Source organism: Flavobacterium sp. LS1P28 (assembly GCF_003970335.1).
Taxonomy (GTDB): Bacteria; Bacteroidota; Bacteroidia; order Flavobacteriales; family Flavobacteriaceae; genus Flavobacterium.
The window spans coordinates 1-115,343 of sequence record NZ_RYDI01000004.1 but is presented as its reverse complement, the minus strand read 5'-3'; the positions used below and the strand labels follow the sequence as shown (position 1 = coordinate 115,343).

Below are 115,343 nucleotides of genomic sequence, written 5' to 3'. Positions count from 1 at the left end.
CATTGGTGAATACCACAACTGCTTTTAGAACAAAAGATAAAGATCAAATGAATTTATTACTTTCGAAAGCGCAAAAATCATTAGATTTAGAAATGGATAAAAATCCAAATAATGCCGAATTATTGGTTATGCAAGCAATGATTCATACGGCTTGGATTGCTTTTGACCCAATGACAAACGGACAAAAATTATCCGGAACGGTTATGGAATTGTACGGAAAAGCACAAGCAATTGCTCCGGAAAACCCAAGAGTTGTTTTTGGTAAAGCCGAATTTGAAATTGATAGCGCTCAATTTTGGGGAACAGACACCAAACCAATGTGTGCGCAAATTGAAAAAGCTATCGGACTTTTTGCTACTTTTAAACCTGAAACACCTTTTTCTCCAAAATGGGGATTGGACAGAGCATTAGCAGCACAGAAAAATTGTAAATAATTCAGTTGATTGTTTCGAATTAGTCATTTTAATGAAAAAAATAGAGAATAAAAACTATTGAAAAAAAGAGAATAATGTATATAAAACCACAATTACTAAAAGCTTTATTTATTGGGGTTATAATTTTTTTAGTGTCGTTTCTTATTGAATTTATTACTGTTGGGAGTGAGGTGTTTAGTCCTAGATTGTACGTTTACTTTTTATATTGTATGCTTTACAGTGTTACTTTGTATCTTGTAAATGCTGCGTTGTTCGTATTTTTGGACAAAGTTTTTAAAGATAATATTTACGCTCCAAAACGGATACTAATTGGATTTGTCAGTTCTTTTTTTCTCACCTTATTTGTGATTTTTTTGTTGCGAATTTTTATAAAAGTAATTATAGAAAGAAACTCATTTTCAGAATTTTTGTCCAATGAAACTCCTCAGGCTTATATAGAATCATCAATTATTACTTTTATTGTACTGTTAGGCGTTCACGCTTTGCATTTTTATAAAGCTTACAATGAAAATAAAGTCAAAGAACAGAAAATCATCGCAGGAACCGCAAATGCTAAGTTTGAAAGTTTAAAAAATCAAATAGATCCCCATTTTCTTTTCAATAGTTTGAATGTTTTAAGTGCTCTTATTGAAGAAAATCCAGAAAATGCGCAACGATTTACGACTTCATTATCTAAAATTTACCGGTATGTTTTAGAACAAAAAGACAAGGAATTGGTTCCAGTGGAAGAAGAACTGGCTTTTGCCAAAACCTATATGAATTTATTAAAAATGCGTTTTGAGAACAGCTTGTTTTATGAAGTACCAACAACAGCTATAAATCCAGAAGCCAAAGTGGTGCCACTTTCTTTACAGCTTTTGCTCGAAAATACGGTAAAGCACAATGTGGTTAGCGAACAAAGACCGTTATATATCAGGATTTATGTGGAGGGTGATTATCTGGCTGTTCAAAACGATTATCAAAAGAAAGAAGTGTTGCAAGATCGGCAAGGTGTTGGCTTACAAAATATTGTCAACAGATATAGAATTATTACTACTAGAAAAGTCCTGATTGCTCAAAACGAACAAACCTTTACGGTCAAAATCCCCATTTTAACTAAACAAATTACAGGTATGGAAACACAATATAGTAACGATGAAACTGGAGCATATTTGAGAGCATCAGAACACGTAAAAAAACTAAAAGGATTCTACGGAAATTTAATTTCATATTGTTTAGTAATCTCGTTTTTGATTTTTATTAATTTAAGTTATAGTGCAAATTTTCAATGGTTTTGGTTTCCGTTATTGGGTTGGGGAATGGGACTTACTTTTCATGGTTTTGAAGTTTTTGGGTACGGAAAATCATGGGAAGAGCGAAAGATTAATGAGATTTTGAAAAAAGACAATCAGAATAATAAATGGAATTGAGATTCCCTAAATTTTAAAAAAAATACAAACTAATATGGACAACTCAGAAAAATATTTTCAAGCAAAAAAGCAGGTAGGAAAAATAAAAGATTTTTACAGACATTTAACGGTTTATAGTATTGTGATTATTTCTTTGGCAATCATTAATTTGACTACATCCCCTCAATACTTATGGTTTTTTTGGCCGTTATTTTGGTGGGGAATTGGATTGTTTTTTCATGGCATGAAAGTCTTTAATTATATGCCGTTTTTGGGAACTAATTGGGAAGAAAAAAAGATTAATGAGTTGATGGATAAAGATAAAAATCAAAACCGCTAATATCATGAAAACAGATGCAATTACAGAGTTACAGTATAATGAAGCGCTCGCACGTGTAAAAAAAATAAAAGGATTTTACATACATTTGATTGTTTATCTAGTAGTGAATTTAATGATTGTGTTTGTCAATATTCAAGATTTAGATGTTGGTGAAAGCTATTTTAAAATGGAGAATTTCTTTACGGCTTTCTTCTGGGGAATTGGATTAACAACTCACGCTTTTTCTACTTTTTTGCCCAATTGGATTTTTGGAAAAAACTGGGAAGAGAAAAAAATTAAGGAATTGATGGAAAAAGAGAAAAGCGAAAAATGGCAATAAGGATAAATGTTCAGTGTTCAGTTTTTTTAGTATTCAGTAAAACCTCTAACTTCTATTCTCTATTTTCTAACCTCTAACTTAAAAAATGACAACAATAATTATCGAAGACGAAAAACCAGCGGCGAGGTTGCTCCAACGAAAACTGGAAAAACTAAATATTAAAGTTGGAGTGCTATTGCATTCCGTGGAAGAAGCTATTGCTTGGTTTTCTAATAATGAACATCCGGATTTGATCTTTCTGGACATTCAATTGTCAGATGGATTATCGTTTGAAATATTCGAAAAAGTATCTATTAAAAGTGCAGTAATTTTCACCACGGCTTATGATAAATATGCTTTACGGGCTTTCAAATTGAACAGTGTTGATTATCTTTTGAAGCCTATTGACGAAGATGATTTAGAGGTTTCCGTTACAAAATTTAAGGCGCGTTTACCTAAACTGGAAACAGTACAATTGGATTTTGAACAAATCAAAAAAATGTTGTCTAATCCATTTGAAAAAAATTACAAAAAAAGATTTTCTGTAAAAATAGGCCAACATTTAAAGGTGATTTCTGCCGATGAAATTGAGTGTTTTTTTAGTGAAAATAAAGGAACCTATTTGCATACTTTTGACAATAGGAATTATTTAATAGAAACAACTTTAGAACTTTTGGAACAGGAATTAGATCCAAAGGATTTTTATCGGGTAAGCCGAAAATTCATAGTTCCTCTTAAAGCAATTAAAGAAATTGTAGTCTACAGCAACTCCCGTTTGAAAGTTATTTTACCTTCTTACAAAGACGAAGAAGTAATTGTGAGTAGAGAAAAGGTTTCTGATTTCAAGAGTTGGATAGGCTGATAATGGTATTAAATAGATAAAGTATATAATGGGTATTAAATAACTCTTTTTTAGTGAATTAGGTATTTAGTATAGAATATGTCTATAGTGCTTTTATACCTTTAAAAATGTTTTTCGGATTCCAATTAGAACAAAAATGAGTGCCGTGTAAAGTATAAAAAACGGAATGATATATTCAATTAAATTCATAGGTAACATTACCGCAATTATCAATAGTTGGAAGCCCAAACCGTAGATAGAAAGTATCGTCATAAACCAATTAGGAAACGTTTTTACTTTGTAAGCTTCTTTATCAAGTGTGTGAATGATCTTGTCGAATGTGCCATAAACGAGGGTGTAAACACGGAACAGAATATCGACAGATTTTTGGGTTTCGCCGGGTAAAGCTCTGGGTGATTTGTACTCGAAAATTTTACTGGTAGTGTCTCCGCCAACGGATTTATTTCTTAAAATCACATAGTAGTAATTGTATAAAGTGCCCTGCAATTGGATGCCGATAAAAGCCAAAATAGTAACCCAAAATGATGTTTTTGAAACATAACAAATAGTCATTAAAAGCAGAAAATTTAAGATGATATCAAATACACTGTCCAAGTATCTTCCAGTATAAGAAGGCGTGTTTTTTAAGCGTGCCAGTTCACCATCTGCTGCATCAATCATTGATTTCAAAATGATAAAAAAACTTGCGAAATAGTAACTTCCTTGCAGAATACAGTAAATAGCAATCAAGCCCGAAACACCAAAAAGTAAGGTGACATGAATAGGAGTAAACCGAGTATTTTTTAATTGATTGGCAAGAAATTTTCCAAATGGTCTTCCATAATCTGATAAATCTAAAAATTTATCTTGAGCGGCAAGTTTAGACATTTATGTTGGTAAACAAAGAAATGCGACAATATAGTCAGGTATTATTTTGAATTGAACACGGTTTAAACCGTGGGTTATGTTTATTTCTTATTTTGATAATCGGTGTAAAGTGAATGTCATTGCCGTTAATAAAAAGAAAGCCATCACTTGATGTAGTAATCCCAACCAAAGTGGGACACTGTAAAGCAGAGTAAGGATACCTAATGCAAATTGCAAGAAGACAATCAACACCAATATATTGATTCCTTTTTTCTGAAGTGAGGAAAGAGTGTATTTTCTGCTTGTAAAATAAAGAGCAAGAATTAATCCTACCACGACATACGCCATAGTTCGATGTACGAACTGAACGCCGCTTTTTCCTTCGATAAGATTTAAAAACAAGGTGCTTTTTTCTATAAAGACACTCTCGTGAATGAATTGACCATCACTCATCAGCGGCCAATGATTGTGAATCAAACCCGCATTTAAACCCGCAACAAACCCGCCATAAATGATTTGGATAACTAGAAAAATTAATGCGACACGCGCAAGATTTCGTAATGGAGGTATAGCTGTCGCTTTGTTTGGGTAGATTAAATCCAAAGCTACCCAGAGTGTGTAAGCAAACGTTATAAAGGCAAATGTAAGGTGTAATGCCAATCTAAAATGACTTACATCCGGATTGTCGATTAATCCGCTACGTACCATAAACCAACCCAGAAATCCTTGAAAACCACCCATGAATAGTAGAACAACACATTTTTTTATAGTCTCTGTCGAAAGACGTTTCTTGAACAAGAAGTATATAAAAGGAAGGATAAACGCTAAACCTATTATTCTCCCTATAAAACGGTGAAACCATTCCCAGAAATAAATGAATTTGTAATCACTTAATGTAAAATCATTGTGGATGTTTATTTTTTGGTACTCCGGAAATTTTTTATATTCTTCAAAAGCGTGTGACCATTTTTCTGCTGTTAAAGGAGGAAAAGTATCAGTTACTAAATGCCAGTCGGTCATTGATAAACCGGAATTGGTCAATCGGGTAATTCCTCCCACTACAACCATCATAAACAATAATAAGCATCCTGATAACAACCAAATGATAACGTAATTATTCTCTTTTTTCATTGTTTGAAATTAATTTTTGCAAAGATATTTGAAATGTAATTAATTGTTAATTCAACAAGCGTTAATCTTTAATCCGATTTTTGCGGCTCTTTTTAGCATAAATTGAAAAGCAGCTTCATATTCATTTGGAATTTCTCCTTCTAAAATGGCTTCTTTTATGGCTTCTTTCAGCATTCCGATTTCTTTTGAAGGCTTTAAGTTAAATTTTTCCATAATTTCTTCACCTGATATTGGTGGCTGGAAATTACGTACCTGATCCCGTTCTTCGACTTCTACAATTTTCTGGCGGACGATTTCAAAATTATTGTGGTATTTCTTGAATTTATTTGGATTCTTCGTTGTGATATCCGCTTCGCATAGTGTCATTAAATTCTCAACGTCTTCGCCAGCGTCAAAAACCAAACGGCGCACTGCAGAATCCGTTACCGTATCTTGGGATAAAACAATCGGTCGTGAACTCATCATGACCATTTTTTGCACAAATTTCATTTTTTGATTCAGCGGCATGTGCAAACGTTCAAATATCTTTTTTGCCATTTTGCCACCAAGAAATTCATGTCCGTGAAAGGTCCAGCCTTGTTTTTTAGTAAAACGTTTCGTTGGTGCTTTACCTATGTCGTGCAATAATGCTGACCAGCGCAACCAAACATCATCAGTATGCGGACAAATATTATCGACAACTTCCAGCGTGTGATAAAAGTTATTTTTATGGGTATGGCCTTCAATTTCTTCCACTTGATTCAGAGCAGTCAATTCTGGAAGAATAATATCTAAAAGTCCAGTTTTGAACAATAGCAAGAATCCTACGGAGGGTTTGTCTGTCGAAAGTATTTTATTCAATTCATCGACAATTCGTTCTCCGGAAATAATTTTGATTCGTTCCGCATTTTTGGTTATCGAATTCAGCGAATCTTCTTCGATTTCAAATCCCAATTGGTTTGCAAAACGAATCCCTCTCAACATGCGCAAAGGATCGTCAGAAAAAGTAATATCCGGATCCAAAGGGGTTCTGATTATTTTGTTTTTTAAATCTTCCAATCCGTTAAAAGGATCGGAGAGTTCTCCAAAATTAGCGGTGTTCAAAGATAAAGCCAGTGCATTTATGGTGAAATCACGACGGTTTTGGTCGTCTTCTAAGGTGCCGTTTTCTACAACTGGATTCCTGCTTTCAAAATTATAGGATTCTTTTCTGGCTCCAACAAATTCAATTTCGGTGTCTTCAAAACGCAGCATCGCTGTTCCGTAAGTTTTGAAAACCTGAACTTTTGGTTTGTTAGGAAGCAGTTGTGACACTTTTAAAGCCAATTCAATTCCGCTGCCCACGGCAACAATATCAATGTCTTTTTTAAAGTCTCTCTTCAAAAGTAAATCTCTTACGAAACCACCAATCACATAACTGTCAACGCTAAGTTCTTGAGAAGCTTGAGAAATTACTTCGAATATTTTGTTATGTAAGGCTGTTTTGTAGTTCATTTTTTATTACCGCAAATTCGCTAATTATTTTTTGGTATCAACGATACGTTTGTATTCTAAAGAGGTCAAGTTAAAATTAACCAATATTGCAAGTTTGTTTCCAGAAATTTTTAAATAATTTAAACACTGATTGTAATGACTATTGTTAAAACATTCGACAGTTTTTATTTCAAGAATTATTTTGTCATGGATAATAAAATCTGCATAAAATTTATGTTTTAAAATGGAATTTTTATAACTAACAGAATATTCTTTTTCCCTCTCATAGTGAATATTATTTTCGTTAAATTCAAATTCTAAGGCATCTTTATAAACTATTTCAGAGAAACCTTTACCAAGATTTTTGTGTACTTCATACAGGAGTCCAACAATTTTATAACATTCATCTTTATAAATTAAATCATCCATTTTTAAAATTGAATTAGCGAATTAGCGGTAAAAAAACAATTATTTCCGAATCACTTTTACCTGAGAATCACTTGTCAATTTTATAATTGTAGATGGTTTTCCGGCAATTTTTTCGCGATGCAAATTTACAACATAGTCCACGCCTTTTATAATTTCAGGACTGATTTCTTTGAAACTTTTTGGAGTAGGTTGTCCGGAGATATTTGCTGATGTGGAAACCAACGGTTTTTTCATTTTTTCCATCAATTTAAAACAAAAAGGTTCCTTTACAAGTCTAATTCCTAGTGAGTTGTCAGCTGCGATTAAATTGGGTGCTACGTTTCGTGGTTTGTCCAGAATTAAAGTGGTTGGGTTTTGATTTGCCAGTTCACTATCGGTCAGGTCAGAGAAATCCATAATTTGCCAGGCTACTTCCGGAATGTCTTTGAATACATTGTAAATCATTTTATCGCCATTCATCAAAACAATCATGCTTTGGGTTTCGGCTCTTTTCTTGAGTTTGTAAATTTTAGCGACAGCCTCTGGATTTGTGGCGTCACAACCAATTCCCCATACGGTATCAGTGGGGTAGAGGATGATTCCTCCATTTTTTATGACTTCGTAAGCATTGTGTATTTCTTGGTTGATATCCATGATTATAGATCGATTATTTTATAAGTGGGAATTGCTTTGATTTTTAATTTATTATGATAAACATAAAGATTAATTAATCTTTCAGATATAAACCCGAAAATTCGTGCTTGATAGTCATCCTTGGGAATACTGACTTTAGATTCCAATTCAAATAGAATAGAAAAAAGCCAGGTGTAATAATCATCCCAAATTTTCTTGGAACAAATCATCATATTTGCTACATGAAACAGTCGACCTTCGTCTAAATGGGTTACAATACTTTCTTTGTATTGCGGGTACTTCTCACTAATTATTTTTTTTGTTAAATCCCAATCTTCTTTTCGGTGATCTTCACAGTAGTTTTGAGTCAGTGTAGTATTTTTAAATTTATATGGTTTACAAAGAATTACATCGTACTCCGAGAGTATTTTAATGATTTTTTTTTCTAAAATTTCTCCATCAGTTTTAACTAATTTTGTTTTTTTAAAATCATCAATCTTAATTTTTTTTTGAGCGGAAGGTTGGGAATTATAAAAGGGATTGAAAAAATTAAAATACCTCCTGTAATGACAGATTCCAACGTATTCAACATCCGTAATATTTTTCCAAATCCAATAAGAAGCAGTTAATTCACAGTAGTTTTTGTTTTTATTAGCAATGTTATCGAGCGTGTTGTCTCGCAAAATATTTGTTGCAATGTCTACATTTTCGCCGACTTGTATCGGGATATGCAATTCGTTAAATAAAATAGGGGTCTCTTTATGTGTAACTGTAAAAATTTTAACCATTTTCTAGTTCTTTTTTAGATTTAATTAATGCGGATGCAATTATTTGGTGCATGTCGTAATATTTGTATTCTGCCAATCTGCCTCCGAAAATTACATTATTAAGGGTTTCGGAAAGCTTTTTATAATTGAGATATATCGCTTGATTTTTTTCGTCATTAATAGGATAATAAGCCTCTTTTTCGGACGTCCAATTTTCAGGATATTCTTTTGTCACTACAGTTTTCTTTTGGTTGCCAAATTCAAAATGTTTATGCTCTACGATCCTCGTATGTTGATATTCAATGTCATTATAGTTAATGCCTGCATTTCCTTGAAAATTCTCGGTATCCAGAATTTGTGTTTCAAATCGCAACGAGCGATATTCTAGTTTTCCAAACCGGTAATCAAAATATTCGTCAATTTTTCCCGTGAAAACAATTTTTGTTGCGATATTTTCAAAGTACTCTTTGTTTTCGAAATAATCTGTATCAAGTTTCACTTCAATGTTTTCCAATAAATTTTCTATAATTTTATTGTAACCTCCAATGGGGATTCCTTGGTAGCGATCGTTAAAATAATTATTGTCAAAAGTAAATCTAACGGGAAGTCTTTTAATGATGAAAGCAGGCAGTTCGGTGGCCTTTCTACCCCATTGCTTTTCAGTATACCCTTTGATCAAGGTTTCGTATATGTCTTTTCCCACCAATGAAAGTGCTTGTTCTTCGAGGTTTTTAGGGTTGTCGCTTCCAAATTCCTTAATTTGATGCTCAATTTTATTTTTTGCTTCAGCCGGCGTTTTGGTTCCCCATAGCTGATAAAAGGTATTCATGTTAAAAGGTAGATTATAAAGTTTACCCTTTGAAAGCGATAGAGGCGAATATACGAAATGATTAAAATTCACGAATTGATTTACATAATCCCATATTTTCTTGTCATTGGTATGAAAAATATGCGGGCCATATTTGTGGACATTTATCCCTTCAATATTTTCACAATAAATATTTCCTCCGGTGTGTTTTCTTTTATCTAAAATCAAACACTTTTTACCCGCTTTTGTTGCCTCATGCGCAAAAACACTACCGAAAAGACCTGATCCTACTATTAAATAATCATATTCTTTTTTCATTCAACAAAAATAGATATTTAATACTAAATTGCAACAAATTTCAAATTGATGTTTATGTTAGGAAAAATACAAGTGGGTTATTTAGTCTCGTACGATTATGAACTATTAAAAAATTCGATACCAACAATATACAAAGAATCTAATACTATTTTTTTAGCTATTGATAAGGAACGAAAAACATGGAACGGTGAATTTTTTACTATTGATGATACTTTTTTTGAATGGATTGATGCATTTGATGTTGAAAATAAAATTGTTATATATGAAGATGATTTTTACGTGTCAAGTTTAACTACAATGGAATGCGAGGTTAGAGAAAGAAAAATGCTTTCTGATAAAATGGGAATAGGAAATTGGTTAATTCAAATTGATGCAGATGAATACTTTTTAGATTTTTCAGGTTTTATAAATGATCTTAGGAAGTATGATTCTTTTTTGAAAAACCCAAAAGAAAATCCTGTTCAAATAGGTTGTTTTTTAACTCACTTGTACAAATACACTAATGAAGGAATATTGTATGTTGAAAATCTTACAAGAGTTTTACTTGCTACAAACTATCCAAATTACAAAGTAGGCAGAAAGACAAAAGCAAGAGTGATTTATACTAATAAAATCCTTTTGCATGAATGTTTATCGAGAACCCAAGACCAATTAGCTTTCAAATTAAAAAATTGGGGCCATAATGTACAAATTAATAACTCTTTCTTTGAAAAATGGAAATTAGTAAATCAAGAAAATTATAAAACATTTAAAGATTTTTATTATATAGAAGCTGATACATGGAAGACTTTAGGTTATTTTCCTACAAAAAACATAGATGAAATTAAAAACTATGTTAGTAATAATAAAGTACTTAGAATTTCATCACTTTATCTTTTTTTTAAAAATTTCGGACAATGGTTTAAGTATTTAGCTAAATAATATTTTTGCTTTTATTAAAACAATCGACTAATCTTATAATAAAACAATTGAAAAGAACTATAATTTTTAATACGTCATTGATAACCAATCAAAAGGTGTTAATTGATATCATTGAAAGCTTCAATTCAAAAGGAATTCTTTTTGGTGACGGAGTGCGAAACAAAATAAAACTTTTTGAATTAGAAGGGAAAACGATAAATATCAAATCTTTCAAAACCCCAAATCTGATCAATAAAATTGCCTACAAATATTTCAGAAAATCTAAAGCCAGACGTTCTTTCGAATATGCAGCTATTTTATTAGAAAAGGGAATTGGTACGCCACAACCTATAGCTTGTGCTGAAAATTTCACTTTGTTGGGATTACAAGAAAGTTTTTATATCAGTGAGCATCTTCAGGCAGAGTTAACTTTCAGAGAATTAGTGCTGCAACCTGATTATCCGGATCATGAGAATATCTTGCGGCAGTTTACCCGATTTACATTTGATTTACATCAAAAAGGAATTGAGTTTTTAGATCATTCTCCAGGAAATACTTTGATTAAAAAAGCAGATGATGGAAGCTATAGTTTCTACCTAGTTGATTTAAATAGAATGAATTTCCATCAGTTTATGGACTTCGAGCTACGCATGAAAAATTTCAACAGGCTTACGCCAAAAAAAGAAATGCTGGCAATAATGAGTGATGAATATGCCAAACTTTACAATAAGAAATACGATGAAGTTTTTGTAAAAATGTGCTTTTATACCAACGATTTTCAAATGAAATTTCATAGAAAAATTGCTCGTAAAAAGAAATTATTGTTTTGGAGATAACTGTTGTTGTCTTTTCCAAAGTTGTTCTAATTCTTGATATCGGATGTGAATTGAATTGGCGTTTAAATAGCAAATAATCAAACCTTTTTTTCCGTCAAGAAATCCTAATCGGATAATGTAATTGAACAAAAAATTATAAGCAGGATGTAAAAAATGTAATAAAACCGAAGGCTTTTGCTTTTTTAAAAACTTCTCCTGTGCTTTGAATTCTCCGTACCGAATCGTTTTCGATTTATACGCTTGAAAATTAGCATAGGAATAATGAATCAGTTTGTTTTTTAGAACACCTATTTTTCCATTTACTTTTAATTTTTCATGAACAAGCCGGTCTGTGTTATATTCAGCTTGATTTTTATTAAAAAGCCTAAATATTTTATCATTCTGATTCCCGCTGAAATGCAATACTTTGCCTTCAAACATAAAAGTTCTATAGAAAAGAAAAGCCGAAAAGGTTTCATTGGTTTTTATTGTGGCTATAATTTCATTCTTTAATGCAGGAGTCAGTCTTTCATCTGCATCCAAAAATAAAATCCAGTCATTTTTTGCATGTAAAATAGCAAAGTTCCTTTGAGAAGAATAGTTTTCGAATTTATTTTGAATGAAAGTGACTTTTTCAAATGATTTACAAATAGCTTCTGTTTTATCGGTACTGAATGAATCGACAACAATAATTTCATCAGCAAAATCTAAATCAACCAAAAGTGGCTTAATTTGATTTTCCTCGTTTAATGTAATTATTAAAACTGAAATGTTCGTGTTGTGATTGTATTTCATTAATTTTTGAATGTTTTACAAAAATAGAATATTATTCTAAATGTGTTTCCAAGAAAGTATGTAAAGCAGGAATAATCAACTCGGGAGTAAACTCTTTGTAAAACGCAATGGTTTCTTTTTTTATGATTTTAGCCGTTTTGCCTTCAAACAAATCAGGTTTAAACTCTTGTAAATGCAGAGAAACATGATTAATTCCATCTTCAAATGTGGCCCATCCTTTTTTGTCAATCCAAGGCGAAAAAATAATAAAAGAGGGTTTTTCTAATGCTTTTGCCATATTTATTGCCCCGCCATCGTTGCCAATTATCATATCACAATGATTCATGATGGCGATAAACTCTCGAATGTTTTTTCCTAAGAGGGAGAAATAAATTTTTTGTCTAGTACTTTCTTTACACCCATTGTAAATTGTTTTTGCATCTTCAATTTGCTTTGGAAAATAATTAAAAAGAATATTCACATCTTCCTTATCTGCAATAAAATCGACTAATTGAGACATATATTCCAACGAATAGGTTTTGTCTGGACTGCTTCCAATTATGCTGACCATAACTGTTTTTTTAGATTGGTCTATACCGTGAGATTCAAAAAGTGAACTAGCAAAATCATTCTCTACTTTTGTGACATAAATTCTGGGAAATGTTTCTAATTCAATATCCAGATGCAAAGGATTTAGCAATGCTAATCGCTGTTCAATTATTAAACCTAAATTGGTATTGGTCGTTTTTTTTCTAATCACCGTATCCGTATAAAGAAAGTCTCTTCCTTTTTTCCAATACGATATTTTTTGTTTTGCACCCGATAACAATACGACAAGCCAGCTTTCTAATTTGGAATACGCATCTATAATAATATCATATTTTTCAGTTCGAATGGATTTCAATAATTTAAAATATTCCCATTTGCTTTTTTGATGTTTTTCCTGGAAAAGGATGAGATTATCGAAACTTGTATTTCCTTGTAAAACAGCAATGGTAGATTCGTAAACCATATAATCAATTTGCGCTTTTGGGTAGGCTTTGCGCAAATTATTGCATAATATGGAGCTTACTAAAACATCTCCAATCATTTTTTGTTGAATTACAAGTATTTTCATTTGAAGTAAATTTGAAAAGTTATGCTTTTGTTTTCAAGTAATTCATTGCACGAGGACTAATCCAGGTTTGTTTTCGTAGGACATTTAAATAATAAATGGATAAATTTTTAAGCATCAATCGATTCACTTTCAATTTTGGAATAAAAAATAAAAACACGCTTAAAAGCGACAAAAATAGTTTCTCACTAAGAACTCCTAAAATTAATAATGTATGTAAATAGAGTTGTATTCCTGTTGAAAATTGATTGCTGATGTACACGTGTTTTGAGATGATCACTTCTGTTTTCGTGAGTGCTTTTGTCTTTACGTTTAATCGGGATGCACCACCATGTTGATGGAAAATAGTAGCTTTTCGGGTAACGGCAACTTTTCCATCCGTATCAGAAATTTTTTTACAAAGTGCAACATCTTCAAAATAAAGCCAAAAATCTTCATTCCAGCCTTGAATTTTGTTAAACCATTCTCGGCTTATGAAAATGACCGCTCCGGTAACCCAATCTGGATAAAACAACTCATTGTTGTTATTAAAACGTTTTTCTAATTTTGCCTTATTCAGTTTTCTAAAAATAGATCTTGACACTCCGAAAAATCGTCCTAAAGCCGGAAATAAATTGTTTTGTTTGTAAAAAACTTCGTTTTCGTTTATTTGTAAACAGGATAAAATTCCAATTTCTGGATGGGAAACAGCCGTTTCTAAAAGAGTTTCAAGGGCTTCAAGAGTAAGTTTTGTATCTGGATTTAAAAAAAGGAAATGGTTTCCCGTAGCAATGCTTGCACCAAAGTTGCAACCATTTGAGAAACCATTATTACCAGTGTTTTCTATAAATGTAAACTTGGAATATTTTTGTTTAAAAATGTTGAATTGTCCGTCATTCGAAAAATTATCAACAATGATGACTTCGAATGAGAATGTTTTCGAAATAATTGTATCAATGGATTCTAAACATTCGTCTAAGGCTTTCCAACCACGGTAATTGACAATAATTATTGAAATATCCAATAGGTCTTTTTATAAAGATTTTTAAACGAATACGGATTAAACCGCTACGTCATATTCACGTAAAGCATTATTCAATGATGTTTTTAAATCAGTTGAAGGTTTACGAGTTCCAATGATTAAAGCACAAGGAACCTGGAAGTCTCCTGCTGGAAATTTCTTAGTGTAACTTCCTGGAATCACAACGGAACGGGCAGGAACATATCCCTTCATTTCAACGGGAGTTTCTCCGGTTACATCAATAATTTTTGTGGAGGCAGTCAGGCAAACATTGGCACCAAGTACAGCTTCTTTCCCAACATGTACCCCTTCAACTACGATACATCGGGAACCAATGAAAGCGCCGTCTTCAATAATTACAGGAGCCGCTTGCAAAGGTTCAAGTACGCCACCAATACCAACGCCACCGCTTAAGTGTACGTTTTTACCTATTTGAGCACAACTACCTACGGTTGCCCATGTGTCTACCATAGTTCCTTCGTCTACATAAGCACCAATGTTTACATAACTTGGCATCAAGATAACACCACTGGAAATATAAGCACCGTAACGCGCTACTGCGTTAGGAACAACACGAATTCCTTTCTCGGCATAGCCTCTTTTCAATAACATTTTGTCATGGTATTCGAAAATTCCAGACTCTAATGTTTCCATTTTTTGAATAGGGAAATACATTACTACTGCTTTTTTTACCCATTCGTTTACTTGCCATCCCTCTCCAACTGGTTCAGCAACACGTAATTTTCCGGTATCTAATAATTCAATAACTGCTCTGATAGCATCAGTTGTTGTAGTTTCTTGTAACAAAGCACGGTTTTCCCAAGCTTGTTCTATAATCGGCTGTAATGGATTCATTTTTGATAGATTTTTGACAAAGATAGGGTTTTTAACTAAAAGCAAAAAGTCAAATTAATTTGAAAATGTTATATATTTGTACTTTAAATTGTAGGTACTATGGAAACCATTAGATTAGAATTTCAACCCGAAATCAAAGCCAAAATTCTGGAGTTATTGAGTTCCTTTTCATCAGATGAACTTACAATAGTTCAGGAAAGGTCAATTTTTGAAGAAGAAAAAAGAATGCTTCAGTCCAGGATTGATAAGATTGATAATGGTACTGCTGTATATTCTACTTTTGAGGAATTGGATATTTTGCTGGAAAAAACGATATCAAAATATGAGGATTAAATTAACTATCGAATTTAATCATGATTTAGATGATATAATTGATTCCATTTCAAAAGACAAACTGCTTACTGCAAGAAAATTTAAAATTGCATTGATAAAAAAAATAAAAAAAGAGATGCAGCAGCCTTTTCTTTTCAAAAAATCAATTTATTTTGATAATGAAAACACAAGAGATTATGTTTTTAAAGGTTATACAATCGTTTTTAAAGTTGATGTTGCACACGAAACTGTTTTAGTTGTCGCAATTTTGAAACATAGGAATTCGTTTTAAGTAAAAATAGTATGGAAACCATTAGATTAGAATTTCAACCCGAAATCAAAGCCAAAATTCTGGAGTTATTGAGTTTCTTTTCATCAGATGAACTTACAATAGTAAATAGTACAGGAAGATGAGGCGTTTACTAGAAATAAAAAAAATTAGACGCTTCACTAGAAAAAAATCATAATGGTACTGCAAAACTTTATACAATATACTAAGTTGATGCCTATCTTGATAAAGTGATTTCAAAGTATGAAAATTAATTATTCTGATTTTTTTTATGGATTTAGCCGATTAAGCTCAATATGTTTGTAAAACTTCTTATAAATGCCTAGAATTCTCTCCATAGACTACGGTCAAAAACGAACCGGAATAGCGGTTACTGATGAAATGCAAATTATAGCTTCGGGTTTAACCACAATCCCATCGGCAACTGCAATTGCTTTTTTGAAGGATTATTTTGCTAAAGAAAAAGTAGAAGTCGTTCTTATTGGTGAACCCAAACAAATGAATGGCGAACCCTCAGAAAGTGCATCGATCATTAAAGGATTTGTCACGCACTTTACCAATCATTTTCCGGAGATGAAAGTCATTCGGGTTGATGAACGGTTTACTTCAAAAATGGCTTTTCAATCCATGATAGATAGCGGCATGAGTAAGAAACAGCGTCAAAACAAAGCACTTATTGACGAAATATCGGCCACGATTATGCTTCAGGACTATTTGACCAGGAAAAAATTTTAAAATCAGTGTAAAAAAGCTATTTTTTTGCTAAAACGGTTTGATAAATGTAACTTTTGAGGTAAAATTTATGCTTTTTTTTGTGAATATATCATTTACCTTTGCACTTTAAAATCTAGTTATGCCTGACACAACCATACGTACAAATAGTGAAGTAGTTCTTATTGGAGCTGGAATTATGAGCGCCACGCTGGGCTTAATCCTAAAAGAACTGCAACCGGATATAAAAATTGAAATTTACGAACGATTAGATAGAGCGGCGGCTGAAAGCTCTGATGCATGGAATAATGCAGGAACTGGACATGCTGCTTTTTGTGAACTCAATTACACTCCCGTAGGACCTGATGGAAGCATCAGCCCAAAAAAAGCGATCAGTATCGCGGAGTCTTTCGAAGTTTCCAGACAGTTCTGGGCATATCTCGTTCAAGAAAACAGAGTTCCTTCTCCTGAAAATTTTATTAAAAGCATTCCCCACATAAGTTTTGTATGGGGAGAAAAAAATGTTGCTTATCTTAAAAAAAGATTTGACGCGTTGCATTTGAATCCTCTTTTTAAGCAAATGGTTTTTAGTACTGATTTTGCACAATTAAAAGAATGGATGCCGCTGGTTATGGAAGGGAGATCAGAAACCGAAAAAGTGGCCGCCAGTTCAATGGCAATTGGGACAGATGTAAATTTTGGAGAATTGACCCGAAGTATTTTTGGTTATTTAGCAAAACTAGATGGGGTTACCATTCATTATAACCACGAAGTTCAAAAATTAAAACAACGAGAAGATAAGTTATGGCGCATAAAAATCACTGATTTAGCTTCCGGTCAAAAGAGAAAAACATACTCTAACTTTGTTTTCATTGGTGCTGGGGGTGGTTCCTTGCCATTATTAGAAAAAGCAAATGTGCCCGAAGGCAAAGGCTATGGCGGCTTCCCAGTGAGCGGACAATGGCTAAAATGCACAAATCCGGAAGTGATTGCAAAACATCAGGCTAAAGTATATGGTAAGGCAAGCGTGGGAGCACCACCAATGTCTGTACCACATATTGATTCCCGAATGATAAATGGAGAAAAGCAATTGCTTTTTGGTCCTTTTGCGGGTTTTTCGACTCGGTTTTTAAAAAATGGCTCCTATTCAGATTTACCTTTATCGATAAAATCAGATAATATTATTCCAATGTTAGCCGCAGGTATTAAGAATATACCCCTTACCAAATATTTAATTGAGCAAGTGCGCCAATCCCCTAAAGACCGAATTAATGCGTTAAGAGAATATGTTCCCAAGGCACGATCCAAAGACTGGAAAATTGAACGTGCCGGACAACGGGTACAAGTGATAAAAAAAGACGAAAAAGAAGGAGGCATACTGGAGTTTGGTACCGAAGTAATTACCACTGCAGATGGATCTTTATCCGTTTTGCTGGGGGCTTCTCCAGGTGCTTCAACAGCAGTTTCTATTATGATAGATTTGATAGGAAGATGTTTCAAAGAGGAAATTAAAACGGCGGAGTGGCAGGAGAAGTTAAAAATCATGATTCCTTCTTATGGTCGAAATCTCAATGAAGATCCAATTTTATTACAGAAAATCAGAAAAGAAACGGCTGCCGTCCTAAAACTGAATAATTAGAAAGTCAGCACAAAAATAAAAAGAGTTTGAATTAGATAGGAATCTGGTTCAAGCGCTTTTCTTGTTAAGATTCCTTTAATGCTGTTGTGGTTTTTAAAATAGTTTCGGATAAACTGGTCAGCCAGATTAATTGTTCTATTACCAATTGTGCTTCTTGCATTTTCAATTGAAAAGCCTTTTCATCAATAGGAATTCCTGCTTTCAATTCTCGGGCACGTATATTTTTCAATTCGGTAAAACGTAGCGCTAAATCCTCTTTGGGAAGGTTTTCTTTTAGCTTGAAATCATTTTCCTTCAAAAGTGCAATAGCCTCATCCAGATTTCTAATCACAGTATCCACCACCACATTGAATGCTTCAGATGCGGAGGTTGTTTTATGGGATTGAATGTAAGTTCCTAAAGACGCTAATGAGGAGAGAAGAGAGTGATTTAATACCGTTAGTTTATAGACTTTAGGCAGCTGTTTTTGTTTTGATTTAGGCTCTTGTGCCATTCTCTGAAAAGAAGCCATTAAATTCCCAATCTCGATGAAAGCATTTTTACGAGCCAAGCGGTACGATGTAGAAACGGTTCCTTTTTTATTATAAAAAATTGAAATTTCCTTCAGGTAATTTTGATTGGCATTGATGGATTTTTCTAAATGCATGGGCATGTTTAAAAATTCCCAAGAAGGCCATAAAAAATGATTGGCCAAAAAAGCAAGACCGGCACCTACAATGGTGTCCAGTATTCTAAATTGAACAAGATCCCCTATGTTAGGAGTCACAATTCCATAAATAAAAACAACATACATGGTTACAAATGTGGCACTGACTTTGTAATTTGTTTGGGTAAAAGAGAATCCTAAAAGCAAGCAAAGAATAGAAAGAATACTGATTATAATGTTGTCTTTGACAAAGAAAAGAATTCCAAAGGCAATTAATCCACCTAAAACAGTACCTAGAATTCTATGAAAAGAACGTTGTTTAGTCAAGCCGTAACCGGGTCGCATGATAACGATAATAGTCAATAAAATCCAGTATACATTATGAAAAGGCAGTATTTTTCCAATAATAAAACCAACTAATAGCGCTATTGTTAATCGTAAGGAATGCCTGAAAATAGTGGAGGAAAAACTCAGATTCTCTGTCAAAGTACGCCACGGATAATACTGCGGCGTTAAGAATTTTTCTAAATCGGTATCGATTCCTGTAAAATCCTGTAAATTAACAATTGAGGTAAAAGCACGTTCTACAATTTTTATTTTCTCGACTTGCTTTTCCGCATATTCCAGCATAGTGGTAAGCATAAAAACGCCTTCTGAGGCAGAATTTTTCCCTAAATCTTTTTCATAATCAGTGATCGCCAGCTGTAAGGCGTTCAAATCGTTTAGCAATGTGTGTTTTGGAATATAATTCGTTCGTTTTTTTACACTTTCAGATAATTGTTTTAAACTTGCGGCCAGATTGTAGGCTAAGTTTTGATACGTCAGCAAGACCCTTGGATGATTGTCGAATTTTCGGTGCAATTTATCATGGTCAAATGACGTAGACAATGCCACTTCAAGGATTTCTACCATTGCTATAAATACAAGCAACATTTTTCGATTTTGATTAGAAGAACCTGCGCTGATATGGCTGTTAATCAATACTTCTCTTATGTTTTGATGAATTGTGTTCAACTCGACCTGAAGGTTTAACTGCTTTTCAATAATTGCTTTTTTATCTGCATCTATGGTCCATAAATCTCCTCTTAGCTTCAAATATTTAGACGTAAGTTTGATGCATTCAGCAATTTGTAATTCGATGTAGCGATGTGGCCTGATATAGTGAAAAGTAAGTGAAACAACGAGATAGAATAATCCTCCTGCTAGAATCAAACCGGAATGTTGTACCATAGCCCAACCGGTATTTATATCAGAAAATGTCAAGGAGAGTGAAATCAGGGAGGAGAAAGAAACCATTGTAGCTCGTTGTCCGTAAACGGATAACATGGATGTCAGGAAAACTAACAGGGCTAAAAAAGGATAAAAAATCCAAGAATACGGATAAATTATATTTACTAGCAAATTCACACCAGCAACAAGAATGGTGGCAACAAGAATCCCGTTGACTTTATGTTTCAGACTACTTGGAATGTCACTGGGATAAGTAAAAAAGGCTCCAAGAGCTATTGTAAAACCTACTTCGAATTTGCCAAAAAAAGAAAACAGCACCACCGGAATCACAGTGGCGATAGTTACTTTTAGGGCATTAGTGAAATACGTCGTATCGGTAAATTTTTGGATTTTATGAATCATACAATTGTATTGCTTGCAAAGGTAAGGATTGTAGGAATTTTTCAAAGGAATACTATCGGTCTTTTAACCTAAATTTTAAATAGTGATGAATTATCATTAGAGCATTATTCATTGGCTATTTTTTTACTATTTTTGCAGACCGAATTAAAAGAGAACTTATTTCGATTTTAATAGCTAATATTTAATACAACACGAATGATTTTACCAATTATAGGATATGGTGATCCAGTTTTAAGAAAAATAGGGGAAGTTCTCTCACCAGAACATCCAAACTTGAAAGAAACGATTGCCAATATGTATGAAACAATGTATAATGCCTATGGTGTGGGTCTTGCTGCACCACAAGTAGGATTAGCGCTTCGTTTATTTGTAATCGACACGACTCCTTTTAGCGACGATGAGGAATTAGAAGATGCAGAACAAAAAGAATTAAAAGGATTCAAAAAAACCTTTATCAATGCAAAAATGATACAAGAAGAAGGTGAAGAATGGAGTTTTAATGAAGGCTGTCTGAGTATTCCGGATGTCAGAGAGGATGTTTATAGAAATCCAACCATAACAATTGAGTATTGCGAAGAGGATTTTGTAATGAAAACCGAAGTTTTTGACGGATTAATCGCCAGAGTAATCCAACATGAATACGATCATATTGAAGGAATTTTATTCACCGATAAAATTTCATCATTAAAAAAACGATTGATTCAAAAGAAACTGAAAAACATTTTAGAGGGAAAAACATTCCAAGACTACCGAATGAAATTCTTTGCCAAAAAAGGAAGATAAAACAGCTTTTTAACTTCGCTTGGTATGATTTTTGGTTTCAAATAAAAATAAATAAGTCAAATTCTTAATAATAATTCCACAATAACATGAATTTAGAAAAAATATTAGCCATTTCTGGGAAACCAGGTTTATATGTATTGAAAGTGCAAACAAGAACCGGATTTGTAGCAGAATCATTAGCGGATGGAAAAAAAATCACCGTAAACTTGAAAAGCAATGTAAGCTTACTATCGGAAATTTCAATTTATACCTATGAAGGCGAAAAACCTTTAGCTGAAATCATGCAAAAAATTGCTGATAAAGAAAGCAAAGGTGCGGCAATATCCCATAAAGAAGACAACACTACATTGATGGCTTATTTCAAAGAAGTTTTACCTGATTATGATGAAGAAAGAGTATATCCTTCTGATATCAAAAAAGTGCTGAACTGGTATAATATGCTTCAAGCAAAAGGACTTGTTACTGATGAAGCTCCTGCTGCTGCAGTGACAGAAGAGGTTACAGCCGAAGAAACTCCAGTAGCGGAAGTTAACGCTCCTGCTAAAAAAGCAAAAGCTAAAAAAGAATAATCATATTTTAAAATACTATTTAATCCTGTTCAGTTGTTTTTCTGAACAGGATTTTTTTATTTTTACCAAAAACTATCCCTAATGAATTCAAGACAAAACCAACTGCAAGCTTTCGAACGAGTATTAGATATTATGGATGATTTGCGTGAAAAATGTCCTTGGGACAAAAAGCAAACTATGCAAACCTTGCGCCATCTTACCATTGAAGAAACCTATGAATTAGGCGATGCTATTTTAGACAATGATTTGAACGAAGTCAAAAAAGAATTGGGTGATTTGTTGTTGCATATTGTTTTTTATGCCAAAATAGGAAGCGAGACGAACGATTTTGACATTGCTGATGTGTGTAATGAAATTTGTGAAAAGCTAATTCACCGTCATCCCCATATTTACAGTGATGTGGTGGTAAAAGACGAGGAAGAAGTGAAACAAAACTGGGAAAAACTAAAACTCAAAGAAGGCAGAAAGTCCGTTCTGGAAGGTGTTCCAAGAAGTTTACCCGCATTAGTAAAAGCAAGCCGAATCCAGGAGAAAGTAAAAGGAGTGGGTTTTGATTGGGAAGAATCGCATCAGGTTTGGGATAAGGTTCAAGAAGAATTAGACGAATTACACGTTGAGGTTGAAGCAGGAGATCAGGATAAAATTGAAGCCGAATTTGGGGATGTTTTATTTTCAATGATCAATTATGCCCGATTTTTAAATGTAAATCCAGAAGATGCTTTGGAACGAACCAATAAAAAATTTATCAAGCGCTTTCAATATTTGGAAAGTAAAGCAGGAGAATTGGGAAAACCTTTAATGGATATGACACTTGCTGAAATGGATGTTTTTTGGGAAGAAGCGAAGCGTCTTCCTAACAAATAGGAATTGGAAATCTATGATTTCCAAACACCTCAATTTTGGGAAGAAGCGAAGAAATTATAGTGTTCAAATTTTTAATATCCAATAAACAATTAAAATACCAATGTCAGAAAATAAAACCGAGTTAAAACGTTCTTTAGGATTAATTGATGCCACGAGTTTAGTTGCCGGTTCTATGATAGGATCCGGAATTTTCATTGTAACATCAGCCATGGCAAGAGATATTGGTTCTGCTGCCTGGTTATTAGTTATTTGGTTGGTAACGGGATTAATCACGGTTGCCGCGGCATTGAGTTATGGAGAATTGGCAGGAATGATGCCTAATGCGGGCGGACAATTTGTGTATATTCAACGCGCTTATGGGCGATTGGTTTCTTTCCTGTATGGTTGGACTGTTTTTACAGTAATTCAAACGGGAGTTATTGCGGCTATAGCGGTTACTTTTGCGAATTATGCCGCTATCTTCTTTCCTGTTTTAGATCAAACTCTTTTTAGGGTTGGTACTGGTTTTATTTTTTCGTATCAAAAAGTATTGGCTATTTTTAGTATAATCCTGTTAACCTACATCAATACCAAAGGAGTAGAAAGCGGAAAAACAGTTCAGTTGCTCTTTACTTCGGCAAAATTAATAGCGCTTTTTGCCTTGATAATTTTAGGATTATACGTGGGTCTGCAAACGGATGTTTTGTCCAATAATTTCGCAACTATGTGGGAAGCCAGCAAAACGGTAGTCAATCCTGATGGAACAATTACAGTAACAAAATTAGCAGGTATGGCTATTTTGGGAGCAGCAGGAGCTACCATTATTAATTCCTTATTTTCTAGTGATGCTTGGAATAATGTCACTTTCATTGCAGGGGAAATTAAAGAACCTAAAAAGAATATCCCCCGTAGTTTGTTTCTTGGAACCTTAATTGTTACTGTTATTTATGTTTTAGCAAATCTGGCGTACTTGGCTTTATTGCCAATGCAGGGAGCTCCAAACGCTGCTGATATTGCCAGTAACGGAATCATGTTTGCCAGTAATGATAGAGTAGGAGCGGCCGCAGCAAGTATGATTATGGGAAATGTAGGTGTTTTTGTAATGGCTGCATTGATTATGGTTTCTACTTTTGGATGCAACAGCGGATTGATTCTTTCGGGAGGACGATTATTTTTTGCTATGGCAAAAGACGGACTTTTTTTTAAACAGGCTACAGAACTGAATAAAAACCAGGTTCCGGCCAAAGCATTGTGGGTGCAATGCATTTGGGCTTGTATGCTTTGTGTTTCAGGAAAATTTGGGGACTTATTAACCTATGCTACTTTTGCGTCATTGTTGTTTTATATCCTGACTATTCTGGGAGTTTTCATTCTTAGAAAAAAAGAACCCAATGCCGATAGGCCTTATAAAGCGTTTGGATATCCGGTTGTACCCGCACTTTATATTGTGGTGACATCAGCCATTTGTCTGACTTTACTGATTTATGATACCTTCAATACGGGATTGGGATTGTGCATTGTGGCGTTAGGAATTCCGGTGTATTATTTTGTAATGAACAAGAAAGAGTAAAGCAAATGGAATTAATTAGCTAATTTTTTGAGTGAATTGATGTCTTTTTAAAACGATTTTTTTACCGGTTAATTCAATCAATCCTAGTTTTTTTAAATCCGAAAGTAAACGGATACAGCTTTCAGTGGCTGTTCCAATCATACTGGCTAGTTCATTTCTCTAAAGTTGTACTTTTAAGGAGTTATCTTCGTTTTTTCTAAAGGTGTGATGCAAATAGAGAAGCGTTCCGGCGAGTCTTCCCTTGACTGTTTTTTGGGCTAAATGCACCATGTGATCGTCGGCTTCTTTTAGATCACCGCAAATGCTTTTCATCACATTCATCGAAAACTGATTGTTCTTGCCAAAGCATCCCATCACTTCTGATTTTGGAATACAAATACCATCTTTTAGACAGTAAATACCATTTACATTCTCTCCCTCTTCAAATGTAACCGCTCCTTTTTTACTACTATGGGAGGTTTTACAATAAGAAAGTTTTAGTAATTCGTCTTTTGTTAAGGTTTTTAAAGAGCTAAATTATCTGACGAAACGTTGTTCGCATTTGCTCATATTCTTTGGTGTTAAAAGGCAAATGGATATACAAACTGATACCTTCAGAACGATTGCTCTCTGTGAAAGATTTCTTCAAAATTTCTTTAAAATTTCTTCAAAATTTCTTTTAAAAAATCAGTTTCATCCCAATACGGAACTGTAGGATAACTGGTGTATTTTGGTTCCGAAACATTGTATTTTTGTATTAAGGAATTTTTCATGGCAAAATCATTTATCGTTAGTCAAAAGTAAAGCGACTGCTCACATATTAAAATGACAATTATCATATTGAAAAAAACTTTTACAAAAAAAAGAGGCTTCAAAAGCCTCTTCACAAAGAAATTTGTTCTTTAAATAGTAATAGAACGATCATGTAAAGCAAATACAGGATGTACCTGTGGTTGAATAAAAGCTGAAGAATGAATGCTGTCAGCAGAAAAGAATGAATGTGACTTTTCTGTTTGAATTGAATCCAATGAAATAGCATTTGCATTAAAAGCAAATAACAGAGCTATTGAAAAGCCAATAAAAACAACAGTTTTCTGAATCCATTTCATTTTGTAAACATAAAAAATGAGACTGACTTTATGAAATTTTTTTTAATAAATGAACGTTAAATGTTAAAATCAGCTAAGTCGTGTCTCCCCCATAAAAAAACCTCGAGTAGTTTATTCTCGAGGTTTTGATCACCAGTATGTGCTGAAATTTATTCGGTTTTTAAGTTTCGTAATTGTTTGAGTTTTTCTTTCCAAACATCAAGACTCTCTTTATGAATAGCAATGTTTTTACGAACTTCTAATACGATGGAATTTTCTTTTTTTGCATTTCTGGTATTGGTAAAAAACTGAATGTTATTTTCCAATTGAAAAATTTCATTTTGAACTTCATCAATTTTACGCATTACAAAAATCTTTTCATTATCTAATTTGCGCGTATCATGGCTTTCTGACAAATGATCCATTCTGTTTGAGAAACGCAACATATCAGTGTCTTTTTTACTCAAACTTAATTTTTCAAAAAGGGCATCCAGTATTTTGTTGAATTTTCCCTCAATATGTCTTCTTGTGAACGGTACTTTACCAAAGTTTTTCCAGGTTTCAATATGCAATTTTATGGAGTCTAAATCTGTTTTATGGTCTCCGATCAATTGGAACTCTCTTAAGGTTTCCAAGTAGGTTTTTTTAGCATCAAAAGCGGCTACTTCTTCCCCATTTTCCTCATTTTTTTGCTCTTTTAATTTGTCAAAATAATGATTGCAGGCATCCTTAAACTCTTTCCATATTTTATCCGAATATTTTCTTGGTACATGCCCTATTTGTTTCCATTCATCCTGAATTTGTTTCATGATAGGAGTTGTAGCATCAAAATCAGTGCTTTCCTGCAATTCTTTGGCTTTAGCTACAAGAGCTGTTTTCTTGCTTAAATTGTCGTTTTGGTCTTTCTTAATGTCTTTATAAAATGAATTTTTGAAAGAATTGAAATTTCTTACAGCAGTTTTAAAACTGGCCCAAGTATCCTCATTTACCTCCGATGGCACTTTTCCGGCAGAGAAGAAAGCAGTTCTCAAGGCTTCTACCTTTTCTATTTGAGCCAGCCATTGAGAATGTGCATTCACTTTCTCGGTCGCCAAAACTTCAATTTGAGCAATAATTTCTTTTTTCTTTTCTAAATTCTCTTGTTCAGTTCCTCTTTGATTTTCGAATAAAACTTCTCGTTTATCATGCATTTGCTTGGTCAAATCACTGAATTTATTCCAAATATCATCTCGATGTTCTCTAGATACCGGTCCAATATCCTCCTTCCAGATTCGATGTAAATCCTGTAGTTCTCTGAAGGCTTTGTTAATATCAGCTTCAGTAACCAATTCTTCAACACGCGCTACAATTTTTTGTTTTTGTTCTAAGTTGTGTTTAAAATCCAAATCTCTCGCTTCCCGGTCTAAATGCAGATAATCATAGAAATTTTCCACATGAAAATGGAAGTTATTCCACACGTGGTTGTATTTGTCCTTCGGAATTGGCCCGGCAGTTTTCCATCGTTCTCTTAAATCATTAAAATGTTTTAAGGTGTCTTTGATGTTTTCCTGAGGGTTAATCAAATCTTTTAATTCCTCAACAATGGCCAAACGATTTTCTAAATTTGTTTTTAGATTCGTTTGCAAGCTCTTGAAATGGGTATTTTTAGTATCTCTAAAAAGAGAGTAATAAGTATCAAATTGAGATTTCAACGAAGAATGATATTGAAATTCTTCGTTAGGGTCTTGATTTTCTGCTAGAAATTCTTCTTTTTTTTCTTCGAGGAGGTGGTTGTATTTAGCTAAAAATGCTTTTTTAATTTCTTCAATATGCTGCTTAAAAGTCAAAATTTTGTCGCTGGAAACTAAATTTTTCAGTTCGTTGACTAATACTTCAAGTGATAAGGTATCATAATCCTGCATCGGAATATCGTGACTTTCTTTGAGTGTTTCGTCTTCACTTTCAGCTGCATTTGTTTGTGTAATGGCATGAAGCGCAGTTGTATTTGCTGTTTCTGGCGCTATTACATTCTCTTCGGCGGGAACAGCAGCTTCGGGTTCATTTGTTGGATCAGTGGCGTGAGTTGCTAAAACGTTTGATTCTAATGAATTAGATTCAATAGTGTTTTTGTCTAATTTTCCGTCTGCTTCAGGCAGGTTATCATTCTTTTCTTCTAACATTTTTTCAATGTGTAAGGTTTCTAAATAGATTCAACTCGAAAGATACTAAAGCAGTATGAAAATACAAAACAAAAACTTAATTTATAGTCATTTTAGGTTAAATGGCTTTTTTTTTGGAGCTATTTCCTGCTGTCCGCTGTATTCCCAATTAATAAAAACTACGGCTGAAAAGCCTTGTTTTTCTAAATTGGGAGATGCCGCTTCCATCAGGGCTAGGGATTTGGGTTAAAATTATGAATTGTTTTCAAAAAAAAAGTCCCACCGAAGCAGGACTAAAGATTTTCATCTACGGCATATAGCCTTATTGTGATAAGATTAAAGATTAGAAATTTTAATCAGTTGTAAATATACCTATAAAATAATTAGGTTTCAATGAGGGAAACCGTAAAGCAGGTAATTATTTTCTCCGTAGCTTTAAAAATTCTTACAAAATACAGATTGTTATGGCAAAAATATTAGGATTGGATTTAGGGACAAATAGCATTGGGTGGGCAATTGTGGATAAAGATGGAACAGATTTTTCACTTGTAGATAAGGGAGTCAGAATATTTTCCGAAGGGGTTAAATCTGAAAAAGGAATTGAAAGTTCTCGTGCAGCAGAACGTACAGGTTTTAGAAGTGCTAGAAAAATAAAGTTTCGCAGAAAATTGAGAAAGTATGAAACTCTAAAAGTTCTATCTGAAAATAATATGTGTCCATTATCTGTAGAAGAAGTTATAGAATGGAGAAAATCTGGTTTTAAAAAATATCCACTTAATCCGGAATTCATTGCTTGGTTACGTACCGATGATGACAAAAACTTAAATCCTTATTATTTTAGAGATAAATCAAGTAAACAAAAGACTTCATTGTTATCGTTAGGAAGGGCTTTCTATCATATTGCACAACGAAGAGGTTTTTTGAGCAATAGATTAGATCCTTCTGCGGAGGGTGTTATCGAGCAACATAAACCCGATCTAGAAGATATTCTTGAAAACGTAGCAACTATTTCGGAACTTCAAATGGAATTAACGGACTATTTTCAAGATCGTGATTTAATTGAACGCAAAGCAACGGATTTAGACGATGGAGAAAAGAAACTGAAAACCTTATATAATTCATTCCTTAAAACGATTAAAGATAATCCAAAAGACTTTGAGAGAACTAAAACCATACTCCTTGAACGGTTGAATAAAAAAGAAGACTTAGGGGCTGTCAAACAAAAGATTGGAGAGATTTCTCAAGCAATGAAATTGGGCAATTATGCAACTTTAGGACAATATTTTTTCAGTTTATACAATAAAGGTAAAATTAGAAATCAATATACGGCACGGGAAGAACACTATCTTTCTGAATTTGAAGTCATTTGTTTGGTTCAAGGAATAGACGGAATAATAGCAACTGAAAAATTGCCTGAAAAAAGATATTTTGGACTAGCTAAAGAATTGTATAAAGCTATCTTTTTTCAAAGACCTTTAAAATCTCAAAAAGGCTTAATAGGCAAATGTACTTTTGAAAAAAGTAAGTCAAGATGTGCCATTTCACATCCCAATTTTGAGGAATACAGAATGTTGTGTTTTATTAATACCATAAAGATAAAAACTCCCGATGATGAAACTCTAAGATTTCTTACTAACGAAGAAAGATTGAAAATCACTCCCAAGTTTTTGCGAAAAAAGGACAATTTTAATTTTGAGGATTTAGCCAAAGAATTGGTTCCAAGTGGCGGTAAATATGCTTTTTATAAATCATCTGCTGCTCCAAATGTTAATTACCTGTTTAATTATAATATGAATTCTTCTGTGAGTGGATGTGTAGCATCTACTTCATTAAAAAATGCTTTGGGTGAAGATTGGAAGACTAAAATCTATAGCTATGAAACTCTTAATAAAAGCGGTGAAATAGTAACACGAAATGTAGATTATAATGATTTATGGCATTTGATTTCCGTATCTACTTCTGATTTGTACTTACAGGAATTTGCAAAAGATAAATTGAAATTGGATGATAAAAAAGCTATTTTATTCAGTAAAATAAAGCTAAAGAAAGACTTTGCCAGTTTGAGTGTAACAGCAATTAATAAAATAAATCCTTTTTTGAGAGAAGGATTGTTGTATTCGCACGCTGTTTTTATGGCCAATATTAAAAATATTGTAGATGTCGACATTTGGAAAAATCTTGAGGATAGAAAACACATCCAAACTAAAATTGCCGAATTAATAGCTACAAACACTTTTGATAATAATTTATTGGAAATTGTAAACGGGCTCATTAAAGAATGTAAAGTTGGTGGTTTTTATTATTCAAAAGAAGCCGAAGGAACCTATAAATCAGATTTAGAAAAAAAGGTAAGTTATTTTGTGAAATCAAATAAAATTGATGACCAGAAAGAGGCTATTGTAAAAAAGTTATTTCCTATTTACATTGAGCAATTAAAAAAATACGAATTTTTAACAATAAAACGATTAGACGAAAAAGTATTTGATTTTTTAGATGGTCAAAATGATGACGGACAGGTTTTTTGTAACGCCAAGAATAAACTTAATAAACTATATCATCCATCGGATATTGATGTTTTTAGAAAGCAAATTTTAAAAGATGGAAATGGAAACGAAAAATTAGTTTTAGGAAGTCCGTTAATTTCTTCAATAAAAAATCCGATGGCGATGCGAGCCTTGCACCAATTACGGAAAGTGTTGAATGCTTTAATTATTGAAGGTCTAATTGATGAAAAAACTAGAATTCATATTGAAATGGCCAGAGAATTAAACGATGCCAATAAACGAAAAGGAATTCAGGATTATCAAAGAGATATAGAAAACAGCAGAAAAGCATACATTGAGGAGATTAAAAAAGACTATAAAGCGGAAACTGGAATAGACATTGAGCCAACGGAAGACGATATTTTACGTTATCAGTTATGGATTGAGCAAGACAGAAAAACAATTTATGAAGAGCAATATACTAATATTAGTATATGCCAAATTATAGGTAGTGACCCTGATTATGATATAGAACATACTATTCCAAGAAGCAGGTCACAGGACAATTCACAAATGAATAAAACGCTGTGCAGCAAGCGATATAATCGGGAGATTAAAAAGAATAAAATGCCTATTGAGTTGAGTAATCATAGCGATATTTTAGATCGAGTTGCACCTTGGCAAAAAAAATATTTGGCATTGGAATATGATATTATAGGGATTTCAAGAGCAGTTAAAGCGGCAACGACAAAGGAACAAAAAGACCGAAAAATCAGATTGCGCCATAAATTGAATTTACAGAAGGAATATTTCAAAGGAAAATACGAACGGTTTACTTATAATGAACCGAAAGTAGGTTTCAAAAACAGCCAAATTCCAGATACGGGAATTATAACCAAATATGCCAGTGCGTATTTAAAATCATATTTTGGCAGAGTAGAAGCCGTAAAAGGCGGAATGGTTGCTGAATTTAGAAAAGCCTGGGGAATTCAGGAAAGTTATATTAAAGACGGCAAGAAATATTATAAAATTAAAGACCGCAGCAAGCACACACACCATTGTATTGATGCGATTACAATTGCCTGTATGACCAAAGACAAATATGATGTAATGGCGCATGCTTGGGATTTAGAAGATGACTTGGAAAAAAATCAATACAAATTGATGAAATCCGTTTTAGAACAATCAAAACCTTGGAAAACCTTTACTGAAGATTTAAAAAAGATTGAGGACGGAATTTTGGTTTCCCATCATACACCAGATAATGTAAAGAAACAATCTAAAAAAATTATCAGAATACGAGGGAAAAAACAATTTGTTGCCGAAATGGAAATTGATACAAACGGAAAAAATGTTCCGAGAACGGACATCAATAACAAAATAATTTTTAAGAAAGATAGCAACGGAGAGAAAATGGCGAGGTTTCACCAAGGTGACACTATTCGAGGTTCTTTGCATCAAGACAGTATTTATGGGGCAATTAAAAACCCATTGCATCAGGAAGAAATACGCTATGTAATCCGGAAAGATTTAGAAAGTATTAAAGCTTCTGATGTGGAAAATATTGTGGATGAGGTTGTAAAAGAAAAGGTAAAACAAGCAATTGCCGCTAAGGTTTTACTGCTATCTTCAAATCCACAACAAAAAAACAAACTTGCTGAAAATCAAAAGGTTTGGATGAATGAAGAAAAAGGGATTCTAATAAACAAAGTTAGATTGTATGCTAATTCCGTAAAAAATCCCTTGGAAATAAAGGATCATGCCTTGCTGTCGAAATCACGCCATGAGCACAAACAGAAGGTTTATGCTCAAAATGACGAGAATTTTGCAATGGCAATTTATGAAGGACTTGATACAAAAGGAAAATTAAAACGAAGCAGTTTATTAATAAATATGTTTGATGCAGGAAATTATTTTAAATTGAGTAATGACAATAAAAAAAATTATCCAATTGCTCCAGAAAAAGACGAAAATGAATTGCCTTTGAAATATGTTTTAACAAAAGGTAAAATGGTTTTGATGTATGACAAATCTCCAAATGAGTTTCTGGAAATGAGTGAAAATAAAATTTTAGAAAGATTATTTCAAATTACACAATTAGATGTTGAAGGTTCTTGTATTAAATTATTGTATCATCAGGAGGCAAGAGAAAAGAAAATTATTACCGAATCAATGGGATTAAAAATTGGAATGAAAGGGGGGAAAAATTTGGGAGAGCACCAAAAATTCCCTTGGATTAAAATAAGTGAAAATTCATTTGATTGTTTAGTTCAAGATTATGATTTTACAATTTCCGCATCGGGTAAAATAATTTTAAAATAATTCTTTTTGGATACTGAAAGGTCGGTGTATATTTACACCACTAAATAATTTTATCATGTCTAGACAAAGTATCACTTTAGCCAATCAAAATGATGAATGGTTAAAACAACAAGTTGCCAACGAAGAATTTACCAGCAAAAGTGAAGCGGTAAATTATTTAATCAAGCAAGCTCGTGATCGAGATGAGTATGTTGAATTTGTTCGAATGAAGTTAGATAGAGCTGAAAAAAGCGGATTTAGCACCAAAACAAAAGAGGAATTATTAGCAGAAATTAAGAAAAAACTAAATATTTAGTTATAAACTTAATATACAAGCAGGGAAGATTTGACTCGAATTTTTGAATATGGAATTGGTCGTTTAGGATTTCTTCAAGTTAATAAATATTATGAAATGTTTTTTGATTGCTTTTCAAAAATCGCATCAAATTCATATCTATTTCCTGAAGCTATTCGTTTTCGTCAAGGTTATAGATATTGTATTTGTGGAGTGGATACTATTTTTATAAATTAATGCCAATGAAATAGAAATAATGGCAATTATAGGAAGACAAGATTTTTAAAGGTTCTTTGACATACAGTTTTTCATTGTCTTAAACAGCCAAACCACAACTGAAAGGTATGGCATCCGCCCAGCAGGGATGCAGTAGCTTTCAGTTGTGGTTTGATTAAAGATTAGAAAACACGATATTTTCGATTAAAAAGTAAACCAGAATATCGTTGTTGTGGTTTGATTAAAGATTAGAAAACACGATATTACACATATACTATGGGTAGCACGGCTGCAGGTTGTGGTTTGATTAAAGATTAGAAAACACGATATTTTTCATCTACATTCAAATCACTATTGTTTGGTTGTGGTTTGATTAAAGATTAGAAAACACGATATTAGCCACTAGAAACAAGAAGCCAGATAATTGGTTGTGGTTTGATTAAAGATTAGAAAACACGATATTAAGATTGTTATTTCTATAAAAGAATTGATAGTTGTGGTTTGATTAAAGATTAGAAAACACGATATTATATATGTAATAATTAAGCGTATCTTTGAAGTTGTGGTTTGATTAAAGATTAGAAAACACGATATTCGATGTTGATTATTTAGTTTTCATAGATGGGTTGTGGTTTGATTAAAGATTAGAAAACACGATATTCAAATTATAAAAAGGAACGGTTTTAAAGGGTTGTGGTTTGATTAAAGATTAGAAAACACGATATTTTATCATAAACAGCTTGCTTATGCTGGGCTGTTGTGGTTTGATTAAAGATTAGAAAACACGATATTCTGTCAAAGTGTTTAAATCTAATCCATTTGGTTGTGGTTTGATTAAAGATTAGAAAACACGATATTATTGGCTATTCAACTCAATCACGTCAATTAGTTGTGGTTTGATTAAAGATTAGAAAACACGATATTTACCGTTAGGATCAGTATTGGTTTTTACGGGTTGTGGTTTGATTAAAGATTAGAAAACACGATATTAATCTGTTTTGGAAAACCATTTTTCAAGAGTTGTGGTTTGATTAAAGATTAGAAAACACGATATTGTTTCCCAAATAAAAGGAACTACAAACCTAGTTGTGGTTTGATTAAAGATTAGAAAACACGATATTAGTTGGCTTGTTACCTTCTAATTATCAAAGGAATATGGGTGAATGTCGTATAAAAAAACGCCTCTTTTTTGGATTGATATCCCAATATTGAGGCATTTTTTTATTTCTATCAATAAAAATTCGATAAATGGTAGTAGAATCATAGTAAGAGGCAAGATTCAATGATTAATTTTTAGTGCAATCTGCAGGGACAGGTCGCGACCTGTCCGTACGTTAGAGATTAGTCGCAAAATAATTTATATTTTTTTACGATTTGTGTGCAAGATAGGAAATGTTGTTTTGGGAATGTGAATAGGGCAGGGACAGGTCGCGACCTGTCCGTACGTTAGAGATTAGTCGCGAAATAATTTATATTTTTTTACGATTTGTGTGTAGGATAGGAAATGTTGTTTTGGGAATGTGAATAGGGCTGGAATAGGGCAGGGACAGGTAGCGACCTGTCCGTACTAATTATGAAAAAGAAAAAATAATGAAAAATAGAAAGCGAAATAGAATGCTGGGATATGATTATTCGCAAAATAATTTATATTTCGTTACGATTTGTGTGCAAGATAGAAAATGTTGTTTTGGGAATGTTAATACGGCAGGAACAGGTCGCGACCTGTCCGTACACGAGCCAATGAATCCGTATATGGAATGGAATGAATATGGTTCTATTGCACAAAAACAATGGAATTGGTTGGATAATCAGTATGCGTATGTTATTTTACATTCTTTTATAGTAATGCCGAATCATGTCCACGCAATTTTGGAAATTGATAGTAATTTGATATCTGATTGTGAAATAAAAATAAAATCAGTATCGGAACTAATTGGTGCTTATAAAACGACCTCATCAAAACAAATTCATTTAGCCGGTTTGTCTGATTTTGCCTGGCAGCGTTCTTTTCATGATCATATAATTAGAAACGATGGGTCTTATGAAAGAATTTATAATTATATCGAAACAAATCCTGAGAGGTGGAATACAGATGAGCTTTTTGAAAAATAAAATTATTGTTTAAAACAATTCCAACTGTGTTGGGGCATTACTATTTTCCTGTTTGGCTTTTCCTAAATAGTTGATAATCATTCCAAATTGTTTGTCGGTAATACGTAAAACACTAACTTTTCCTAACGAAGGAACGAGTCGGTTAATGCGTTTTTCATGAACATCAGCACTTTCTCCACTCGCACAATGCCTAATATAAACTGAAAATTGCATCATGCTAAAGCCATCTTTTAAGAGATTTCCTCGAAACTGAGAGGCATTCCTTTTGTCTTTTTTAGTTTCTGTAGGCAAATCGAAAAACACGAACAGCCACATTATTCGGTATCCGTTAAGTTCCATAATTTAGGATATTTAATTTTTTTTCGGTGACCTGTAAAACAGTGCTGGAGCGAACTAGCCGTTTTTTGCAATCCTACCATTAAAGGGCTTTTTTCTTCTTTGAAATAAACAGTTTGTGTCAGCATTTGTAATAGTTCTGCTTTTATTGCGGTGTTTAGTTCTTGTTCTTGATACCGGTTCATAATATCAAAAACTTTTTCGTCAACAATGGGACGAAAAGGTTCCATAATATCATCAGCAAGTGCAAAAGCATTGTATTTACTTTTATGATGAATACCAAGTGTATTCAATAATCCGCTTCCGGAAAGTGCTCTAGCTGTAGCGGCTCTTAAAATAGCATACCCGTAGTTTAAAAAATTGTTGGGATAATCACCATAACGTTCTCTTTTTATGCCATTTTTTTCATGATTAGGTAACGGAAAATTTTTCCAATATTGTTGTGCAGCAACTCCTTCCATATTTGTGGTGTCACCGCTTAATACTTTGCTAGCCAGAAACTCAAACGTATTTTTATTTTCAGTTATTTTTGCTAACAATTCCCCTTGATTTTTAATTTTTTCAATAATAGTTTGTTGCCATAGTTGTTTTTTCAGAGGAATTGAAGCTTCGATTTGATTTTTGAATATTTCCTGCTGAATGTGATGGCTGTTGAGGTTGAGTAACATTCCATTGGGTAAGTGGTTGCTACCACAAATAATAATAGCAGTATTATTTTCTACAATTAAGTTCATAGCAGGAATACTCAGATAAATTTCAGCATGATCGAGTACCAGAAAACCAATGTCTTCTATTGGAATGGTACTTTCTCTTATTTCTGATTTTAGTATTAGCTGTTGGTTTTTTGTCGTGATTGAGGATTTATTTTCGATAAGAATTGTTCTTTTGATCATAATTTAAGCCGTTAAATTAATTGCAAATATTTGATTATCAATCAAATTAACATATTTAATAATCAGTTATTTTACGGGAAACCTCAATCTGCCTTTTAAATTGCTGATATAAAAAAATCGTCTCGTTTTAAAACAGTAAAATGGCTGTTTTAAAACGAGACGACCGATAGAAATTTTAATTAATTAATTAATTTAAGCGAGAGCTAATACAATAATCTTGATTACGCTCGATTTGACAAGAAATAAACTTCTTAGTTATTTATTCCAGATTTTCCACGCTTTCTCTGCTTGAAAAATAAGCATATCCAAACCATTTTTGATTTGTGCTCCTTGCTGTTTGGCTTTTTTTAGGAATTGTGTTTCTGCAGGATTGTAAATCAAGTCAAATGCAATGTGCTTTCCTGTGAAAAACTCATACGGGATCAATGGAAACGCATCCACATTTGGACTTGTTCCTACTGGAGTCGAGTTGATGATGATTTGGTAATTGTCGAATGTTGTTGCGTTGATTCGGTTATACTCAATCGCATTTTCTTTAGCTTCTCTCGACACAAAAGTATAAGGAATGTCCAGTTCATCCAAAGCAAAAGCAACTCCTTTAGAAGCTCCTCCTGTGCCTAAAATCAAGGCTTTTTTGTGGTGCGGTTGCAACAGGGGTTCTAATGATTTTTTGAAACCATAATAATCGGTATTATACCCTTTCAACGTTCCTTTTTTGGTGATTTTGATGGTATTTACAGCGCCAATTAATTCCGCTTTTTTAGATAATTTATCCAGAAACGGAATGACGGTCTCCTTGTATGGAATAGTTATACTTAACCCTTTTAAATTTAAAGTGTTTTTTAGTATCTCTGGAAGTGCTGTTATTTCTGGAATATCAAAATTTTCATAGGTGCAACCAGTAAAATTTTCATTGTTAAATTTATCGGTAAAATATCCTTTAGAAAAAGAATAACTAATATTGCGACCCAGTAACCCAAAACGTTTTCTAACTGTTTCTGTCATTATTTTTTTTTATGTTTTGCAATGTAGTTTTGCACCATTTTTTTGGCCCAAACTACTGGAAATAAATCTTCTAAAAGGATGTAATTATCAAAATTTAATCGTAAGGCATTGCTTAAATGGAATTTTGCTTTTGTATTATCTGTTAGCATAAAATACAATCCTGCTAAGCGGTATTCAACTTCATTTTCTTCCGGAAAATATTCTGAAGCTTGTAATAAGGTTTGAATGGCACTTTCGAATTCTCCTAAAAATTGTAGAATATCCACCCAGAATAACCAGGTGTCAAGTTCAGTATCGCCAAATTCAACTGCTTTCCTGTATCCAAATTCAGCTTCTTCAAAGAAGTTCATTTGCTTATTGATAGTCGCAAAGCGTTTCCAATACAAGCGATTTTGGTTGTCAATCGCTAATGCTTTATTGACATAAAATAATGCTTTTTGGTAATTTTTTTGACGTACATAAAAATCCGTGATGGCAATCCAACCTTTATCTAAGAGTGGATCTTCATGCACTGTTTGATTGAAATATTTTAAGGCTAAAGCTTTGTTCCCTAATCTTTCATAACATTTTCCCATTCGAAGTAACGCATACGAAGTTGCATCATCTAATTCAATAGTTCTGCTATAACTTTCTATGGCTTTCTCGTATTTTTTTAATCGTTCAAAAGCTTTTGCTTTTTCCATGAAAGCACCAAGGAATTCATCATCAATTAAAGTAGCGTAATCAAAGGCACGAATCGCATTTTCATATTCTTTTACACCATAATGCAAACGGCCCAGTTGGTGCCAGGCAATTTCGCTGTATGGATTTTTGTCAATGTATTTATTTAAATAAGTAATCGCTTCTTGGTTTTGATCTAAAAATTCAAAACAATACACTACGTTATACAAAGCGGATTGGTCTTCCAGATCTTCTTCTAAACACTTGATGAAGCTTTCTTTTGCCAGTTCAAGATTGTCCATAAAAAGATATTCCATGCCTATTAAATTATAGACATCAGCATAATCATCTGTGTATTTTAACGCGGTTTGTAATAATTCAACCGCCTTTTCGTGTTGGTCTCTTTTGGAGCAGATATTGGCTTTTTGAATGTAAATTTCTTCATTGGTTGGTTCAATGGCATACAACTCGTTCAATAGCTTTTCGGCTAGTTCGAGTTTGTCGTCATAAACTAGCATTTCCACCTGAACTAATTTTAGTCCGGTAGATTTTGGGTGCTGTTCTAATGCCAGTTTGAGTGCTTTTTTTGCTAAAGCGGCCTTACCCATATCGAGGTAATGAAGAATAATTTCTTCAAATTCTTCGGAGTCAAAAAAGAGTACTTTGTTGGTTTTCAACATGGACTCAAATTTAGACAATGATAAGTTATAGTCTTCTTCTTCGTTGCTTAATTGCATACTGTGTGTTTTTAATTTGGCCTAAATAAATTTAGGGAATCGTGCGTGTACTGCGAGGGAAAGTTGGAATTGTTGTGAACAATTTAATTAACAAAAAAAGAGGTAGTTTAAACGTATGCCCTAGCCCTGATAAGAGTGGAAATCCTTTTGCTTTTTGCTGACAAAAAGTAAAAGATTAAAACGGATAGCAGGAATAGCTCCCAATTTTTTTAATTGTTTTGAATAGGTATTTCAATATGTATCCAATAGTACAACTTCTGCTATCAAAAATCGTTAATCATTTTTCTTCAATCATTATTCCATCCATTACTTCTAATATGATGCTGCAACCTTCTCGTATCTCTTGTTCAGAAATGGTAAGCGGTGGCGTAATTCTTATGGCGCAATCTTCAAATAATAACCAGAATAAAATGAGTCCTTTGTCTTGACATTTAAGAATCACTTCGTTTGTTATATCGGCACTTTGGGTCATTGCAGCCAGCATCAATCCTTTTCCTCTTATATCCTGTATCAAAGGATGTACCAAAAGTGATCTGAATAGCTTTTCTTTCTCCATCGCCTCATCCATGAGATTGGTCTCGGTAATTTCCTGCAAAGTAGCCAAGCAGGCTGACGCAATGACAGGGTGGCCTCCAAAAGTCGTGATATGACCCAGTTTTGGATTATCGCTCAACAAATCCATCATTGCTGATGAAGCCGTAAAAGCACCTACAGGCATGCCACCTCCCATTCCTTTTCCCATAACTACGATATCAGGAACAACATCATAATTTTGGAATCCAAAGAGTTTTCCGGTTCTCCCAAAGCCTGGTTGGATTTCATCGAGAATCATCATTGCACCCACTTCTGTGCAGCGCTCGCGTACTTTTTTGAGATAATCATCGTTTGGCTGAATAAATCCAGCACCACCTTGAATGGTTTCCAGAATAATTCCAGCCGTTTTAGTGGTTATTTTTTGTAAATCGGCTTCGTTGTTGAAGGTAATAAAATCAACATCAGGTATCAATGGACGAAAAATTTGTTTGCGTTCTTCAAATCCCATGACGCTCATAGCACCCATTGTATTGCCATGGTATGCGTTATGACACGAAATCAATTGGCTTCTTCCGGTAGTTCTTCTAGCTAGTTTTAAAGCACCTTCAATGGCTTCGGTTCCTGAATTGACCAAATAAGTTTTATCTAAAGGTGCGGGCAGGAGCGAGGCTAACAATTTGCAATACTGAACCGCCGGACTTTGTGAATATTCGCCATAGACCATAACATGAGAATATTTGTCTAACTGATCCTTTATGGCTTGATTGACTCTAGGATGTTGGTGTCCCAATGTGCATGCGGAAACTCCCGCCACAAAATCCAAGTATTTCTTAGCGTTCGTATCGTAAATATAAGAACCTATAGCATGTGAGACTTCCATGCCCAATGGATATGGTGAGGTTTGTGCTTGGTATTTTAAGAAATCTGGATTCACGGTTATTTGTTTAATCTTTTATTTGTTAAATTGACAGAACGGTGATTGAATACTGCTCCCGAAGTGTCGGGACTGCTCACTGCTGACTTACTTCTTCTTCTTCTTCTTCTTATCGTAATTCAGGGTTTCTTTTCGGATTTTCATAGGAATATCCTCTTTGGCCTCTGCCGCTTTAGTTGCTTTATCTATTTTATCGTTGTCTTCATTTTCTTCGGCAGGAAAAATATCGTCCTTGGATTTTATTCGTTCCTCTCCTCGCCAAAGCAGTCCTCTTAGGATACGGGCATTTTCTGGCAACTCTTTCTCTGGATAAATATCGCCATCCACTTGCTGGAAAAACGTGATAGTTTCTATCGCATTTTCTTCTAAAATAAGATTGATTTTGCTGCTTACATTCTTATTGATACCAATGAGTTCCTGAGCTTCGTTGCGCATGTAATAAATGACTTCGGCATTCTTTATAATATCAACATCATGGAGTTTTCCTTCTTTAAATTTCCCATAGAGATTTTGACCCTTTACTTGATTGTATCCAGTTCCTATCGTGTCTTTGGAGACTATAAACGTGTTGTTGAGTACTTTGAGCGAATCTAGTTTTTGGGTATTGTTGTCTCCTATGAGATGCATGACATCTCCTGTGATTTGGTTTTCTGCGTTCCAAAGTATTGGATTTCCAATCATTTTGGTCAACGCTGTTTTAGAACTTGAATGAATCGAATCACATTTTCCGCTCATATCAGTTTTGAAAAACCGGACATTGTTAAACGCTCTGATAATTCGGTTTCCTTCTTTTCCAGTAACCATTAATTTTTTTCCATGGATGTAAACCGAGTCATTTTCGACAAAATTCACTGCAACAGCTCTTTTGGTTACGTACATAGAATCCAGTTTTTTATACACCTCAGCATAATGCCCTTTTATAATTCCGCGATTGATGGAATCCGTTATTTTTACGTTTCGCGTTGCCGATGCAAATTCCCGGTTTCGATCATAGTACAAACTGTCGCCTTTAATCACCCGATCATCGTATTTGATGTACGATTTATTCAGGAAATGAGCCAGATTTTTTTTGGTATCATAAAATCCTTTTTCGGTATATATATAATTGGCTTTACTGGTAATTGTGGATGGTCCAAAAAGATACGAATGCCCGGAATTACTGAAATAATCCAAGTGATTTGATTTAATTACATAGGTTGGATTAGTAATAGTAACAGCTGTAAGGAATTGGAATTTCTTTTGTTTCACATAATATCTTCCTGAATTGCTTTTTAGCGTATTGTCTTTATTGGTAATTGTTCCTGGCGTATCGTAAAATACTTCTTGAGTGTTTCGGTCAAAATTAATAATCTCTGTTACCAAAGTCGCATCAGGGGAACTCATTACGGCATCTCCGGAAGCATAGGCTTTTTTTACATTTCCATTGTATTCCGCATATTTACTGTTTAGGAATAAAGTGTCACCTTGCACCATTTGAACATTGCCAAAAGCCTTGATGTAGTTTTCTTTTTGAAAATAATACGCTTTATTACAAGTCATTATCACGCCATCATGATTGACACGTACGTTCCCAATCAGCAATAATGCATCCGGTATTTCTACCTGATTTACATCGGCAAAATCTGAGTTTTCTACAATAATTTTTTTTGGGGCTTGCGCCAAAACTAAATTAGCAGTGAACAGTATGAAACAATAACGAAGGAAAAAAAACGATTTTTTCAATGGATTTAATTTTTGTCAAATTTATGAAAAAGGATACAATCCTAATCCATATTAGGATTTATTTATAATTAGTCAAAAGTGCATGATAAACGATGACTTTTCCTTTTTAAAGTTATCAACAAATGCGGCAACTCCTTCGTTGTAGTTTGTTCTAATGGAGAGATGATTATATAATTTCAAACAATATAGAGTTCTTTATATTTAAAAAATATTAAATTTAAAAATTGATATTCATTTTAGTATCAAAAGAATTAAAATCAGCATAAATAATTTTATATGATGAAAAAAACAACTATTGTTGCCGGTATAAGCGTAGTGCTTTTGGCGACAGCCTGTAAAACGAAAGAGTTAAAAATGAATACGGAACAAAAGGAGTCAGTTTCCCATAAAAAAGAAGTGGTGTATCAGGTTTTTACCCGATTATTTGGGAATAAAAATACGAACAACAAGCCTTGGGGAACCATTGAAGAAAATGGAGTAGGAAAGTTCAACGATTTTACAAATACGGCCTTAAAGGAAATAAAGGATTTGGGAGTTACTTATATTTGGTACACCGGAGTTCCGCATCATGCTGTGATTCGAGATTATTCCGCTATTGGAATTTCTAATGATGATCCGGAAGTGGTCAAAGGACGAGCCGGTTCTCCTTATGCCGTAAAAGATTACTACAATGTGAATCCAGATTTGGCTGTAAATCCTGAAAATCGTTTGCAGGAATTTGAAGCTTTAGTTGTGCGAACTCACCAAGCTGGATTAAAGGTGATTATCGATATTGTTCCCAATCACATTGCGCGAAAGTATGAAGGAAAAAGTAATCCGGTTGGTGTCAAAGATTTTGGTGCGGATGATGACACGACCGTTGAATACAAAAGAGACAATAATTTTTATTATATTCCAAATACACACTTTGAAATCCCTGACACAGACAAGCCATTAAATGGAGAAAAGAATCTGTTAATTGATGGAAAATTTGTAGAAAGTCCAGCAAAATGGACTGGGAATGGTTCTCGTATGGCAAAACCAGATCGAAATGACTGGTATGAAACCATCAAAGTAAATTACGGTATTCGTCCGGATGGTTCCAAAGATTTTCCGGAACTTCCTACTGGTTTTGATTCCAAATCCTATCAGGAACATTTCGATTTTTGGAAAGGAAAAGATGTTCCAAACTCTTGGGATAAATTCAAAGACATTGCCTTGTATTGGACGGCAAAAGGAGTCGATGGTTTTCGATTTGACATGGCCGAAATGGTGCCGTATGAATTTTGGAGTTATATGAATTCAGCCATTAAAGTAAATAATCCGAATGCTTTTTTATTAGCCGAAGTCTACAATCCTAAAGAATATAGAAATTATATTCATCTGGGTAAAATGGATTATTTGTATGATAAAGTAGAAACGTATGATAAATTGAAAGATATCATTCAAGGAAAAGCTTTGCCTGATGGCTTATCTGACATCCAAAACGGAATTTCAGATATTGAGCATCACCTGTTGCATTTTCTGGACAATCATGATGAACAACGTTTAGCAAGTCCGGAATTTGCGGGAACGCCACAAAAAGGGAAGCCTTTGATGGTGGTTTCTACAACCATAAGTACGTCGCCTACGATGGTTTATTTTGGACAGGAAGTAGGAGAGGCTGGAAATGAAAATGCTGGATTTGGTACCCATTCCAGAACGTCAATCTTTGATTATATAGGTGTTCCCAATCACCAACGCTGGATGAGCGGAGGAAAATTTGATGGTGGTCAGTTAACGCAGGATGAAAAGGACTTGCGAGATTTTTATAAAAAATTATTGAATTTCTCTTTGAATAGTACTGCTTTAATGGGGAAATACCAAGAAATACAAACGGTGAATCGCCATATGACTCAAGGATACGATTCTGGAATTTATGCATTCACACGCTGGTCTGATACGCAAAAATTAATCGTTATCACTAATTTTTCATGGCTTACTACTAGCAATTTCGAGTTAAAAATCCCTTCAGATGTAATCCAAAAATGGAATTTGAAAGACGGAAATTATACACTTACGGATCAATTATACCATAAAAGTTCTGTTGAGCTGAAAGTATTCAATGGTGAAGGAAACGCGAAAATTACAATAGCACCTTCAGAATCGTTTATTTATCAATTGTAAAGGATTTTTAGTTAGCAAAAGGATAAAAAAAAGCTAATATAAATTTATATCAGCTTTTTTTAGCTCAAACGAATACTATTTTTTTGTTACAGCATCATAATTTTCTTCTATTTTTTTCCAATTAATTACATTAAAAAAAGCATCAATATAATTTTTTCTTCGGTATTGGTAGTCTAAATAATAAGCGTGTTCCCATACATCTAAAGCTAATATTGGAGTTCCGGGAACAACTGCATTACGCATCAAGGGATTATCCTGATTAGGTGTGCTGGTTACTTGTAATTTTCCGGATTTATCTAGAATCAACCATGCCCAACCGGAGCCAAATTGTTTTGTCGCTTCAACTTTAAACGCTGTGGTAAAGTTTTCAAATGAACCAAAATCTCTGGTAATTGCTTCAGCCAATGCATTTGATGGTTGACCTCCCCCTTTTGGCGTCATGCATTTCCAATACAAAGAATGATTGTAAAAACCTCCTGCATTGTTGCGAAGTGTGGGGTCATTTGGATCTAATTTACTTAATACTTCCTCAATTGTCAGATTTTCAAGTGGAGTTCCTAAAATAGCCTTGTTCAAATTGTTAGTGTAAGTCAAATAATGTTTGGAATAATGGATTTCTAAAGTAGTAGCTGATATGTTTGGGGCTAATGCATTGTACCCGTAAGGAAGTTTTTCCAGTTGAAAAGAACCTTCATTAGCCTTTACGTCCTCCGGAATTCCGGTTAATACTTTCTCTTCGGTCGTAGGTAAGGGAACTTCAACGACTTCGGTAAATTTTTTTTTATTACAAGAAATTATGCCAATCAGTAGCAGTATAACTGGAATTAAAAAATATAATTTTTTCATAATAATACTATTTTTTTAACAAAGAATAAATAGTTTCTATGTATTGTTTTTTGGCCTCATCTGAGGTAAGGTGGCTGATTTGCATCCATGCATTGGTTTTAAAAGCATCTCTCAAATGGTAAGTAGAAGTTTGTTTTAGATCTAAAGTTCCAAAAGTAGCTTGTTTGTAAAAGGCATAAAGTCGCAATTGAACATCTTGCGGTAAAGATGCCTGTGTCATCGATGAAGCTATTTTTACAGCTTCCAGAAATTGTAGCTCTAATTCTTTTTCATTCATTATCTTTTGGTAGCAATAATAGTTTTACCTCCAATTGCCTTTTGATTCAATTCAACATTAACTTCTGTTCCTAATGGTAAAAAGAGATCTACTCGTGAGCCAAATTTGATAAAACCGGCATCAGTTCCCTGAATAACCTGCATTCCTTCTTCAGCGTAATTTACGATTCTTCGGGCTAAGGCTCCGGCAATTTGACGGTATAGTACTTCACCAAAGGTTTTATTTTCGATGACAATTGTAGTTCTTTCGTTTTCCTCGCTTGCTTTTGGGTGCCATGCTACTAAAAATTTCCCAGGATGGTATTTGCTGAATTTTACAATTCCGCTCAATCCATAACGGGTGACATGCACATTAATGGGCGACATGAAGATGGATATTTGTAAACGTTTGTCTTTAAAATATTCGCTTTCATACACTTCTTCAATAACCACAACTTTACCGTCTACTGGCGCAAGAATTTGGTTTTCAGTGATGATTACGGTTCTTTTTGGATTTCTGAAAAATTGCAGTATGATGATCAAAAGCAACAGCGCTGCTATTTGTATGGCCATTTTGAGCCAGATGGTGTCTATGAAATTATCAGACAATAAGAGCACAACGGCAGTAAAAATAGTGCCTAATAAAATAGATTGGGTTCCTTCTTTATGAAACATAGTTTAAAATTTGATAAAATAAAAATATAATTGGTGCTACAAATATAACACTATCTAGTCGATCTAGGATGCCTCCGTGACCAGGCATTATTTTTCCGCTGTCTTTGACATCGGCAATTCGTTTGAATTTAGATTCAATTAAGTCTCCTATAGTACCTGCAATTCCAACAATAACAGCTATTGAAGTCCAGATTAGTATGGATCGTTCACTAAATTCAGGGTTGGCTTTTATGTAGTACTTTGAGATCAAATAACCGGCTAAAATAGCAAAAATGATTCCGCCTAAGAACCCTTCAATTGTTTTTTTGGGCGATATTTTTTCAAATAATTTGGTTCGGCCTATTGATTTCCCAATAATATAAGCAAAGGTATCATTAGTCCATATTAAGATGAATAATCCAATTATAATTTTGGGATTATAGTCATTTATTCCAAATGAAATTTTAGTAATAAATACAAAAGGTAATATGATGTAACCTAGTAAATACAAGTATTTTGATGAAGTGCTTATTTTTTGAATGTTATCATAAAATAAGAAAAGGATACATTTTATAGATACAACTAACGCTATAACCAATAAAACAACATCTAGTTGCTGTATGTTTATTGAAATTTCTAAATTAGAATTAAATAGCTGATTGAGGGTATCCGTAGTGATTTTATTATAATGGCTTACTAAAGTAACAGCTGTATACAAGGTTGCACCAAAAAGAACCGGTAAAATTTTATGTATTTGAATTAAATTACAAAATTCATAAATGGCAATAAGTAGAAAAATACCAAAAAGAATAAAAAAGCTTTCAGTAGAGTATAAAATAGAAGCAAGTAATAATAGGATATAAACAGCTCCCGATATACCTCGTTTTAGAGTTTCATTCATCTTACAGATCTTCTAAAAGCAATAAATAAAGATTTTTTGCAGAACTTCCGTATTGCGTGAAGTCTTCTTCTTTGGCTTTTTCGAAATATTTTATAGTAGTAATATTAGTAGGGTAGTCCCTTTCATATTTCTTTTTTATAGCGCTAAGTCCATCGCTTTTGGCTTCAAGAATTTGACTTGTATTTGCTAAAATTATAATGTTTGTGGGTAATTCGTTTGGTTTGTCTTGCTTAATTTGTTTTGAAGAAAACAATATAGATCCTTCTTCAGAAATTAAATTTTCACAACTGGCCAGTAAAAATGAAGGATTTTTTGGTTTAGAGAAACTTAATTTATTATCCTCAAGCATACTGAAAAGTTCTGGTTCATAGCATAAAACTTCACTTTCGAACCAGTCATTCTCTTCAAGAATATTTTCAAAGTGTTCTTTTACTTCCTCTGGATTTTCACAGTATAAAAACTTACCTCCATTTTTTTTAAAATTACTGATAAATTTTTCATCTATAGAGATCGTGCTATCAGCATTGGTTTTACTAAATTCACTTTCTTTATCTTCCTCAGAAGCCGGATTAATTGAACCAAAAATTTTTCTAAAAAGACTCATATCGCTGTCAACTGCTTTAATTTATTACTTGAAAACGTTCAAAGATAAAAAAATCTTAATTCAAAAGTAGTTTTTGAATTAAGATTTTAAAAATAATTAAATATTTAGATGTTTCTAAGACACTACTTCTTCAAGATTTTTATCAAATGTTCTTTTTCCGAATATAGCTTCTAAATCATCTTTAAAAATAACTTCTTTTTCGATCAAAATATTTGCGAGCTGATTCAGTTTGTCTTTGTTATCCTCTAAAATCTGAATGGCTCTTTGGTATTGGCCTTCAATTAGTAATGATATTTCTTCATCAATAACTTTAGCCGTTTCTTCAGAATACGGTTTAGATAAATTATATTCGCTTTGTCCAGTTGAATCATAATAGGTAACATTTCCTATTTTTTCATTCAAACCATAAACCGTTACCATTGCACGAGCTTGTTTGGTTACTTTTTCTAAATCACTTAGCGCTCCTGTCGAAATTCTATTGAAAGTTACTTTTTCAGCAGCTCTTCCACCCATAGTAGCGCACATTTCGTCAAGCATTTGGTCAGGACGTACAATTAAGCGTTCTTCCGGCAAATACCAAGCGGCACCTAAGCTTTGTCCTCTAGGAACAATTGTTACTTTTATTAGTGGTGCTGCGTGCTCAAGCATCCAACTAACTGTAGCGTGACCTGCTTCATGAATAGCGATTGCTCTTTTTTCATCAGGTGTTACAATTTTATTTTTCTTTTCCAGACCTCCTACAATTCGATCAACTGCATCAAGGAAATCTTGTTTGTCAACTGCTGTTTTGTTATGTCTCGCTGCAATCAAAGCGGCTTCATTGCACACATTAGCAATGTCTGCGCCTGAAAATCCTGGAGTTTGTTTGGCTAAGAAGTCAGTGTCTAGTCCTTCCACTTTTTTCAATGGCTGTAGGTGTACTTTGAATATTTCTGCACGTTCACGAATATCGGGTAAGTCAACAAAAATTTGTCTGTCAAAACGTCCGGCACGCATTAAAGCTTTATCCAGTACATCTGCTCTGTTTGTAGCGGCTAGAACTATTACATTTGAATTTGTTCCAAAACCATCCATCTCTGTCAGTAATTGGTTTAATGTATTTTCACGTTCGTCATTTCCTCCGGACATGTTGCTTTTTCCTCTGGCTCTACCTACGGCATCAATTTCATCAATGAAAATGATTGCAGGAGATTTTTCTTTGGCTTGTTTGAACAAATCACGCACACGTGATGCGCCCACACCTACAAACATTTCTACAAAATCAGAACCGGATAAAGAGAAGAACGGTACTTGAGCTTCACCAGCTACGGCTTTAGCCAATAATGTTTTACCGGTGCCTGGAGGTCCTACGAGTAAAGCTCCTTTTGGTATTTTTCCTCCCAGGTTGGTGTATTTTTCAGGATTTTTCAAAAATTCAACAATTTCTTGAATCTCTTCTTTCGCTCCTTCTAAACCAGCAACATCTTTGAAAGTAGTTTTAATATCTGTTTTTTCGTCAAATAGTTTTGCTTTGGATTTTCCAATATTAAAAATTTGGCCACCACCACCACCGGCTCCACCAGACATTTTTCTCATGATAAAGATCCAAACGGCTATAATAATTATAATTGGCAATAAACTGATTAGGATATCTGACCAATTACTTTTCGCCAAGAAATTAAAATCGTTTAATTTACCTTTGGCAACTGCTTCTTCCAGCTTTTTTTGAAATATTTGATCATTACCAATGTTAAAAACGTAATGTGGTCCTTTATTAGGTCTGTCAAAAACATCTTTCGAAACTTTTTTGTGTGCTGCATCTTTCATTGCTGCCGCATTCAGAAAAACTTCAGCTTCGGTTTTGTTGTTTACAACAACTTTATCGATCTGACCTTTCTCTAAGTAGTCGTTAAACTTAGACGAGGTTAATTGTCCGGGTTCATTAAGACTGGAGCCATTAGTTATAAAACTTATAAATAAGAAAATTAATAATATTGCAGCGTAAATTAGCCAAGGGCTTACTTTAAACTTATTCGGATTTGGATTATTTTCTTTAGCCATTACTACGGATTATGTGTCTTTAGTATTTGTTTTCTATAGTTGTTATTTTAGCATCGCCCCATAAACTTTCGATGTTGTAGTACTCTCTAATATGTTTTTGAAATACATGAACCACTATATTCACATAATCCATTAATACCCATTCTGCATTATCAGTTCCCTCAACATGCCAAGGCTTGTCTTTTAATTCTTTTGAAACTGTTTTTTGGATAGAGTTGACTATTGCATTTACCTGCGTGTTTGAATTTCCATTACAGATTACAAAATAGTCGCAAACTGCAGTGTCTATTTCTCTTAAATCAAGGATAGTGATATCATTCCCTTTTACTTCTTCTATCCCTTTAATGATGTTCGCTAATAGAACGTCATTATTTATAGTCTTTTTCGCCATGAATTATTTTTAATATAAGTTTGTAAAGTTACCATTTTTTGTGATTATTTTTGAACCTTAACACAATATTAAATTATGTTTCACAAAAAAACGTATAGTAAGGTAATCAAACTCGATGCCATAGATTCTACAAACGAATTCCTTAAAGGGTTATCGAACAAACAAGAGCTCGAAAACTTTACTGTTGTTACCGCTGAGAGTCAAACAAAAGGAAAAGGACAAATGGGAGCTGTTTGGGTTTCTGAACCAAGTAAAAACTTAATAATGAGTATTTTGGTTAAGGATTTTTTAGCAGATATTTGTCAGATTTTCAGCTTAAATATTTTGGTTTCACTTGCTGTAATTGAGGTTTTAGAATCGCTTAGGATTCCTGATCTTAGTATCAAATGGCCTAACGACATTATGTCATACAATAAAAAAATAGGTGGCATTTTGATAGAGAATAGCATCAAAAGCGACGGAACAATTGTTTCTATTGTAGGTTTGGGACTCAATGTAAATCAAACTAATTTCGAAAATTTAGCAAAAGCTTCTTCTTTGGCCGTGATTTGTGCAACTGAATTTGATAAAGAAGCACTTCTTTCTACTATTGTTACATCCTTAGAAAAAAATAGAGCATTATGGAATCAGCAATCCAGTACTTCTTGGAACAAATACACAAACACATTATACAAAAAAGGTATTCCTATGGCCTTTTCAGCTCATAATAACGGTAACTTTATGGGAATTATTCAGGGCGTTTCGGTATCTGGGAAACTTCTGGTTCTTCTGGAAGATGATCGTGTCGTTGAATTTGACATCAAAGAAATTCAAATGTTGTATTAAATGTGAAAATTCATAAAATAAAATTTACTCCTAAATAGGGTTTGCTGAAAAACTCAGAGACCCGTTTATTCTAGATTTTCATAAAAGATATAGTTATGATTTTCGTTTAAATCACACCTGTTTTGGTTTTGGTCAATTTCTAGTATTACCCTTTTTGATAAACTCTCGAATATCATAACTATCAGACTGGGGTATCACTCCTGCTAATTTGACTAGGTTGAGCACTAAAAATATGCTGTTAATCCATTAAATGACTTCCTCTATTGGGATTTTCATCATTGCTTGCTGAATCCGAATCGTCTTTGGGTTCATTCTTTTTCTGTTCCTGTTTAGTTTTTATAGCAATAATTTTCTCCGTGATTGGATTGATAACATCCAAATTTAAATGCTTTCGGAATGTTACAAATAAAGAAGCATCAAATGGAGGCACTTAGTTTCTCAAATATTGCTATATCTAATTGAAGTGTAAATTAATGTGTGTTTCTCAGCAGACCCTAAAGATTCATACTTTTTCACTTATGATACAACTGCGGAGTGATAACTTCTAATTCTTTGATCTGGATGTTGTCTCTCACAACTCAACTAAAAGATTTCTCATAAAAAAAGCTCGGTTATAAATTTTACGTACTTGTTACATAAGTTAAGATAAAGGTTCTAATGTTATCCAATTGTATGAATAAAGTTAGCAAATCCACAATTAAACTTTAATTAAAATATTTTTTTGTTTTTATCTGTTGAGATAGAAACAAAATTACAATCAAAAAATAAAACACAAGACACTTTAAAGCTATATAGATGAATATTTTAAGACCTTAATAAATTTTAACACACACTACCGAAAGACTCATAAATCAATTATTTAACAGTATATTTTTTTGTTAATAAATGAATATATTTTGTTAAAAGTATCATAACATACGCCATACATCTTACGAGTAAGTTTGCCCTCAAAAATCAAACTTCACAAAAAATGAAAATCTTAGGAAAAAAATTATTGTTTTTTTTATTTGTTTTTTCTGTTCACTTAATTAATGGACAAACAAAAACAATTACTGGAAAAATAACCGATCAGTCGGGGCTTCCATTACCAGGAGCTATTATTATGGTTAAAGAGACCAAATTGAGCTCAATATCAGATTTAGATGGAAACTATTCCATTAAAACTGAAAATGGAAAAACTTTAGTATTCTCTTTTATGGGTTTTAAAACTAAAGAAATTTTAACTTCTGAAACGTCTAAAATAGATGTGGTATTGGATGATAATTCATTGGCTTTGGGAGAAGTCGTAGTAACTGCTTTAGGTATCAGAAGAGAAAAACGAGCTCTTGGATATGCTTCTCAAGAATTAAAATCAGATGATATCAATAAAGTCAACTCCACTAATTTTGTTTCCAATTTATCAGGAAAAGTTGCCGGTGTTCAAATAACAGGTTCCGGAAATGGGATTACAAGCTCTTCCCGAGTGGTGATTCGCGGCGATAAATCGTTAAATATCAATAATAACAGTCCATTATTTGTTGTTGACGGAATACCGATAAATAACAATACGTATGGAGTTGGTGGCAGTTCAACCAATCAACGTGATTTACCAACGGATTATGGTAATGGGGCATCAGAAATAAACCAAGAAGATGTAGAAAGCGTGAATGTATTAAAAGGTGCAGCGGCATCTGCCTTGTATGGATCAAGAGCAGCAAATGGAGTTATTGTCATTACTACTAAATCAGGTAAAAAAAATAAAGGTCTTGGTGTTTCCATCTCTTCCTCTTTCATGACAAGTGAAGCGCTAAGATTACCTGAAATACAGGAGATTTACGGTGCAGGATCAAAATTAACCTATGATCCAGGAGCAGATACTAATTTAGGTCCTAGATTAGATTCCGGATTGTCTATTTTACAAAACGGAAGTCCAGGTTATTCTGTTGGTCAAGGAGTAGCACTTCCTTTCCAATTCAGATATGATTTAAATGACTTTTTCAGAAAAGGAAATTCAATTTCTAACTCAGTATCCATAACTGGTTCAGATGAGAAAACTAATTTTCGTTTGAGTTACGGAAAAACTACAAGTGAGGATATTGTCCCAAATTCAAATTTAAAAAGAGACAATATTAGTTTGAACTTAAACCATAAAATTTCAGATAAATGGAAAGTAATAACGATAGCTACTTATACAAAAAGCCGTAGTGACAATACTCCTGTAACTGGATATGGAAGTCAAGGGCTTATGTATAATTTATTATGGAATCATACCAATGTTGATTTAGACTGGCTTAAGGATTATTGGATTGTTAAAGACGTCAAACAAAACAGGATGTTCAGCTGGGGAGACAATCCTTTTAAAATTGCTTATGAAAACATTAATGCCTTTAAAAAAGACCGTCTATTTGGTAATATCGCTTCAACGTATGATTTCAATGAAACCCTTTCTTTAATGGTTCGAATGGGAATGGACAATTCCAATGATTTCCGCTGGTCACGAAGACCTATTGGATCTTCCAGATATTCACAAGGAATGTACCGTGAACAAAGTATCACTTTTACGGAGTACAATTCAGACGCTTTACTTACTTACGATCGTACTTTTGGAGATTTTTCAACAAAGTTTTCTGTAGGTGCAAACCGAATGAATCAATACACATCTGAAGGTAAAATTGAAGGACAAGGAATCAGTATTCCCGGAATTTACAATTTACAAAATATTAATGTAATGCCTATACAATCCAGAAATATCTATAAGAAACGTATAAATAGTACGTATGGAATGGCAAATATTGGCTATAAAAACTATCTTTATTTAGATCTAACCGCCAGAAACGACTGGTCTTCTACACTTCCGGCAAATAACAATTCTTATTTCTATCCTTCAGCATCTTTAAGTTTTATACCTACATCATTGTTTGAAATGAATAAAAACATTGATTTTTTAAAATTTAGAGCAAATGCCGCATCTGTAGGAAATGATACTGATCCGTATCGTCTAGTAAAAACGTATGAAAATGGAGCTTTAGCAGGTACATTAACAAATCCAAGAACTATTTTAAATAGTAATTTGAAACCTGAAATTGCAACATCCTATGAAGTAGGGGTCGAAGCTCAGTTTTTCAACAGAAGAATAACACTAGATGCTAGTTATTACATTACAAACTCCAAAAATCAAATTGTAGGTTTAGATGTTTCACAAGCAACCGGATCTACATCAAACGTAATCAATGCAGGAAAAATTCAGAATAAAGGAATTGAAATAGGCTTAGGGTTTACACCTGTTAGAAGTGAAAATCTAGAATGGTCAATTAATGCTAACTTTAGCCAAAACAGAGGAGTTGTAAAAGAATTAACAGAAGGAATTAGCAGTTATATAATTGCACAAGGTCCTAACGGTGGAACTGTAGAAGCTCGTGTAGGGGAAAGAATGGGAGACATGTATGGTAGAGGTTATCTTAGAAGTCCTGATGGTCAAGTTGTTTTTGATAATACTGGCTCTCCAATTTTAGACACTCAAATTAAAAAAATCGGAAACTACAATCCAGACTGGATGCTGGGTCTTTCTACTAATTTAAGGTTTAAAAATGTCACTCTTAATGCTTTATTTGATGTAAGACACGGCGGTAAAATTTATTCAATGACAAATGCGATAGGAATGGAAAGTGGCATATTAGACGTTTCATTACCAGGCAGAGAAACTGGAATTGTTGGTGATGGTGTGGTACAAAATTCAGATGGTTCGTACAGTCCAAATACAACAGTCATTAGTGCCGAAAACTGGTATTATTCAAATGCTTTTCGTCGTGATAATATTGAAGCAAATTCATTTGATGCTTCTTATGTAAAATTGAGAGAAATAAGCTTGAACTATAGATTTCCACAAAAGTTAATTAAAGCTGCAAATATGCAAAATATAAGCATTGGCTTAGTAGGAAACAACCTGGCTCTTTGGACAAAAGTGCCTAATATCGATCCGGAAACTCAATCTATAAGCGGAGGAACATTATTACCAGGATTTGAAGTTATGCAACTTCCATCTTCAAGAAGTTATGGTGTAAAACTAAATGTTTCATTCTAAAAAAAAACAATCATGAAAAAATTTCTAATATTCGTTCTATTATTAAGTGTTTCAATTTCTTGTACTGATCAATTCGAAGAAATTAACACCAACAAAAACCAGCCAACAGCAGCCCAACCTAAAACATTATTACCAAATGTCATTTTTAATTTAGCAAATGAAAATGTATCGAATGCTTTTGACTTTGGAGATATTGTGGCTCAATATGGCGGGAACTATGAATACAATGAGCTAGACATATATAATTGGGGAGCTAGCAGCCGTTTCTGGAATATGTATAAATGGCTTAACGACATCAATGATATTAAAAAACAAGCCATTGTATTGAACAATAAAAATTATGAGGCCGTATCTTTAATATTAGAATCCTATGTAATAAGTGTAATTACGGATACGTATGGCAATGTCCCTTATTCGGAATCATCAAAAGGAGAAGACGGAATTTTGAAACCAGTGTATGATTCTCAAGAACAGATTTATACAAAAATATTTGAAAATTTAACTACTGCTAATTCCATAATCGAAACGAGCAAATCAATAGAAGGTGATTTATTGTTTAACGGATCCATGTTGAAATGGAAAAAATTCTGCAATTCACTTCATGTACGATTGTTAATGCGTGTTTCTAATAAGACAGTTGTAAATACGAAACTAAGTGAAATCATTTCGAACCCGGCAACCTATCCCTTATTTGCGTCAAACTTAGACAATGCAAATTACAAGTACACTGGTGTTTTTCCAAATATATCTCCTATGACTGATGGAATAAACCGATTGTATGGTTATAATATCGTTATGCCTTCAACCCATATCGTAAATACATTAATCACGAACAATGATCCGCGTCTGAATGAATGGATCGATCCAATTGCTGGAACCAATAATTATAAAGGGGTTCAGCCAGGTCTTGCTTTAGATCAAATTGGGGAACCAACAAAATACTCCCGTAGAGCCGAAGATTATTTTTATACAAAAACTAAAATAACTTCAATATTCATGACTTATAGTGAGTTAAATTTCTTGTTAGCCGAAGCCCGTCAACGAAATATAATTACTACCGGAACTGCCCAGGTGTATTACAACACTGCTGTAGAAGCATCATTTAATCAATGGAGTGTGACTATGCCTGCTAATTATTTAGTCACAACGGCACCTTATAGCGCCACCAATGATGTGTTGTATACACAGAAATGGCTGGCTTTATACCACACTGGTGTAGAAGCTTGGATAGATTGGAAAAGAACTGGAAAACCAAGCTTTATTCAAGCTGGTCCTGGAGCTAAAAATGGGGGTAAAATACCTAGAAGAATAATGTATCCAAGTATAGAGCAATCCGTAAATGCCGAAAATAATAGTGCTGCAGTGAAAGCAATCGGAGGAGACAACATTAACAATAAAATTTGGTGGGATAACTTTTAAGGTTTTATGACAGAACCGATTTTAAAAAAAAAACAATGACAAATTTCAATAGATTATTAATAATACTGCAATTATTTATATTAACAAACAGTATTTTTTGCAACGCTCAAAAAAATGAGAATCAAGGGACTTCACTCGATGAAAGTTTCAAAATCGCATTTGGCTCTTGTGCCCATCAGGACAAAGATCAGCCTATGCTTTTGAACGCCGTGAAGCTAAATCCTGATTTATTTATTTATCTTGGGGATAATATTTATGGAGACACTCGAGACATGAATTTATTAAAAAATAAATATGAAAAATTAGCATCCAAAGTTGAATTTCAAGAATTAAAAAAAAGAACTAAAATTTTATCGGTTTGGGACGATCATGATTTTGGAGAAAACGATAAAGGAAGGCACTACCCTTTTAAAAAAGAGTCGAAAGAAATTTTTATGAACTTTTGGGAAGTTCCTCAAAACTCTGAAAGAAGAGACCATGAAGGTATTTATGGTTCCGAATATGTAAAACTAGGTGATAAAACACTTCAGATAATAATGCTGGACACAAGAACTTTTAGAGATAATTTATTAAAAAATGAGCCTAAAAATTCAGTTTATAAAAATGACTATATTCCATATAGTAAAAAAGACAGTACGATTCTTGGAGACAAGCAATGGAAATGGCTAGAAAATGAATTGTCGAAAAAAGCAAATATCCGAATCATTGCCTCAAGTTTGCAATTTGGACATGAGTACAACGGGTATGAATCTTGGACAAATATGCCTCATGAACAAACAAAATTCGTTGATTTAATAGACAAAACCAAAGCCAACGGAGTTGTATTCATTTCGGGAGATGTTCACTGGGGTGAGATTTCAAAAATGAATACAAAAAACACGTATCCATTGTATGATGTTACCTCAAGCGGGATAACCCAAACATGGACTAGTACTGAATCAAATAAAAACAGAATTGGCGGTGTTATTATCCAAAATAACATTGGCTTAATAGAAATTTTCTACAAAAATAAAGTGCCATTGATAAAGCTAAACCTATTTGACAAAAATGGTATTGTGAGTAATCATAATTTTCTTCTATCAGAAATTTCATTCAATTAACGGTAATTATCTCTTTATGAGTAATTGATCAAAACATATTTAGATTATTATAATAAAAGTAATTTATCTCAAAATTACAATAGCTAATGACAAAGCGTTTAAAAAACCTAATCATTAGCTATTTTTTTTGGTAACTATTCAGCCTATTCTAAAAAAAAAATAGTTATTAACAATTTTAACTTTCTGTTTTTAGAAAAACAACTTTATTTTAAACAATTGTTTTTTAGTACATAACAAAAACATTTATTATAGAACAATCTGATTAGCTTTTTGTCATGTACTTAAAATATTATTATATTGTTACTACTTAAACAGTTTTTACAATTTATTCATATTGGCTGCTAAAGTTTCTATAAATTTTCCAATTGGTCCTTTTATCATCATGGCCATCATAGGGTTAAATTCTCCTTCAAAATCAAGTTTTACAGCACTGGATTGCTCTGTTATAGCCTCAATATTTGCTATAAGAGTAAATGGAAGTTTGTCACTTGCAGCTCCCAAAACAATTTTTACAGGCGCTACTTTTTCTTTCATTTTAAGTTTGATTTCGGGCATGCCTTTTAATCCAAAAATAAATGCATCATCACCAATAACCTCAAATTTAGCAATGTTTTCAGGCATTAGTTTTTCAAAATTTTTTACATCGCTTAATAAACCAAATAATTCTTGAGCGGATTTGGGTACAGTAACTTTTGGACTTTCTAAGTTCATGTTTTGTAGGATTTTGTTTTTATTTTTTTAAACTTAAATGTTCCAGGTAGACGGATTTACATTCCATTCTCTTAAAGTTTGTTCTTCTTCTTCAGTAATGTATCTTTTGGCTACAGCCAAATTTAATAAATTTTGATAATTGCTTAAAGTGTATAAATCCACATGTGCGCTCTTGAAATTAGTTTCAGCTACATCAAAACCATACGTAAATATCGCGGCCATGCCCTTGACATTGGCTCCTGCTTCGCGCAACGCTTCCACAGCAAGTAAACTACTGTTTCCGGTACTGATCAAATCTTCCACCACTATTACATTTTGCCCTTTTTGTAAAAAACCTTCGACTTGATTTAGTCTCCCGTGTTTTTTAGGTTCCGGACGCACATATACAAACGGGACTCCTAAACTTTCAGCAACCAGCATACCAATTCCTATTGCTCCAGTGGCTACACCGGCAATAACATCTGGTTTACCAAATTGTTTCTGAATATTCTTAGAAAATTCATCCCGGACATAATTTCGTACCGCTGGAAATGAGAGGATTAATCGGTTGTCACAATAAATAGGCGATTTCCATCCAGAAGCCCATGTAAAAGGATTTCTTGGATTCAATTTAATTGCATTTATTTGCAAAAGAAATTCGGCTGTTTTTTCGGCTGTATCTTTATTAAAAATCATAGTACAAATGTATAAAGTTTTTGTTAACGACAAACCACTTTTTTTAACAAATCATATCTCCAAGGAGACCGATTTTCAATTATTTTTGCTAGAAAGCATTGATATAGAGCAACTTATAGTAAAAATCTTTCAAAATAAAATTAATAAAGCCTATTTATACCATCCGGATGAAAGCTTGATTATGAAGACTTTGAAAGCAAAAATCCCGGTTACTAAAGCAGGAGGTGGCTTGGTGTACAATAAAAAAGGAGAAGTCTTATTCATTTTTAGAAACGGAAAATGGGATTTACCCAAAGGAGGAATCGAAAAAGGAGAGGAAATTGGGGATACTGCTATGCGAGAAGTAGAGGAGGAAACCGGAGTAAATGGCTTGACAATTTCCCATAAACTTCAAAAAACGTATCATGTTTTTAGACGTAACGGCAAGTACAAACTAAAAATTACACATTGGTTCGAAATGCAATCTGATTTTGAAGGAACACCTCATGGACAATTAGAAGAAGGAATTGATAAAGTAGCATGGATGAATCCGGAGCAAATTAAGGAAGCTTTGAAAAATTCCTATGAAAATATAAAATTATTATTTGAAGAAGAAAAGCACTTGAGATAGCACTTCATTTTGTCAAAAGATAAGCTGATTGAACAGTTTTGAACTGATTTTTAAATTGGCATAGTAAGTTAAACACTAATTTCACGAATTTCCACGAATTAATCTGTGGGAATTCGTGAAATTTGTGTGTAATAAACATTTTAACGAGCGTTTTTTTATTTTAAAACACGATACACAGGATAGCGTAAATGTGCCTTTTCATAATAAACGGAATGTTTGTAGATCCAGTCCAGTTGCGCTTCCGGATTATTGATAAAGGTAACGTCACTTTGTTTTTTTAAATCAAATTCGGCTTTTAATTTTGGATTATCTTTCAAAATTTGTGTTGCAGAATCTTCAAAAACATAATCGGAATACCCTTCTTTTTGTTGTAGCATCGTGTCGAAAAAATTCCAATTGAAAAAAGAATCGACGGCCTCTGGTTCCAATGTTTCCAATAGGTATTTGATTCCCTTTTGTTGTGTAGGAATAACGTAATCCCCTTTGGCGAAAGCCACTTTCTCCATTTTAGCGGTTACCGAAGTGTTTCGGTGTAAATAATGACCTTCGTATGCGGAACTTGCCGTTTTGAAATCCGCAATCCTGTAGCTTTCAACTTCAATTATTGTGTCCTTTTTTAATTGGCGATAGGAGATCGTATTGCTCTTTAATAATTCAATTACAGGCCAAAATCCTCTCGGAATTATATACGCTTCTGGTATTATTATCTCTTTTACCGATTTAAATTCCTTATTGTACGGAATATCTTTTTTGTACGGTTTTGTTTGGTCATAAAACAAACGGTTTCCGGAGGTGACGTCGCTTTTTTTGTAACTGGCTTCATAGCCTAAAAACGAAAAAGGAATCGTTTTTGTACTGTCAATTTCCCATTTTATCGTGTACGATTGTTGTGGTTTATACTGCTCTTCATTTTTTAATCGCAGTTGTTTGATTTTTTTGTAATTAGCATCTGTAAAATCAATTGCGGAACGCATGTATTCGTAAGTTACTTTCACCCGATCCACATAATTTTTTAGCATGTGCGTTTCTACCACAAACCCAATGGTGTTGAACAATGAAGTATAACCGGTTGCAAATCGTGGACTCTCAAAAAACTGACCAAAACCTTTGTCTGGTGTGTCCTGAAAAGCATTGACATAAGGCGTAGTTTCGATATTCTTTTTTTGTAAATCTTCGACCAAAGCAGGCATCATTTCAGTATTTAAAAAATTCCCTAAAATAGTTCCTAGTTTATTATGTTGGGTCATAATATACGTCAGTTTGTATTGGTAATCCGCGCCATTGCTGACGTGATTGTCAATAAAAACATCTGCATTTACTTTATGGAATATTTCTACAAAGCTTTTCGTGTTACGGGTGTCTGATTTGATAAAATCTCGATTCAAATCGTAGTTTCTGGCATTGCCACGAAAACCATAGATTTCAGGTCCGTCCTGATTGGCTCTTGAAGTGGAGTTTCTGTTTAAAGCGCCGCCAATATTGTACACCGGAATACAAACGATAATGGTGTTTTTTGGCACTTTTATTTTGCCTAACGCTAAATCTCTAAACAGTTGCATGGAAGCGTCAATTCCGTCAGGTTCCCCTGCGTGAATGCCGTTATTGAGCAGAATTACCGCTTTGTTTTTTTGGATGACTCCAAAGTCAAATTGCTGTTCCGGATTAAAAATAACCATGTGCAAAGGCTCACCGCTGTCTGTCTGTCCCATTTTTCGCATTTCGATAGTAGGGAAATCATCCGCCAGAAGTTTGAAGTACGCAATTGTTTCTTGGTAAGATGCCGATTGATTTCCATTACCTTTTTCGAAAAAAGTATCGTATTTATTGTTTTTTTGTGCAAAAGCACTGATGGAGAATAGTAAAAAAAGGAATGTGAAAAGTCTCATTTTTCGGTTTTTTAAATGGAATATCAAATGTAGCTTTTTTTAGACAGCTGTAGATATGAATGTAAGAAAAGGAAATACCCGATTGAAAAAGAATGAAAATACAAAATTCATAACTGAGAATTAAAAATTACCTTTGTCCAAATAAAAAAAATGAATAAGAAACACCATTCCAATAATATACTTTCGAATTTAGGCATCGAAAGCCTGAACAAAATGCAGGAAGTAGCACAAGATGCAATCTTGAATGACAATAATATTTTATTACTTTCGCCAACAGGTTCCGGAAAAACTTTGGCTTTTTTGTTGCCGATTTTAGAAATGTTACAACCCGAAATTCAATCGGTTCAATGTTTAATTTTGGTTCCTTCACGCGAATTAGGATTGCAGATTGAGCAGGTTTGGAAAAAAATGGGAACCGATTATAAAGTAAATGTGTGCTATGGCGGACACTCCATCGATACCGAAATTAAAAACTTAAGTAATCCTCCAGCAGTTTTAATAGGAACTCCGGGAAGAATCGCGGATCATATCGACAGAGGCACTTTCCGAGTAGATAAAATTCAAACCTTGATTTTGGATGAGTTTGATAAATCGTTGCAATTGGGTTTCCATGAACAAATGTCTTTTATAATTGGAAAATTAACGAAACTCAATAAACGCGTTTTGGTTTCGGCCACTTCCGATATTGAAATTCCACGATATACAAGAGTCGTAAACCCGACTATTTTGGACTTTATTCCAGAAAACGTGGCCGAAACGAATCTTTCGATGAAAATGGTCGTTTCGAAAGAAAAAGATAAAATAGGAAGTTTATTCAACTTGATTTGTTCGTTGAAATCACAATCGGCAATTGTTTTTTGTAATCATCGTGATGCTGCAGAGCGCATCAGCGATACGTTGAACGAAAAAGGAATTTATGCCACGTATTATCATGGCGGAATGGATCAGGACGAAAGAGAACGCGCCTTAATCCAGTTTAGAAACGGAAGTGTAAGTTATCTAATCACAACTGACTTGGCTGCTCGTGGACTCGATATCCCTGAAATGAATCATGTTATTCATTATCATTTGCCATCTAAAGAAGACGAATTTACCCATAGAAACGGACGTACAGCACGTATGCTAGCTTCTGGCACGGCGTATATTATTGCTCATGAAAGTGAGAAAAAAATGGATTACATCGATTACGGAATGGAAGCTTTGAAAGTGGAGAATTCCACTTCATTGCCAAAACCACCTGAATTTCAAACGATTTACATCAGTGGTGGAAAGAAAAATAAATTGAATAAAATTGATATCGTAGGTTTCTTTTCCCAAAAAGGGAAATTAGAAAAAGACGATTTAGGATTAATTGAAGTGAAAGATTTTATCTCATTTGCTGCCGTAAAATTCAATAAAGTGAAAGACTTATTGCAAGCCATTAAAGACGAAAAAATGAAAGGCAAGAAATTCAAAATAGAAGTCGCTCGAAAAGTGATTAAGAAAGAAGAGGAGTAGTTTTTAGTGTTCAGTTTTGAAAAGTGTTCAGTGTTCAGTCCTGAAGCTTCTGGGTTAGCTATCCGTAAAATAATTGACAATAAAAAAATCGTTAAAGGTAAATTAAATTTACTGTTAACGATTTTTTGCTTTAATGAAGTCTCTGATTACACTTATTTCTGACCACTGAATTTTTTTATCAACTCAGGTACTGATCATTAAAAACTGTCAACTGACCATTATATTTTCTTAACGTATTGTGTAATAATGACAATAGTCTGGCCGTCTACTTTACCCTCAATATATTCGGCATTTTCATGATCCAGTCTGATGTTACGCACTGCAGTTCCTTGTTTAGCTACCATGCTTGAACCTTTTACTTTCAAATCTTTAATTAAAACTACTGAATCTCCAATTTCAAGAATCACGCCGTTGCTGTCACGGTGAATGACTTTGTTCTCCTCTTCTTCGCCTTCACCTGTTGCTTGTGCCCAAGCCAAAGTATCTTCGTCTAAATACATTTGGTCTAATAATTCTTGAGGCCATCCAGAACCACGCAAACGGCTTAACATTCTCCACGCGACAACTTGTACGGCAGTATGTTCACTCCACATGCTATCATTTAGACATCTCCAATGATTTAAATCTACGGTATCCGGATTTTCAATTTGGTCAATACAGGTGCTACAAGCCATGATGTTTTCCTCAATCCCTCCTTTTTTGGTAGGCAATACCTGGTACACTTTCAGGTTCTCAGTTGCGCCACAAAGTTCACATTTTGACCCGCTGCGTTTGCTTAATTCTCTTTCTATACTCATGTTTAACGGCTTTTATTTTTGGCAAAATTACGGATTATTGCCTCGTTTTACAAGTTATATTGGGACTGTTTATTTGTCAAGTCGAGCGCAGTCGAGACCTATCCATTAGTATCGACTGCGCTCGACTTGACAAAATCGCTTTAAAATTATTTTACTCGGACTGCATCGGGAACAAGCATTTCATATTGCCCGTTGTTGCGAATTACATCTCGTACAATACTGGAGCTGATGTACGACGTTTTTGCAGCGGTCAATAAAAACACAGTTTCAATTTTTGATAACCGACGATTCGTGTGCGCAATTGCTTTTTCAAATTCGAAATCAGCAGGATTGCGCAAACCGCGAAGGATAAAATTAGCGTTTATTTTGTGGCACAGATCAATCGTCAAACCTTCATAGGTAATCACGGAAACTTTTGGTTCGTTTTTGAAGGTTTCCTCAATGAATTGTTTTCTTTCTTCGAGGGAAAACATATATTTTTTTTCGGCATTGATACCAATGGCAATAACGATTTCATCAAATAAGGAAATGCTTCTTTTGATGATGTCTTCATGTCCTAAAGTGATGGGGTCAAATGAACCTGGAAATATTGCTTTTCTCATTTATTTTTTCTGTTTTGTCATTCTGACAGCGGAGGAATGACATTATTTGAATGTATTCCTTTGTTTAAATGACACGTTTGTTTAGTATTTAAGAATTAAGTGATTTATTACAAAGCCAGTTCTATCGCATTTGTAAACAAATCTTCCAATGAAATTCCGGCGGCTTTGGCTTGTTGCGGAATCAAACTTTCCGTTGTTAATCCCGGAATGGTGTTCATTTCCAACATGTGTGGCTCTCCGTTTACCAATATAAATTCGCTTCGGGAAAAACCTTTCATTTTCAGGACTTCATATGCACGTTTAGCAATTTCACTCACTTTTTGAGTCATTTCATCCGAGATTCTCGCTGGAGTGATTTCCTGTGATTTACCCAAATATTTGGCTTCATAATCGAAGAAATCATTGTCTGAAACAATTTCAGTTATTGGTAATACGGTTACTTTTCCTTTATAATTGATTACTCCTACAGAAACTTCGGTGCCATCCAAGAAGCTTTCTATGATAATTTCGTTGTCTTCTTTGTAAGCAACTTCTATTGCAATGGGCAATTCGGCAGCAGTTTTTACTTTGGAAATGCCAAAACTAGAACCGGCTTTGTTGGGTTTTACAAAACAGGGCAAACCTACTTTAGCTACAATTTCGTCCGTATTGATACGGTCACCTTTGTTTAAGTAATAGGAAGTGGCTGTTTTTATGCCGTATGGTTTTAAAACTGATAATAAATCGCGTTTGTTGAACGTTAATGCTGCTTGGTAATAATCGCAGGAAGTTTGCGGAATATGCAATAATTCAAAATAGGCCTGCATTAATCCGTCTTCGCCTGGTGTTCCATGGATGGCGTTGAACACACAGTCAAAAGTGATTTTATTACCATCAACAGTTACTGAAAAATCATTTTTATCGATAGTGAATTCGGCATCATCAGCATCAACATAAACCCATTTTTCTTTGAAAATATGGATTCGGAATCCGTTGTATTTTGTTTTGTCCAGAAATTGATATACGACGTTTCCGCTGATAAGAGAGATTTTATACTCGCTGGAATATCCGCCCATGATGATGGCAATGTTTTTCATTATATACGTTTAATCGGTTAAACGTTTAATCGATTGACCGACTAAACGAATTCTAAACAAAATTATCATTTTTTTTGAAACGAAATAGCTTTATCTTTGCCAGATATAAAAATAAATTTATGAGTTTACGTAAGTATCTTACCAGCCGTGTTTTCTTTGTTCAAATACTAATTGCACTTGCCATTATTGTCGCTTTGGGTTATTTATTTATGCATTGGTTGACTTTTACAACAGATCATGGACATGAAATTACCGTGCCGGATTTGCGTAAGTTGACAGAAGAACAAGTCGAGGAAAAACTGAATGAGCTGGATTTAGATTATGTACTTTTAGACAGCGTAGATTATAGAAGTGATTTTCCGCAATTTAGTGTAGTTAAGCAAGATCCAACGCCCGGTACGAAAGTAAAAGTAGGACGAAAAATATATATTAAAATAAATACTTCGGGATTTTCATCGGTTCGTATTCCGGATTTAGTCAATAAAACGTATCGCGAAGCAGTACCTACATTGAAAGCTTTAGGACTTGAGGAAGGAGAAATTACCTACGTTCCCAATCTTGGAAAAGACATGGTGCTGGAAATGCGTTTCAAAGGCAGAAACCTGAAAGCAGGGGACAGAGTCCTAAAATCCTCCAAAATCGACTTGGTTTTAGGAGACGGAAAAATGAGTTATGAAGAGACCAGTGCTGCAGATACACTGGCAACACCAATAGAAGAAATACCAGTTGATGAACAATAATAGTGATACAATAGATTTAGAAGACGAGTTATTTGAACATTTTAGATTTGAAGTTCCTAAAGGACAAACGTCTTTGCGGATTGATAAATATTTGATGAGTTTGATTCAAAATGCAACTCGCAATAAAATACAAATTGCGGCGACCGATGGCAATATTTTTGTAAACGATGCCACCGTAAAGTCGAATTACAAGGTAAAAGCCCATGATGTAGTTCGGGTGATGCTTACGCATCCTCCTTATGAAAACCATATTATTCCGGAGAATATTCCGCTTGATATTGTGTATGAAGACGATACTTTGTTATTGATCAACAAATTGCCAGGAATGGTAGTGCATCCCGGTCATGGAAATTACACCGGAACTTTAGTACATGCTTTGGCGTATCATTTTGATAATTTGCCAATGAACAGCAGCGAACGTCCCGGATTAGTGCATCGAATTGACAAAGACACTTCTGGTTTATTAGTGATTGCTAAAACCGAAGCGGCTATGACACATCTTGCCAAGCAATTTGAAGCTAAAACTTCCGAAAGAGAGTATGTGGCTTTGGTTTGGGGAAATGTAGTCGAAGAAAAAGGAACGATTGAAGGAAACTTGGCACGTCACCTTAAAGACCGCATGCAGATGGCGGTTTTTGCTGATCCGGAAATAGGGAAGCCAGCCGTGACGCATTACAAAGTGTTGGAGCGTTTTGGTTATGTTACTTTAATTTCATGCCAACTGGAAACCGGGAGAACGCACCAAATTCGGGCACACTTGAAGCACATAGGACATCCTTTATTTAATGATGAGCGGTATGGCGGTCATTTGATTTTAAAAGGTACTACGTTTACAAAATACAAACAGTTTATTGACAACTGTTTCAAAGCATTGCCAAGACAGGCTTTGCACGCTAAAACATTGGGTTTTGTTCATCCTACAACCGGTGAGATGCTGCGTTTTGATACGGAACTTCCGCAGGATTTACAGGACTGCATCGAGAAATGGAGAGGCTATTCAAAGTCGCATAGTACGGAGGAAGAGGAATAAAACAGGAAAAGCCCCAGAGATTGGGGCTTTTTTTGTTTCTAGTCTGAAAGTCTGGACTTAGAGTAATTGTATAAGTTAATTACAATTTTTTTTTAAATTGTCATATTAAAATTGATATTCGCTTTTAAGGCGCTAAACACTTTAAATATTGTTTCAATCGTTGGGCTATTGGTATTGCTTTCAAGTATAGAAATCTTTGCTTTTGAGACACTAGTAAGTTTCCCCAATTGTTCTTGAATTAAGTTTTGTTTTTGTCTGGTATTTTAATCATCCGTCCTAAATATCCGTACGAAGTTGATATTTATGTTTTTCTCTTTCTTCCGTTTAATGTTTTCTGATATATTTATCTTTTATTTTGTAGTTGTCAGGGCATTATCTTTTTTGGTCTATCTTCAAAATATTTTGCTGGCTCTTGCTATTTCGTTTCTGGGAACTTTTTCTGTTTTTTACAAATTCGTAGGTTGCAAAAACTTACGTATTTTTATTGTCTGCTTTATCCCAAAAGCCAACTAAGTAAGTCGGAAGTTTAAACGTCATAAAGTCAAAAGGAGCATTATGCTAAACATTATTTTAAGATCAATCTGTTTAGACAATAGTTTTGCAACAAAGACACGCCCATAAAAATGAAAAGCCTAAAAAAAAACCGACTTGTTTTCACAAATCGGTTTGTATTTTAATGAAGATTTTTGTTTATACAAATAAGCCTTCGATGCTTAAATAATGTTCGCCAGTGTCGTAACAAAAGGTTAATATTTTAGCATTTTCTGGGATTTCTGGTAGTTTTTTTGCTACCGCTGCCAGAGATGCTCCAGAGGATATTCCTATGAACATGCCTTCTTCTTTTGCGGCTCTTTGGGTATAGGCAAACGCATCGTCTTTGCTTACTTGGATGGTTCCGTCCAGTAAATCAGTACGCAAGTTGGTAGGTATGAATCCTGCTCCAATTCCCTGAATAGGGTGGGGAGCCGGTGCGCCACCGCTGATAACGGGAGAAGCTTCAGGTTCAACTGCATATACTTTCAGGTTTGGGAAATGTTTTTTCAATATTTCGGCACAACCCGTGATGTGCCCTCCGGTTCCTACGCCGGTGATCAAATAATCCAGACCGTCAGGGAATGCTTTTATAATTTCCTGTGCCGTGGCTGTTTTATGAATTTCGATGTTGGCGGGATTTTCAAACTGAAGTGGTGACCAGGCATTAGGTATTTCGGTAACTAATTCCTGTGCTTTTTCCAGCGCGCCTTTCATCCCTTTTTCACGGGGCGTCAAGACAAATTCGGCACCATAAAGGCTCATGAGTCGGCGTCTTTCTATGGACATTGATTCAGGCATTACCAGTATTAATTTATAGCCTTTTACGGCCGCAACCATCGCGAGTCCAATTCCTGTATTTCCGGAAGTGGCTTCAATGATAGTACCTCCGGCTTTTAATAATCCTTTGGTTTCGGCATCTTCAATCATGGCAAGAGCGATCCTGTCCTTGATACTGGCACCGGGATTGGCACGTTCTAATTTGATCCATACATTGTGATTGGCACCATATAAACGATTGATTCTTACATGTGGGGTGTTGCCTATTGTTTCGAGTATGTTATTGTATTTCATAATATTTATATAGAGAAAAAATTAATATCTTTTATTTCCTGCTGATTCAGAACCGTATTTTTATTGGATTGCATAACAAAGGAATACGGATTCATACTCTTGGTGATAAACGTGTTTCCGCCTACAATACTGTGGTTTCCTATGATGGTGCTGCCGCCCAAAATAGTGGCATTTGCATAAATAATTACATGATCTTCTACGGTAGGATGGCGTTTTTTTTCCTGCATATTTTTCTCTACTTGCAATGCTCCCAAAGTGACTCCTTGATAAATGCTTACGTGTTTCCCTATGATTGTAGTCTCGCCAATGACAATTCCGGTACCGTGATCAATCATGAATGGAACATCAATTGTGGCACTGGGGTGAATGTCGATTCCGGTTTTGCTATGAGCATATTCGGTTAGAATTCGCGGCAGCAGACACGAGGTACGAGAAGCAATAGCGTTAGCAATACGGTAAACTTCTATAGCAAAAAAACCGGGATAGGAATTGATAATTTCCTGAATACAATCAGCAGCGGGATCCGTATCCAGAATAGCTTGTGCATCTTTTTGCATCGAATCATAAAGTTTTGGAAGCGCACGATAAAAAGATTCGGCATCATCTAGAATTTCATTGGCCGTTTTGTCTTTTACAATTTCCGACAGGATAGCAATAAAACAGGCTTTGTTTTGGTCCAAAAGCAATTCAATTTGGATCGTTTCTAAAGCTTTCTCCGGAAATAATATTTTGAACAAATCATCAATCCAATTGATGATTTTAGAGGAATCTATGGCTCTTACCCAATTTTTATTTTGGTTTTCATGCAGAGTATTCGAAAAACGGTTGGTTTCAGTATTCATTTATAATGGAATAAAATCAGAATTAAACGAGTAAAAATCCTCGAAATACAAATATAAAGCAGAATTGAATAGATTCATAACCCTGCTTTGTAAATAAATGTTAATATGTTAAATTCCCACAAAATAAGCGTTTGGTGTTGGAAATGATTTCATAAAAAAAATCCGATTTGTATGAACAAATCGGATTAATAAATCTGAAATCAAAAATTGTTAATTTACAATCTATAAATGTATTACCTCACCATACGCATCAGCAACCGCTTCCATAACCGCTTCACTCATGGTTGGGTGTGGGTGAATTGATTTTAAAATTTCGTGTCCTGTAGTTTCCAGTTTACGCGCTACAACTGCCTCAGCAATCATATCGGTAACTCCGGCTCCAATCATGTGACATCCTAACCATTCTCCGTATTTAGCATCAAAAATTACTTTTACAAAACCATCTGGTGTACCGGAAGCTTTTGCTTTTCCGGAAGCTGAAAATGGGAATTTACCAATTTTTAATTCGTATCCTTTTTCTTTAGCTTGTTTTTCAGTCAAACCTACAGAAGCAATTTCAGGAGTGGCATAGGTACAGCCCGGTACGTTTCCGTAATCGATAGGTTCCACGTGTAATCCTGCAATTTTCTCCACACAATTGATTCCTTCGGCAGAAGCTACATGTGCTAGTGCTTGTCCTGGCGTAACATCACCAATAGCGTAATAACCCGGAATGTTAGTTTGGTTGTAAGCATTTACCAAAATTTTATCTTTGTCAGTAGCGATTCCTACTTCTTCTAATCCTATGTTTTCAATATTTGTTTTGATTCCAACAGCCGAAAGTAAAATCTCAGCTTCTAACACTTCTTCTCCTTTTGCTGTTTTTACATACGCTTTAACACCTGCTCCAGTGGTATCAATTTTCTCAACAGAGGAACTGGTCATAATTTTGACACCTGCTTTTTTCATAGAACGCTCCATTTGTTTCGAAATGTCTTCGTCTTCAACAGGAACTACATTAGGCATAAATTCTACAATAGTTACCTCGGTTCCCATAGAGTTGTAGAAATGTGCAAACTCTACTCCAATCGCTCCAGAACCAACGATAATCATTGATTTTGGTTGTGTTGGTAATGTCATTGCTTGACGATATCCTATTACTTTTATACCATCTTGAGGCAAGTTTGGCAATTCACGAGAACGTGCTCCAGTAGCGATAATGATATGATCTGCACTGTATTCAGTAATTTTATTGTCTTTGTCCGTAACATCAATTTTTTTTCCTGGTTTTAGTTTTCCAAAGCCATCAATCACATCGATTTTATTTTTTTTCATCAAGAATTGAACCCCTTTGCTCATTCCGTCAGCTACGCTGCGACTGCGTTGTACAACAGCAGGGAAGTCTTTATCAAATGATGAAATAGTCAATCCGTAATCAGAAGCGTGTTTTAGATAATCAAAAACCTGAGCTGATTTCAGCAACGCTTTCGTCGGGATACAGCCCCAATTCAAGCACACACCACCTAAATTTTCTTTTTCGATTACGGCTACTTTAAAGCCTAATTGTGATGCTCTAATAGCTGTAACATAACCACCTGGACCACTTCCTAAAACTATAATATCGTATTTCATTTTTATGTGTTTTTCTTATTTAATTGATTGGGCGAATTTAAGGATTTATTCTGTTTTGAGAAAGTTTCAAACTAATAAAGTAGCAAACTAACTAATTTTCAAGAAAACATCTTTGTTTTAAACAAATTGCAGAAGTGTAAATCGATCTTTGTTTTTGTAACTGCTATTCCTTTGCAGCAAAAACTAATTTGCTACCGAAAACTGAGAATCATACAAATTCTTGTAATACCCACTTTCGCGGTTGATTAATTCCTGATGCGTTCCTTGTTCTACAATCAGTCCTTTGTCCATTACCACAATTTTATCAGCATTGACAATCGTGGCCAAACGGTGCGCAATCACAATCGAAGTTCTGCCTTTAGTAATGGTTTCTGTAGCACGCTGAATCAATTCTTCAGAGTAGGTGTCAATCGATGAAGTAGCTTCATCTAGAATCAAAATACTTGGATTACTCACATACGCTCTCAAGAAAGCAATTAATTGACGCTGACCGGAAGAAAGCATAACGCCGCGTTCCTTCACGTCAAAATCATAATTATCCGGTAAGCTCATAATGAATTCATGGACGCCAATATTTTTGGCTGCAGCCAAAACCTGTTCCCGATTAATTTCAGGATTATTCAAGGTGATGTTGTTGAAAATAGTATCGGCAAAAAGGAAAACATCCTGCAATACTACTGCAATTTGTTTACGTAAGGAACCTAAAGTGTAATTCTCAATATTGTGATTATCGATGTAAATAGAGCCACTGTTGATTTCGTAAAAACGATTCAGTAAGTTAATGATCGTAGATTTTCCGGCACCTGTAGACCCTACGATGGCAATCGTTTGACCGGCACTTACCTCCAGATCGATTCCTTTTATTACTTCTTCATCCGGAATATATCCAAAACGGACATTCTTGAATTCGATATCTCCTTTAAAAATTGGAGCTTCAATAATTCCGGTATCCTGAATTTGATCTTCGGTGTCTAAAATGTCAAAAACACGGTTTGCCGCAATCATTCCCAGTTGCATCTCGTTGAACTTATCAGCAATTTGGCGCAACGGGTTAAACAACATTCCAATGAACATTGTATAGGAAAATAAATCCCCAAAAGTGGTAAAATTATCTCCGTTCAAGATCTTGATGCCGCCATATAGTACAATAAAACCAAGGGTTAAGGACGAAATGATATCTGCAATAGGAAAAAATATGGAGTTATACAGAATGGTTTTTATCCACGCTTTTTTGTGCTTGTCATTGATATTTTTGAATTTGTTGTATTCAATTTTTTCACGATTAAAGAGTTGTACAATCTTCATTCCTGTCACACGTTCCTGAACAAACGAGTTCATGTTAGCGATTTGATTTCGCACTTCTTCAAAAGCGACTTGCATTTTACGCTGAAAAATTCGGGTAAAATAAACCAGAATGGGCATTGCAATAATTACGATCCAAGTCAGTTTCCAGTTCATGTAAAACATGAAAATCAGTACTACAAACATTTTCATCAAGTCACTGATAATCATAAACAAACCCTGACTGAAAATACGAGCAATGGATTCTATATCCGAAACCGAGCGTGTCACGAGCTGACCTACGGGAACGTGATCAAAATATTTCATTCGGAAACTCAAAATGTGTTGAAACAGTTTTGTCCGAATGTCTTTTACAATATCCTGACCGAGCCAGTTTGCCCAATACACAAAGTAAAACTGCGAGAATACCTCCAGCAATAGTACAATACCCATCAGGATCACATACAATAATAATCCCTGTTGGTCTTGGGTCGAAATGTAACCATCTACAGTTTGTTTCAATAAATACGGGCGCAATGCCGCAAATACTGATAGCGAAACGGCAAAAATAATCACTCCGTTAAAACGCCATTGATAGGGTTTGGTAAATTTTAATATTCGTTTGAATAATCTAGTATCAAATGCTTTTGCTTTCATGTTTTTTGGAGCTGTTTCCTGCTATTCGTTGCAATCTTTTATGTTTTTAAAGAAAAACATAAAAGGATTTTCACTACTATCAGGGCTATTGCGTAATGTAATCGTAATCTATTTTGGTTAAATACAAACCATGTGCCGGAACCGAAAAACCAGCTTTATCTCGGTTTTTACTTTCTATGATGGCAGTAAAATCAGCCAGTGTACTCTTGTGTAATCCTATATTTACTAATGTTCCCACAATGGAACGAACCATATTACGTAAAAAACGGTTGGCAGAAATGGTAAAAATCAAATTGCCGTTTTCTTGTTTGTCTGCGCCCTGTTCAGCTGTGCCTCGAGTCCAATATGCTTCAAAAATAGTGCAGTCAAAGGTATTTACATCTGTGTTGACTTTTGAAAAACATTGAAAATCAGTGTGATTGAATAATAGTTGCGCCGCTTCATTCATCAAATCAATATCTAATTTTTGATGGAAATACCAACTTTGTTCTTGCAAAAAAACATCTTTGAATGTATTGATGTGATATTCATAGGTTCTTTTAGTGGCATCAAAACGAGTGTGCGCTTCATCGTGTACTGGTATAATGTCATAAATAACAATGTCTTTGGGCAAGTAGGAGTTGAGTTTGTGCAGTAAACTTGGAATATCAATTGGTGTTTCAAAATCAAAATGGGAATACATTTCTTTGGCGTGAACCCCGGTATCCGTTCTACCGGCGCCCATAAGATTGATGGTTGTGTTCAATAGCACCGAAAACGCTTTGTTCATCGTTTCCTGAACAGAGGCAGCATTGGGTTGGTATTGCCAGCCGTGATAATGGGTTCCGCTGTATGCTAATTTGATAAAATATCTCAAGTGAATTTTTTTGAAGCCACAAAGATACTTATTAATTTTTTTGCCACGAAGTTGCCAAGGTGCAAAGTTTGTTAAGTTTCGATTTGATTTTTTATTTGGAATTCGAATGTATATTTTTACCACAAAATCGTAGCCCAGATTACTTCACTAAACTTTTATTTTCATAGGAGTTCAGTGAATGTAAATATTTGTAGTGGAAATCCTTTATTGTTTTTTCTTTAAAAACAATAAAGATTGAAACGGATAGCTGGAAATTGCTTCAGATTACTTCGTACCTCGTAATGACACTATAAATATGAAAAAAATACTTTTGCTTTCTGACACGCACAGTCATATTGATGATACCATTTTGAAATATGTTGCATTGGCTGACGAAGTTTGGCATGCGGGTGATATAGGCGATTTGGCCGTGACTGATGCGATACAAAAGCTGAAACCGTTGCGCTGCGTGTATGGAAATATTGATGATGCAACGGCGCGACTGGAATTTCCGTTACACAACCGTTTTATGTGTGAAGGCGTTGATGTTTGGATTACGCATATTGGTGGTTATCCGGGGAAATACAATCCCAATATTAAAGCGGAGTTGGAAGCCAATCCGCCAAAATTATTTATTTGTGGACATTCTCACATTCTAAAAGTCATATTCGATAAAAAACATAATTTATTACACATGAATCCTGGTGCGGCGGGAAAAAGTGGTTTTCATCAGGTGCGAACGATGTTGCGTTTTGTGATTGAAGGAGATAAAATCAAAGATTTGGAAATTATTGAGATTGAAAAACGGGTCTGATTATTTTTTTTTGATAGGTGATGGGTACTATTATTTTTATGGTTGTACCGAAACCTATTTTGGAGTTTATGACAATAGTTCCTTTCAGATTATTGATTCGTGCTTTGATTTGGTTGATGCCAAAACCTTCAAGGATATGAAATTTACTAGAATCAAAACCTTGTCCATTATCCATAACATTGACATTCAGAAAATCATTATCTTCGTGAATGCTTAATTCTGAACGTGTTGCCTGACTATGTTTTATGGTATTGTTGAGGATTTCCATAATTATGAAATAAATTTTAATTTCGAAATCTTCATCATAACGGGTTTTTCGATCTACGGAACTTGCGTATTCAAAGTACAGAATGGAATTGGAGTTTTTTTCACACAAATCGTCTAATGCATCAAATAATCCAAAACGGGCTAAAAGCGAAGGCATCAGTTCGTGGGATAAATCCCGTACTTGATCGTGTGCTTCTTCAAGAATAGCCTTAGTTTTTATGATTTCTTGTGCTGAATATTGATTTTTAGAGGTATACGCATGAAGATGTAGTCCTGCTGATGAAAGTAAAGCACTAATGTTATCATGCAAAAATGCCGCAATTTTTTTTCGTTCTAATTCTTGTCCGTTAATGGATGCGTTGATCATGTTTTCCTGAACTTTGCTTTGTAAGTCCTTTAGTTTGTTTTTTTGTTTTAGTTGTGTGTTTTGAGAATAGAAGTAAAAAAGGATGAAAAATAGCAGTAGAACAGCAATTAGTACAATCACAATTTTTTTATTTCTGGATTGTTCTTGCAGTAAAAAAAGTTGTTTTGTTTTATATTCTGTTTCGATCTTGTCGATTTCTCTTTTGTACTCATCAATTTCAAGGTTTATGCCAGCAACATTCGCTTTATTGTGTTTTTCTTGGTCGTTTAGTTCCTCAGTAATTGTATTATATCGGACTAAATTTTTATAGGCATTTTTATAATCATTGTTTTTCAATAAAAATTTAGAAAACTCTAGGTGGGAATATGATAAATCAGATTTTTCAGTTCCTTTAATTCCTTTTTCAATTGCTTTTTGGAAAAAATAATGGGCTTTTTTAGTGTTGTTTGTATGGCTATGATACATGCCGTTGAGCATATTTAAAGCTACAATTGTAGACTCGTCTCCATGTTTTTTGTGGTGTTTGTTGATGTAGTTTAAATAGGGAAGCCCTTCTTGATAGCGATCATTGTCGAAATAGGCCCACGTCAAATTGAGTTTTGTAAATATAATTTGTGCTGAATCTTTTGTTTTAGTGCTGTAATGCAGTGATTTTTTATAATAATAAATTCCTTTTTCATATTGTTTTTTATCAAAGCAATAGATATTTCCTAAATTATTGTTTAACCAATTTTTTAAAACATCATTATTAGTTTTATTAGCGTATTCCAGTCCTTTGTTGTAGTAGAAAAAAGCTTTGTCAGATTCCGATAATTGATCAAAATTAGCAGCAATGGTATTATAAGCTCTTGCTATCAGGTTGTTGTCCTTGATTTTGATTGCTTGGCTCAAAGCAAGTCTCGATTGTATTAAGGACTTCTCGTAATTACCAGCTTTCATATGCTGATTAGCTTCTTTTGCTAATGTTAGAGCTTCCTTTTTTGGAGTTTCTTTCTTTTGAGCACAAACAAAACTACCAGTGAGGTTCAATAGTAAAACTAAGACTATAGCAATTTGTTTCTGAGACATAAATAATTGAATAGATTGGTTATTTCTGGTTTTTTAAATCCGCCTTATTTTTCAAAATAAACTGACTTTAAATCAAGATTAAATTGGTTGGTTTTCTTTTTTTTAATTAAAAAAACAGCATTTAAGTTTCATCTAAATCCATTCAGGATTTGATTAATTTATTTTTAAGGGCATATTTCACTAGGCTTATAGAGTTTTTTGCGCTGAGTTTTTTCATTATGTTTTTGCGATGGGTCTCTACGGTATTAACACTAATAAATAATTGATCACTGATTTCTTTGCCGCTATATTCTAATGAAATCAGGATTATGATTTCCAGTTCTCTTTCGGTTAAAAGTGAATTTGGACTTGGGACTTGTTTGTTTAGTTTTGGATTGTCTTTAGTTACGGTACTGAATATTTTTTCTCTAACAGATTTACTAAAATATTCTTCATCATTAGTAACCGCTAGAATGGCTTCAACTATATTTTCTCCGGCACATTTCTTTGTTAAATAACTGCTGCAGCCTAACTTCATGACTTCTTTTATTATTCGTAAGTCATCATAACTGGACAAAATGATAACCTTACACGGAAACCCTTTTTTAGCAAATTCTTTGAGGACCTCAATGCCGTCTTTTTCCGGCATGTTAATGTCTAAAACAAGGATATCTGCTTTATTATTTGTGACTTCCTCATAAATATTAGTGCCGTTTAGGGAATATCCCACTACTTCAAATGTAGGGATTGTGTGTAATAAAGTTCTAATTCCATCAATAAGAATTTGATGGTCATCAGCAAGATGAATCCGTATTTTTTTTACCATGTTGTATTTATCATTTCCAAATTTATAAAAAATATTCAGCTAAATTTTAAATTATAAGGTTTTTATTGCATTGCAGATATAAAAAAAAACCCGAATTGTTACATTCGGGTTTCCTTCGCACTAATAAACTAAAATTTATAGGTTTACCTCAATCTGTCCACAGATTTTACAAGATCCTCATCCTTTTTGATTGCTTTATTGGCCAAAACCAATAATACGATAGCAGCTACAGGAAGAAACATCCCAATACCTTTCTCCGAAACAGCAGGTGTTTCTCCAGATAGATTTAGTGAACGATATACAAACAATCCTAATAAAATCAAATTTAATATGATATTCAATCTGCCAATAACAAACTGATTTTGTCTTTTTTTATAGGAAACAATACTAAATAAAGTCAACGTAGTACTCAATCCCAATAGTATAGTATACACTTGACTTTGCATAAAATAAAATGCCTTACCGGTATCCATTGTCCATAATGGAATAAAAAACAGTAAAATACCTGTTACTACAAATACGAGTAGTAAATAAATGGTTTGAATTCTTTGTATCATTTGTTAAATATCTACCACAAAAATATATTTTCTTTTTTATAAATACTATTGTATCATTAAATTTTATTCGTAATATTGCATCATAATACCGTAAGCACTTCATACTGCGGTTGATTCATTTTAATGTTTACTACCTATCTTTTACATTATTTTCAAAATTAATTAAACTCCTAGAACATTCATGTTTAATATTTCTGCATTAAAAGAAATGAAGCTTTCTGAGCTTCAAGAAATAGCTAAATCAGCTAAAACCATAAAATTTAACGGTGTAAAAAAAGAGACTTTAATCAGTCAGATTTTAGCGCATCAAGAGGCTAACGTTGATTTAACATTAGAGACAAAAACCAATAGTAATCTGGAAGAGGATAAACCAAAAAGAACCAGAATACTGCCTGTAAAAAAAGTTGCTATTCAAAAAACGATGAAAAATTCATTTTTTGAAACCGAAGAAAATTTGACAGCATCTTCTGTTTCCGTTGAAGACCATTCTGTTGAAATATTGCCAGTTGACAAAGACGACGATTCCTCTTCTGTTCAGGAACTTGAATCCGGAGCTAAAAAAATAGGAAAGGTGATTAAGTTTAATAAGTCAGCGTACGAGAAAAAAATTGCTTTAAAAAAGGATAAGGAAGAAGGCAAAGAAACAGCAAAAGAGACTGATGCAGAAATCACAGCACAGGAGAAAGAAGAAGTTTCAGCTCCGGTTAAAAAAATAAATCCAAACCAATTACACAAACAAAATCCTAATCTAAGTCAAAATGGAAATGGGAATCAAAATCCAAACTTCAAAAACAAAAAAAATAATTTTGCTGCTTCTGATTTTGAATTTGATGGAATTATAGAAAGCGAAGGTGTGCTGGAAATGATGCCGGACGGCTATGGTTTCTTGCGTTCTTCGGATTACAACTATTTAGCGTCGCCGGATGATATTTATTTGTCGACTTCTCAAATCAGATTGTTCGGTCTTAAAACCGGAGATACTGTAAAAGGTGTAGTTCGCCCACCAAAAGAAGGAGAGAAATTTTTTCCATTAGTTCGGGTTTTAAAAATAAATGGACACGATCCTCAAGTGGTTCGCGACAGAGTTTCATTCGAACATTTAACGCCTGTTTTTCCATCAGAAAAATTCAAATTGGCAGAAAAACAAAGTACGATTTCAACACGAATTATCGATCTGTTTTCACCAATAGGAAAAGGACAACGCGGAATGATTGTGGCGCAGCCAAAAACAGGTAAAACCATGTTGTTGAAGGAAATTGCCAATGCTATTGCGGCCAATCATCCTGAAGTATATTTGATTGTTTTATTGATCGATGAACGCCCGGAAGAGGTTACGGATATGCAACGTAGTGTGCGTGGTGAAGTAATTGCTTCTACATTTGACAGAGAACCACAAGAGCATGTTAAAATTGCGAATATCGTTCTTGAGAAAGCAAAAAGATTGGTTGAATGTGGTCACGATGTAGTGATTCTATTGGATTCCATTACACGTTTGGCCAGAGCGTATAATACGGTTCAGCCTGCTTCAGGTAAGGTATTAAGTGGTGGTGTGGATGCAAATGCATTGCAAAAACCAAAACGTTTCTTTGGAGCTGCCCGTAATGTAGAAAATGGGGGTTCGTTGAGTATCATTGCTACTGCATTGACTGAAACCGGCTCGAAAATGGACGAAGTTATTTTTGAAGAATTTAAAGGTACTGGTAATATGGAATTGCAATTAGATAGAAAAATTGCTAATAAACGTATTTTCCCAGCTATCGATTTGACTTCTTCTAGTACCAGACGTGACGATATGTTATTAGATCAAAAAACATTGCAAAGAATGTGGATCATGAGAAAATACCTTTCGGATATGAACCCAGTAGAGGCGATGGATTTTATCAATGATCGTTTCAAGAAAACCAAGAATAATGAAGAGTTTTTAATCTCAATGAATGATTAGGGATATTACAAGAGAATAGAATAAACAAAACAGATCACACATAAAAAAATCCTCGATTTATTCGAGGATTTTTTTTTGAATTCTAGAATCTTAAATCTAGATATTATATTATTTCTTTTTGTACTCTTTTTTCTTTCTGTTCTGAGCTTTCTTTACGTTCTAATAAAGCCATATAAAATCCATCAAAACCTGACTCTGAAGCCAATATTTTTTGGTCTTTAATAAAATTGAATTGTTTTCCAATGTCAGTTGTCAGGAAACGAGCAATTTGATCTTGATTTTCGGAGGGTAGTATAGAACAAGTAGCATACACTAATTTTCCGCCGGGTTTTACAATTTTAGAATAGCTTTCTAAAACTTCCGATTGTACCTTACGGATGTTGTCGATGAATTCCGGTTTCAATTTCCATTTAGCGTCCGGATTTCTTTTCAGAACGCCTAAACCACTACAGGGTGCGTCAATCAAAACACGGTCTGCTTTTTCGTGTAATTTTTTGATGATTTTTGTAGAGTCAATAATTCGGTATTCAATATTGAAAGCGCCGTCTCTTTTGGCCCTGATTTTTAATTGCTTTAATTTGCTTTCATACAAATCCATAGCAATTAATTGTCCTTTATTTTCCATCAAAGAAGCAATGTGCAACGTTTTTCCACCAGCACCTGCGCAGGTATCCACAATACGCATTCCTGGTTTTACATCAAGAAAAGCAGCCACTAATTGGGAGTTGGCATCCTGAACTTCAAAGAAACCTTGTTTGAAAGCATCAGTCAAGAAAACATTGGCTCTTTCTTTTAAAACCAAAGCATCTGGTTGATTTTTTAACGTTTCTGTTTCAATGTTTAAATCCATCAAAATAGCACGCAGCGCTTCTTTGGTTGTCTTTAGCGTATTTACCCTTAAGATTACTTTAGCAGGCTGGTTTTGAGCTGTAATTTCAGTTGCCCAAACTTTTTCGCCTAGTTCCTTAACTCCTAATTCGTCCATCCAGTCCGGAATAGATTCTTTTAAAGCTCTCACTTTTGAAAGTTCGTCAAAACGTCCTTTTATTTTTCGTTCTGGAGTGCCTTCCAGCTGTCGCCAATCCGGAATAGGATAGCCTCTTAATACGGCCCAAACAGAAAACATTCTCCAAAGATTATCTCTGTCAAAGGGCTCTTTTACTTCGGCTATTTCTGCGTATAATCTTTTCCAACGCACAATTTCGTAGATGGTTTCGGCAACAAACTTTCTATCAGAACTTCCCCAACGTTTGTCTTTTTTTAAAGATCGGGCAACTACTTTATCCGCATATTCTCCTTCGTTAAAAATGGCGTTCAAAGCGTCTATTGTTGTGTAAACTAAATTTCTGTGTAATCTCATTTTAAATAATTGAGGTGCAAAGGTACTATTAATTGATTGAATGTTATATTTTAAATAATGAATGTTGTTTTTAAATTTTTCGACATAAAAAAACACTGTATTATTACAGTGTTTCTTGGAGGATTAAAAAAACAGAAAGAATTATTTTACTCTTGTCAATCCAATGTTCTCAGGAGCATGGAGCACCATTGGAAATTGTTCCACTTTTACGGAACTGCTATCCAAACCAAAGGCTCTTTCTTCAGATAAACTTAATTTTTTAATGAAGAAATAGGAGTTCATAATTATTTTTTCGTGCCAACGTAAATCACTGTCATTGGAAAGGAATTTTTCGGATAATACAAATTTGAAATCACCTATGATATTATTTTTATTCAAAGATTCGTAGCGGCTGGTTATATCTACTTCTCCTTTTTGCACCATATCCCGGATTACCTCTCTAAACATCAGATTTATTTTTGTGGGTTCTCTAAAACCAAGATTAAAGTCTACACGATACAAATCATCTTTGACAATTTCAGTTACTTTATATTCGGTTTTATAAGGTTCAGTCAATATATTCACGTGAACAAACCAATAAATATCAGCTCTTTTGGGTCTTTTTTGTAAGATGGAATACATTACTTTTTCTTCGATCTCGTCAATTCTACCGGCATTAGTCATATATACTAAATGTGTTGCGTATTTAGGAATGGATAAATCAGCACTTAACTCCACTAGTACTTTTTTGTAGTCCTCAATTTTAACAATTTTGGTGTAACTTTTGTTAATTTTTTTGGCCAGGTACCAAATAGTCATTATACCTATTAAAGTGATTGCTATAAAAAGCGTTACATAGCCACCTTCAGCAAACTTCGTAACATTAGCTGCGAGGAAACTAAATTCGATTATTAGATAAATAGTAATCAATGGAACTATAAAATATAATTTCACTCTTTTCATTATCAGGTAAAAATTCAGTAAAATAGTGGTCATTATCATACACAAAATGATCGCCAGTCCATAAGCATGCTCCATATTACTGGATTCTTCAAAGTGCAGTACAATTCCAACGCAACCAATAAATAATAACCAGTTTGTAGACGGAATGTATAATTGTCCTTTTAATTCTGTAGGATATTTTATTTTTACTTTTGGCCAAAAATTCAATCGCATTGCTTCATTTATCAATGTAAATGACCCGCTGATTAAGGCTTGTGAGGCAATAACAGCTGCTAGAGTAGCAATTATAATTCCTATAGGCTGAAACCAGTCCGGCATGATGAGATAGAATGGGTTTCCATTTTTTCCTCCTAAAGTTTGTAATGTCTCTCCTTCGTGGCGAATTAAATAGGCGGCTTGTCCAAAATAATTCAACACTAATGCAGTTTTTACGAAAATCCAGCTAATTCGGATGTTTTTTCGTCCGCAATGTCCCATGTCTGAGTATAATGCTTCAGCTCCTGTTGTACACAGAAATACAAAACCTAAAACAAAAAAACCTTCTGGATGGATGGTCAATAAATGATAGGCGTAGTAAGGATTGATTGCTTTTAAAACTTCGGTGTGTTGTGAAATTTGTGCGATTCCAAGTATCGCTAGCATCCCAAACCAAATAAGCATCATTGGAGCAAAAAATTTACCGACTAACTTGGTGCCGAATTGCTGGATAGAAAAAAGTACAAAAAGAATACTTATTACAATTGGAATGGTATTGATTTCTGGATAGTACGTTCTTATTCCTTCAACTGCTGAAGATACGGAGATGGGTGGCGTTATGATTCCGTCAGCTAATAAAGCACTTCCTCCGATTATAGCCGGGACAATCAACCACTGAATTTTTGTTTTTTTGACCAAAGCATATAAAGCAAAAATTCCGCCTTCGCCATGATTATCAGCGCTTAACGTGATTAGTACGTATTTGATTGTGGTCTGCAGTGTAAGGGTCCAAAAAACACACGATATTCCACCTAAGACAATATCCGAATTAATAATGTGGGTGCCAAGTATGGCTTTCATTACATACAATGGTGAAGTTCCTATGTCACCGTAAATTATTCCTAATGAAATTAATAAACCTCCTAATGTCCATTTACTGTGCAGGTCTTTGTGCGATACGCTCATGTGTAATTTTTAAAAAACTTTTCAAATTTACACTTTTAAAATAAATTAGCGCTTTTTATCCGATAAAAAAGAAACACGGTTTAGGGAGCCGTGTTTCTTTTTTTGTATTTAAGATTTTTAGGAGCTTCTATTTTCATTTTTTGAAGAAGAATTGCCTCTTTGAGATTCCGTTCTCTGAGGACCTGATGCTCTTGATGTGTTGCCTCTGTTTTGAGATTCCGCTCTTTGCGGTGCTGCTTGCCTGGAAGGACTTGTTCTGTTTTGAGAATATTCTCTGGATGATTGAGCTCTTTGCGGTGCTGCTTGTCTGGAAGGACTTGTTCTGTTTTGAGAATATTCTCTGGACGATTCCGCTCTTTGCGGTGCTGGTTGTCTGGAAGGACTTGTTCTGTTTTGAGAATATTCTCTTTGCACTATTGCTCTTCTATTAGAATAACCGGTTTCATTTCTGGATACTCTTCTTTGATCTAATTCATGGCGGTTATTTACAGTACTATTTCTTCTGGAAAAAGACGCATTTGGATGTTGTCTTTCATATCCGTTTGAACGTCTTGAATTGTGTAAAACTACTGCACGATTACTTCTACGGTTATTGACATAGTTATAATTGTTGTTGATATTCAAATTAATGTTTATGTTATTTATGTATCTAAAAACGGGAAATGGATTCCAAGCATAATAATAGGACGGATAATAATTCCAATTCCAAGTGGAATAGTAAGGGCGGTAATTAGTAGACCAGAAGGATGCATAAATTACTGGAGTACTGTAATAAACTGGCTCATAAATGTAATTTTGTCCATACATAAATTCATTACCAACTATTTGTACATGAATTTTATTGTTTCTGTCTTTCTCAACATCAATTGTTGCAACATCTTGGTAGATATCTTCATCAATCACTGACTGAACGATGATTAGATGGGTTCTGTTTTCTACCGTTTCAATAATCCGTAAATAGTCAACTTCATTATCATTATTCAAATCTAAATTTGATATTTGCAGCTCAGGATCATTAAGGCGTCTTTCAAAATCCTGCAGGTCTCTAGAATCACCAAAGATATCAGCAACAGCTCTCAGATCAAGATTATCACTGATTTCGGCATTCACAGCATTTACGTATGTTCTGTTTTGTGCCTGTATTTGTGTTGCGAAAACAGCGGTCAACAGACTCAATAGTAATAGTTTCGTTTTCATAATTAATTGGATTAAGTTTTTCCTTTTTTTCAATATCCAATTACTGTGCCAATATAATTTGGGTGCTATTTGTATTTATATTATTAATTGTAAATTAGCCTTAAAATGTACAAAAATGAAAAATATTTTTTTAATGCTGTTGGTTTTAAATGGATTTGTATCCTGTAAAACAAGTGTTTATAAGTCGGAAAAGTTACATAACGTTAGTTTTCAGTCCGTTGAAATTGATACCTTATTTCAAGATCAAATAAGTATCAGAGCGATTCAAATTGATAAAAACAAAATCTGGTATGCTGCTGATAAAGGTAGATACGGGTTATATAATTTAGATACCAATCAAAAAATAGAGCACAAAATCACCAAGGATTCTTTGATACTTGATTTTAGGAGTATCGCTCAAACAGCCAATCATATTTTTATTCTCAATGTGGCAAATCCTGCAGTGTTGTATCAAATTTCAAAAGAGGAAAAGGATTCACAAATAGTATATCAGGAAAGCCATGAGAAGGTCTTTTATGATAGTATGCAATTTTGGGACGATACAGAAGGTATTGCTATGGGAGATCCAATCGCTGATTGTCTTAATATTATTACAACGCGCGATGGAGGCCGATCATGGAATAAAATTCCGTGCGATAAATTACCAAAAGTGATGCAAGGCGAAGCTGCTTTTGCGGCAAGCAATACTAATATTGTAATTAAAGGGAATAATACATGGATTGTTTCTGGTGGAAAAAAATCAAGGGTTTTTTATTCTCCTGATAAAGGAAAGTGTTGGACCGTTTTTGAAACTCCAATGGCACAAGGAAAGGCAATGACCGGAATTTTTACTGCCGATTTTTATGATGCAAAAATCGGTTTTGTAGCAGGAGGGGATTATGAAGATCAAAACCAGAATTTTTCCAATAAAGCCCGTACTGCGGATGGTGGGAAAACATGGGGGCTTATTTCTGAGAATCAAGGATTTGGGTATGCTTCCTGTGTGCAATATATTCCTGAAAGCAATGGTAAGAAACTCGTTACTGTGGGGACTTCAGGGGTTTATTACTCCTCGGATGGTGGTGAATCATGGCAACAAATAGCAAAGGATAAAAGTCTTAATACGCTCCGGTTCATAGATAAAAAAACGGCTGTTGCTGCAGGGAAAAATAAAATGATTCGGATCAATTTTAAATAACAAAAACATCCTAAGCTCAAGTTTTTACTTGTGTTTAGGATGTTTTATCGAACTAATAAAAAAAGATGTTATTTTTTATGCGCTTTGTTGCGGTATTGTTGCAACAGCTTTCTATTGAAGTCTTCCTCTGCTTTTTTAAGTTTTAAAATTTTTACAGATGGTAATATTTCTCTCAAATTTTGAACAAATTTCTTCCGTAAAAAAAACAATTCTTCTTCGGTTTCTTCTATTTGAACTAAAAATGAATTGGATTCTTTCTCCGTGATTTGATCTAAAGATCCATCATTCATTCTTCTCATGAAACTTTTCATTTTCTGATGTCTTAATTCAAATTGTTTGTCATCAAACAGGTTGTAAATAGGCCAGAATTTTTCGGCTTCACTAGTGGTCAAGTTTAACTCAGTCGTCAAAAAGGCTACTTTCAAAGCTTTAATTTGTTCTTTTTTCTCTTTCATGTTTTCATGTTGACCATAAAAATTAAAGGAAAGAAGTAGCAACAGTATTGGGAATATTTTTTTATATTTCATTTTTGTTTTATTTATTGTAATCGGTGAACGCGTTTTTTATTCTAAAAGAAGATGCTCCAGATTAGCATTTTCGGATAAATGATCCTCTATAGTTTCATCTTCTAAAACTTCATTATCTGCTTTAATATTATTGATATCTTCGGTTTCTAATTCACTTATTAAATCATAAGGGTTTACACTCGATTGATAGGTTAAATAATTTTCCAGAGTGAGCGTGTCTATTTCGTTAGGGTTGCTTGCTGACGGGCTTAAAACAGGAATCATCAGGGCTATTACTAAAATTGCTGCAACCATTAGAATCCTGTTTTTTCTTTTTTGAAAAATAGAAAATACTTTTGGCTCCTCTATGGGTAATTGCTTCATCATTTTTGCTGAAAAATTTTCAAAATAATGGTCAGGAATCTTAAATCCAGTCTCAATTTTGGGCTCGTTTTCTAATTTAAATGTTTTCATACTATTCATTAGACAGTGGTATTGCAAAAAGGTTTAATTAGTAGATACAAATGCTTCTATTTTTTTTACAGCAAGGTGATAGGAAGCTTTTAATCCTCCAACTGAAGTGCCTAAAATAGCAGATATTTCCTCGTATTTTAGTTCTTCAAAATATTTCATTTTAAAAACTAACTGTTGTTTTTCAGGTAATAAAGCAATTGCTTTTTGTAATTTTAGTTGAATTTCGTTTCCATCAAAAAACACATCAGCTTCGAGATTATAAATAGTTTTACTTTGTAAAATTTCAGACGATACCGTATTGATTTTTGATTTTTGTTTCAAAAAAGTCAATGCTTCATTAGTAGCAATACGATACATCCAAGAGAAGAGTTTACTGTCTCCTTTGAAATTTTTTAAATTTTGAAATATTTTGATAAAAGTATTTTGCAAGATATCATCTGCGTCATCGTGATTTAAAACAATGTTACGAATGTGATTGTATAACGGTCTTTGATACTCTTGTAACAACTGCTGAAACGCTTGATTTTGTGTTTTAGAGTTCAACAAGTTATTTATATATTCCTGTTCGTCTTGCAAATTTTTTATTTATGAATTTAGAATACTCTTTATCAAAAAGGTTTAATTCGGAGGAAAGATAATATTAAAATTCAGATTGTTCTTCTTCCTTTTTTTGTGCAGGTTCCGGTGTTTTTACCGCTGGAGGTTTATTGATTGCTGCTGGAGCAAAGACTTTAACAGGAATTACTTTTGGTTTTATTGGAAAGTAAATGTCAGTAATCCACTTTGATGGATTTTTTATTTCCGCTTTGCCGATGGTATAGTTCTCTAGGTGTGAAAATTTAGTGTCAATACTTATTTTGTTAGCATTGCTGTACGCTGTTGTTTTATCTAGCGCTTTTTTTATGTGTGAATAATCACCGGTTAAGGTTGTTTTCAAGGCTTCGAAAGGTTCGAGTTTACCGGATAAAATATCACTGCCTGAACTGGTTAAAATTTGATTTTTTATAGGGATACAAAAAGACAATCTACTCAATCCATTTACTGGATCGTAAGTGTGATAAATAATAAAAGGCTTTCCATTCAATTCTATATTGTTTTGTTCACAAAAAAGAATGATTTTTGGAAAAACGATTCGGGCATTTTTAGTGATATTTGAAATTTTGCTTGTAAAAGTTTGGTGCAAATAAAAAGTTGCTAGTTTTTTTACCACACCTTTTACCTTTATTTGATGGGTATTTATCTCGTAAACTAGTGTTTTGTCTAGATTAGCCAAGCTTTTTTCCTGCATGGCACCTATAACTGTATCGATACCGCCGTTTAAAGCAGCAGTGATCTTCATAACGAAACTCATTTTTCCGGCGGTTTTCCAGGTGACCTTTGTTCCACCAACCGTGTCTTTTAAACTCAAGAAAACGGATGATACCCCTCCGTTGTAATTTATTTTTTGAGAAATACTTTCATTTTCTTTTACAAAAACCGTTTGCATATCCCCTTTGACTTCTTTTCCTTCCCAAGTGAAGGAAGCTCCCTTTCCTACAGTGTTTTTAGGATAGGTGATTATAATTTCAGGATCTTCAACGATCCAGGCACCAAAATCCTGCCAATTTTTATAATCATTAACAAAATTAAATACCGTTGATTTAGTAGAATTAATAACATGACTTCTTTGTACAGTGAATTCCCCTTTTTGTGTAGCTACAAAAATGGATAAAGCCACTAAACTAAGCAGCAACAAAAGAAATAAATATTTTATAATCCTCATGATATCTAATTGTATTAATTTTTGTAAAGTTAAAAATTTAATTTACAAGTCGCCAAAAGTGTTAAATAAAAAAACGCGACTTAAATATTTTAATTGAATAGTTGTTTTACGAAAGGAATACTATGGAAGAAGGAGTTCTAGAATAAAATTTATAGGGGACATGTTCAGGCAGACTATTTGGCACATTGCACTAATTAGCAATTAGGATTTGTTTTTAAAATAAGAAAAGAACAAATTAAAAAAAGTCCTCTTTTCAGAAGACATTTAAAAAAAAACTAACGTTTGAAAAAGACTTTTATCAAAAATAAAATGCCAATAAAAACTCCAAACCCAATTAAAATTTTATAATTTCCTTTATAAAATTTTCGGTGTAACGCTAAATCTTTTCGGTAGGCATAAATCATTGCAATACTGAATGCAACAAAAAAAAAGCCGGCAAAAATGAATTGTCCCTGACTAAACATACTTTATATTATTTTTGACAAATTTAGCTATTTGTTTAATAATAGTTTGCTAATTTGTATTTTCATTTAATAAAATTTAAATTATGCAAAAACAAATTAATGCCGTCAAAGAATTCCATACCGCTTTCAAAATTGGGCATAGCGAAACTCCAATAGCCGGCTTAGCTGAAACCAAACATATCCTTCGTTTCAATTTGATGAAAGAAGAGAATGAAGAATATTTAGAGGCTGTTCAGAATAATGATTTAATAGAAATTGCCGATGCATTAGGCGATATGATGTACATTTTATGCGGAACGATTATTGAGCATGGACTGCAAGACAAAATAGAAGCCGTTTTTGATGAAATTCAACGTAGTAATATGAGTAAGTTGGGTCAGGATGGGGAGCCTATTTACCGTGAAGATGGTAAGGTCATGAAAGGGCCAAATTATTTCAAGCCTGATTTCTCTAAAATAATTGGTAAATAGAGGTAGAAATTTCAGAAATTCTTTGATGATGTGTATGATATAAAAAAGCGATTTTCACACTGAAAATCGCTTTTTTTTAATTTTTAAATCTTTGAATTATACTTTAACAGTCCAGCCAAAAGGATCCGCATCTAATTTATTTTGGATATTTTCTAATTTAGTTTTCAGTTGCAAAGCCATTGTGTTTTCAATTTTTGGTAATTCATGATACACATCCTGATAGGAGAATCCTGAAATGGGACTTACCACAGCAGCTGTTCCTGCACCAAAAATTTCTTTTAAAGTTTCGTTTTTAAATGCCTCAACAAGTTCAGATACTAAAACTGAACGAATTTCTACATTTATACCTTCACTCTTTGCTAAATCAATCAGTGTTTTTCGAGTAACACCATCAAGTATTCTTTCACTTACAGGAGCCGTTAATAATGTGTCATTTATTCTAAAAAACACATTCATCGTACCGGCTTCTTCTAATTTTGTGTGTGTGGCATCATCAGTCCAGATTATTTGTTGAAAGCCTTCTTTATTTGCTAAATTAGTTGGATAAAATTGGGCTGCATAATTTCCGGCTGCTTTTGCAGCTCCAATTCCACCATTAGCCGCCCTGCTGTAATGCTCCGCAATTATTACTTTTACATCACCTGAATAATAAGAGGAAACAGGCGATAAAATAATCATGAACTTATATTCATTTGATGGGTTTGCAATTACTCCGGTACCTGTTGCAATCATAAAGGGTCTGATATATAAGGCATTTCCTTTTCCTTTTTTTATCCATGCTTCGTCTAATTGCAGCAATTGATTTAAACCATTCAGGAATATATCTTCTGGAACTTCCGGCATAGCCATCCTAACAGCAGAGGTGTTGAAACGGCTGTAGTTTTGATCGGGTCTAAAAAGCCAAACGTCATTGTTCTCATCTTTGTACGCTTTCATACCTTCAAAAATAGCTTGACCATAATGAAAAACTCTTGACGATGGATCTAACAAAAAAGGTGCGTAAGGCTTAATGACTGGTTGTTGCCATTCCCCATTTTTAAAATCACATTCAAATAAATGATCTGAAAAAACAGATCCAAAGCTTAAACTTTTAAAATCAACTTCATTTATTTTTGAAGTGGGTGCTTTAATTATTTCAATTTTGCTAGTTTGAGTTGTACTCATGATAATGTATTGTTTATTTTTATATGTTACTACAATTGGGTATTAAAATCTTGATTATGCAAAAAGAACTTTAATAATTGCAAAATTAAATAAAAATCACTAAAATACTTGACAAAACACCATTAATTATAGCCTTTACGTACGATTTATTTATTTTTGAAAAAACAGAAAAAATCAGCATCAATTTTATGGGATTTGCATAATAAATGTACTTTATTTAGGACAATCATTTTAGTTTTGATTAAATTTGGACTGCTCATATAATTATAAAACTTCAAATAACCTCAAATAATAATTTTGAAAAGAGAAATAATACAAACACTTGATGGTTCCACAACCATACGAATAGAGGAATGGGATGAGTGTTATCATTCTAAACATGGAGCCATTCAGGAAGCGCAACATGTCTTTATTAAAAACGGACTTTCCTTATTTCAAAATAAAGCGGTTTCTATTTTAGAAATTGGTTTTGGTACCGGATTGAATGCTTTTATTACCTTATTAGAAGCAAAAAAAATGAATCAGTCTATCGATTATGTTGGCGTAGAGGCATATCCTATATCTCCTGACGAAGTTTTATGTATGAATTATGTTACAGAGTTGAATGCTGCTCAAGAAAGTGACATTTTTATAGCAATGCATCAAAGTGTCTGGGGAGAGAAAATAGCGCTTAGTAATGATTTTTTGTTGACTAAAAGAAAGCAGTTTTTTGAAGAAATTGACGACAACAACACATTTGATTTGATTTACTTTGATGCTTTTGGTTATAGAGTGCAGCCTGAATTATGGAGTACGGATATTTTTAAAAGAATGCATACAGCACTGAAAAGGAATGGAGTTTTAGTGACTTATGCAGCCAGAGGAGTTGTAAAAAGGAGCATGTTAGAAGTAGGTTTTACGGTTGAAAAATTAGCCGGACCACCAGGAAAAAGAGAAATGTTCAGAGCTACTAAAAAATAAATGTTTGTTAAGTGGCTTATTATCAATAATATATTATATTTTTGATCAAAAGTAGTACGAAAAATAAAAAAACTAAAAACTACGTTAAATAACTATGTTCTAGTTGTAAAAAATGTATTTTTACATCACTTTCAATTAAAATCTAACCTAAAATCTTCATTAATTATGTCGAAAATCATGTATGATTATACTAAATCAGTTTTAGAAAGAGTAAGCTTTGATGTTATGCTTTTTAGCAAAGAATTAGAAAAAGCTATTAAGACATTATTGCCCTATGAAATGGATCAATTACGGGAGTGGTTATTAAATTTCACTATTGGTAAACCGGAACTAAAGCACTGTTTACTAATAGTAAATTCATAGTAAAAAAGGAACCATAAACGGTTCCTTTTTTTATTTTTTTGCGATGGGACTTATTATCTGAACATTTTGAAAAACAATTGCTCCTTTTACAACTCCTGTTATGGTATTTCGAAGTGCATCTATTATTTGAATTTTTAATTCGCTTTTAGGAAAAATCAAACTGACTTCTCTTGCAGGCTTAGGTTCTTTAAAATGACGAAGTTTTAGCTTGTCTTTTTCTTTTAAATCTAAGGTATGCAAATAAGGAAGCAGCGTTGTTCCCAGACCTTCATCAGCTAGTTTTATCAAGGTTTCAAAACTGCCACTTTGTATTTGAAAATGGTTGATTTCATTTTTACCAGTACTCTTGCATAAGTTTAAAATTCCTTCTCTAAAACAATGTCCGTCTTGTAATAATAAAATTTCATCCAAGTTTAAATCTGAAACTTCTATTTCTTCTTTTTGAAAATTATGGTGGTTTTCAGGGATGTACGCAACAAAAGGTTCGAAATACAAGACTATTTCTTTAATTTTTTCTTCCATCAAAGGAGTTGCGGCAATTGCAGCGTCCAGGTGTCCATTATTGAGTTTAATAATAATTTCTTCGGTATTTAACTCTTCAATAATAAGTTTTACTTTTGGATATTTTTTTATAAAATTATTTAGAAACATTGGCAATAAAGTAGGCATGATTGTTGGAATGATGCCTAATCTAAATTCACCGCCTATAAAACCTTTTTGTTGTTCAACAATATCTTGTATTCTATCAGCTTCATTGACTATATTTTTTGCCTGGTTTACAATTTTATGCCCGATATCAGTTAGCTGGATTGGTTTTTTGGTACGGTCAAATATTTGAATACTTAATTCTTCTTCTATTTTTTGAATTTGCATACTCAGTGTAGGTTGAGTAACAAAACATTTTTCTGCAGCAAGAGTGAAATTCTTGTGTTCAGCTACTGCAAGTACGTATTTTAATTGAGTAATTGTCATGGTTATAATTATATCTGATACAAATTTAATAAAACAATAACTTTTTATTATAGTGTTTTTCGTTAATCTTACACTAAATTTGTCATATAACGGAAATAAATATAAAACAACATTAAAATGAAAACAAATATTTTAGGTTTACCGGTAAAAGAGTCAGAATTAATAGCAACTGAACTAAATGTTTTGTTAGCTAATTTTCAAGTATATTATCAAAATTTAAGAGGAATTCATTGGAATATTAGAGGAAAGCGTTTTTTTGATTTGCATGTAAAATTTGAGCAATTATACACGGATTCTCAAATAAAAATTGATTTAATTGCTGAAAGAGTTCTCACTGTTGGTGGAACGCCGCTCCATACGTTTGAAGACTATATAAAAAACAATCAATTAGTAGTTGGTAAAAATATTTCAAATGATGAAAAAGCAGTACATTTAATTGTTACATCACTATCTCATTTATTAAAGATTGAAAGAGTAATTCTTGACAAATCGGCACAAATCAATGATGAAGGTACAAATGCGATGATGAGTGATTTCATTTCAGAACAAGAAAAGACAATCTGGATGATGCAGGCCTGGCTTGAAGAAAGTTTGTAACACTTAAAATTCAAAAAAAAACCAGATAAAAATGATGCATTTTTATCTGGTTTTTTTTTGAATTTTATTTTTTTTAAAATAAATAAAAACTGTTACTTTTATTATAAACTAAATTCTATTTTTGCGACAATGAAAATGATATCTAAAATATTTTTAATTCTATTTTTAGCTTTCCTTGTCACCCCAACTATTGTTGCGGTGATTGAGAAAAGTTCAGATATCTCTGTTTTCTATAGTTTTTCTGAAGAGGAACACGTTCACAAAGAAATTAAAGTATTATTTAGTTCTGAATCTTCTTTGGAAATAATTATTGCAACAAAATTATCTTCTAGTGCTATTCTTTCTGAAAATTTATCAAAGCATGATAATATTACCTCTTCTATATTTATACTACCACCCAACCAAGTTTAAGACAGTGTTGGTTTTAGTGTTTCTTAAATCAATTTTCACATACTTTCAACGTGAAAACAGCTCTTTGTATTCAATCTTTAGTTTGGTATTATGACAAGAAAAATTAATCTTTTTGCTACCCTTAAATCTGATTTTGCATCAGGATTAGTGGTTTTTTTAGTAGCTTTGCCCTTGTGTTTGGGTATTGCAATGGCTTCGGGTGCTCCATTATTTTCAGGAATTATTTCAGGAATTGTTGGAGGAATTGTCGTTGGGTATTTAAGTACATCACACATCAGTGTTTCAGGCCCTGCAGCAGGTCTTACCGCAATTGTTCTTACCGCAATAACGGATTTAGGTGCATTTGATGTTTTTTTGACGGCTGTTTTTATAGCAGGTCTAATACAATTAGTTCTAGGATTTCTTAAAGCAGGAAGTATATCTAATTATTTTCCAACAAATGTCATCGAAGGAATGCTGGCCGGTATTGGAATTATAATTATTTTAAAACAATTGCCTCATGCCTTTGGATACGATAGCGATTTTGAAGGCGATTTAGCTTTTATGCAAAAGGACGGAGGTAATACATTTTCAACCTTATTAAATATTTTTGATTATATTCAGGTTGGATCTATAATTATCACTTTAATCTCTGTAGCGGTATTGATTTCCTGGAATAAAGTCCCTTTTTTGAAGGATTTAAAATTAGTTCCTGGTGCATTGGTTGCTGTAGTTTTAGGTGTTGTTTTGAATGAGATTTTCATCAGAACAGGAAGTCCGTGGGCTATTACTAACGAGCATTTAGTTTCTTTACCGGTTCCTACCAGTCTGGAGGAATTTAAGACGATTATAGTTACTCCCAATTTTTCTGGGATTTCGAATCCAAAAGTTTGGATAGTAGCCTTTACTATTGCAATAGTCGCTTCGATAGAAACGTTATTGAGTATTGAAGCAGCAGACCGAATGGATATTCAAAGACGTTATACGCACACTAATATGGAATTGAAAGCACAAGGTGTTGGAAATGTGATAAGCTCACTTCTAGGAGGTCTTCCCTTGACCTCGGTAATTGTGCGTACCTCAGCAAATTCTAATTCAGGTGCTAAATCAAAGATGTCTACTATAATTCATGGGGTACTATTATTAGTGAGTGTACTTGTAATTCCTGTTATCCTGAATAAAATTCCATTGGCTACATTAGCCGCAATTTTAATTTTGGTTGGTTACAAGTTAGCTAAACCAGCCACTTTCAAACATTTTTTGGAAAAAGGGAAATATCAATTTGTTCCTTTTATTGCGACTCTATTAGCAGTTGTTTTTACGGATTTATTAAAAGGGGTGGCATTAGGAATTGTCATCAGTATTATTTTTGTTTTAAAAGGAAACCTGAAAAGAGCTTACAGTTTTAGAAAAGAAGAATATGAAGATGGTGATGTTATCCACATTGATTTGGCGCAAGAAGTTTCTTTTTTGAACAAAGCAGCCATCAAATATACTTTAAACGAGATTCCTGAAAATTCTAAAGTGATAATTGATGCCAAAGACACCGTGTATATAGCGCATGACATTTTAGATTTGATATATGAATTCAAAACAACAAGAGCTATAGATCATAATATAAAAGTCAAACTCAAAGGATTTAAAAAAGCCTATGATTTAGAAAATACTCAAGAAACCAAAAACCATGTAACTATTGAGCATTATTATGATGCAGCAAAAAGGGTAATGGTTAAACGAGAGGTGCCTGACTAAGAATTCACTAAAAATAAAAATTAATTTCGCACTAATAAATTTAAAAATGAGTCCTTTACAAAGCATTAATTTGTCACTAAGTAAGGATATAAACAAAATAAGTACACAACGATTATGAGTGATTTTTATAAAAAAATACTGGAAAATAATGAAAAATGGGTAGAAACATCTTTGGCTTCTGATCCTAATTATTTTGAAGACCTGGCCAAAGGGCAAACACCACCCTTATTATGGATAGGCTGTTCTGACAGCAGGGTTCCTGCAAATGAAATTATAGGAGCTAAACCAGGCGAAGTTTTTGTTCATAGAAATATTGCTAATATGGTGGTTCATTCAGATATGAATATGTTAAGTGTACTGGATTACGCAGTAAATGTATTGAAAGTAAAACATGTACTGGTATGCGGACATTATGGTTGCGGCGGTGTCAAAGCAGCTATGGGTAATGATTCTATTGGCATCATTGACAACTGGATTCGTCACATAAAAGATGTCTATCGTTTGCACAGTGCCTACTTAGATTCTATTTTAGATGAAACAGAGCGATTTAACACTTTTGTAGAATTGAATGTTAAAGAACAAGTTTATGATTTGGCTAAAACTTCAATTGTTCAGGCAGCATGGCGAAATGGTCAGGACTTAACCTTACACGGATGGGCTTATGGTCTTAATTCCGGTTTTGTAACGGATTTAGAGGTGAATATCAGTTCCGAAAAAGATTTGGATGAAGTCTATCAGTTGAAATTTTAATCCCCAAAATTTGTAATAAATAAAAGCCGCTTTTAGCGGCTTTTATTATTCGTCATCAAGATTTTCGTTAAAAGCGGAGGGTAGTAGTTGAGGTATAAATTTAATTAAAATAGGCAGCAATAAGCTACCGCCAGGAAGAAGGAATATAGTCAACGACGGAATGGTTTTGCAAATTTCCAGTAATTGTTTCTTGACTTTTTTCTTCTCTTTCTCGTCTAAATCCCTGCGAGTAGAGTAGGCTAATAGTACCATTAACTCCTTACTTTGTGCGATTTCCTTAGACAATCTGTTCTTATTACGACTAATCAGTGTGACCACACTTTGAGTCGTTTGGGCATAAAAATGTTTTACTGGATTTGAATAATTAAAATAAGGAATTTCCTTTTTATGTTTCGTAATAAAGGCATTCGTATTGCGGATACTTTCATCCGAAAAACCATCCGGGATCGAAACCGTTTTAGCCAGTGAATGCAAAAAATAAGCTTCATTATCTTCAATTTCTCCATCACTCCATAAAGCCATTCCTGCAAGATCTATCAAATAGTATTTTTCTAAGTCATTTGAAAAATAATCTAGTTCAAGTGTCTCTAAGCTTTGTACTGATACCTTAGAGAATTTACTGTAGCGAATAGAAGCTTCAAAAAGCTTGATTAATAAATCATCGTATTGAGATTTTTTTGTTTTAATTTTTAAAGCAAGTGTGACCACATTTACAATAGTTTCCTCGATCTTTTTTAAATACTTTTCCGGAATTTCACCATGAATTAAGTATTGGCGAAAGGCCAAGACATCAATAAACAGTAAGGCATTAGTTACTAGGTGAGAAAAATTTTTACTGATGATGCTATCATTTGTTTGAACACGCTCATCAATTATTTTTTCTAAAGTTAAAGCAGGAGAATTCTTTGGCAGTATTTTTTTAAATAGGTTAAAGCCTTGAGGATTCATTTGATTGTAAAAAGTAACGGCTTGTTTAATGAAATTATCAGGGCTGATATTTTCATTTGTTAAACAAAAAACTGCATGCAAAGTATTTAAAAGTGCGACTTTTGAAATCTCTTCTTTGAACCAACCCTTAGTTTCAATAGGTGCTACAGTTTCAAATGCAATGATATGGCCATATATAAAACCTGTTTCTCTAACTTTTTGATAAAATATATCGGTAGTTTTTGAAACCGTTTCTTTTGAAAACTTTTGTTCAATAAAAAATTTATCTATCCAACCTGATGCTGAAGGGTTAATCATTGCTTTAATTTGAAGGTACAAAGCTATACTTTTTTTCGTAATTTTAACTTCTGTTTTTTAGTTTAACACAGATATTACTTTTAATTAGTATTGGTTTTTTTAATTTTGAACAGTACGGATTTCTAACGAATAATTATTAAAAAATGAAGTCTCAGAGGCCCCTTTTTTTTAAATAAAAAACCCGGAATCCTACTTTTTAATTCAGGGTTTTTATTGTTTTTTAAGAATTAAATAAGTTTTCGGCGGCATCCCAATCAACTACATTCCAAAAAGAGTTTATATAATCAGCTCTTCGGTTTTGATTTTTAAGATAATACGCATGTTCCCAGACATCTAAAGCTAAAACGGGTTTTCCTTTAAGTCCCTTCCCTCGTAATCGCATCAAAGGATTGTCTTGGTTTGCCGTAGAACCTATTACTAATTTTCCGTCTTGCACCACTAACCAGGCCCAACCGGAACCAAATCTTTTCATAGATGCATCACTAAATTGTTTCTTGAATTCATCAAAAGAACCAAAAGTTGTGGTTATGGCTGCTGCCAATTTGCCTTTTGGAATACCACCACCATTAGGTTTCATTAAACTCCAAAACAAGCTGTGATTGTAATGTCCGCCTCCGTTATTCCGAATGGCTTCTGGGAATTTAGACATTTTTTCAAAGATATTTTCTAAAGATTTTGAATAATCAATTAAGTTTTTATCCAAAGTATCAATGGCTTTATTCAAATTTGTCACATAAGCTTGGTGGTGTTTGCTGTAGTGAATTTCCATTGTAGCTTTATCAATATGAGGCTCTAATTCATTATAGCTATAACCTAATTTAGGAAGACTGTAGGTTCCAGGAGTATCTGTGACAGCTGCTTCGTAGGGTAGATCGTCAATTTGCAGTACTGGTTGGGCAGCAAATGCAGCATTGAATAAACCAGATCCAATAATTGTACCTGTAGACAATAGGGCCGTTTTTTTTAAAAAATTTCTTCGTGTATTATTATTTTCCATAATTTATTTGTTAGTCTTAAATAGGGATTAAATATTTGTATAAAAATAATCATTAATAGACCGACTTGGGTTAATAAAGACTTAAAATTTGATTTGTTTTACCTACAATGATATTTTGAATATCTATTTTTTTACGGAAATTATATAAATTTCATTTTGAATTGGCATATCCTGAAATTAACAAGTATTTAAAAATGAAGTAATTAGTTGCTTTTTTAACAAGTTGAATTTAAACAAAAAAACCATTCGTTTTGCGAATGGTTTTTTTAGTTTAAAATTAATTCTTAGTTGTGGCTAAAGCCAGAACTACAACATTGTTGATGCATAAAGCTATTGGACTCCTCATGCCATGGGAAATTAGCATTGTATGCGTTGTTTTCCCAATAAAAATTTTCTCTTTTTTTAGGTTCGTTACCTATTTCATTCATTGTTTCGGATTCGTACATTCGGCCATTTGCGATGGTATACAATAACGTATTGGAGTTTTGGATATTTTCTAATGGGTTTTTATCCAAAACTAAAATGTCAGCCAATTTTCCGGTTTCTAATGAACCAATGTCTTTTCCGGCTCCGATATAATTGGCTGCATTAATGGTGGCTGTTTTCAAACTTTCTAAATTGCTCATTCCACCTTGCTGTATACTCCATAATTCCCAGTGTGCTCCCATTCCTTGCAACTGTCCGTGTGCTCCCATATTGACTTTTACGCCATTGTCAGCAAGCGTTTTTACGGTTTTAGACGTAAGAATATGATCGTTTTCATAATCTTCATCAGGAGCCATCATGCGGTATCTCGAGCGGGAATCAATTACGGCCCTTGGGGTGAATTGGAGTAGTTTTTTGTTTTCCCAAACATTTGTTTTTTGATACCAATAATATTCGGCATTCAATCCGCCATAATTTACGATTAGGGTAGGAGTATATCCTACTTTACTTGTACCCCAAAGTTCGAGTACATCTTTATAAACGGGTGCCACCGGTATATTATGCTCCACTCCGGTATGACCGTCAATCACCATGGTCATGTTAGTAAAGAAGGTCGAGCCGCCTTCTGGTACCACATTAATTTCTTCTTCTCTGGCCGCTTGCAATACCTGTTGACGTTGGTCACGTCTTGGTTGATTATAGCTTTTTACAGAAAGTGCTCCAAAAACTTTGGTCCGTTTTACTGCAAAACGAGCGTCATCAATAGTATTGACAATTGCTTTAAAGTCTCCTTCAGCACCGTACAAAATAAATCCGGTTGAATATATTCGGGGTCCTACAATGGCACCACTTTTTACCATTTCCGAAAGGGTAAAAATAGATTCCGTGTTAGAAGACGGATCATGCGATGTCGTTACTCCAAAGGCTAAATTTGCATAGAAAGGCCAATTTTGTTGGGTGGTTAATCCATAACGAAAAGCACCTACATGGGCATGAGCATCTACCATTCCGGGCATAATAGTTTTACCAGTCAGGTCATAAACCATAGCCGTTTCAGGAATACGAATGTCACTTGCATTACCAATGGCCTCAATACGATTTTCATTGATTATTATACTACCGTTTTCAATCACTTTGTCGCCGTCCATAGTGATGATACGAGCATTCGTCAGGGCAATTCTGCCTTTTGGTTTATCAACTTTTGATTTTAAATCTATTTTAATACCTATATCAGATGGTTTTTCAACTTTTTCAGGTGAATCCGGTAAAAAAGTAAATCTGTTTTTTACGGCATTCGAAAAATAAGTATTGCCTAACATCCACATCACGTTTTTGCTATTGGGTGACCAATGTAAATTAATTCCAGCCTCTTTTGACAATTCTGACACAGGTACATTCGTAGTTTTTTCGTCCAAATCTACTTCTTGGCCGTTGATGTTTAATGGAGCCACATAAGCTTTGTGTAAATGGGTGAAAGCGATCCACTGATTGTCTGGACTTGGCACCAATCGGTTAGCATATTTGGATTTAATATGGGTGCGTTCTTCTTTTCCGTTAAGGTCAACACTTTTGAGTTCTTTGGTTAAATCCCCAAAAAAGACTCCCCCAGTTTGGAAGAAAATACGATTTCCTTCTTTAGTAAACACAGGATATTCTCCTTTTGAGGTAATAAATTTTGATTTGCCACCTGTAACATTCATGGTGTAAATCCCTGGTTTTTTTGAAAAAGCAAAACCTTGATCCATATTTCCGCCTTCCTTGACGTAGACAATTGTTTTTTGGTCAGGAGAGAGACTTGGTGTTCTGTAAATTCCTTTTTCAGAGGTTAATTTAACAGATTTTTTACTTTCTAAATTAATTTTTCTGATAGCGCCTAAATTTGTGTCGTTCCAACTAACATAGATTATCTCTTTACCATTAGCGGTAAAAGTAGGTTCTGCTTCAAAATCAGTATCTGTAGTCAATCGTTTTGGACTTCCATTAGGCAAGCTTTTAGTCCATAAATATCCTAAAGCTCTAAAGACTACTGTTTTTCCATCGGGAGCGGTTACAGCATCACGGATCATTTTTACTGTAAAGTCATTGTCAGTTATTGGAGTATCAGAATGTACCCGATCTGCAATGTCAATAGCGACATCGGCTGTGAAAGGAATCTGTGTTACCTGATTTGTTTTTGTATTTATTTTTTGAATTTTACCTCCGGTCCAAATTATAATGTCTTCATTGTTTGGCATCCAATTGAAATTAGGATACACACCAAACAAAGCCCAAGCGGCTTGTTGATCTTTGTTAAGTTTATCATAAACGGGACCTTCTTCACCTGTTTCTAAATTATGAACATACAAAACCGTTGCGGTACGCACTCGTTTTACATACGCTAACAGTTTACCATCTCTTGAAATTTGTGGTCGAGCGGCGCCTCCCGGACCACCCGTAATTTTTTCTGTTTCTCCCGTTTCAAAATCATAGCGATTGATAGCATAGATTTCACTGTTAGGATCTTTATTGTATTTGAAATAACCACCGGGAGAAACGTCTTCACTGTAATACATGTATTTGCCATCAGGAGAAATTACAGGTTCGTTAACATCTTGCTGGTCGTTTTTTCGTTTGGTCAATTGTACGCCACTACCACCGCTAATGTGGTATTGCCACATTTCACCAGCGCCAAGAGAACGGCTTGATGTAAAGTGTTTTCTTGCTACCAGATAATTGCCGTTAGGCATCCAAGTCGCATTGTTCAGTAGTTGAAAATTTTCCTTAGTGATTTGTTTCACTTCACTTCCATCGGCTTTCATGAACCAAATATTATCGCCACCACCAGCATCGCTAGTGAACGAAATGTGTTTTCCGTCAGGGCTGAATCTGGGTTGTACTTCAAAAGGAATACCGGAACGAAGTATTTTTGCTGTTCCGCCTGTTATAGGCATTTGGTAAATATCTCCCAAGAGATCAAAAACGATAGTTTTCCCGTCTGGACTCACATCGAGGTTCATCCAAGTTCCTTCGGATGTGGTAAATTTATGGGCCTTGTAATTGAATTCTTTTCCAGGTTTTGCGACATCCCATTTCGGCTTTTCCTGTCCATAAATGGTGGAAATAAAAGAAAATGCGAGTAGAAATAAGCTTGTTTTTTTATTCATTAAAAAGAAATTAAATAGTGATAGAGGATAAATATAGGTAATAAAATGAAGTAGTTTGTATTTCTATTTATATCTTATTGCTATAAAAGCAAAAAACCACCCGCAGTTGCGAGTGGTTTTTGTATCAATTAAAGCAGTATTTTTTTTTGTAATTAAAAACAATATTCATTTTCAGCTACTAATTTAACCGTTATTGTTTCTCTTAATCCTACAACATTTGGCATATTTGTATATTTAGTAAAACGACGTAGTCCCATCAACATCATACGTTGTTCATCGCCTTCAGCAAAGGAAATAACACTTTCTTTTCCTTTTTGAGTAACAATATCTACGGCTTTATACAAGTATAATTTGGCCATTGCAATTTGCTCTTGTACTTTAGTTTCTCCTTCTTTTTTGGCTAACTTCTCCGTTCTAAGGATTGTGCTTTCAGCCATATAGATTTCGATTAAAATATCTGAGGCGGCCATCAATAATTGTTGGTGTGCATCTAAATCTGGACCATGTTTTTGAACCGCTCCACCAGCAACCATTAAGAATGCTTTTTTCAATTTGCCAATCATTTCTTTTTCTTCTGCAAACAATTCAGAATAATCAGGGGTTTCAAAAGAAGGAATTCCCATTAATTCTTCTTGTACTTTTGATGCAGGTCCAAGTAAATCAACGTGACCTTTCATCGCTTTTTTAATCAGCATCCCTACTGAAAGCATTCTGTTGATTTCGTTAGTTCCTTCGTAAATACGGGCAATTCTGGCATCTCTCCAAGCACTTTCCATCGGAGTGTCCTCAGAGAATCCCATTCCGCCAAAAATTTGAATTCCTTCATCAGCACAATTTTGTACATCTTCAGAAACGGCTACTTTAAGGATTGAACATTCAATAGCATATTCTTCAACGCCTTTCAATTCTGCTTCCTGATGTGAAACTCCTTCGGCTTCACGAGCTATAATTCTGTCTTCAATATCTTTTGCAGCGCGGTAGGAAGCGCTTTCTCCAGCGTAACAACTTGTAGCCATTTCTGCTAGTTTTGCACGGATAGCACCAAACTGAGAAATTGCAGTATTGAACTGGATTCTTTCATTAGCATATTTCACTGAACCTGAAATAACTCTGCGCTGTGCATCCAAACAAGCAGCTGCTAATTTGATGCGACCTACATTCAAAGCGTTCATGGCAATTTTGAAACCGTTTCCTCTTTCGGACAACATGTTTTCTACAGGAACTTTTGTTTCATTAAAGAAAACCTGACGCGTAGAGGAAGCACGTATTCCTAATTTATGCTCTTCTTCGCCCATTGATATTCCGTTATCAGCGGTGTTTTCTAGGATAAAACCAGTGATATTTTTATCATCACCAATACGGGCAAAAACGATAAACAATGAACAAAATCCAGCGTTTGAAATCCACATTTTTTGTCCTGTGATTTTGTAATGTGTACCATCTTCTGATAAAACAGCTTTTGTTTTTCCAGAATTAGCATCAGATCCTGCGCCTGGCTCTGTCAAACAATAGGCTCCAAACCATTCGCCAGAAGCTAATTTTGGAACGTATTTTTGTTTTTGTTCTTCTGTTCCGTACAAAGTTATTGGCATAGTCCCAATTCCGGTATGTGCTCCAAAAGCAGTTGAGAATGAACCTGTTGCTCCCGAAATATAATCACAAACCAACATTGTTGATACAAATCCCATTCCTAATCCACCATAAGCTTCAGGTACAGCAACTCCTAAAAGTCCCAAGTCCCCAGCTTTTTTCATGGTTTCTTGTGTATACGCATAATCCTTTTTCTCAAAACGATCTTTGTGTGCCCACAATTCTTTATCTACAAATTCTTTTACAGAGTCACGCATCATTAATTGCTCTTCTGAAAAATCTTCTGGTGTAAAGATATCTTCGCACTTTGTTTGTTTAACTAAAAACTGACCGCCACGGGTTACGTTTTTTTCAATTGTATCTGCCATTTCTTGTTATTTTAAATGATGAATTTTATTTATAAATTGAATTGTCAATATTGTCATTCCAAACAAGGAGGAATCTCAGTAGCTAATTCTGCATTAATAGTAAAGATTCCTTCTTTGTCGGAATGACAAACGGATGGAAATCTTTGACTACAAAAGTTCGTAAACCCCAGCAGTTCCTTGTCCAGTTCCCACACACATACTCACAATTCCGTATTTGTTGCCTCTTTTTTTCATTTCGTCGAAGAGTTGAACAGACAGTTTTGCTCCGGTACAGCCCAGTGGATGTCCCATTGCAATTGCTCCACCGTTGACGTTTACGATATCAGGATTCAATCCTAATTCACGAATTACGGCTAACGATTGTGATGCAAAAGCTTCGTTTAATTCAATTAAATCAACATCATTTAATGTTAATCCTGCTTGTTTCAATGCTTTTGGAATCGCTTTTACCGGGCCAATTCCCATTAATCTTGGTTCTACTCCTGCCGAAGCGAAGTTCACCAAACGAGCAATAGGAGTAAGGTTCAATTCCTTAACCATTTCTTCGCTCATGATTAGAACAAAAGCGGCTCCGTCACTCATTTGAGAAGAATTCCCGGCAGTTACACTTCCGCCTTCTTCAAAAACAGGACGTAAACCAGCCAAAGCTTCTACTGAAGTTCCAGCTCTCGGGCCTTCATCTTTATTTACGATATAGGATTTGGTTTCTTTTTTACCATTTTCATTGATAAATGTTTGTTCTACCGTAATAGGAACAATTTGTTTGTCAAATTTGCCTTCGGCTTGTGCTTTAAGAGCTTTCAGGTGTGAGTTGTAAGCAAACTCATCTTGGTCTGCACGAGACACATTGAATTGTTTGGCAACAGCTTCTGCAGTTAGCCCCATTCCCCAATAGTAATCTTCGTTCCCCGCTTTTGCAACAGCATAATCCGGAGTTGGTTTGTACCCTCCCATTGGAATAAAACTCATGCTCTCGGCACCACCGGCAATAATACAATCTGCCATTCCCGATTGAATTTTGGCTGTAGCCATACCAATTGTTTCTAATCCTGACGCGCAATAACGGTTTACGGTTACACCTGGTACATCTTCAATTTTCAATCCCATTAAGGAAATTAATCGTCCCACGTTTAGTCCTTGTTCTGCTTCTGGCATGGCATTTCCTACCATCACGTCATCGATACGTTTTTTGTCAAAATCAGGCAACTCATTCATCATAAACTGAATGGTTTCTGCTGCCAATTCATCAGGACGTTTAAATCTAAACACGCCTTTTGGGGCTTTCCCCACGGCTGTTCTGTATGCTTTTACTATATAGGCTGTTTTCATTTTTTTTTTTTAAGAGTTGAGAATATAGAGAATAAATAATAGACTTTAAATTTTGTTTTTAATCTATATTCTATTCTCCTTGTTCTATTTTCTAATTGCGTAACGGTTTTCCTTTGGTTAACATAAACTGGATTCTTTCTAATGTTTTTCTTTCTGTACAAAGAGATAAGAATGCTTCACGTTCCAGATCCAATAAATATTGTTCGGTTACTAAAGTTGGTTCTGATAAATCTCCACCAGCCATAACATAAGCTAGTTTGTTAGCGATTTTCTTGTCGTGTTCCGAGATGTATTTTCCGGCTTCCATTTGGTCTGTTCCTACTAAGAACATTCCCAAAGCTTGTTTTCCAAGAACTTTTACGTCGCTTCTGCGAATTGGTTGTGTGTAACCTGCTTCTGCCATTAATAAAGCGTGTTTCTTTGCTTCAGCAATCTGACGGTCTTTATTCACAACGATGATATCTTTTCCGTGTTGTAAAAGTCCGGTATCAAAAGCTTCGTAACCTGAAGTAGATACTTTTGCCATAGCGATCGTCAAGAAATATTCTTGCAATACGTTCAACTCCACATCATTTTTATGGAATAAATCTGCAGCACGTAATGCCATCTCTTTAGATCCGCCACCGCCAGGAATAACTCCAACGCCAAATTCTACTAATCCCATATACGTTTCGGCTGCAGCAACAACTTTATCAGCGTGTAAGCTCATTTCGCAACCACCGCCAAAAGTCATTCCGTGTGGCGCAACCACAACTGGAATTCCGGAGTAGCGCACGCGCATCATTGTGTCTTGGAACATTTTGATGGCCATATTCAGCTCGTCGTATTCTTGCTCGACGGCCATCATGAAAATCATTCCTATGTTAGCACCCACAGAGAAATTCGCTGCCTGATTTCCAATAACCAATCCTTGATATTCTTTTTCAGATAAGTCAATCGCTTTGTTGATCGCCTGTAAAACATCGCCACCAATCGTATTCATTTTAGACTGGAATTCTAAGTTCAAAATTCCATCTCCTAAATCTTGAATAATAGCGCCGCTATTGCTCCACACTTTTTTGCTTTCGCGTATGTTGTTCAGGATAATAAAGGCATCCTGACCAGGAACCTTAGTTGCAGATTTTGTTGGAATATCATAAAAATAAGTAGCACCTTCTTTTATTGAATAGAAACTTTTAGTTCCATTAACAAGCATATCAGTTACCCAAGCAGCTGGTTCAAGGCCTTCCGCTTTCATCATTTCGATTCCTTTGGCAACACCAATGGCGTCCCAAATTTCGAAAGGACCATTTTCCCATCCAAAACCGGCTTTCATGGCATCGTCAATCTTGTATAATTCATCTGAAATTTCAGGAATTCTGTTGGAAACGTAAGCAAACATTCCCGCAAAACTTTTACGGTAAAATTCGCCTGCTTTATCTTTTCCTTTTACCAAAACTTTAAAACGGTCAATAGGTTTATCAATCGTTTTTGTCAGTTCTAAAGTGGCGAAAGACGCTCTTTTAGCCGGACGATATTCTAAAGTATCTAAATCCAATGATAAAATATCCTTGTCTACTTTTTTATAAAAACCTTGACCAGTTTTGCTTCCCAACCATTTGTTCTCCATCATTTTGTTGACAAAATCCGGCAATTTAAACAAATCGTGTTGCTCGTCATTCGGACAATTTTCGTAGATTCCGTTGGCAACGTGCACCAAAGTATCCAATCCAACTACGTCAACAGTTCTGAAAGTAGCTGATTTTGGTCTTCCAATAACTGGACCGGTCAATTTATCCACTTCTTCAATCGTCAATCCCATTTCTTTAACTAAATGAAACAAACTTTGAATCCCATAAATCCCGATTCGGTTTCCAATAAACGCTGGAGTATCTTTGGCCACGACCGAAGTTTTACCCAAGAATTTGGATCCATAATCCGTAAGAAAATCCAAAACTTCCGATGCTGTGTGCGGGCCAGGAATGATTTCGAATAATTTCAAATAACGCGCAGGGTTAAAAAAGTGTGTCCCGCAGAAATGCTTTTGGAAATCGTCGCTTCGTCCTTCACTCATAAAGTGAATTGGAATTCCAGATGTGTTTGAAGTTACTAGAGTTCCCGGTTTTCTGAATTTTTCAATTTGTTCAAAAACCATTTTCTTGATGTCTAACCGTTCTACAACAACTTCAATAATCCAATCCACAGTAGCGATTTTCGCCATGTCATCTGTGGTATTTCCAGTAGTAATTCTGCTGGCAAATTTTGGATTGTAAATAGGAGAGGGTTTCGATTTCAGGGAATTGGCCAAATGCTCATTTACCAATCGGTTTCTAACGATTTTGCTTTCTAAAGTCAGTCCTTTTTTAGCTTCCGCTTCGGTAAGTTCTCTTGGAACAATATCTAATAACAGAACTTCAACTCCAATGTTAGCAAAATGACAAGCAATTCCTGAACCCATAATTCCGGATCCAATCACTGCAACTTTTTTAATTGTGCGTTTCATATAAATAATATTTGATTTTCATTAGAAAATGACAGCGCTATTTTTATTGAAGGATTTCAATTTTGGCGGTGTCATTCGCTGTTTTTTCAGTTTGTTCCGCCAGTTCGCTGGCGCTCGTGTGCGTAAATATATTTTTCTCTTGAATTAATTCATTGATGGCTTCTGCAACTTCAATAAAGTGCTGCAGTTTCTCTTCCGAAATAGTTTGTTTCACCGTTTCATTGAATTTCAACACCGTATTTTTTGACAATTCTCTTTTTTCTTTACCAAAATCCGTGAGGTAAATCAATACTCCACGGCCATCCACTGGATTTTTCTTGCGAATAATCAAGCCTTTTTCCTCCATAGATTTAAGGGTTCTGGTTAAGCTGGTAGCTTCCATTCCCATTTTTGGTCCTAATGAGGTCGATGGCGTCCCACCTTCCTTATCAATACTCAATAATGCGAACCCAGTAGCCATGCTCGCATCGTATTTCGAAGCTTCTTCATTATACATTCTGGCCACTGCTTGCCAGGTGGCACGTAAAATATAATCTATCGTTTTATCTTTCATAAGTAACTATATCGTTTTCAAATATAATAAAAAATACTATGCACGCATAATATATTAAAACATTTTTTTGTTAAAAAGCATTAAATATAAAAAATCTCCACTGAAATAGAGGAGATTATACTCTTTTTTTAAGAGTAATTAATTTTTTGGTCGTATCCCTGCGTAAAAACTCCGGGTCGGGCTGTACGTTGTATCCACGCTAAAAAGCGTGGGATGCCACTTCCATCCCTTACGCAAATCCTGCTGAGGAGAATGATTGGGGATTTTAATTTAATTGTTGGGATTATGGATTTACGTAATAAGTAGTTTACTATCGTTAAATTTGATTTTTGAGTTTATTGTTCTCGACTAAAAACCAAAAAACCACGAAAATCAATTCGTGGTTTTTTATAGTATCTTTTATTTAACCCTTCTTAAACTCCCCTTTATCCACATCTTTCAAGAACTTAATCACACCCGGAAAATAGGTTTTTGGGTCATCGTATTGTGAAAGGTGACTTCCGTTAGGACAAAACAAGAAACGTCCGTTTTGGACTTCGTTAGCAATCCATTTCATGTGTTCGGGATCCATAGTATCGTATTTAGAACCAATACTCAAGGTTGGAACAGTAAGGGTTTTTAGTCTGGCTTTGACATCCCAATTTTTAAGGGAGGCATTTCCAGTGATGCCAAATTCACTGTGGCCTTGCATAAAAACATATACATTAGGATTAATGTGCTTGAAACATCTGTTGATGGATTCTGGCCATTTTTCGAGTGGCATTCTCAAAATATGTTCCGTGTAGTAATGTTTGAACAGTAATTCGCTGTATTTTGGATTATCAAAATCATTATTTTTTTCGATATCCTGTAATTGCTTTAGGATTTTAGAATCCATTTGCGGTGCCAGAACGTCTTTTGCGTAAGCGTTATATTCCTGAGCACTCGCCATCATATTTGAGATAATTAATCCTTTCAGGTTTTTTTGGTATTTCAAAGCGTATTCCATTGCTAGGATTCCGCCCCAAGATTGTCCCATCAGGTAAAAATTAGAACTGTCCAAGCCTAATGCGATTCGCACTTGCTCGACTTCCTCCACAAAACGTTCATTGGTCCACAAACTGTTGTCGTTGGGTTGGTCGCTGTAATACGAGCCTAACTGATCGTAATAAATGTATTCAATGCTTTCGTTGGGAAAATACCCGTCAAAGGCCTCGTATAATTCATGGGTCAAACCTGGGCCGCCGTGCAGCAACAACACCTTTATTTTAGGATTATTGCCCACTCGTTTGGTCCAGACTTTAAACGTGCCTTTTGGCGTATGAATCGGAATCATTTTGATGCCGCCTGTGAGTTGGTCGTCCCGTTTGGAGAAATCTAAATAATTTGCTTTTATGGAATCTTCCTTTGGTTTTTCCTGACAATTAGAAAAAAAGAACACACTGACAACGGAGTAAATCAAGACTTTTAGTTTCATAACGGCTAGTTGTAGATTTTATGGAATAAATCAATGTATTTTTCCATTACTATTTTTCGTTTTAGTTTCAGGGTTGGCGTAAGCTGTCCACCTTCCACAGACCATAAATCCGGCGTTAGCTCAAAACGTTTTATCTTCTCCCAATTTCCAAATTTTTCGTTCAGATTGTCAATTTCCAATTGGATTCTTTCGATTACTTTTTCGTTGGCAATTATTTCTTCATTGCTTTTTCCTATGTTGATTCCGTGGATAACGGCCCATTCTTTGATGAAATCAAAACTCGGCTGAATAAAGGCAGCCGGCATTTTTTGACCGTCACCAATAACCATAATTTGTTCAATGAAACGCGATTGTTTCATCGTATTTTCGATTAATTGTGGGGCAATATATTTACCACCTGAGGTTTTGAACATTTCTTTCTTACGATCCGTGATTTTTAAGAATCCGTCTTCGTCAAAAATTCCAATATCACCAGTGTGAAAATAGCCGTCAGTTATTACTTCATTGGTCAATTTCTCATCTTTGTAATAGCCCATCATTACGTTTGGTCCTTTACAAAGGATTTCGCCGTCTTCAGCAATTAATACTTCCACATTATCAATTACTTTACCCACCGTTCCCACTCTGAAACCACCATTTCTAATATCATTTACAGAGATTACCGGAGAGGTCTCGGTCAATCCGTAGCCTTCCATAACTGGGATTTCGGCAGCGGCAAAAATGCGGGCTAGTCTTGGTTGCAAAGCAGCGCTTCCGGAAACCATTAAATCGAGGTTTCCACCCAAACCTTCCTTCCATTTACTAAAAATCAGTTTGCGGGCAATTTTGAGTTGTAATTCATACCAAAAACCATTTTTGCCATACGGCTCATAGATTAAACCTAAGTCAATCGCCCAAAAAAATAGTTTCTTTTTGACACCGGTTAACTCAGTTCCTTTAGCGTATATTTTATCGTATACTTTCTCTAAAAGTCTCGGAACGGCAGTAATTACTGTTGGTCTTACTTCTTTTAGATTGTCACTAATTTTATCAATTGATTCGCCAAAATATACTGAAACTCCGTAATATTGGTATAAATACAAAATCATTCTTTCAAAAATATGGCAAATAGGAAGGAAGCTTAAAGCACGGCTTTTTCCGGCTTCAAACGGAATTCTCGAAGCACTGTCTAAAACATTCGATACAATATTTTTATGAGAAAGCATGACTCCTTTTGGTCTTCCCGTTGTTCCGGAAGTATAGATTATTGTGGCTAAATCTTCAGTTTTTACGTTATTTTTGCGTTGTTCCACTTCGTTTTGGTTTCCGTTGTCTACGCCAAGAATCAGTAATTCATTCCAGTTGGTGCAACCTTCTATTTCGTTGAAGGAATATACTTCTTTGAGTGTAGGAACTTTATGTTTGATGAGGTTTACTTTTCGAAGCACTTCGGCATCCGATACGAAACAGTACATAGAACCGGAATGGTTCAGAATATATTCGTAATCTTCTTCTGAAATGGTAGGATAAATGGGAACGGTTTGTGCGCCGGTTTGCAACACACCAATATCCATAATATTCCATTCGGTTCTGTTATTAGAAGAGATGATAGCAATTTTATCGTCTTTTTGAACACCCATTCGGAGTAGTGCTCTCGAAACGGCATTGGCTTTAGCGATATATTCCTGTGTAGATGTTTTGATCCAAACTCCATTTTGCTTTGTTGTTAAAGCATCCGGAATGGAATTGTATTTTTCTTGCTGATAATAAGGGAAATCAAAAAGGCGGGTGATATTTGTCATTATAGAAAATATTGGATTTGATTGCAAATTAAAAAAAAAATAAGGATAAATTTTAAAAATTAGAAATTATATCGCAAAATTATGAAAGGATTGTTACTATTTAACGAAATCGTTTTCATGAAGTAAAATTTTAGTGTAGGATTATAATAAAAAAGCGTGTACGGCCGTGCGAGATTTTCCGGCTTCGTACCCTTTTCAATGTGCCGTTAAACTTTAGTGCCTAGTCACTAATGTGAACTATAAAGTTTTTGTAACGCAGTTATATAATCTATTCTGTAAAAAATCTTAAAGAAATTTTTAACGATCCGCATTATAAATATTATAATTTGTGTCTTAATTTAAGTATGTACTCGTTGCAAACGAGCACCAAAGAACATGGATAAACGAGCGCCAGTGAGGAAAAGCGTTCACTAGATCATTAGTATTTACAGAGAATCGTTGGCGCAGTTTTGAAAACCGTATCAATTCCAATTAGCCACTAAAATAAATCTAATAAAACCAATTCTAATTCATTTTCTAATCCGGTCTTCGGTTTTTAGGGCTTTATTCTTAGCAGACATTTTTTGTTTTAAAAACAGCAAAAAGCCCTGAATTGCTCATAGTTTTTTGCATTGTTTGCTCTCTGTTGTGGGCACAGTTTGTAAAACTGCGCTAACGATTGTGGTATATTAGCGCGGTCAGGTACATTTTAATTTATAAAATTAACAAAAAATTGGAACGTATACTTTTTTTGAAAAAAAAATTCTAAATTATTTTAAAACTTCTTTTAAGAAAGAATTCATGCGCTCCCAAGAACGTATAGCAGCTTTTTCGTTATACGCTGCTCCTTTTGAATTATCATTACCAGCTTCAATTTCAGTAAAGGCATGTACGGAATTTGCATAATAAATCATTTCCCATTCTGCTTTTGTATCTCTCATTTCTTGTTGAAAGGACGATACTTCCGTTGCTGGCACATAGGTGTCGTCAGCACCATGTAAAACCAGGATTTCAGCCGTGATTGGATTATTTACCCTTGCGGCATCATGTCCTAAACCTCCGTGAAAAGAAACTGCACCTTGAATTTTCATTCCCGCTCTTGCGGCTTCCAGTGCTCCTGTTCCGCCAAAACAATAGCCTATTACTACGATATTGGCAGGATTTGCGCCTGCTTTTACTAATTGGTCTAAAGCAAGTTGAATGCGTCTTTGATAATCAGCTACATTTTTTTTGTAAAAACCAGCTTGCTTTCCGGCTTCTTGTGTGGTTACGGGATAATTCCCTTGGCCATAAATATCTGCTACAAATGCATAATAGCCCATGCTTGAAAGTCTCTCAGCAGATTGTTTTGAATGTGTATCGATTCCTTTCCAAGCGGGAAGGATTAGAATTCCGGGTTTTGTTTTGCTTCCTTTTTTAGGTGCAATAGACAAGCCATTTAATTGTTGGTTTCCATCCGTGTATTTGACGGATTTTAATTGTGCAAATGTGTCATTGGAAAACAAAAAGAATCCTAAAAAGGCAAAGAAAATATTTTTCATATTAGATATTTTTATTTTTACAAATGTCTCAATCAATTTATCCTAAAACTAAGACTTTGATTTTTTAATTGATGATGTAATTTTTAATTCTTATGGCGTACAGACAAGCGATTACTCGCCGGGATGATATGTTTTTTCGGCATTTTTCTGGACATCCTCTTTATAAAATAATACGTCTTTGAATTGTCCTTTTCGGTACATTTCAGCTTGATCGTAAAAATGTTTCGATTTTGAATCACCGCTATTTCCTCCCGCAAGTAACGATTTGGCTTTTATTTTTGGTCCAAATTCCACCGCACACACAAAACTATTTCCGTTAAATCCGTAGCGTTTTTTGGTATCTTTTTGATAATTGCTTTTAAAAGCAGGTAAACTTCCCCAAAGCGCTGGTCCATAACTAATAGGTAAACTTTCCAAAGCATCACTATAAACCAGATTTATGTCGCCTGATGTTCTCTGGAAACGATTGATTTCGCCCCAAGGAATTTGCCAAGTACCAAATTTTATTTTCAATTCGTTTATCACCATTTGCAATTGTGGAATCAGTTGATCTGGAAACGCATTTTTAGCAAAATCACGGGTATTTTCTACTTGGTCCTTTTGGCCCTGATCAATATATACTTTTTGAATAATGGGGTTTAATTTATAAGCCCATTCCACAGCTAAGGTGGTAGCCACAGAATTTTCCCGGGCGTAATAATCCCAGTTTTTCAATAAGGTTATCGGTTCTGACAGTTCTGTATAAAGCGGATCTTCGGGACTGATGTTTTTCTCAAAACTGGAAATTAAGGATGGAATTAACACTTCGAGGGCCGTTAGTTTCGTGTCGTAACCGTCAGCAATCACTTTGTCTAGTGTATATTTATTGCCTTTGTTCAATAATCGTACAGCATTTAATCCTCTGAAACTTTCTCCGTCTGGAGCCATATAAGGCAAGTAATTTTCTTCTTTTGGACTATAATCTCCTGCCACGGTATATGGTGTAGAATTACAGTTTTGTAACCAGCCGTTTATAGGATTATAAGAATGTACTGTTTCTGAAACTTCATGTAATCCTTTCCATTGTGTAGCCGGTGTCGTACCGTCCATTACTTTTGACCAATTTAGGTTTTTGTCCCGAATGGGAACAAAATTCCCATGCCAGTAGGCAATGTTTCCTTCTTTATCGGCATAAACAGTATTGTTTGAGGTATTGGCTTTCAAATCCATTGCAGTTTTGTAGTCTTCAAAACTTTTTGATTTTGTTCGTATCCAACTTTGTTCCAGACTTTTCATCGAACGGTTATTGGATTTTAAGCTAATCCATTTCCCGTCTCTTTTGGCCATGATTGGACCGTGATTGGTATAATAAGTATTGAATGTTTTAGGAATCAATTTTCCATTTTCCAGATACTTGATGGTTATTTTTTTCTCGACAACCGGAACTAATTTGGTATCGTATTCGTAAAATAGTTTGTTGTTTTTGGTCACGATTTTCTCGGCATACATATCCGCAACATCAACACTTGAGGTGGTATGCATCCAGCCACAGTTTTCGTTAAATCCTTGGTAAATAAAAAATTGTCCCCAAGTAACGGCTCCATACGCATTCAGCCCTTCTTGACTGCTCATCTGTATTTCTGGCCTGAAATAAAAAGTGGTATGCGGATTAATGTATAAAATGGCATTCCCAGACGCTGTTTTTGAAGGTGCAATTGCAAATCCGTTAGAACCCGTTTGTACGTCTTTTTCTCGTTCTATATAGGCTACTTTATCGGTGTTTCCCGAATAAAAAGCTTTCAATTCTCCAGTAGAAAGATCAGCTGTGCTTATGGCTCCAATACTTCCGTCAGTCCAAAGCAATGGAAACCAAGGCTCAAAATGAGTTAATAAAGCGGGTTTTACTTCGGGGTGATTGTATAGATAAAAGTTGATCCCGTCCGCATAACTGTTTAATAATTTTTTCAACCAAGGCGCTGCTTTTTTATAATCGTTTTTAGCATCTTCGGTATCGATTAAAAGTTTAATTTCTAAATCATTGTACAAAACGGACTGTCCTTTGATTTCGGAAAGACGACCCAGTTTTTCAATGTAATTCATTTCTACCCGTTTGAAATCGTCTTCACATTGTGCGTACAGCATTCCAAAAACGGCATCTGCATCCGTTTTGCCATACACATGCGCAATTCCCCAATTGTCTCTGATAATAGTGACTTGTTGCGACATTTTTTTTAGTCTTTCTAGTTCTTGGTTTGATATCTTTTGTGAAAACAGGGAGCAACTAAAACAAAAAATTAAAACTGCAAGGGGTAAATGGTTCTTGAAATACGTCATTATTATTGAATTTTAATTAGAGACTTACGTTTCGTTTAAATGCACACCCCAGTTCGATTATGGAATCTGTTTTGGCAATACCCGGAATAGTGTCTATTTTTTCATACAGAACTTTACGCATGTGCTCATGATTTTTGGCAATTATTTTTATATAAAGGGTAAAAGATCCGGTGATATAATAGCATTCCGTTATTTCTGGAATGTTTTTCAGTTCCTCAATAATCCGGTCAGAATCTTGGTCTTTATTCAAGGTAATTCCTGTGAATGATCCCCAATCATATCCAATTTTCTTTTCATTGATGACCGGTTTTATTCCGATAAGTATTCCTTGTTCTGTTAATCTGTTCATGCGCTGATGCACCATTGTATTTGATATTTTTAGATTGGCTGCAATAGCAGAATACGCCATTCTTCCATCTTTCTCTAATTCTTTGATAATGTTGATATCAAACTCGTCTAATATATCCATGTTGGTTTACTTATAAATGATGCTTTTTGTGTTTGTATAAAAGTACTTATGCGAATCAAGGGTTGAAAAAAAAGTATAAAAAAGAAAGAAATATCTTTCAAAAAATTAGTTTAATAAGCTGATAA

The 115,343-nt window shown here is 34.3% G+C and carries 102 protein-coding genes, 3 pseudogenes and 1 CRISPR repeat array (1 of these 106 running past the window's edge); of the genes and pseudogenes, 38 read left to right on the top strand and 67 right to left on the bottom strand.

The annotated features are described in order from the left end of the window. The 5 genes from EKL97_RS05330 to EKL97_RS05310 all read left to right on the top strand — a co-directional run. Nucleotides 1-434 carry the 3' portion of a hypothetical protein gene (locus EKL97_RS05330; protein ID WP_126568369.1) on the top strand. 187 nt of this gene lie to the left of the window's left edge, so the window shows 434 of its 621 coding nt (coding positions 188-621); the start codon falls outside the window, past its left edge; it ends in the stop codon at nucleotides 432-434. A 74-nt stretch (nucleotides 435-508) separates the two neighbouring features. Further along, nucleotides 509-1,843: a histidine kinase gene (locus tag EKL97_RS05325; RefSeq protein ID WP_126568367.1), complete on the top strand. Its 1,335-nt coding sequence runs from the start codon at nucleotides 509-511 to the stop codon at nucleotides 1,841-1,843. 34 nt (nucleotides 1,844-1,877) lie between these two features. Beyond that, nucleotides 1,878-2,162 (top strand): 2TM domain-containing protein, encoded by a 285-nt coding sequence (locus tag EKL97_RS05320; RefSeq protein ID WP_126561903.1) that lies wholly within the window; start codon nucleotides 1,878-1,880, stop codon nucleotides 2,160-2,162. Between the two features lie 4 nt (nucleotides 2,163-2,166). Beyond that, complete coding sequence (locus tag EKL97_RS05315; RefSeq protein ID WP_126554411.1) at nucleotides 2,167-2,481, top strand: 2TM domain-containing protein; 315 nt, start codon at nucleotides 2,167-2,169, stop codon at nucleotides 2,479-2,481. An 85-nt stretch (nucleotides 2,482-2,566) separates the two neighbouring features. After that, nucleotides 2,567-3,322, top strand: coding sequence for a LytR/AlgR family response regulator transcription factor (locus EKL97_RS05310; protein WP_126554413.1), 756 nt, complete (start codon nucleotides 2,567-2,569; stop codon nucleotides 3,320-3,322). 93 nt (nucleotides 3,323-3,415) lie between these two features. On the opposite strand, the gene EKL97_RS05305 is transcribed toward EKL97_RS05310, so the two are convergent. The 7 genes from EKL97_RS05305 to glf form a co-directional block, all read right to left on the bottom strand. Continuing rightward, the gene (locus tag EKL97_RS05305) at nucleotides 3,416-4,189 is read right to left on the bottom strand and encodes a CDP-alcohol phosphatidyltransferase family protein (RefSeq protein WP_126460434.1); all 774 of its coding nucleotides are present in this window, start codon (nucleotides 4,187-4,189) and stop codon (nucleotides 3,416-3,418) included. A gap of 87 nt (nucleotides 4,190-4,276) precedes the next feature. Further along, nucleotides 4,277-5,299, bottom strand: coding sequence for a COX15/CtaA family protein (locus EKL97_RS05300; RefSeq protein WP_126568366.1), 1,023 nt, complete (start codon nucleotides 5,297-5,299; stop codon nucleotides 4,277-4,279). A gap of 51 nt (nucleotides 5,300-5,350) precedes the next feature. Continuing rightward, a complete protein-coding gene (locus EKL97_RS05295; RefSeq protein ID WP_126460441.1) occupies nucleotides 5,351-6,772 on the bottom strand; it encodes a CCA tRNA nucleotidyltransferase in 1,422 nt (473 codons plus the stop codon). A gap of 24 nt (nucleotides 6,773-6,796) precedes the next feature. Next, nucleotides 6,797-7,180: a GxxExxY protein gene (locus EKL97_RS05290; protein WP_126554421.1), complete on the bottom strand. Its 384-nt coding sequence runs from the start codon at nucleotides 7,178-7,180 to the stop codon at nucleotides 6,797-6,799. Between the two features lie 39 nt (nucleotides 7,181-7,219). Then, a complete protein-coding gene (locus EKL97_RS05285; RefSeq protein WP_126554423.1) occupies nucleotides 7,220-7,813 on the bottom strand; it encodes an L-threonylcarbamoyladenylate synthase in 594 nt (197 codons plus the stop codon). Nucleotides 7,814-7,815: 2 nt separating this feature from the next. Further along, complete coding sequence (locus EKL97_RS05280) at nucleotides 7,816-8,580, bottom strand: DUF4422 domain-containing protein (protein ID WP_126568364.1); 765 nt, start codon at nucleotides 8,578-8,580, stop codon at nucleotides 7,816-7,818. Then, nucleotides 8,573-9,685, bottom strand: coding sequence for a UDP-galactopyranose mutase (gene glf, locus EKL97_RS05275; RefSeq protein ID WP_126554425.1), 1,113 nt, complete (start codon nucleotides 9,683-9,685; stop codon nucleotides 8,573-8,575). The genes EKL97_RS05280 and glf overlap by 8 nt, the downstream gene beginning before the upstream one ends. A gap of 54 nt (nucleotides 9,686-9,739) precedes the next feature. Between glf and EKL97_RS05270 the strand changes: the two genes are divergently transcribed. Further along, nucleotides 9,740-10,606, top strand: a complete 867-nt coding sequence (locus tag EKL97_RS05270; RefSeq protein WP_233588552.1) for a hypothetical protein — start codon at nucleotides 9,740-9,742, stop codon at nucleotides 10,604-10,606. Between the two features lie 77 nt (nucleotides 10,607-10,683). Next, the gene (locus tag EKL97_RS05265; protein WP_370275742.1) at nucleotides 10,684-11,421 is read left to right on the top strand and encodes a lipopolysaccharide kinase InaA family protein; all 738 of its coding nucleotides are present in this window, start codon (nucleotides 10,684-10,686) and stop codon (nucleotides 11,419-11,421) included. On the opposite strand, the gene EKL97_RS05260 is transcribed toward EKL97_RS05265, so the two are convergent. From EKL97_RS05260 to EKL97_RS05245, 4 genes are read right to left on the bottom strand one after another with little or no spacing between them, the layout of a single operon-like run. Continuing rightward, nucleotides 11,404-12,195, bottom strand: coding sequence for a glycosyltransferase family 2 protein (locus tag EKL97_RS05260; RefSeq protein ID WP_126460470.1), 792 nt, complete (start codon nucleotides 12,193-12,195; stop codon nucleotides 11,404-11,406). The two genes, EKL97_RS05265 and EKL97_RS05260, sit on opposite strands and share 18 nt — an antisense overlap. A gap of 31 nt (nucleotides 12,196-12,226) precedes the next feature. Continuing rightward, complete coding sequence (locus EKL97_RS05255; RefSeq protein WP_233579278.1) at nucleotides 12,227-13,291, bottom strand: glycosyltransferase family 9 protein; 1,065 nt, start codon at nucleotides 13,289-13,291, stop codon at nucleotides 12,227-12,229. A gap of 19 nt (nucleotides 13,292-13,310) precedes the next feature. Then, on the bottom strand, nucleotides 13,311-14,291 hold the full coding sequence (locus EKL97_RS05250) for a glycosyltransferase (RefSeq protein WP_126561899.1): 981 nt from the start codon (nucleotides 14,289-14,291) through the stop codon (nucleotides 13,311-13,313). A gap of 36 nt (nucleotides 14,292-14,327) precedes the next feature. Then, the gene (locus EKL97_RS05245; RefSeq protein ID WP_126460476.1) at nucleotides 14,328-15,143 is read right to left on the bottom strand and encodes a 2,3,4,5-tetrahydropyridine-2,6-dicarboxylate N-succinyltransferase; all 816 of its coding nucleotides are present in this window, start codon (nucleotides 15,141-15,143) and stop codon (nucleotides 14,328-14,330) included. A gap of 99 nt (nucleotides 15,144-15,242) precedes the next feature. On the opposite strand from EKL97_RS05245, the gene EKL97_RS05240 reads away from it, so the two are divergent. The 4 genes from EKL97_RS05240 to EKL97_RS05220 all read left to right on the top strand — a co-directional run bounded on the left by EKL97_RS05240 (nucleotide 15,243) and on the right by EKL97_RS05220 (nucleotide 18,094). Continuing rightward, on the top strand, nucleotides 15,243-15,476 hold the full coding sequence (locus EKL97_RS05240; protein ID WP_126460479.1) for a hypothetical protein: 234 nt from the start codon (nucleotides 15,243-15,245) through the stop codon (nucleotides 15,474-15,476). After that, nucleotides 15,466-15,747, top strand: a complete 282-nt coding sequence (locus EKL97_RS05235; protein ID WP_126568361.1) for a type II toxin-antitoxin system RelE/ParE family toxin — start codon at nucleotides 15,466-15,468, stop codon at nucleotides 15,745-15,747. The genes EKL97_RS05240 and EKL97_RS05235 overlap by 11 nt, the downstream gene beginning before the upstream one ends. A gap of 315 nt (nucleotides 15,748-16,062) precedes the next feature. Beyond that, entirely contained in the window at nucleotides 16,063-16,479 is a 417-nt protein-coding gene (ruvX, locus tag EKL97_RS05225; RefSeq protein ID WP_126568359.1) for a Holliday junction resolvase RuvX, read from the top strand. Between the two features lie 118 nt (nucleotides 16,480-16,597). Beyond that, nucleotides 16,598-18,094, top strand: coding sequence for a malate:quinone oxidoreductase (locus EKL97_RS05220; protein ID WP_126568358.1), 1,497 nt, complete (start codon nucleotides 16,598-16,600; stop codon nucleotides 18,092-18,094). Nucleotides 18,095-18,158: 64 nt separating this feature from the next. Here the strand turns inward: EKL97_RS05220 and EKL97_RS05215 are convergent, their stop codons facing one another. Further along, nucleotides 18,159-20,372 carry an FUSC family protein gene (locus EKL97_RS05215; RefSeq protein ID WP_126568356.1) on the bottom strand — a complete coding sequence of 738 codons (2,214 nt, stop codon included), beginning with the start codon at nucleotides 20,370-20,372 and terminating at the stop codon, nucleotides 18,159-18,161. Nucleotides 20,373-20,567: 195 nt separating this feature from the next. On the opposite strand from EKL97_RS05215, the gene def reads away from it, so the two are divergent. From def to EKL97_RS05195, 4 genes are all read left to right on the top strand, one after another. Next, nucleotides 20,568-21,155, top strand: coding sequence for a peptide deformylase (gene def, locus EKL97_RS05210; protein WP_126563930.1), 588 nt, complete (start codon nucleotides 20,568-20,570; stop codon nucleotides 21,153-21,155). An 86-nt stretch (nucleotides 21,156-21,241) separates the two neighbouring features. Beyond that, a complete protein-coding gene (locus EKL97_RS05205) occupies nucleotides 21,242-21,724 on the top strand; it encodes a DUF5606 domain-containing protein (RefSeq protein WP_126568354.1) in 483 nt (160 codons plus the stop codon). 81 nt (nucleotides 21,725-21,805) lie between these two features. Beyond that, nucleotides 21,806-22,588, top strand: coding sequence for a nucleoside triphosphate pyrophosphohydrolase (gene mazG / locus EKL97_RS05200; RefSeq protein WP_126568353.1), 783 nt, complete (start codon nucleotides 21,806-21,808; stop codon nucleotides 22,586-22,588). Between the two features lie 100 nt (nucleotides 22,589-22,688). Further along, nucleotides 22,689-24,137, top strand: a complete 1,449-nt coding sequence (locus EKL97_RS05195) for an APC family permease (protein ID WP_126568351.1) — start codon at nucleotides 22,689-22,691, stop codon at nucleotides 24,135-24,137. An 11-nt stretch (nucleotides 24,138-24,148) separates the two neighbouring features. Here EKL97_RS05195 and EKL97_RS05190 read toward each other — a convergent pair. The 4 genes and pseudogenes from EKL97_RS05190 to EKL97_RS05175 form a co-directional block, all read right to left on the bottom strand. Further along, nucleotides 24,149-24,686, bottom strand: a pseudogene (locus tag EKL97_RS05190) (Crp/Fnr family transcriptional regulator). Between the two features lie 13 nt (nucleotides 24,687-24,699). After that, nucleotides 24,700-24,889 (bottom strand): annotated as a pseudogene (locus tag EKL97_RS05185) (coproporphyrinogen III oxidase); the annotation flags it as partial. 129 nt (nucleotides 24,890-25,018) lie between these two features. Continuing rightward, complete coding sequence (locus tag EKL97_RS05180; protein WP_126554434.1) at nucleotides 25,019-25,225, bottom strand: hypothetical protein; 207 nt, start codon at nucleotides 25,223-25,225, stop codon at nucleotides 25,019-25,021. A 149-nt stretch (nucleotides 25,226-25,374) separates the two neighbouring features. Continuing rightward, the gene (locus tag EKL97_RS05175) at nucleotides 25,375-27,363 is read right to left on the bottom strand and encodes a DUF349 domain-containing protein (RefSeq protein WP_126568349.1); all 1,989 of its coding nucleotides are present in this window, start codon (nucleotides 27,361-27,363) and stop codon (nucleotides 25,375-25,377) included. Between the two features lie 55 nt (nucleotides 27,364-27,418). Between EKL97_RS05175 and EKL97_RS15550 the strand changes: the two genes are divergently transcribed. The 4 genes from EKL97_RS15550 (at nucleotide 27,419) to EKL97_RS05160 (ending at nucleotide 34,749) form a co-directional block, all read left to right on the top strand. Next, nucleotides 27,419-27,592 (top strand): hypothetical protein, encoded by a 174-nt coding sequence (locus tag EKL97_RS15550; RefSeq protein ID WP_156063269.1) that lies wholly within the window; start codon nucleotides 27,419-27,421, stop codon nucleotides 27,590-27,592. Nucleotides 27,593-27,806: 214 nt separating this feature from the next. Next, nucleotides 27,807-32,147, top strand: coding sequence for a type II CRISPR RNA-guided endonuclease Cas9 (gene cas9 / locus EKL97_RS05170; RefSeq protein ID WP_126460515.1), 4,341 nt, complete (start codon nucleotides 27,807-27,809; stop codon nucleotides 32,145-32,147). A 55-nt stretch (nucleotides 32,148-32,202) separates the two neighbouring features. Beyond that, nucleotides 32,203-32,442: a type II toxin-antitoxin system ParD family antitoxin gene (locus EKL97_RS05165; protein WP_126568348.1), complete on the top strand. Its 240-nt coding sequence runs from the start codon at nucleotides 32,203-32,205 to the stop codon at nucleotides 32,440-32,442. A 358-nt stretch (nucleotides 32,443-32,800) separates the two neighbouring features. Then, nucleotides 32,801-33,758: a CRISPR direct-repeat array (repeat unit 36 nt; unit sequence GTTGTGGTTTGATTAAAGATTAGAAAACACGATATT). Between the two features lie 469 nt (nucleotides 33,759-34,227). Then, nucleotides 34,228-34,749: a transposase gene (locus EKL97_RS05160; protein ID WP_126568346.1), complete on the top strand. Its 522-nt coding sequence runs from the start codon at nucleotides 34,228-34,230 to the stop codon at nucleotides 34,747-34,749. 9 nt (nucleotides 34,750-34,758) lie between these two features. Here the strand turns inward: EKL97_RS05160 and cas2 are convergent, their stop codons facing one another. The 6 genes from cas2 to EKL97_RS05130 all read right to left on the bottom strand — a co-directional run bounded on the left by cas2 (nucleotide 34,759) and on the right by EKL97_RS05130 (nucleotide 41,570). Beyond that, on the bottom strand, nucleotides 34,759-35,088 hold the full coding sequence (gene cas2 / locus EKL97_RS05155; protein ID WP_126455227.1) for a CRISPR-associated endonuclease Cas2: 330 nt from the start codon (nucleotides 35,086-35,088) through the stop codon (nucleotides 34,759-34,761). Further along, nucleotides 35,064-35,978: a type II CRISPR-associated endonuclease Cas1 gene (cas1, locus tag EKL97_RS05150; protein WP_126460527.1), complete on the bottom strand. Its 915-nt coding sequence runs from the start codon at nucleotides 35,976-35,978 to the stop codon at nucleotides 35,064-35,066. Before cas1 ends, cas2 begins: the two co-directional genes overlap by 25 nt. Nucleotides 35,979-36,233: 255 nt before the next feature. After that, nucleotides 36,234-36,983: a shikimate dehydrogenase family protein gene (locus tag EKL97_RS05145; protein ID WP_126460530.1), complete on the bottom strand. Its 750-nt coding sequence runs from the start codon at nucleotides 36,981-36,983 to the stop codon at nucleotides 36,234-36,236. Continuing rightward, nucleotides 36,983-38,380 carry a tetratricopeptide repeat protein gene (locus EKL97_RS05140; protein WP_126460534.1) on the bottom strand — a complete coding sequence of 466 codons (1,398 nt, stop codon included), beginning with the start codon at nucleotides 38,378-38,380 and terminating at the stop codon, nucleotides 36,983-36,985. The genes EKL97_RS05145 and EKL97_RS05140 overlap by 1 nt, the downstream gene beginning before the upstream one ends. 277 nt (nucleotides 38,381-38,657) lie before the next feature. Continuing rightward, a complete protein-coding gene (locus EKL97_RS05135; RefSeq protein WP_126460537.1) occupies nucleotides 38,658-39,848 on the bottom strand; it encodes an aspartate aminotransferase family protein in 1,191 nt (396 codons plus the stop codon). A gap of 87 nt (nucleotides 39,849-39,935) precedes the next feature. After that, nucleotides 39,936-41,570 (bottom strand): OstA-like protein, encoded by a 1,635-nt coding sequence (locus EKL97_RS05130; RefSeq protein WP_126568344.1) that lies wholly within the window; start codon nucleotides 41,568-41,570, stop codon nucleotides 39,936-39,938. A gap of 276 nt (nucleotides 41,571-41,846) precedes the next feature. Here EKL97_RS05130 and EKL97_RS05125 point away from each other — a divergent pair, with 276 nt between their 5' ends. After that, complete coding sequence (locus EKL97_RS05125) at nucleotides 41,847-43,715, top strand: alpha-amylase family protein (protein WP_126568343.1); 1,869 nt, start codon at nucleotides 41,847-41,849, stop codon at nucleotides 43,713-43,715. Nucleotides 43,716-43,790: 75 nt separating this feature from the next. On the opposite strand, the gene EKL97_RS05120 is transcribed toward EKL97_RS05125, so the two are convergent. The 7 genes from EKL97_RS05120 to rsfS all read right to left on the bottom strand — a co-directional run bounded on the left by EKL97_RS05120 (nucleotide 43,791) and on the right by rsfS (nucleotide 49,406). Continuing rightward, nucleotides 43,791-44,561, bottom strand: a complete 771-nt coding sequence (locus EKL97_RS05120; protein ID WP_126460546.1) for a superoxide dismutase — start codon at nucleotides 44,559-44,561, stop codon at nucleotides 43,791-43,793. 7 nt (nucleotides 44,562-44,568) lie between these two features. Beyond that, nucleotides 44,569-44,838 carry an acyl-CoA-binding protein gene (locus EKL97_RS05115; protein WP_126460549.1) on the bottom strand — a complete coding sequence of 90 codons (270 nt, stop codon included), beginning with the start codon at nucleotides 44,836-44,838 and terminating at the stop codon, nucleotides 44,569-44,571. Beyond that, a complete protein-coding gene (locus EKL97_RS05110; RefSeq protein WP_126460552.1) occupies nucleotides 44,838-45,491 on the bottom strand; it encodes a phosphatidylserine decarboxylase family protein in 654 nt (217 codons plus the stop codon). Before EKL97_RS05110 ends, EKL97_RS05115 begins: the two co-directional genes overlap by 1 nt. Next, nucleotides 45,481-46,371 (bottom strand): phosphatidate cytidylyltransferase, encoded by an 891-nt coding sequence (locus EKL97_RS05105; RefSeq protein WP_126561711.1) that lies wholly within the window; start codon nucleotides 46,369-46,371, stop codon nucleotides 45,481-45,483. Before EKL97_RS05105 ends, EKL97_RS05110 begins: the two co-directional genes overlap by 11 nt. A gap of 1 nt (nucleotide 46,372) precedes the next feature. Next, entirely contained in the window at nucleotides 46,373-46,975 is a 603-nt protein-coding gene (locus EKL97_RS05100) for an LUD domain-containing protein (protein ID WP_126460560.1), read from the bottom strand. 114 nt (nucleotides 46,976-47,089) lie between these two features. Continuing rightward, nucleotides 47,090-49,015, bottom strand: a complete 1,926-nt coding sequence (gene ftsH / locus EKL97_RS05095) for an ATP-dependent zinc metalloprotease FtsH (protein WP_126455818.1) — start codon at nucleotides 49,013-49,015, stop codon at nucleotides 47,090-47,092. A 19-nt stretch (nucleotides 49,016-49,034) separates the two neighbouring features. Continuing rightward, nucleotides 49,035-49,406, bottom strand: a complete 372-nt coding sequence (gene rsfS / locus EKL97_RS05090; RefSeq protein ID WP_126455820.1) for a ribosome silencing factor — start codon at nucleotides 49,404-49,406, stop codon at nucleotides 49,035-49,037. A gap of 75 nt (nucleotides 49,407-49,481) precedes the next feature. Here rsfS and EKL97_RS05085 point away from each other — a divergent pair, with 75 nt between their 5' ends. After that, entirely contained in the window at nucleotides 49,482-50,231 is a 750-nt protein-coding gene (locus tag EKL97_RS05085) for a biotin--[acetyl-CoA-carboxylase] ligase (RefSeq protein WP_126561712.1), read from the top strand. A 238-nt stretch (nucleotides 50,232-50,469) separates the two neighbouring features. Here EKL97_RS05085 and EKL97_RS15545 read toward each other — a convergent pair whose 3' ends face one another. Further along, nucleotides 50,470-50,610, bottom strand: a complete 141-nt coding sequence (locus tag EKL97_RS15545; RefSeq protein WP_158614915.1) for a hypothetical protein — start codon at nucleotides 50,608-50,610, stop codon at nucleotides 50,470-50,472. Nucleotides 50,611-51,201: 591 nt separating this feature from the next. On the opposite strand from EKL97_RS15545, the gene EKL97_RS05080 reads away from it, so the two are divergent. From EKL97_RS05080 to EKL97_RS05070, 3 genes are read left to right on the top strand one after another with little or no spacing between them, the layout of a single operon-like run. Beyond that, nucleotides 51,202-54,291, top strand: coding sequence for a SusC/RagA family TonB-linked outer membrane protein (locus EKL97_RS05080; RefSeq protein WP_126561713.1), 3,090 nt, complete (start codon nucleotides 51,202-51,204; stop codon nucleotides 54,289-54,291). Nucleotides 54,292-54,303: 12 nt separating this feature from the next. After that, nucleotides 54,304-55,710 carry a SusD/RagB family nutrient-binding outer membrane lipoprotein gene (locus tag EKL97_RS05075; protein WP_126561714.1) on the top strand — a complete coding sequence of 469 codons (1,407 nt, stop codon included), beginning with the start codon at nucleotides 54,304-54,306 and terminating at the stop codon, nucleotides 55,708-55,710. Between the two features lie 35 nt (nucleotides 55,711-55,745). After that, entirely contained in the window at nucleotides 55,746-56,810 is a 1,065-nt protein-coding gene (locus EKL97_RS05070; protein WP_126568341.1) for an alkaline phosphatase D family protein, read from the top strand. Nucleotides 56,811-57,128: 318 nt separating this feature from the next. On the opposite strand, the gene EKL97_RS05065 is transcribed toward EKL97_RS05070, so the two are convergent. Both EKL97_RS05065 and pyrE read right to left on the bottom strand, forming a co-directional pair. Then, nucleotides 57,129-57,521 (bottom strand): SRPBCC family protein, encoded by a 393-nt coding sequence (locus tag EKL97_RS05065; protein ID WP_126460566.1) that lies wholly within the window; start codon nucleotides 57,519-57,521, stop codon nucleotides 57,129-57,131. A 33-nt stretch (nucleotides 57,522-57,554) separates the two neighbouring features. Beyond that, a complete protein-coding gene (gene pyrE / locus EKL97_RS05060) occupies nucleotides 57,555-58,196 on the bottom strand; it encodes an orotate phosphoribosyltransferase (RefSeq protein ID WP_126460569.1) in 642 nt (213 codons plus the stop codon). A 7-nt stretch (nucleotides 58,197-58,203) separates the two neighbouring features. On the opposite strand from pyrE, the gene EKL97_RS05055 reads away from it, so the two are divergent. Continuing rightward, the gene (locus tag EKL97_RS05055) at nucleotides 58,204-58,806 is read left to right on the top strand and encodes an NUDIX hydrolase (RefSeq protein ID WP_126460572.1); all 603 of its coding nucleotides are present in this window, start codon (nucleotides 58,204-58,206) and stop codon (nucleotides 58,804-58,806) included. A gap of 155 nt (nucleotides 58,807-58,961) precedes the next feature. Here EKL97_RS05055 and EKL97_RS05050 read toward each other — a convergent pair whose 3' ends face one another. Then, entirely contained in the window at nucleotides 58,962-60,692 is a 1,731-nt protein-coding gene (locus EKL97_RS05050) for a M14 family metallopeptidase (RefSeq protein ID WP_126568339.1), read from the bottom strand. A gap of 150 nt (nucleotides 60,693-60,842) precedes the next feature. Between EKL97_RS05050 and EKL97_RS05045 the strand changes: the two genes are divergently transcribed. Further along, nucleotides 60,843-62,189 (top strand): DEAD/DEAH box helicase, encoded by a 1,347-nt coding sequence (locus tag EKL97_RS05045; protein ID WP_126563939.1) that lies wholly within the window; start codon nucleotides 60,843-60,845, stop codon nucleotides 62,187-62,189. Between the two features lie 218 nt (nucleotides 62,190-62,407). Here the strand turns inward: EKL97_RS05045 and EKL97_RS05040 are convergent, their stop codons facing one another. The 3 genes from EKL97_RS05040 to EKL97_RS05030 all read right to left on the bottom strand — a co-directional run bounded on the left by EKL97_RS05040 (nucleotide 62,408) and on the right by EKL97_RS05030 (nucleotide 64,664). Then, nucleotides 62,408-62,986 (bottom strand): PhnA domain-containing protein, encoded by a 579-nt coding sequence (locus EKL97_RS05040; protein ID WP_126460579.1) that lies wholly within the window; start codon nucleotides 62,984-62,986, stop codon nucleotides 62,408-62,410. 146 nt (nucleotides 62,987-63,132) lie between these two features. Then, entirely contained in the window at nucleotides 63,133-63,588 is a 456-nt protein-coding gene (gene coaD, locus EKL97_RS05035; RefSeq protein ID WP_126554451.1) for a pantetheine-phosphate adenylyltransferase, read from the bottom strand. A 107-nt stretch (nucleotides 63,589-63,695) separates the two neighbouring features. Continuing rightward, the gene (locus tag EKL97_RS05030; protein ID WP_126561717.1) at nucleotides 63,696-64,664 is read right to left on the bottom strand and encodes a D-alanine--D-alanine ligase; all 969 of its coding nucleotides are present in this window, start codon (nucleotides 64,662-64,664) and stop codon (nucleotides 63,696-63,698) included. A 119-nt stretch (nucleotides 64,665-64,783) separates the two neighbouring features. Between EKL97_RS05030 and EKL97_RS05025 the strand changes: the two genes are divergently transcribed. Continuing rightward, on the top strand, nucleotides 64,784-65,404 hold the full coding sequence (locus EKL97_RS05025; RefSeq protein ID WP_126460585.1) for a PASTA domain-containing protein: 621 nt from the start codon (nucleotides 64,784-64,786) through the stop codon (nucleotides 65,402-65,404). Further along, nucleotides 65,394-66,434: an RluA family pseudouridine synthase gene (locus tag EKL97_RS05020; protein WP_126554455.1), complete on the top strand. Its 1,041-nt coding sequence runs from the start codon at nucleotides 65,394-65,396 to the stop codon at nucleotides 66,432-66,434. The genes EKL97_RS05025 and EKL97_RS05020 overlap by 11 nt, the downstream gene beginning before the upstream one ends. A gap of 92 nt (nucleotides 66,435-66,526) precedes the next feature. On the opposite strand, the pseudogene EKL97_RS15790 reads toward EKL97_RS05020, so the two are convergent. From EKL97_RS15790 to truA, 6 genes and pseudogenes are all read right to left on the bottom strand, one after another. After that, nucleotides 66,527-66,679, bottom strand: a pseudogene (locus tag EKL97_RS15790) (helix-turn-helix domain-containing protein); the annotation flags it as partial. Between the two features lie 445 nt (nucleotides 66,680-67,124). Next, nucleotides 67,125-68,039: a cysteine synthase A gene (cysK, locus tag EKL97_RS05010; protein ID WP_126460591.1), complete on the bottom strand. Its 915-nt coding sequence runs from the start codon at nucleotides 68,037-68,039 to the stop codon at nucleotides 67,125-67,127. Between the two features lie 5 nt (nucleotides 68,040-68,044). After that, nucleotides 68,045-68,881, bottom strand: coding sequence for a serine O-acetyltransferase (locus tag EKL97_RS05005; RefSeq protein ID WP_126568338.1), 837 nt, complete (start codon nucleotides 68,879-68,881; stop codon nucleotides 68,045-68,047). Nucleotides 68,882-69,103: 222 nt separating this feature from the next. Beyond that, complete coding sequence (lpdA, locus tag EKL97_RS05000) at nucleotides 69,104-70,492, bottom strand: dihydrolipoyl dehydrogenase (protein WP_126556235.1); 1,389 nt, start codon at nucleotides 70,490-70,492, stop codon at nucleotides 69,104-69,106. 183 nt (nucleotides 70,493-70,675) lie between these two features. Beyond that, a complete protein-coding gene (locus EKL97_RS04995; protein WP_126556232.1) occupies nucleotides 70,676-72,430 on the bottom strand; it encodes an ABC transporter ATP-binding protein in 1,755 nt (584 codons plus the stop codon). 85 nt (nucleotides 72,431-72,515) lie between these two features. Continuing rightward, nucleotides 72,516-73,286, bottom strand: coding sequence for a tRNA pseudouridine(38-40) synthase TruA (gene truA / locus EKL97_RS04990; RefSeq protein WP_126568336.1), 771 nt, complete (start codon nucleotides 73,284-73,286; stop codon nucleotides 72,516-72,518). Between the two features lie 295 nt (nucleotides 73,287-73,581). Between truA and EKL97_RS04985 the strand changes: the two genes are divergently transcribed. Next, nucleotides 73,582-74,079 carry a metallophosphoesterase family protein gene (locus tag EKL97_RS04985; protein WP_126561791.1) on the top strand — a complete coding sequence of 166 codons (498 nt, stop codon included), beginning with the start codon at nucleotides 73,582-73,584 and terminating at the stop codon, nucleotides 74,077-74,079. Here EKL97_RS04985 and EKL97_RS04980 read toward each other — a convergent pair. The 3 genes from EKL97_RS04980 to EKL97_RS04970 all read right to left on the bottom strand — a co-directional run bounded on the left by EKL97_RS04980 (nucleotide 74,054) and on the right by EKL97_RS04970 (nucleotide 77,143). After that, nucleotides 74,054-75,781: a tetratricopeptide repeat-containing sensor histidine kinase gene (locus tag EKL97_RS04980; RefSeq protein WP_126568335.1), complete on the bottom strand. Its 1,728-nt coding sequence runs from the start codon at nucleotides 75,779-75,781 to the stop codon at nucleotides 74,054-74,056. The genes EKL97_RS04985 and EKL97_RS04980 overlap by 26 nt on opposite strands. Nucleotides 75,782-75,923: 142 nt before the next feature. Continuing rightward, complete coding sequence (locus tag EKL97_RS04975; protein ID WP_126568333.1) at nucleotides 75,924-76,586, bottom strand: response regulator; 663 nt, start codon at nucleotides 76,584-76,586, stop codon at nucleotides 75,924-75,926. A 143-nt stretch (nucleotides 76,587-76,729) separates the two neighbouring features. Continuing rightward, nucleotides 76,730-77,143, bottom strand: coding sequence for a DUF4293 domain-containing protein (locus EKL97_RS04970; RefSeq protein ID WP_126460610.1), 414 nt, complete (start codon nucleotides 77,141-77,143; stop codon nucleotides 76,730-76,732). 181 nt (nucleotides 77,144-77,324) lie between these two features. On the opposite strand from EKL97_RS04970, the gene rho reads away from it, so the two are divergent. Next, a complete protein-coding gene (gene rho / locus EKL97_RS04965; RefSeq protein WP_126568332.1) occupies nucleotides 77,325-79,085 on the top strand; it encodes a transcription termination factor Rho in 1,761 nt (586 codons plus the stop codon). Between the two features lie 103 nt (nucleotides 79,086-79,188). Here rho and EKL97_RS04960 read toward each other — a convergent pair whose 3' ends face one another. The 3 genes from EKL97_RS04960 to EKL97_RS04950 form a co-directional block, all read right to left on the bottom strand. After that, complete coding sequence (locus tag EKL97_RS04960; RefSeq protein WP_126460616.1) at nucleotides 79,189-80,445, bottom strand: RsmB/NOP family class I SAM-dependent RNA methyltransferase; 1,257 nt, start codon at nucleotides 80,443-80,445, stop codon at nucleotides 79,189-79,191. A 141-nt stretch (nucleotides 80,446-80,586) separates the two neighbouring features. Further along, entirely contained in the window at nucleotides 80,587-82,548 is a 1,962-nt protein-coding gene (locus EKL97_RS04955) for a KUP/HAK/KT family potassium transporter (RefSeq protein ID WP_126460620.1), read from the bottom strand. Between the two features lie 117 nt (nucleotides 82,549-82,665). After that, nucleotides 82,666-83,745, bottom strand: a complete 1,080-nt coding sequence (locus EKL97_RS04950; RefSeq protein WP_126568330.1) for a hypothetical protein — start codon at nucleotides 83,743-83,745, stop codon at nucleotides 82,666-82,668. Between the two features lie 115 nt (nucleotides 83,746-83,860). On the opposite strand from EKL97_RS04950, the gene EKL97_RS04945 reads away from it, so the two are divergent. Beyond that, a complete protein-coding gene (locus EKL97_RS04945; protein ID WP_126568329.1) occupies nucleotides 83,861-84,922 on the top strand; it encodes a sialidase family protein in 1,062 nt (353 codons plus the stop codon). 68 nt (nucleotides 84,923-84,990) lie between these two features. Here EKL97_RS04945 and EKL97_RS04940 read toward each other — a convergent pair whose 3' ends face one another. The 5 genes from EKL97_RS04940 to EKL97_RS15785 form a co-directional block, all read right to left on the bottom strand. Next, nucleotides 84,991-85,449: a sensor of ECF-type sigma factor gene (locus tag EKL97_RS04940; RefSeq protein ID WP_126556214.1), complete on the bottom strand. Its 459-nt coding sequence runs from the start codon at nucleotides 85,447-85,449 to the stop codon at nucleotides 84,991-84,993. 36 nt (nucleotides 85,450-85,485) lie between these two features. After that, nucleotides 85,486-85,902 (bottom strand): hypothetical protein, encoded by a 417-nt coding sequence (locus tag EKL97_RS04935; protein WP_126568327.1) that lies wholly within the window; start codon nucleotides 85,900-85,902, stop codon nucleotides 85,486-85,488. Between the two features lie 33 nt (nucleotides 85,903-85,935). Next, entirely contained in the window at nucleotides 85,936-86,478 is a 543-nt protein-coding gene (locus EKL97_RS04930) for an RNA polymerase sigma factor (protein WP_126568325.1), read from the bottom strand. 64 nt (nucleotides 86,479-86,542) lie between these two features. Further along, nucleotides 86,543-87,664, bottom strand: a complete 1,122-nt coding sequence (locus EKL97_RS04925; protein WP_126568324.1) for an SRPBCC family protein — start codon at nucleotides 87,662-87,664, stop codon at nucleotides 86,543-86,545. Nucleotides 87,665-87,939: 275 nt separating this feature from the next. Then, on the bottom strand, nucleotides 87,940-88,128 hold the full coding sequence (locus EKL97_RS15785) for a hypothetical protein (RefSeq protein ID WP_126460641.1): 189 nt from the start codon (nucleotides 88,126-88,128) through the stop codon (nucleotides 87,940-87,942). 83 nt (nucleotides 88,129-88,211) lie between these two features. Here EKL97_RS15785 and EKL97_RS04915 point away from each other — a divergent pair, with 83 nt between their 5' ends. Beyond that, nucleotides 88,212-88,598 (top strand): nucleoside triphosphate pyrophosphohydrolase family protein, encoded by a 387-nt coding sequence (locus tag EKL97_RS04915; protein WP_126455620.1) that lies wholly within the window; start codon nucleotides 88,212-88,214, stop codon nucleotides 88,596-88,598. Nucleotides 88,599-88,694: 96 nt separating this feature from the next. Here EKL97_RS04915 and EKL97_RS04910 read toward each other — a convergent pair whose 3' ends face one another. Beyond that, a complete protein-coding gene (locus EKL97_RS04910) occupies nucleotides 88,695-89,762 on the bottom strand; it encodes a branched-chain amino acid aminotransferase (RefSeq protein ID WP_126460644.1) in 1,068 nt (355 codons plus the stop codon). Between the two features lie 297 nt (nucleotides 89,763-90,059). On the opposite strand from EKL97_RS04910, the gene mnmD reads away from it, so the two are divergent. Both mnmD and EKL97_RS04900 read left to right on the top strand, forming a co-directional pair. Further along, nucleotides 90,060-90,722, top strand: coding sequence for a tRNA (5-methylaminomethyl-2-thiouridine)(34)-methyltransferase MnmD (mnmD, locus tag EKL97_RS04905; RefSeq protein WP_126568322.1), 663 nt, complete (start codon nucleotides 90,060-90,062; stop codon nucleotides 90,720-90,722). 165 nt (nucleotides 90,723-90,887) lie between these two features. Continuing rightward, on the top strand, nucleotides 90,888-91,085 hold the full coding sequence (locus EKL97_RS04900; protein WP_126455626.1) for a hypothetical protein: 198 nt from the start codon (nucleotides 90,888-90,890) through the stop codon (nucleotides 91,083-91,085). A gap of 30 nt (nucleotides 91,086-91,115) precedes the next feature. On the opposite strand, the gene EKL97_RS04895 is transcribed toward EKL97_RS04900, so the two are convergent. Continuing rightward, a complete protein-coding gene (locus tag EKL97_RS04895) occupies nucleotides 91,116-92,057 on the bottom strand; it encodes a LysR substrate-binding domain-containing protein (RefSeq protein ID WP_126568320.1) in 942 nt (313 codons plus the stop codon). Nucleotides 92,058-92,174: 117 nt separating this feature from the next. On the opposite strand from EKL97_RS04895, the gene EKL97_RS04890 reads away from it, so the two are divergent. The 4 genes from EKL97_RS04890 (at nucleotide 92,175) to can (ending at nucleotide 95,546) form a co-directional block, all read left to right on the top strand. Next, complete coding sequence (locus tag EKL97_RS04890) at nucleotides 92,175-92,654, top strand: Dps family protein (RefSeq protein ID WP_126460653.1); 480 nt, start codon at nucleotides 92,175-92,177, stop codon at nucleotides 92,652-92,654. 135 nt (nucleotides 92,655-92,789) lie between these two features. Further along, nucleotides 92,790-93,065: a hypothetical protein gene (locus tag EKL97_RS04885; protein WP_231507420.1), complete on the top strand. Its 276-nt coding sequence runs from the start codon at nucleotides 92,790-92,792 to the stop codon at nucleotides 93,063-93,065. Between the two features lie 90 nt (nucleotides 93,066-93,155). Continuing rightward, complete coding sequence (locus tag EKL97_RS04880) at nucleotides 93,156-94,796, top strand: SulP family inorganic anion transporter (RefSeq protein ID WP_126568319.1); 1,641 nt, start codon at nucleotides 93,156-93,158, stop codon at nucleotides 94,794-94,796. A gap of 114 nt (nucleotides 94,797-94,910) precedes the next feature. Then, complete coding sequence (gene can / locus EKL97_RS04875; protein ID WP_126561731.1) at nucleotides 94,911-95,546, top strand: carbonate dehydratase; 636 nt, start codon at nucleotides 94,911-94,913, stop codon at nucleotides 95,544-95,546. A 45-nt stretch (nucleotides 95,547-95,591) separates the two neighbouring features. On the opposite strand, the gene EKL97_RS04870 is transcribed toward can, so the two are convergent. From EKL97_RS04870 to EKL97_RS04815, 12 genes are all read right to left on the bottom strand, one after another. Beyond that, entirely contained in the window at nucleotides 95,592-96,791 is a 1,200-nt protein-coding gene (locus tag EKL97_RS04870; RefSeq protein ID WP_126460662.1) for an LETM1-related biofilm-associated protein, read from the bottom strand. 220 nt (nucleotides 96,792-97,011) lie between these two features. Beyond that, on the bottom strand, nucleotides 97,012-97,671 hold the full coding sequence (locus tag EKL97_RS04865) for a superoxide dismutase (protein WP_233588554.1): 660 nt from the start codon (nucleotides 97,669-97,671) through the stop codon (nucleotides 97,012-97,014). A 401-nt stretch (nucleotides 97,672-98,072) separates the two neighbouring features. Next, a complete protein-coding gene (locus EKL97_RS04860; RefSeq protein WP_126568315.1) occupies nucleotides 98,073-101,357 on the bottom strand; it encodes an amidohydrolase family protein in 3,285 nt (1,094 codons plus the stop codon). 152 nt (nucleotides 101,358-101,509) lie between these two features. Beyond that, complete coding sequence (locus EKL97_RS04855; protein ID WP_126568314.1) at nucleotides 101,510-103,315, bottom strand: acyl-CoA dehydrogenase family protein; 1,806 nt, start codon at nucleotides 103,313-103,315, stop codon at nucleotides 101,510-101,512. A gap of 147 nt (nucleotides 103,316-103,462) precedes the next feature. Continuing rightward, nucleotides 103,463-104,644: a thiolase family protein gene (locus EKL97_RS04850; protein WP_126460675.1), complete on the bottom strand. Its 1,182-nt coding sequence runs from the start codon at nucleotides 104,642-104,644 to the stop codon at nucleotides 103,463-103,465. Nucleotides 104,645-104,735: 91 nt separating this feature from the next. Continuing rightward, on the bottom strand, nucleotides 104,736-107,126 hold the full coding sequence (locus EKL97_RS04845) for a 3-hydroxyacyl-CoA dehydrogenase/enoyl-CoA hydratase family protein (RefSeq protein ID WP_126568312.1): 2,391 nt from the start codon (nucleotides 107,124-107,126) through the stop codon (nucleotides 104,736-104,738). A 43-nt stretch (nucleotides 107,127-107,169) separates the two neighbouring features. Continuing rightward, nucleotides 107,170-107,679 carry a MarR family winged helix-turn-helix transcriptional regulator gene (locus EKL97_RS04840; RefSeq protein ID WP_231507419.1) on the bottom strand — a complete coding sequence of 170 codons (510 nt, stop codon included), beginning with the start codon at nucleotides 107,677-107,679 and terminating at the stop codon, nucleotides 107,170-107,172. A 403-nt stretch (nucleotides 107,680-108,082) separates the two neighbouring features. Further along, nucleotides 108,083-109,135 carry a proline iminopeptidase-family hydrolase gene (locus EKL97_RS04835; RefSeq protein ID WP_126515481.1) on the bottom strand — a complete coding sequence of 351 codons (1,053 nt, stop codon included), beginning with the start codon at nucleotides 109,133-109,135 and terminating at the stop codon, nucleotides 108,083-108,085. A gap of 5 nt (nucleotides 109,136-109,140) precedes the next feature. Further along, on the bottom strand, nucleotides 109,141-110,916 hold the full coding sequence (locus tag EKL97_RS04830) for an AMP-dependent synthetase/ligase (RefSeq protein ID WP_126460681.1): 1,776 nt from the start codon (nucleotides 110,914-110,916) through the stop codon (nucleotides 109,141-109,143). A 749-nt stretch (nucleotides 110,917-111,665) separates the two neighbouring features. Beyond that, entirely contained in the window at nucleotides 111,666-112,436 is a 771-nt protein-coding gene (locus EKL97_RS04825; protein WP_126561736.1) for a dienelactone hydrolase family protein, read from the bottom strand. A gap of 111 nt (nucleotides 112,437-112,547) precedes the next feature. Beyond that, nucleotides 112,548-114,641: a penicillin acylase family protein gene (locus EKL97_RS04820; RefSeq protein ID WP_233588551.1), complete on the bottom strand. Its 2,094-nt coding sequence runs from the start codon at nucleotides 114,639-114,641 to the stop codon at nucleotides 112,548-112,550. A gap of 124 nt (nucleotides 114,642-114,765) precedes the next feature. Next, nucleotides 114,766-115,218 carry an Lrp/AsnC family transcriptional regulator gene (locus tag EKL97_RS04815; protein WP_126454003.1) on the bottom strand — a complete coding sequence of 151 codons (453 nt, stop codon included), beginning with the start codon at nucleotides 115,216-115,218 and terminating at the stop codon, nucleotides 114,766-114,768. Nucleotides 115,219-115,343: the final 125 nt, after the last annotated feature.

Bases quoted from the DNA above. Each gene is read 5' to 3' on its own strand.
- EKL97_RS05325 (WP_126568367.1), top strand. From the start codon at position 509: ATGTATATAAAACCACAATTACTAAAAGCTTTATTTATTGGGGTTATA.
- EKL97_RS05320 (WP_126561903.1), top strand. From the start codon at position 1,878: ATGGACAACTCAGAAAAATATTTTCAAGCAAAAAAGCAGGTAGGAAAA.
- EKL97_RS05315 (WP_126554411.1), top strand. From the start codon at position 2,167: ATGAAAACAGATGCAATTACAGAGTTACAGTATAATGAAGCGCTCGCA.
- EKL97_RS05310 (WP_126554413.1), top strand. From the start codon at position 2,567: ATGACAACAATAATTATCGAAGACGAAAAACCAGCGGCGAGGTTGCTC.
- EKL97_RS05305 (WP_126460434.1), bottom strand. From the start codon at position 4,189: ATGTCTAAACTTGCCGCTCAAGATAAATTTTTAGATTTATCAGATTAT.
- EKL97_RS05300 (WP_126568366.1), bottom strand. From the start codon at position 5,299: ATGAAAAAAGAGAATAATTACGTTATCATTTGGTTGTTATCAGGATGC.
- EKL97_RS05295 (WP_126460441.1), bottom strand. From the start codon at position 6,772: ATGAACTACAAAACAGCCTTACATAACAAAATATTCGAAGTAATTTCT.
- EKL97_RS05290 (WP_126554421.1), bottom strand. From the start codon at position 7,180: ATGGATGATTTAATTTATAAAGATGAATGTTATAAAATTGTTGGACTC.
- EKL97_RS05285 (WP_126554423.1), bottom strand. From the start codon at position 7,813: ATGGATATCAACCAAGAAATACACAATGCTTACGAAGTCATAAAAAAT.
- EKL97_RS05280 (WP_126568364.1), bottom strand. From the start codon at position 8,580: ATGGTTAAAATTTTTACAGTTACACATAAAGAGACCCCTATTTTATTT.
- glf (WP_126554425.1), bottom strand. From the start codon at position 9,685: ATGAAAAAAGAATATGATTATTTAATAGTAGGATCAGGTCTTTTCGGT.
- EKL97_RS05270 (WP_233588552.1), top strand. From the start codon at position 9,740: ATGTTAGGAAAAATACAAGTGGGTTATTTAGTCTCGTACGATTATGAA.
- EKL97_RS05260 (WP_126460470.1), bottom strand. From the start codon at position 12,195: ATGAAATACAATCACAACACGAACATTTCAGTTTTAATAATTACATTA.
- EKL97_RS05255 (WP_233579278.1), bottom strand. From the start codon at position 13,291: ATGAAAATACTTGTAATTCAACAAAAAATGATTGGAGATGTTTTAGTA.
- EKL97_RS05245 (WP_126460476.1), bottom strand. From the start codon at position 15,143: ATGAATCCATTACAGCCGATTATAGAACAAGCTTGGGAAAACCGTGCT.
- EKL97_RS05240 (WP_126460479.1), top strand. From the start codon at position 15,243: ATGGAAACCATTAGATTAGAATTTCAACCCGAAATCAAAGCCAAAATT.
- EKL97_RS05235 (WP_126568361.1), top strand. From the start codon at position 15,466: ATGAGGATTAAATTAACTATCGAATTTAATCATGATTTAGATGATATA.
- ruvX (WP_126568359.1), top strand. From the start codon at position 16,063: ATGCCTAGAATTCTCTCCATAGACTACGGTCAAAAACGAACCGGAATA.
- EKL97_RS05220 (WP_126568358.1), top strand. From the start codon at position 16,598: ATGCCTGACACAACCATACGTACAAATAGTGAAGTAGTTCTTATTGGA.
- EKL97_RS05215 (WP_126568356.1), bottom strand. From the start codon at position 20,372: ATGATTCATAAAATCCAAAAATTTACCGATACGACGTATTTCACTAAT.
- def (WP_126563930.1), top strand. From the start codon at position 20,568: ATGATTTTACCAATTATAGGATATGGTGATCCAGTTTTAAGAAAAATA.
- EKL97_RS05205 (WP_126568354.1), top strand. From the start codon at position 21,242: ATGAATTTAGAAAAAATATTAGCCATTTCTGGGAAACCAGGTTTATAT.
- mazG (WP_126568353.1), top strand. From the start codon at position 21,806: ATGAATTCAAGACAAAACCAACTGCAAGCTTTCGAACGAGTATTAGAT.
- EKL97_RS05195 (WP_126568351.1), top strand. From the start codon at position 22,689: ATGTCAGAAAATAAAACCGAGTTAAAACGTTCTTTAGGATTAATTGAT.
- EKL97_RS05180 (WP_126554434.1), bottom strand. From the start codon at position 25,225: ATGAAATGGATTCAGAAAACTGTTGTTTTTATTGGCTTTTCAATAGCT.
- EKL97_RS05175 (WP_126568349.1), bottom strand. From the start codon at position 27,363: ATGTTAGAAGAAAAGAATGATAACCTGCCTGAAGCAGACGGAAAATTA.
- EKL97_RS15550 (WP_156063269.1), top strand. From the start codon at position 27,419: ATGAAAATACAAAACAAAAACTTAATTTATAGTCATTTTAGGTTAAAT.
- cas9 (WP_126460515.1), top strand. From the start codon at position 27,807: ATGGCAAAAATATTAGGATTGGATTTAGGGACAAATAGCATTGGGTGG.
- EKL97_RS05165 (WP_126568348.1), top strand. From the start codon at position 32,203: ATGTCTAGACAAAGTATCACTTTAGCCAATCAAAATGATGAATGGTTA.
- EKL97_RS05160 (WP_126568346.1), top strand. From the start codon at position 34,228: ATGAAAAATAGAAAGCGAAATAGAATGCTGGGATATGATTATTCGCAA.
- cas2 (WP_126455227.1), bottom strand. From the start codon at position 35,088: ATGGAACTTAACGGATACCGAATAATGTGGCTGTTCGTGTTTTTCGAT.
- cas1 (WP_126460527.1), bottom strand. From the start codon at position 35,978: ATGATCAAAAGAACAATTCTTATCGAAAATAAATCCTCAATCACGACA.
- EKL97_RS05145 (WP_126460530.1), bottom strand. From the start codon at position 36,983: ATGACAGAAACAGTTAGAAAACGTTTTGGGTTACTGGGTCGCAATATT.
- EKL97_RS05140 (WP_126460534.1), bottom strand. From the start codon at position 38,380: ATGCAATTAAGCAACGAAGAAGAAGACTATAACTTATCATTGTCTAAA.
- EKL97_RS05125 (WP_126568343.1), top strand. From the start codon at position 41,847: ATGATGAAAAAAACAACTATTGTTGCCGGTATAAGCGTAGTGCTTTTG.
- EKL97_RS05120 (WP_126460546.1), bottom strand. From the start codon at position 44,561: ATGAAAAAATTATATTTTTTAATTCCAGTTATACTGCTACTGATTGGC.
- EKL97_RS05115 (WP_126460549.1), bottom strand. From the start codon at position 44,838: ATGAATGAAAAAGAATTAGAGCTACAATTTCTGGAAGCTGTAAAAATA.
- EKL97_RS05110 (WP_126460552.1), bottom strand. From the start codon at position 45,491: ATGTTTCATAAAGAAGGAACCCAATCTATTTTATTAGGCACTATTTTT.
- EKL97_RS05105 (WP_126561711.1), bottom strand. From the start codon at position 46,371: ATGAATGAAACTCTAAAACGAGGTATATCGGGAGCTGTTTATATCCTA.
- EKL97_RS05100 (WP_126460560.1), bottom strand. From the start codon at position 46,975: ATGAGTCTTTTTAGAAAAATTTTTGGTTCAATTAATCCGGCTTCTGAG.
- ftsH (WP_126455818.1), bottom strand. From the start codon at position 49,015: ATGGCTAAAGAAAATAATCCAAATCCGAATAAGTTTAAAGTAAGCCCT.
- rsfS (WP_126455820.1), bottom strand. From the start codon at position 49,406: ATGGCGAAAAAGACTATAAATAATGACGTTCTATTAGCGAACATCATT.
- EKL97_RS05085 (WP_126561712.1), top strand. From the start codon at position 49,482: ATGTTTCACAAAAAAACGTATAGTAAGGTAATCAAACTCGATGCCATA.
- EKL97_RS05080 (WP_126561713.1), top strand. From the start codon at position 51,202: ATGAAAATCTTAGGAAAAAAATTATTGTTTTTTTTATTTGTTTTTTCT.
- EKL97_RS05075 (WP_126561714.1), top strand. From the start codon at position 54,304: ATGAAAAAATTTCTAATATTCGTTCTATTATTAAGTGTTTCAATTTCT.
- EKL97_RS05070 (WP_126568341.1), top strand. From the start codon at position 55,746: ATGACAAATTTCAATAGATTATTAATAATACTGCAATTATTTATATTA.
- EKL97_RS05065 (WP_126460566.1), bottom strand. From the start codon at position 57,521: ATGAACTTAGAAAGTCCAAAAGTTACTGTACCCAAATCCGCTCAAGAA.
- pyrE (WP_126460569.1), bottom strand. From the start codon at position 58,196: ATGATTTTTAATAAAGATACAGCCGAAAAAACAGCCGAATTTCTTTTG.
- EKL97_RS05055 (WP_126460572.1), top strand. From the start codon at position 58,204: ATGTATAAAGTTTTTGTTAACGACAAACCACTTTTTTTAACAAATCAT.
- EKL97_RS05050 (WP_126568339.1), bottom strand. From the start codon at position 60,692: ATGAGACTTTTCACATTCCTTTTTTTACTATTCTCCATCAGTGCTTTT.
- EKL97_RS05045 (WP_126563939.1), top strand. From the start codon at position 60,843: ATGAATAAGAAACACCATTCCAATAATATACTTTCGAATTTAGGCATC.
- EKL97_RS05040 (WP_126460579.1), bottom strand. From the start codon at position 62,986: ATGAGTATAGAAAGAGAATTAAGCAAACGCAGCGGGTCAAAATGTGAA.
- coaD (WP_126554451.1), bottom strand. From the start codon at position 63,588: ATGAGAAAAGCAATATTTCCAGGTTCATTTGACCCCATCACTTTAGGA.
- EKL97_RS05030 (WP_126561717.1), bottom strand. From the start codon at position 64,664: ATGAAAAACATTGCCATCATCATGGGCGGATATTCCAGCGAGTATAAA.
- EKL97_RS05025 (WP_126460585.1), top strand. From the start codon at position 64,784: ATGAGTTTACGTAAGTATCTTACCAGCCGTGTTTTCTTTGTTCAAATA.
- EKL97_RS05020 (WP_126554455.1), top strand. From the start codon at position 65,394: ATGAACAATAATAGTGATACAATAGATTTAGAAGACGAGTTATTTGAA.
- cysK (WP_126460591.1), bottom strand. From the start codon at position 68,039: ATGAAATACAATAACATACTCGAAACAATAGGCAACACCCCACATGTA.
- EKL97_RS05005 (WP_126568338.1), bottom strand. From the start codon at position 68,881: ATGAATACTGAAACCAACCGTTTTTCGAATACTCTGCATGAAAACCAA.
- lpdA (WP_126556235.1), bottom strand. From the start codon at position 70,492: ATGAAATACGATATTATAGTTTTAGGAAGTGGTCCAGGTGGTTATGTT.
- EKL97_RS04995 (WP_126556232.1), bottom strand. From the start codon at position 72,430: ATGAAAGCAAAAGCATTTGATACTAGATTATTCAAACGAATATTAAAA.
- EKL97_RS04985 (WP_126561791.1), top strand. From the start codon at position 73,582: ATGAAAAAAATACTTTTGCTTTCTGACACGCACAGTCATATTGATGAT.
- EKL97_RS04980 (WP_126568335.1), bottom strand. From the start codon at position 75,781: ATGTCTCAGAAACAAATTGCTATAGTCTTAGTTTTACTATTGAACCTC.
- EKL97_RS04975 (WP_126568333.1), bottom strand. From the start codon at position 76,586: ATGGTAAAAAAAATACGGATTCATCTTGCTGATGACCATCAAATTCTT.
- EKL97_RS04970 (WP_126460610.1), bottom strand. From the start codon at position 77,143: ATGATACAAAGAATTCAAACCATTTATTTACTACTCGTATTTGTAGTA.
- rho (WP_126568332.1), top strand. From the start codon at position 77,325: ATGTTTAATATTTCTGCATTAAAAGAAATGAAGCTTTCTGAGCTTCAA.
- EKL97_RS04960 (WP_126460616.1), bottom strand. From the start codon at position 80,445: ATGAGATTACACAGAAATTTAGTTTACACAACAATAGACGCTTTGAAC.
- EKL97_RS04955 (WP_126460620.1), bottom strand. From the start codon at position 82,548: ATGAGCGTATCGCACAAAGACCTGCACAGTAAATGGACATTAGGAGGT.
- EKL97_RS04950 (WP_126568330.1), bottom strand. From the start codon at position 83,745: ATGAAAACGAAACTATTACTATTGAGTCTGTTGACCGCTGTTTTCGCA.
- EKL97_RS04945 (WP_126568329.1), top strand. From the start codon at position 83,861: ATGAAAAATATTTTTTTAATGCTGTTGGTTTTAAATGGATTTGTATCC.
- EKL97_RS04940 (WP_126556214.1), bottom strand. From the start codon at position 85,449: ATGAAATATAAAAAAATATTCCCAATACTGTTGCTACTTCTTTCCTTT.
- EKL97_RS04935 (WP_126568327.1), bottom strand. From the start codon at position 85,902: ATGAAAACATTTAAATTAGAAAACGAGCCCAAAATTGAGACTGGATTT.
- EKL97_RS04925 (WP_126568324.1), bottom strand. From the start codon at position 87,664: ATGAGGATTATAAAATATTTATTTCTTTTGTTGCTGCTTAGTTTAGTG.
- EKL97_RS15785 (WP_126460641.1), bottom strand. From the start codon at position 88,128: ATGTTTAGTCAGGGACAATTCATTTTTGCCGGCTTTTTTTTTGTTGCA.
- EKL97_RS04915 (WP_126455620.1), top strand. From the start codon at position 88,212: ATGCAAAAACAAATTAATGCCGTCAAAGAATTCCATACCGCTTTCAAA.
- EKL97_RS04910 (WP_126460644.1), bottom strand. From the start codon at position 89,762: ATGAGTACAACTCAAACTAGCAAAATTGAAATAATTAAAGCACCCACT.
- EKL97_RS04900 (WP_126455626.1), top strand. From the start codon at position 90,888: ATGTCGAAAATCATGTATGATTATACTAAATCAGTTTTAGAAAGAGTA.
- EKL97_RS04895 (WP_126568320.1), bottom strand. From the start codon at position 92,057: ATGACAATTACTCAATTAAAATACGTACTTGCAGTAGCTGAACACAAG.
- EKL97_RS04890 (WP_126460653.1), top strand. From the start codon at position 92,175: ATGAAAACAAATATTTTAGGTTTACCGGTAAAAGAGTCAGAATTAATA.
- EKL97_RS04885 (WP_231507420.1), top strand. From the start codon at position 92,790: ATGATATCTAAAATATTTTTAATTCTATTTTTAGCTTTCCTTGTCACC.
- EKL97_RS04880 (WP_126568319.1), top strand. From the start codon at position 93,156: ATGACAAGAAAAATTAATCTTTTTGCTACCCTTAAATCTGATTTTGCA.
- can (WP_126561731.1), top strand. From the start codon at position 94,911: ATGAGTGATTTTTATAAAAAAATACTGGAAAATAATGAAAAATGGGTA.
- EKL97_RS04870 (WP_126460662.1), bottom strand. From the start codon at position 96,791: ATGATTAACCCTTCAGCATCAGGTTGGATAGATAAATTTTTTATTGAA.
- EKL97_RS04860 (WP_126568315.1), bottom strand. From the start codon at position 101,357: ATGAATAAAAAAACAAGCTTATTTCTACTCGCATTTTCTTTTATTTCC.
- EKL97_RS04855 (WP_126568314.1), bottom strand. From the start codon at position 103,315: ATGGCAGATACAATTGAAAAAAACGTAACCCGTGGCGGTCAGTTTTTA.
- EKL97_RS04850 (WP_126460675.1), bottom strand. From the start codon at position 104,644: ATGAAAACAGCCTATATAGTAAAAGCATACAGAACAGCCGTGGGGAAA.
- EKL97_RS04845 (WP_126568312.1), bottom strand. From the start codon at position 107,126: ATGAAACGCACAATTAAAAAAGTTGCAGTGATTGGATCCGGAATTATG.
- EKL97_RS04840 (WP_231507419.1), bottom strand. From the start codon at position 107,679: ATGAAAGATAAAACGATAGATTATATTTTACGTGCCACCTGGCAAGCA.
- EKL97_RS04835 (WP_126515481.1), bottom strand. From the start codon at position 109,135: ATGAAACTAAAAGTCTTGATTTACTCCGTTGTCAGTGTGTTCTTTTTT.
- EKL97_RS04830 (WP_126460681.1), bottom strand. From the start codon at position 110,916: ATGACAAATATCACCCGCCTTTTTGATTTCCCTTATTATCAGCAAGAA.
- EKL97_RS04825 (WP_126561736.1), bottom strand. From the start codon at position 112,436: ATGAAAAATATTTTCTTTGCCTTTTTAGGATTCTTTTTGTTTTCCAAT.
- EKL97_RS04820 (WP_233588551.1), bottom strand. From the start codon at position 114,641: ATGTCGCAACAAGTCACTATTATCAGAGACAATTGGGGAATTGCGCAT.
- EKL97_RS04815 (WP_126454003.1), bottom strand. From the start codon at position 115,218: ATGGATATATTAGACGAGTTTGATATCAACATTATCAAAGAATTAGAG.